Source organism: Bacillus sp. CPT56D-587-MTF, assembly GCF_058792335.1.
On sequence record NZ_JBYTEF010000001.1, the window covers coordinates 3310135 to 3425477 of the forward strand.

The following is a 115343-nucleotide window of genomic DNA, read 5'->3' on the forward strand; positions in this document are numbered from 1 at the left end:
TCTTTTACTTTCACTGCTTCTGTTTGATTTTCTTTCATTAGTAACACTTGTTTAATACCAGCCATATTCAGGCCTTGATCTAACAAATCTTTAATTTCTAACAACTTATCTACATCGTTAAATGAAAACAATCTACGATTCCCCTTTGTACGGGTTGGAGAAACAAGATTATGCTCTTCATAGTAGCGAATTTGACGTGCAGACAATTGTGTTAAATCCATAACAATACCAATTGGAAACAGCGGGGCAGAACGTCTATCTTCTTTCATTTTTCAGTTCCTCCTTCGCCTTAACTGCTTCTCATTTTATAACATGTTATGTTTAGTGTCAATAGATGTTAGCTTTTCTCACATGATTTTTTTATAAATTTTTTCATTCTTTTTTCTAATCGCATAAATCGTTACTTTTATACGAAAAAAGCTGCCGATATCGACAGCTCCCCTTTAAGAAATTGTTAATAAATTCTTTTCAATCAATTCATCAATTGCAGAACAAATCGCAATTTTAACATGCGAATACGTTAATCCACCTTGCACATATGCAACATACGGTGGTCTAATCGGACCATCAGCAGACAATTCAATACTTGCACCTTGAATAAATGTTCCCGCCGCCATAATTACATCATCTTCATAACCTGGCATATAGTTTGCATACGGAGTAAAATGCGAATTAATTGGAGATGCATATTGAATCGCTTGGCAGAAGGCAATCATACGGTCTTTATCATCAAATTGAACAGATTGAATTAAGTCTGTTCTTGGCGCATTCCACGCTGGTGACGTGTTCATTCCTAACTTTTCTAAAAACGCAGCTGTAAAAATTGCACCTTTCAGCGCTTGTCCTGCAACATGTGGCGCTAAGAAGAACCCTTGATACATTTCTTGCAGACTGTATAAAGACGCTCCAGCTTCCGCACCAATTCCCGGAGACGTTAAACGATATGCACACGCTTCAACATACTGTTCTTTCCCGACAATATAACCACCAGTTTTAACAATTCCGCCGCCCGGGTTTTTAATAAGCGAACCCGCCATTAAATCTGCACCAACATGACATGGCTCTTGCTCTTCAATAAACTCACCATAACAGTTATCTACAAACACAACAACATCAGGTTTAATTTCTTTAACAAACGCGATCATCTCTTTAATTTGAGAAATAGTAAACGATGGACGAGTAGCATAACCTTTCGAACGCTGAATACCGATCATTTTCGTATTACTATGAATCGCTGCTGCAACAGCTTTAAAATCAACAAGCCCACCTTCAGTTAGCGGAACTGCATTGTAACCAATATTATATTCTTTAAATGAACCTACACCTTTCCCACGCACGCCAACGATTTCCTCTAACGTATCATACGGTTTTCCAGTGATGTACAATAACTCATCTCCTGGACGTAAAATACCGAATAACGCTGTAGAAATAGCGTGAGTACCTGAAATAATTTGCGGACGAACAAGTCCAGCTTCCGCTCCAAACACATCAGCATACACTTTTTCTAACGTATCACGGCCAATATCATCATAACCATAACCTGTCGTCGGGATAAAATGCGAGTCACTAATTTTATGTTTACGAAAACTTTCTAATACACGAAACTGATTACTTTCAATTACTTCATCCGCACGTTTATGTACTTCTGTAATCTGACTCTCTACTTCTTTTACGATTGGAGCAATTTTTTCTCCATTTTTCAAACGATCAAACATTTTTATTTTCTCCTTCTTCCACTAAAAATCTCTTTAATTGCACATTAAGCGATGAATGAGTAAAAATATACCCTGCACAATCATATACAAATTTATCTTCCAGAAACTCCATCTTTGCTAATAGCGTTTCCGTCTTTAAAAGCGTTAATAACTCACCTTCACTCGGAGGGATTTCTACTCGATAACGATCCATTTCTTTCTTCATTTTCATTTCTATCGCTTCTTTTATACGCAATACATCACTTTCTTCAAAAGCACTAGTCATTAAGAAATCACTTTTCGGAAACGGAATAAAGTTTTGATGTAATTCATCTTTTTTATTATATAACGTAATAATAGGAATATGATTAATTTCAAGTTCTGATAATAATCGTTTTACTGTTTTTTCATGCCCTATGTAGTTAGGATCCGCAGAATCAACTACATGTAAAATGACATCTGCTTCCCCCGCTTCTTCCAGTGTCGAACGAAAAGCAGCGATTAATGAAGTGGGTAAATCTTGTATAAAACCAACAGTATCGGTTAGTAATACTGTATAACCAGAAGGTAACGGCATCTTCCTCGTCGTTGGGTCTAATGTTGCAAACAGAAGGTTTTCTTCAAACGTATCAGCTTCCGTTAATCTATTAAACAGTGTCGATTTCCCTGCATTTGTATACCCTATTAACGAAACTTGAAATACTTTATTATCTTTTCTTCTCTCACGATATCTTTTTCGATGTTCCACAACAACTGCAAGTTGTTTCTTTATTTCATCAATACGGGATCGAATATGACGACGATCCGTCTCTAATTTCGTCTCACCCGGTCCTCTCGTTCCAATACCACCACCAAGACGCGATAAGGACAATCCTTGCCCCATAAGACGCGGCATTGTATATTGCAACTGAGCTAATTCTACTTGAAGCTTACCTTCCCTCGACTTCGCACGTTGCGCAAAAATATCCAGTATTAGTTGCGTTCGATCAATTACTCTCGCATCTAATACTGAGGATAAATTCCGAATTTGACTCGGCGTTAATTCATTATTAAATACAATAACATCCGGCTCTAATTCTTCAGTTAACATTGTAAGCTCTTCTAATTTCCCTTTACCTATGTAAGTTGCCGGATGAAACTTTGGTCGTTTTTGCGTTGTTGACACTAACAATTCTGCTCGTGCAGTCTTCGCTAGTGATGCAAGCTCTTTCATGGAATGCATAAATTTTTCATCATCATCTTGTGGCAATTGACAGCCTACTAATATGACTTTTTCTTTTTCTTCCATCAAATATGTTCACTCATCCTTTTCGAAATTTAAACCTTCTAATATAATAGCAGAGGAAGCACATTTCATCTAGTTAGCGGGGGAGAAAATTCATGGCATGGGAGATTTTTAGCATCATAGGCACAATCGCTTTCGCACTAAGCGGAGCCATTGTTGCAATGGAAGAGGATTATGATATTTTCGGGGTGTATATTTTAGGAATGGCAACCGCATTTGGGGGAGGTGCCCTTCGTAATTTATTAATCGGTTATCCGATTGTCGCGTTTTGGCAACAAGACATGTTATTCCAAATCGCACTTTTATCAATGACTATTATTTTTCTTTTTCCAAATAAGTTAATTAGACATTGGAAAAAGTGGGAAAATATCACTGACGCTATCGGCTTATCAGCATTTGCTGTACAAGGAGCATTATATGCCCAAAAATTAAATTTACCAATTAGCGCCACAATTGTAGCAGCTGTTTTAACTGGTATCGGCGGCGGTATCATTCGCGATCTTTTAGCCCGCAGAAAACCTCTCGTTCTTCGAGCTGAAGTATATGCCTTTTGGACAATTTTAGCAGGTTTCTTAATTGGCGCTCAAATTATTGTTAGCGATTGGGCTCTTTACATTTTATTCATTTTAATTGTTTGCTTCCACATGGTTTCTATTCATTACAAATGGCATTTACCGCACAGACGTATCGAAACGAAAGAACGTTCAATGCATAAATAGCAATCTAACCTCTTTACATATCGTAAAGAGGTTTTTCTTTTCTAACGATTTTTTCTTTATATAATGTTTATACTAATTTTTAAAGTGAGGTGAATACACATGACAAACCACGTTAATAAAGGAGCTCAAAAAAGCTCAGTAAATCAATTCGGGCACGATCCTAATTCAGCACACGAAAAGAGCGCTAAAATGGAACACTTCCATAAAGCACACCAAGAAAAAGCAAAAAAAGAGTAAACGAACTTATACACAAAATCGACGCACAGTTTATGTACTGTGCGTCTCCTCTTCGAGCATCAAATCCATACTCGATATTCCAATTAAATCATTTTTATCATAGGCATCTTCTTGCAACAACCGCATCGCCTGTGTACGAATTGATTTTTCAACAATATTCCGTACATACCGCCCATTACTAAACGATGTAATTTGCGACGAATACTTTACAGCATGTAAATGATCCCTAAATTTCCATTCAGCCTCTTTCGATAACTGATATTCACGCTCTTCATACATTCTTTTCCCAATTTCCAACAACTGATTTACCGAGTAATCCGCAAATTCAATAATAAATGGAAAACGAGATTGCAGCCCTGGATTTAATGAAAGAAAGTGATTCATCTCTCTTGAATATCCAGCTAAAATCAATACAAAACCATGTTGTTTATCTTCCATATGTTTTACAAGCGTATCAATTGCTTCTTTTCCAAAATCCTTCTCTCCTCCTCGAGCTAAAGAATACGCCTCATCAATAAACAAAATACCTCCCATTGCTTTTTTTATTAAGTCTCTTGTTTTTTGGGCTGTATGGCCGATGTACTCTCCTACAAGATCAGCACGTTCAGCTTCAACCAAGTGGCCTTTCGATAGAATATTCATCTCAAACAGCAATTTTCCTATCATTCTAGCAACTGTTGTCTTCCCTGTACCTGGATTCCCTTTAAACAGCATATGAAGTACTTGCTTCTCTGACTTCAATCCCTTCTCTTGTCTTTTTTTATTCACATAAATCCAAGCATATATTTCTTTTATTATCTTTTTTATATCATCCATCCCAACAAGCTTCCCCATCTCTTCTTCAATTCTCTGCAGCATTTCATGTTTAATTGTAGTTTCATTTGAAATTACCGCTTTATTTTCTGCGGCTGGCAAAGAAATTTTCTTTCGATGGTTTAACACAATATTAATTTGATTATTGTTCTTCTTTCGCATCGATTGTTCCATACAATCACCTCATTTTATCCACTCACCAAATATTATTATTCCTGTCCCCCTTGTAAATGCCTATTTTCAGAAAAGTTTGCTATAATATAAGAAATAATTAAGGTGGTGGGACTATGGAGACAACGGAATTCCATGATACAATACAAGCCTTTTCTATTTTTTTATTGAATAAAGGCCGAAAACCCTCAACTATTAAACGTTATGTTTATGACGTTGAAGACTTCGGACATTGGTTAGAAAAAAACAAAAAGCTCCCTTCCAGTAATATATGGGCTACACTTTGTACAAAAGACTACGAAGATTACTTTTCCGATTTAAAAACGAATCGACATTACTCAGAAAAAACGATGCATCGTGTATTTATTGTACTAAATAGAATGTATCATTTTCTAAACATTCCTAATCCATTGAAAAATATGGAGATATCTATTCAACCAGACCGTACACTTCGTAACGAAGATTTCATTTCACCTGATGAAGAAAAAAGGTTAAAGTATATAGTCACTTCATTAGAAGGACTTTCAGAAAAACAACTTCCTGTGCGCCCCTTATTAATGGATCGCAATATTGCTATTTTAAATCTATTGATTGACTACGGTTTATCCTTACAGGAACTTACAGCATTAACAATGCATCACGTTCACTTTGAAACTAACACATTATCAATCCCAGCAACCGCAGGTGTAGAAAGAACAATTACATTAGCAAAAGAAGACAAAAAACAACTATATAATTATTACAAAAGCATCCCGGAACCAGTTCGTCCCAAATACCATAGTGATGATCCATTATTTGTCGCATTCGATTTTAACCGTGGAACATACAGATGGGTATATGAAAATGATGCACCAAAGGCATTAACGGAAATTGCTATACAAAAAATGATTCGCCTCGAAGTGGCTAGAGCCAATTTACGTAAAGGAATTTCAGGACAACATTTTCGTAACACCTATATTTTAAACTTAATAAAAAAAGAAACTCCTGAATCAGAAATTATAAAACTCGCTGGATTCAAATCAAAAATTTCATTAAAGCGATATTATCAATACGCAGAAAATAGAAAAAACGCCTTATTGTAAGGCGTTTTTTCTATTTTTTCTTTAAACAAACGATTTTACTATGACCATTTAACTAATTTCTGCATCTACTATGATGAGTTTCGTTCACATTTTCGTGAGAAAGGAGAGATTTAATGTCTCGTTATAACGACAATCAAAACAAATTCTCCAAACCATGCTTTCCAAGTAGCGCCGGACGAATCCCAAATACTCCATCAATCCCAATTACTAAAGCTCAACTTAGAACATTTCGTGCGATTATTATTGATTTAACAAAAATAATCCCAAAACTTTTCGCAAATCCATCTCCCCAAAATATTGAAGATCTAATCGATACATTGAACCTACTGAGTAAATTTATTTGTTCACTAGACGCTACTTCCTCCCTGAAAGCACAAGGGTTAGCTATTATTAAAAACTTGATAACTATATTAAGAAATCCAACCTTTGTAGCAAGCGCTGTATTTATTGAGCTTCAAAATCTCATTAACTATTTACTATACATTACAAAATTATTCCGAATTGACCCTTGCACACTTCAAGAGCTCCTTAAATTAATAGCAGCATTACAAACTGCTCTAGTTAATTCTGCTTCGTTTATTCAAGGGCCTACCGGACCTACTGGACCAGCAGGCGCTACTGGTGCCACTGGACCTCAAGGACCTCAAGGTAATACAGGCGCTACCGGTAATACAGGCGCTCAAGGACCTGCTGGTGCTACCGGCGCTACTGGACCTCAGGGACCTCAAGGTAACACGGGCGCTACCGGCAATACAGGTGCTCAAGGACCTGCTGGTGCTACCGGCGCTACTGGACCTCAGGGACCTCAAGGTAACACTGGTGCTACCGGCGCTACTGGACCTCAGGGACCTCAAGGTAACACTGGCGCTACCGGCAATACAGGTGCTCAAGGACCTGCCGGTGCTACTGGTGCTACTGGTGCTACTGGACCTCAAGGGCCTCAAGGTAACACTGGTGCTACCGGCAATACAGGCGCTCAAGGACCTGCTGGTGCTACTGGTGCTACTGGACCTCAAGGGCCTCAAGGTAACACGGGCGCTACCGGCAATACAGGCGCTCAAGGACCTGCTGGTGCTACTGGTGCTACTGGACCTCAGGGGCCTCAAGGTAACACGGGCGCTACCGGCAATACAGGCGCTCAAGGACCTGCTGGTGCTACTGGTGCTACTGGTGCTACTGGTGCTACTGGTGCTACTGGTGCTACTGGACCTCAAGGTGTTCAAGGTAACACGGGCGCTACCGGCAATACAGGTGCTCAAGGACCTGCTGGTGCTACCGGCGCTACAGGTATAGGAGTTACCGGACCTACCGGACCTTCTGGCGGGCCTCCTGGACCTACTGGACCTCAAGGTAACACGGGTGCTACGGGTGCTACTGGACCTCAAGGTGTTCAAGGTAACACAGGTGCTACCGGCGCTACCGGTGCCACTGGCGCTACTGGACCTCAAGGTGTTCAAGGTAACACGGGCGCTACTGGTGCTACCGGTGCCACTGGACCTCAAGGTGTTCAAGGTAACACGGGTGCTACTGGCGCTACCGGTGCCACTGGACCTCAAGGGCCTCAAGGTAACACAGGTGCTACTGGTGCCACTGGCGCTACTGGACCTCAAGGTGTTCAAGGTAACACAGGTGCTACTGGTGCCACTGGCGCTACTGGACCTCAAGGTGTTCAAGGTAACACAGGTGCTACTGGTGCCACTGGCGCTACTGGACCTCAAGGTGTTCAAGGTAACACAGGTGCTACTGGTGCCACTGGCGCTACTGGACCTCAAGGCGTTCAAGGTAACACAGGTGCTACTGGTGCCACTGGCGCTACTGGACCTCAAGGTGTTCAAGGTAACACAGGTGCTACTGGTGCCACTGGACCTCAAGGTGCTCAAGGGCCTGCTGGTGCTACTGGCGCTACCGGACCTCAAGGCGTTCAAGGTAACACGGGTGCTACCGGTGCCACTGGACCTCAAGGTGTTCAAGGTAACACAGGTGCTACCGGTGCCACTGGACCTCAAGGTGTTCAAGGTAACACAGGTGCTACTGGTGCCACTGGCGCTACTGGACCTCAAGGCGTTCAAGGTAACACGGGTGCTACCGGTGCCACTGGACCTCAAGGTGTTCAAGGTAACACAGGTGCTACTGGTGCCACTGGCGCTACTGGACCTCAAGGCGTTCAAGGTAACACGGGTGCTACCGGTGCCACTGGACCTCAAGGTGTTCAAGGTAACACAGGTGCTACCGGTGCCACTGGACCTCAAGGTGTTCAAGGTAACACAGGTGCTACTGGTGCCACTGGCGCTACTGGACCTCAAGGCGTTCAAGGTAACACGGGTGCTACCGGACCTCAAGGTGTTCAAGGTAACACAGGTGCTACTGGTGCCACTGGCGCTACTGGACCTCAAGGCGTTCAAGGTAACACGGGTGCTACCGGACCTCAAGGCATTCAAGGACCAACGGGTGCTACCGGCGCTACTGGTATAGGAGTTACTGGACCTACTGGACCTTCTGGTGGACCTACCGGACCTACTGGGCCTACTGGACCTAGCTTCCCTATAGCAACAATTGTTGTAACAAACAATATTCAGCAAACAGTACTGCAATTTAATAACTTTATTTTTAGTACTGCAATTAACGTAAACAATATTATCTTCAACGGCACAGATACAGTTACTGTTATTAACGGTGGTATTTATGTAATTAGCGTATCCATTTCTACAACTGCGCCAGGATGCGCTCCACTCGGAGTAGGAATTTCAATTAATGGAGCAGTCGCAACTGATAATTTCTCTTCAAATTTAATAGGCGACTCACTTTCATTTACTACAATCGAAACATTAGCAGCTGGTGCAAGAATTTCTGTTCAATCTACTCTTAATGAGATTACGATCCCTGCGACAGGAAATACTAACATCCGCCTTACTGTATTTAGAATCGCTTAAATTTCATGATATATTGTTTATGACAAATAAAAAAAGAGCGAGGAAACTCGCTCTTTTTTTGTTATGTACAATAATTCATTACTATTCTAATTCAATTGAAACATTTTTTTGTGGTACAAATGTGGAGATTGCATGTTTATAAATAAGCTGCTGCTTACCTTCTGTTTCCAGCAGGACTGTAAAATTATCAAATCCTTTAATTAGTCCACGAAGCTGGAAACCATTTAATAAGTACAGCGTAACAAACGTATTTTCTTTACGGAGTTGATTTAAAAACTGATCTTGAATATTGATTGATTGCTTCATGTCGAATCCTCCTCTTTTTCTCTACTTACTATTATTCGACTTTACTTGTAACTTTCCTTCTATGTATCGTAAAATTTCTGACGTTTTTTCACCGTCTGTAACATCAAACCACGTGACATCCATTTTATTACGGAACCACGTTAATTGACGTTTTGCATAACGACGCGAATTCGTCTTTAATTGTGACACCGCATCTTCTAAAGAGGCTCGATTCTCAAAATAATCATAGATTTCTTTATATCCAATCGCTTGAATAGATTGACAATCTCGTATCCCTCTATTATACAGCCCTTCTACTTCCTCTAATAGGCCTTGTTCCATCATCAAATCCACTCGTAAGTTAATGCGATCGTATAGCATTTCTCGATCCATTGTCAAGCCAATTAATGAAACATCATAGAGTAACTCTTTTTCTTGTTTCTCAATTTGTTCACTCATTTTTTCACCCGTCGTGTGGAAAATTTCTAACGCCCGAATGACACGTCGTACATTATTTGCATGAATACGCTCCGCACTTTCTGGATCTACTTCTTGCAATTTTTTATGTACATATTCCACACCGCGTTCTAGAGCTAACTTTTCCATTTGCTCTCGGTATATCACATCACCAGCATCATCTGTAAACTGATAATCGAATAAAACAGATTGTATATAAAGACCGGTCCCACCAACTATAATTGGTAATTTACCACGTTCTGTAATTTCTCGAATATGCTTGCGAACACGTTCTTGAAATTCCGCGACAGAAAATGAATCTTCCGGATTTTTTATATCGATCATATAATGTGGAATTCCGTCCATCTCTGCTTTTGTTACCTTTGCGGTTCCAATATCCATCGTTCGATAGATCTGCATGGAATCACCACTAATAATTTCACCGTTCAACGCTTTGGCAAGATCGATACTTAACTTCGTCTTTCCAACAGCAGTTGGTCCAATGATGACAGCAACTTTTTCACGTTGCACTTCTCCCATATCATTCAACTCTCTTTATGTAATATACTCCATCTATTGATTATACCCAATCTTACCAATTTTAACGGCATGATTGCAAGTTCTTTCATTTCGGTACATGAAATTATACAGAAAAAAGAACATAGTTTGTCCAATTCTGCATATACATGATAAAAATAGTTTCGAGAGGATGAGTTAACTATGAAACAATCCACCATCAATTTTTCATCTTTGACAAAAGACCTCATTTTAGCCACTTCTACAAAAGAACAAAATTGTTCACAAGAGGAATTATACTTCGCCCTAAATTGTTTACTACGGGCTTTTCATTCTACTCTCCATGAAACAACATTACATCCAGAAAATAAAAATACAGAATATATACAAACGCAATTTTGCAGTGCATATAAAATTATTACAGGTAAAACTATTTATCCATTTCAATAATCCATAAAAAGCGGCTGCTTACATAGTTTCAAGCAACCGCTTTTTATATTAATATCGATAACCTATTGTATAACTTTCACTTTTACAGATTTGCGCCCCCAGCTATTAGCACTACCATCTGAACCGACTAATACATCAATACGATTTCCTTTAATCGCACCACCGGTGTCTCCAGCAATCGCTTCTCCATATCCTTCTACCCATACTTTTGATCCAAGCGGAATTACTTTCGGATCAACAGCAATTACTTTCATATTTGGATTTGCTGTTAAATCATGCCCCATTGCAGTTAATACACGACCACCATACGAACCATTCTCACTCGGATCTGCTGTATATGCCGTCGCTTCTACTGTAATTTCACGACCACCAGTAGGCGCACTTGTTTCAGTAGATTTTGCAACTGGTTTTGCAGCCGGTTTTTCTTTTACCACAGGTTTACTTGATTCTACATTCTTAATAGAATCATTACTCTTAACAGACTCTTTATTCTTAACTACTGTATTATTTTTAACTGGCGTATTTGTTCTAGCTGGCGCTTCTTCTTGAGCTACAACCTCTTTCTTTTCGATTACAGGTGCTGTTCCTGTTAAAAATGGCACGTGAACATATCCAACTTTTCCATTGTAGTCGAATTGTAACCATTCATTTTGAACTTGATTCGTCGTTTCAATCACATCATTTTTATTAAGTTTACCTAAAATTTCAGAATCAGTATTCGCTCCAGCACGAACATTTAATACGCCCGCCGTTACATAATATGTGCTCTTTGTAAAATCGGCACTTACAAACGCTTCCTTACCGTTCAACTTAATTTTTGTCCATCCATTTTCTGTATTTATAACATCTAGTGTATTCCCACTGAACACTTTACCTACAAGCTTTGACTCTACATTTGGGTTTTCTCTAACATTTAATACGTCTGTTGTTACAATTGTTTCCGCTTTAGCAGAACCCACAAAAATCCCAAGACCAAAAACTGCTGCTGTTGCTATACCTAATAATTTTTTCATGAATAGCCTCCATTTGCTTTGTTTTCGTATTTTCATTATAGCAACAGATTTTTAGAATTTTTAGAAATCACACAATTACAAAGCATTCGTAATATACGATTAACGAGTTGTAACATAAATTTCCATATTAATAAAATGCATTTCTAATACAATCTTCAGTGGTTTTCATATATTTTTCATATACGAGCACAAGAACTTTTTCCCAGAAAAAATTACAGTGTTACTTTTTTGTTACAAAAAATTCACAATTCGTTACATCTTTTACCAAAAAACATCAATATTCAATTGTTAACCTATTTTTTTGTAATAAAAAGAGAGCAGCTACTAAAAACTGCTCTCTTTTTATTTGTTATTGAACTTTCTTTTTCCAAACACCTAGCATAACAGCCGAGACAATTGTTCCAATTAATATAGAGAAAATATATAGTAACGGTTTATTTACTAACGCTATTACAAATAATCCACCATGCGGTGCCGGTAATGTAATTTGGAATAACATAGATAACGCACCTGCAATACTTGAACCAACAACACAACTTACGATTACTCGAACCGGATCTGCAGCTGCAAACGGAATCGCACCTTCTGTAATGAACGACGCTCCCATAATATAATTTGTTAAACCAGATTTACGTTCCGCTTCTGTAAACTTTGATTTAAAGAATGTAGTTGCGAATGCAATCGCAAGTGGTGGTACCATCCCACCAGCCATAACTGCTGAGTGCACTCCAAAATTCTGCGCTTCTATTGCAGCAATACCAAACGTAAATGCCGCTTTATTAATTGGCCCCCCCATATCAATTGCCATCATACCACCTAAAATAAGACCTAGTAATATAGCATTCGTACCGTTTAAACCATTTAACCACCCTGTCAACATTTCATTTAATGCTACTACAGGCGGAATTACTACTTTTTGCATTACAACTCCTGTAATCAATAATCCAAAGACTGGATATAACAATACAGGTTTAATTCCTTCTAATTGTACTGGTAGTCCTGAAAATAATCTTTTCAACCCTAAAACAACATATCCAGCTAAGAAACCAGCAATTAATCCACCTAAAAATCCAGCATTCGCATTCGCCGCTAAAAATCCACCTACAACACCAGGCATAAAACCAGGACGATCAGCAATAGAACTTGCAATAAATCCAGCTAAAATTGGTACAAGGAATAAAAACGCACCTGTTTTTCCTCCACCAATTGACATGAACAATTCAGCTAAAGGACCTTCCGCCTTTATACCACCAAACGAAAACGCTAGCGCTATTAAAATCCCGCCACCAACAACGAATGGAAGCATATTACTTACACCGCTCATTAAATGCTTATAAATTCCTAATCCTTTTTCTCCCTCAATACTTTCTGATTTCCCGTCCTCTTTTACACCTTTAAAGATTGGTGCATCTTGTTTGACAGCTCGCTTAAGCAGATTTTCCGTTTTTCGAATCCCATCAGCAACTGGCACTTGAATGACATGTTTACCAGCAAAACGATTCATTTCTACTTGTTTATCCGCCGCAACAATAATAGCTGTTGCACGTTCAATATCCTCTTTCGTTAAACCGTTTTTAATACCTGTTGATCCGTTTGTTTCAACTTTAATCGCTATTCCTAACTCTGTCGCTTTTGCTTTTAAGCTATCCGCTGCCATATATGTGTGAGCGATTCCAGTTGGACAAGCTGTAACAGCAAGTACGTACGGTTCATTTCCTTCTGGTTTTGCGACTTCAATCTCTTCTTCTTTTTCATTCTCTTTTTCATCAAATAGTTGAAGAAGCTCACTTTCATCCTTTGCTTCTAATAGTTGCTTGCGAAATCCTTCATCCATTAATAATGTCGATAAACGAGACAACGTTTCTAAATGAGTATTATTCGCTCCTTCACTTGCAGCAATCATAAAGAATAAGTGTGCTGGCTGTCCGTCAAGCGACTCATAATTGATACCGCTTACACTTCTACCAAAACAAATCGATGGTTGTTTAACAGCCTTTGTCTTCGCATGAGGTATTGCAATACCTTCCCCTATTCCAGTCGTACTTTGGGCCTCCCGCTTTAAAATAGCTTCTTTAAATTCCGTTTTACTATTTAAACGATTTGCCCCGTTTAATTTCTCAACTAATTCATCTATGACAGCTTCTTTATTTGAAGCTGTCAAATCCATAATGACTGTATCCCTTTTTAATAGTTCTGTAATTTTCATATGTTGCTTCCCCCTATCGCTTAGCTACAATTACTTGCGACAATAATTCTTCTACTTTTTCCTTCTTACATAAATCAGCTGAAAATGCTGTTGCACTCCCTGTTGCAACGCCGTATTGAAATGCCTTTTCAATATCTTTTGTCTGTTCATATTTGCCTACAAACCCTGCAACAAGAGAATCCCCGGCCCCAACTGAATTAATTACAACACCTTTTGGAACAGTCGCTTCATATATACCTTCTGCCGTAAATAATAAAGCCCCCTCTCCAGCCATCGATACGATAACGTGTTTTACACCTTGTTCAATTAATTTTCTTCCATAAGGTAAAACGTCCTCTACTGTTGAAAGCTCCACTCCAAACAACTCACCAAGTTCATGGTGGTTTGGCTTAATTAAAAATGGCTTATTTTTAATTACATGTTGCAGTGCACTTCCACTTGCATCTACTACTACACGAATACCTTTTTCAGCTCCAAACGCAGCAATTGATTCGTAAAAGGTACTTGGAATAGAAACTGGTACACTCCCAGCAAGTACAACACAATCTCCAGGTTGCATACTCTCAATTTTTTTCATTAACTGTTCGAACTGCTCTTTTGTTACAATAGGACCTTGGCCATTTAATTCTGTTTCTTCTTCCCCTTTTATTTTCACATTAATGCGAGTATCTTCATCTACTTGGACGAAGTTTGTTGTTACACCTTCCGTCTGTAATACCTCTTTAATAAATTGACCAGTAAATCCACCAGTAAATCCAAGTGCTATATTTTTAACACCTAAACGCTGAAGAACACGAGAAACATTAATTCCTTTTCCTCCAGGAAACTTCATATCTTTTTCCGCTCGATTTATTGTTCCTAAATCAAAGGAAGAAACTTGCACTACATAATCAATAGATGGGTTTAAAGTAACTGTATAGATCATTGTTTATCAGCCTCAATTACATTGGTTTGTTGTTTATATTTTTCTAAATCAATTTCTAAATGGTTTGTAATAATATTTGCATCTTCAACATTTGCAATTTTCGCAAACGCAACTTCTGAAAACTTACTTTCATCAATTAAGAAATATCCTTCGTTTGCTAATGTTAATGCCATTTGTTTTAAGAGCGCTTCTTCTGGATCTGGCGTTGTAAAGCCAAGCTGTTCATGTACACCATTTGCACCTAAAAAACATTTATCAAAACGATACTTCTGCATACTTTCCTGTGCCATAGCACCGATTAAAGCTTTCGTCCTACTCTTCATCATTCCGCCTAGTAAATACGCACGAATATTATTTTCAACTAAAGCTTCAATATGCATAAGTCCATTCGTAACGACAGTAACATCTTTATTTATTAAAAATGGAATCATTTCAAATGTTGTACTTCCTGCATCTAAATAAATACAATCACCTTGTTCAATAACGCTAGCCGCATACTTAGCAATTTGTTGTTTTATTTGAATGTTTTTGGATGATTTTTCGACCATCGTTGGTTCTTGCCCTTTTCCTGTTAAAACAGCGGCACCACCATGAACTCTTTTTAATAACCTTTGCTTTTCCAATTGTGCTAAATCACGGCGAATTGTCGACTCAGAGCTTTCTGTTCTTTCAACTAATTGCTGTAATTTTACAACTTTCTGTTCTTTTACAAGTTGCAATATCATTTGATGACGTTCAGGAGTTAACATTTTATTCACCTCTTCTTTGATTACAGTATAATGAAAACGGTCACAAAAATCAACCATAAACAATCAAAAATAATCAAAAACATCCACAAACATTTATAAACAGCAAAAAAAGAAACCTATTCGATCAAACAATCAAATAGATTTCTTTTCTAAATTCACTTATAAAGAAGCTTTATATATACTTAAAACATCATCTTTATTTAATTTTTTAAAGTTACCAAATTCACCATACGCCATCGCTTTATCCGCCATTAAATCAATTTCATTTTCTCCAATAGCGTAATCAGATAATGTTACTGGCGCCTCAATTGAAGTCCAAAATTGACGTAACGCCTGAATTCCTTCTAACGCAATTTCTCGATCAGTCTTTCCATCTGTTTCTACATTGAATACTCGAATAGCAAACTGTTTAAAACGACTTACATTTCCCTCTACAACATGCTTCATCCAGTTCGGGAATAAAATCGCAAGGCCACCCCCGTGTGGTATATCATGAACAGCAGAAACTGCATGCTCAATATTATGAGTCGCCCAATCTCCTTTTACTCCCATTGCTAAAATGCCGTTTAACGCCATAGTACCACAATATAAAATAGTTTCTCTATGCTCATAATTTTCTAAATCACTTAAAAGCTTAGGAGCTGTCTCAATTACTGTTTTTAAAACAGCTTCACAATAACGATCTTGTAGTTCTGTATTCGTTCCATGATGGAAATATTGTTCTAATACGTGCGACATAATATCTACCATACCGTAAATTGTTTGATCTTTCGGTACAGAAGTAGTATGAACTGGATCTAAAATCGAAAACTGCGGGAAAGTAACCGGGCTACCCCATCCATACTTTTCATTCGTTTCCCAGTTTGTAATTACCGAGCCTGCATTCATTTCAGATCCTGTTGCTGCAAGAGTAAGTACAGTACCAAATGGTAATGCCTCATTAGCAAATGTTTTTTTCGTTACAATATCCCATACATCTCCATCGTACTTACTACCAGCTGCAATTGCCTTCGTACAGTCGATTACACTTCCTCCACCAACTGCTAAAATAAATTCAACACCATTCTCTTTACAAATTTGAATCCCTTTCTTTACAGTTGATACACGTGGATTCGGTTCAACACCTGTTAATTCAAATACTTCTGCATTAATATCCTTTAAAATAGAAATTACATTATCATAAATACCGTTTCTTTTAATGCTGCCTCCCCCGTATACGAGAAGAACTTTTTTACCGAACTGTGGAATTTCAGTTTTTAACTGTTCTAATTGACCTTTACCGAAAATAAGTTTCGTTGGATTACGAAATACAAAATTTTGCATATTTCTTTACCATCCCTTCTATATGAAAAGCAACTATACTTTTGTATACCATATTTTTTTCATTTCACAAAAATATTTGCTTAATAAAAAAATCCCAGCCTACAGGCTGAGATTTTTTTATTGGTAATAAGGTGAGATCATTAAGTAAACAATAACACCAGATAAACTTACATATAACCAAATCGGCATCGTCCAACGTACAATTTTACGGTGACGTGTTAATTGATTTGTAAAACCAAATACAAGCGCAAACAATGCAAGTGGTACGATAATTGCTGCTAGGATAATATGTGTAATTAAAATGATGAAATACACATATTTAATGAATCCTTCTCCGCCAAAATGTGTTGCCGGTGCTAAGTAATGATACGATAAATACGACACACAAAATAGTAAAGTTGTCGTAAATGCTGCAAGGATAAAACCACGATGCATTTTCACATTCTTTTTAATAATAGAGAATAACGCTGCTAATAAAAATACGAACGTAAAGCTATTAAAAATCGCGTTTAACATTGGTAAAATCGTTACATCAAAATGTACTTCTCCTTCATAGCCAACAGGTCCAAAGAACAAAAATAAAATAATCGCATTTACAATTACAGAAAGCGTTATCACAATAGGAGCATAGCTTTTCTGATTTGTTGATTGATCCACCAAAATGGTCACTCCCTCTTCCTTCAAGTATGTATACATAACCTCACTATTTTAACATATTATTCACAGTGTAAATGTGACAATAGTTTGACACAGCAAGACCAGACAAAGAAAAAAATCCTTCTTAATAAAACTTCTTAAGAAGGATTTTATCGCTTTATTATTCAAATAGCAATGCGATTAGTTTTTGTTAAAAAATGTATCGCTATATGCTTGAAAAATTTCAGACACTTGATATCCCATTAATGAAATTGCTGTTAATGAAAAGAAACCAATCATAAGAAATCGAAACCACATATAAATCTCCTCCTTGTATTTAGCTTAAAAAACGTTAGCTACCTTACAAGTTGCGTGGCACTCTTCATCATCACTTTCCTTTTTCCTTACAATTGCTGTAATAAATCGAATCATAAAGAAAACTACAAAAGGAAATTGTTCGTAATTCACATTGGCATAGTTTAGCAACGGCTCGCGCTGCACATCGAACGGAGATGAGAAGGAATAGAACATACCTTGCTCTTCCATATATACAATTACAATTTTCATGCAAAATACGATTCCTAGAAACGAAACAATATCTTGCCATTCTGTCGTATATAACAGGTTATACAGCTCTAATACGTACTCTTCCATCATCATCCCCCCTTCCTTTTTTACCATTTTGCTCGCCTTCGTATAAAAAGTCAAGAAAAAAGTTTATATTCACTATGACAATAGTAATTACTTGTTTCTATGATTATATATGATTCTTTTATAGCAATGATTGGGTGTAACTCTCTTCGAAAATAAGAAAATTAGAATCGAACAGATTCCTCATTCTTACTTTTAGGATGCAAAACTGTGCTATTTTTATTTCTATTAAAAATAAAATAAGAAAGTATGATAAGAACTGTAACAAACATTGTTAAAAATGCTTGTGAACGTAAAGTATCAATTGCGAACATCGCAACTAAAACTGCTATAATAGCAGCAATTGTAACATACGTTACATACGGAAAAAGCCACATTTTCACTTTCAAATTTTGTTGTTCTACTTTCCCCATTTTTTTACGCATCTTTAAATGCGAAACTGCAATAACGAGATAAACTAGTAACGCAATCCCGCCAGATGCATTCACTAAAAACAAAAAGACTTTATCTGGAGAAATGTAACTAAACACAACTCCAATATAAGCGAAGAAAGTTCCAAATAAAACCGCTCGAACGGGAACACCACTACTGTTCAATTTTAAAAATGACTTTGGAGCATCTCCTCTTTCTGCCATTGAAAAAAGCATTCTTGAATTTGTATATAAGCCTGAATTTAAGCAAGAAAGTACAGCTGTTAAAACGATAAAATTCATAATTTGTGCTGCCGCTGGTATTCCTATATGTTCAAGTACAGCTACAAATGGACTTTTTAATATGTTTGCTGAATTCCATGGCAGTAGCGTAACAACTACTGCTATAGACCCAATAAAAAATACAAGAATACGCCAAATCACACTGTTTGTTGCTGTTTTTACTGCTTTTACAGGTTCTGCAGATTCACCTGCGGCTACTGCTACAATCTCTGATCCCATAAATGAAAATATAACAACAGTAATTCCAAGCAGGACCGAACTTATACCGTTTGGCATAAATCCACCTTGTCCAATTAAATTCGAAGTGCCGGGTGCTTCTGTTCCTGGAACAAATCCTAAAATAACAGCAAGACCTAGACAAAGGAACAAAACAATACTTATTACTTTAATAAAAGAAAACCAATATTCAAACTCTCCAAATGATTTCACCGAAAAAACGTTCGTCAGCGTTAATAAAATTGTTAATATTAAACTTAATAACCAAAGCGGTATTTCTGGAATCCAATATTGGATAATACCAGCACCTGCTGTGGCTTCTATTGCAATAACAATTACCCAAAAAAACCAGTATAACCAGCCTATTGTATAACCCGCCCAAGGACCAATCGCTTCTCTTGCATACGTTGCAAATGAACCACTTGTCGGATTAACAGCTGCCATTTCTCCTAGCATTCTCATGACGAAAATGACTAGAAGTCCTGCTAATGCATATGAAACGATAGAACCTGGTCCTGCCGAATGTACAACTGCACCACTTCCAACAAACAAACCAGCCCCTATTACGCCGCCAATTGAAATCATTGTAATGTGGCGTATTTTGAGGTCTTTCTTTAGATTTTTATCCAAATCTTGTACATCCCCTTCCAAACTAAATTTTGAAACTTATGTAAGAGTACTGTGCGAAAGATTTTGTTCTATACGTTAAAATATATCAAAATATTCTGAATTTAACAATTACAATTCAACCTTCTTCAAAAATTATTACATTAGGTTTAATACTTTCCCATACACAATTGTTGAGAAAATTATAGTCCCTTTACAAAAGAAAGAATTTTCAGATATTATTAAATAAACAAGATTATACATCTAGACAACTTTTTGTATAGGAGTGTTGATATGTTAAACAAGTTCAAATTTTTTTGTTGTATTTTAGTAATGTTCTTACTTCTACCGCTATCCCCTTTCCAAGCACAAGCAGCAAACAATTTAGGTTCAAAATTACTCGTTGGATATTGGCATAACTTTGATAACGGTACTGGCATTATTAAATTAAAAGACGTTTCACCAAAATGGGATGTAATCAATGTATCTTTTGGTGAAACTGGTGGTGATCGTTCCACTGTTGAATTTTCTCCTGTGTATGGTACAGATGCAGACTTCAAATCAGATATTTCTTATTTAAAAAGTAAAGGAAAGAAAGTAGTTCTTTCAATAGGTGGACAAAATGGAGTCGTTTTACTTCCTGACAATGCCGCTAAGGATCGTTTTATTAATTCCATACAGTCTCTAATCGATAAATACGGTTTTGATGGAATAGATATTGACCTTGAATCAGGTATTTACTTAAACGGAAATGATACTAATTTCAAAAATCCAACTACTCCCCAAATCGTAAATCTTATATCAGCTATTCGAACAATCTCAGATCATTATGGTCCAGATTTTCTATTAAGCATGGCTCCTGAAACAGCTTATGTTCAAGGCGGTTATAGCGCATATGGAAGCATATGGAGTGCATATTTACCAATTATTTACGGAGTGAAAGATAAACTAACATACATTCATGTTCAACACTACAACGCTGGTAGCGGGATTGGAATGGACGGTAATAACTACAATCAAGGTACTGCAGACTACGAGGTCGCTATGGCAGATATGCTCTTACATGGCTTTCCTGTAGGTGGTAATGCAAATAACATTTTCCCAGCTCTTCGTTCAGATCAAGTCATGATTGGGCTTCCAGCAGCACCAGCGGCAGCTCCAAGTGGTGGATACATTTCGCCAACTGAAATGAAAAAAGCTTTAAATTATATCATTAAAGGAGTTCCGTTCGGAGGAAAGTATAAACTTTCTAACCAGAGTGGCTATCCTGCATTCCGCGGCCTAATGTCTTGGTCTATTAATTGGGATGCAAAAAACAACTTCGAATTCTCAAATAACTATAGAACATATTTTGATGGTCTTTCCTTGCAAAAATAACAAAGTAAAACTATAATTAGCCCCCATCAATCGGACATTTATGGGCAATCAATGCAGGATAAAAACAGCAATAGGACCCTTTATAGGTCCTATTGTTGTTTTTTATTTATGAAAATTACTTTGTCACATCTAAAGTTTTAAGAAACTGTTTTCCATCGCCCAACATCGCACGTTCCTCCGAATCATATTGTTAAATATTCTAGTCACTCTTTTGCTTCAACACAAAAACTGAAAGTTCAGGTACACTACAAAATCTAACAGGCATCCTAGTAGTCCCAATACCACGATTTACATATAAATATAACTGCTTACTCTTCCCCTCCACTTCATACATACCTTCAACATAACTCTCAGCTAGTTTGGTAGTAATTAACGGACCTACAAAAGGGATTTGGACTTGTCCCCCGTGACTATGTCCTGACAGTTGAAGATCAACTGGGTAACGATTTATTTTGGTTACAACATCCGGCTCATGTACTAATAACATGTTGAAATCATTTTGTTTCAAGTTTTTTAAAGTTGAATCTATTTTCGGCTTCCCTAATAGAAAATCATCCAAACCTGATATTGTAATATATTTGCCGTTTTCCACTTTAATTTTCTGCACTTCATTTACTAATACAGAAAAACCAGCTTCCTCGATATATTTTTTGTAAAATAAACTACCGCCCCCACCCCTATCATGATTCCCAAACACAGCATATTTCCCTAAGGGAGCATAAATTTTCTGCAAAATAGCCTTCGCTCCCTCTCTTTCTGCACTATAAGAACCAAATTTATCTATTAAATCTCCGGTAAAAACTACTATATCTGGATGTAATTCATTCATCTTCTCCACCAAATGTTCAAGTTGCTTCAATGTAAACTCTGGCCCTAAATGTACATCTGAAAACTGTAATATTTTTTTATTATTAAATTCTTTAGGAATTGCAGAAGCTTCTATTTCATTCCATGTAACTGTTACTAGTTTTCGTTCTATTTCTGTCGCATAATAATACAAACTTACTAGTATCATTAATATACTTATAAAACTAATAATAAATATCTTTACGATTGATTTTTTTCGTTCTTTTTTTACATGATTCGTATTCATGTTTTCACCTCTAGAAACACTTTAAATCCTTATTGTTACATTAATGTGACAACATGAACAATGTTATTAATATGTAATTTCCTCCCTATTCACTTTGACAATTTTATACAGAAGTCATACCATATTTTTATAATACATATATTTTCGAATCTTTTTCTATTCATTCCATCATTTTATTACGGAGGGGTTATTCATGTCTGTATTTACACCAGAAGAAATTACGGAACTTGCTGCGAATTCCGGAAGGAAAAAAGCTCATTTATCATTACTCCCTATGCTAATTCTCGGTTTTTTTGGCGGTGCTTTTATCGCATTAGGGTATTTACTCGATATTCATGTTATTGGAACAATGCCAAAATATTGGGGATCATTTACTAGTTTTCTAGGCGCTGCTGTATTCCCTATCGGTCTTATTCTCGTTATTCTTGCAGGCGGTGAACTAGTAACTGGTAACATGATGACAGTTTCTATGGCTTGGCTTCAAAAGAAAATTACTTTATTTCATTTCATACGAAATTTAGTTATTGTTACGTTTAGCAATTTCATAGGGGCTGTATTTGCAGCCTACTTTTTCGGCCATATCGTTGGCTTAACTGAAGGAGCTTTTTTAGCGAAAACTATTTCTATCGCTCAAGCGAAACTACAAGATACACCATTGCAAGCATTTATTTCTGCAATCGGATGTAATTGGCTCGTTTGTTTAGCTGTTTGGCTCAGTATGGGAAGTAAAGAATTTATCGGAAAGATTATTGGTATTTGGTTCCCAGTTATGACTTTTGTTGCGATTGGATTTCAACACGTTGTAGCAAATATGTTTGTCATCCCAGCCGCAATTTTTGCCGGTCATTTCACTTGGGCTGAATATTTTCCAAACTTTATTTTTGTTTTCTTTGGAAATTTAGTAGGAGGTATGTTATTTGTAGCACTACCTTACTTCATATCTTATAATAAGAAACTATCTTCTTATCAAGAGAAGACTGAAATGAAGAACAAATCTCTGTCGGCTTAAATAGAATGTCTATAAAGAACCCTAAAAATATTACAAATTTCATTTTTTTTGCGAATATATGTACGTACACTTGTTCTCGAATGTTTTATACGTTATAATAACAACTTAAATAGCATTATTTACATATGAGGTGAAAAACATGAACAAAACAGAATTAATTAAAAACGTAGCACAAAATGCTGAGATTTCTCAAAAAGAAGCTACTGTAGTTGTACAAACTGTAGTAGAATCAATCACTAACACTTTAGCTGCTGGTGAAAAAGTACAACTTATCGGATTCGGTACATTCGAAGTTCGCGAAAGAGCTGCTCGTACAGGCCGTAACCCACAAACTGGTGAAGAAATGCAAATCGCAGCTTCTAAAGTACCTGCTTTCAAAGCTGGTAAAGAACTAAAAGAAGCTGTAAAATAATGAAAAATATCCTTCTCATTTATGAGAAGGATATTTTTTCATAACATAATTAATAAAAATCTGACCATTATGCTGTTTCTTTTGTTCTTTTATGCAAATAAAATCTTTACTTTCAAAAAAAGGTTTTGCGGTAATGCTCGCCTCTGTATATATCTCCCTATGTCCCAAGTTCACTGCTTCTTTTTCTAACTTCTGTAGTATGTATGAAGCGACCCTTTTCCCTTGATAATCTTTATGCGTAAATAAACGATCTACGTAACGATCATCGTTATAATCCCCAAACTCCACAATCATACCTTTATGATCCGCTACATAGCTAATATTCTTTTCTAAAGACTGTAACCAATTTTCTCTATCTAGTCGCTCCGGTGCCCACGCCTGTAGCTGTAACTCATTATAATCTTTTGCATTAACCGTATGAACTGTTTCATAAAACAATTGTAATACTTGATCTAAATCTTTTTTCTGGAATGTTCTAATTATAATATCTTTTAACATATATAAGTCTCCTTACCAAACTACCTCTTAACTTTTCTACTACATACGATTCTATATTTCTGCTTTATTATATCGTTTTAATTTCTATACGAACAAAAAAACAATACTTATTCAAGTATTGTTTTTTACAGAGTGTTGGGAAACCCTTTAGGGTTCCCAACACTCTGGAATCTTTTTTGATTTTAGCGAATAAAAACAACATAAAATAATAGAATTTTAAAAAATAGCCCTCCACCTGACCCTTTTTGGTCAGGTGGAGGGCTATTTTTTTCATGTTTTGACAAGCTGCGGTGAGATAAGCTTGCATTTGGACAGACTTCAGCCCTCGAAACCGGGCATAGCGGTAGCCATGTAGTTCTTTGGCGTCTGCAAAGCTTCGCTCTATAGTGGAACAGCGTACTTTATACAACCTTTTCCCTGTAGCTGTTAGCTTGTTTTTTCTAGCAATATCCTTATATTTCTCCCACACATGATGAGTGATAACTTTTTGTTTTTGTTTCTTTGAAAAGCACACCTCACGTAACGGACAAACAGCGCAGTCTTCTGGATTCGATTTGTATTGACGGTATCCTTCACGATCAGTTGTTACATATTCTAGAATACATCCCATCGGACAAGCGAAAACATTCATTTCTTCTACATATTTAAATTGGCTTTTCGGTACTTCTTTATTCCGTTTTCCAAATCGGCGATACCCCATCACCATAAATATATTCCGTTCTGATAGTTTCTTACAGATATATCCTGTAAAATAGCCAGCATCAAGGGCAACAGCTTCTACTTTGAAGTCGAATTTATCAATCTGAGCTTGGAGGCGTGCTAAATACGGCTCGGAATCTGCCATATTTCCAGCCGTTACATAGGTATCTGTAATAATATTGTACTTCGCATCAGTCGTACGATGATCCAAGAAATGAAAACCATTTGGTTTTCCATCTCTCATTAAAAATCCACTATCTGGATCCGTTGTACTTATACGAGTTTTTTTGGTAGGGGTATCACTTTCCTTTCTAGGTTTTAATTCTTTTTTCCATGTACCTCACGATCTTCGATTACCGCAGCTTCTAGCTCGTCTATATAAAACTTTGCTTTTTCTTTTTTATATTTATGTACAAATTTATTTTTATTGGCATTGGCCTTAATATGTGTAGAATCTGTCATCAGTGCACGTCCTCCTACCATCCGGTGCTCCGTCGCTTGTCTCACAATCTCATCAAAAATTTCTTCGAAAATATTTGTATGAATAAAACGAGTACGACGATTCCAACTGATTGTAGAGTGATCCGGAATAGTATCCGATAGAGAAAACCCTAAAAACCAACGGTAGGCAATATTCGTTTTAATTTCCTTTTCCAATTGACGCTCAGAACGAATACCGTAAAAATATCCAATAAACATCATCTTAAATAAAACAATAGGATGAATGGACGGGCGTCCATTGTTTTCACAGTAATAAGGGCGTAACTTCTCTTCAATAAAATCAAAACTAATTGTCGCTTCAATTGCACGAAGGAAATGATCTTGTGGAACCAACTCTTCTACAGAAACAGATACACGCTCATCACGATGATTTTTTAAAGCACCCATCATAAAAAATCTCTCCTTTTCCTCTTTTTTATCAGTGTTGACACATAAAAAGAGGTTCAGACACAAAAACAGGCTGTGGAGAAGACTTTCTCCACAGCCTGAAAAAAACAATACTTATTCAAGTATTGTTTTTTAATTCTATTCAATTACTTAATGTAGCTTTTTAAGGTTTTAATTTAACTCTTTGTAATCGTAATGCATTTAATACAACGGATACAGAACTAAATGCCATCGCTGCTCCAGCAACCCAAGGGGCTAAGAAACCTAATGCCGCAATTGGAATTCCTAACGCGTTATAAGCTAATGCCCAGAATAAATTTTGTTTAATATTTCTTATCGTCATTTTACTCATAAATATCGCATCAGCAATACTATTTAAGTCACCGCGGATTAACGTTATATCCGCTGCTTCCATCGCTACATCCGTTCCCGTTCCAATTGCCATACCAATGTTCGCTGTAGCAAGAGCAGGAGCATCATTTATCCCGTCTCCAACCATCGCTACTTTCTTACCATTTGCTTGCAGTTTTTTCACTTCTTCTGCTTTTCCTTCTGGCAATACTTCTGCAATTACGTGATCAATACCAACTTGCTTTGCAATTGCCTGAGCAGTTTGTGTATTATCTCCTGTAATCATCACAACGTCTAGACCCATTTTTTTCAGTCTTGCGATAGCTGCTTTTGAAGTATCTTTCACAGTATCTGCAACGGCAACTATACCAGCATATTCTTTATCGATTGCAATAAGCATTGCTGTTTTTCCTTCTCGTTCTAGCGCTTCCATTGATTTAGAAACTTCTTCAATATCAATATTGAATTTCTTCATTAATCGACGTGTACCAATTAATAAGTGTTTTCCTTCTACAACTGATTCGATACCAAATCCCGGAATCGCTTCAAACGTTTCTGAACTTGGGATATCAATTTTCTTTTCTTTAATTCCTTCTACAATCGCTTCTGCAAGCGGATGTTCAGAATTTCTTTCTGCTGCCCCTACTAATCTAAGCAGTTCATTTTCATTGAATCCATCTGCTACAATTACATCTGTTAATACCGGCTTCCCATTTGTCACTGTACCCGTTTTATCTAGAATAACCGTATCTAATCGGTGCGTTGCTTCTAAATGCTCTCCACCTTTAAATAAAATACCATACTCAGCCGATCTTCCTGATCCTGCCATAATAGATGTAGGCGTTGCAAGACCTAATGCACATGGACAAGCAATAACAAGTACTGCTATCATTTTCTCAAGTGCTCCGCCAAAATCACCAGGTGTAACAAATATCATCCATACTGCAAAGGTGATAATCGCAATCACAACTACAACCGGTACGAAAATACCTGAAATTTGATCTGCTACCCTTTGAATAGGAGCTTTTGAACCTTGTGCCTCTTCTACTACTTTAATAATTTGAGCTAATGCAGTATCTCTTCCTACCTTAGTTGCTTTCACTTTTAAAAATCCATTTTTATTTATTGTCGAACCTATTACTACATCCCCAATTGACTTATCAACAGGAATACTTTCACCCGTTAACATCGATTCATCAATTGCTGACTTTCCTTCTACAATCTCACCATCTACTGGTATTTTTTCACCAGGCTTTACATAGACGATATCACCAGCTACTACTTCTTCAATCAAAATTTTTATTTCTGTTCCATCTCGCACAACTGTAGCTGTCTTTGCTTGTAAACCCATCAATTTTTTAATTGCTTCTGATGAGCGCCCTTTTGCTTTCGCTTCAAATAATTTACCTAAAATAATTAATGTAATAAGTACCGCACTCGTTTCAAAATATAAATCTGTCATATGTTCCGAAGAACCAATAGATTGAATACTTAAATATACACTATAGAAGTACGCGGCCGACGTTCCAAGCGCCACGAGAACATCCATATTAGCACTTTTATTGCGTAACGCTTTATAAGCCCCAACATAAAACTGTCCACCAATGATAAATTGAACAGGAGTTGCAAGTGCTAGTTGCACCCAAGGGTTCATTAACATATCCGGTAAATAAATAAATGACGTAAATGAGAAATGACTAACCATTGCCCACAATAATGGGAAAGATAAAATAAACGAAATAATAAACTTCTTCTTTTGTCTTTCAATTTCTTGTAATCGATGATCAGTTGATGCATCTTGATCATCTGGTTTCACTTCTAATTTATATCCTAGCTTCGTAATCGCGCTCTTCATTTCATTTACATTAACTTCATCAGGGTTAAAGTCTACTGTGGCTGATTCTAAAGCAAAATTTACTGTCGCCTTGTTCACACCATCTAACTTATTTAAACGCTTTTCAACTCTATTTGCACATGCTGCACATGTCATTCCTGAAACAGTAAATTCAGCTTTATCACTTACAATTCCATATCCTAATGATTCAACTTTTTCTTTAAATTGTTGCGGATTTGTTTTAGTTGGATCGTACATTATTTTTGTTTTTTCAAGCGCAAAATTTACATTTGCCTCATGAACACCTTCTACTTTTTTTAGACCTTTTTCAATTCTATTTGCACATGCCGCACATGTCATTCCTGATATTTGAAGATTGGCCTCTTTTTTTTCATTCATGTCTCTCACCTCTATATACCCTTATGAGGTATAATGATTAGCAAAATAAATCGTACTTCATTTAAAGTACGATTTATTTCCATATCTAAAAATAATTATTGAACATCGTATCCTTGATCTTCGATTACAGCAACGATATCTTTTAATGTTACAGCAGACGAGTCGATAGTAACTTCAACAGTTCCTTCTGCTAATTGAACCTTCACTTGTTCAACACCGTTTAGCTCTTTCACACTGCTTTCGATAGCATTTACACAATGTCCACAAGACATACCTTCAACCTGTAATGTTAACTGTTCCATTTAAAATCCTCCTCTTGTTTATTCATTGTTTGTTAATCACAATTACATCTTACCATACCCCCCTAAGGTAATAAATGGTTTTGTATCATGATTTTTCAATTATTTTCTAAAAGTTTATTTTACACACACTTTTTCACTACAATACACCCAAATCCAATATGAGGGTAAACAAAAAAACAAGCCAGTTAAATACTAGCTTGTTTTTACGCTTTTGAAAAACGTTCAAATACTGTCATTAATTCTTCAATTGCTTCGTCACCATTTCCATTTTTAATAGCTCCTGAAACACAATGACTCGTATGATTTTTGAGAACGCCCATTCCTACTTTTTTCATCGCTGCATTAATCGCTGAAATTTGCACTAAAATATCTACGCAATAACGATCATTTTCAATCATGTTTTGAATACCGCGGACCTGTCCTTCAATTCTCTTTAATCTATTTATAATCTGTTCTTTTTCTTTTTCTGATCTATGTGTTACTGCTTCATGCTCTTTATGATCCATATTATCACCTTCTTAAAGTTTCTCTTCATCCAATAAAACAATTGTTTTTTATGAGTATACCAATTATAGCATTAAATATCTACGCATGATACCCCATAAGAGTATATTTACACTTTATGATTATTCTTAACAACGCATTAGCTTCTTAATCTCAATTTTCAGTATACCCTTTCCTTTTTGTCAAAAAATCATTATATCTCTCATCAAAATTCAATAAAGTGAAACAAGAATAAGCGGGGATTACCCGCCCCCGCTTATTCTTCGTCTATAATGTTTTAATTTAAATTTTCAGATATTTAACCCGAGAATTTTTTCTTTCCATATATAATTATTGCTGATCACATACTTTTGTATCATTCACTACTGAAGTTCCTTCAACGGTTACCGTATGAAAACAGTCATTTACTCGAACTGTCACAACATTATCTTGCCGATCAATGATATGATATTCATTAAAATTTTTATTTAGAGCACTGCGAATTTGTTCTCCTTCATAAATTGGAATGCCATGTGATAGAACCCAAATAAGTCCAGCGATAGCAAGAATAGTTTTCATACGATCTACCTCCTTGGGAATATAGTGAACTTTTCATCCATACTTTTTCAGCTCTACAAATCATGATCGGAATAAACCAAGCCTTTTTGGAAATAAGTTCATTTCGTCTATTTTATGTTTATGCTAATTGTGACCGTTTTGTGACAACTTTTTGTCTCTTTAGACGAAAAGTTGAAACAAAACTTTCGAAAAGGACAATTCTACACATTAAAAAAGGTTATGGAATGTTTCATCCATAACCTTTTTTCCTATACGTAACTAATAAACCTCAATCCTTTACTTAAAGACGTCGGCACAACAGATGCATGATTCTCCCCTTCAGCTTCATAAAACTTAAATTTAAGTTTATCGTGGTTTACTTGGAGAAGGCGCTCTGATAATTCATTTGCACCTACAACCATATGCTCTCGTTCAAGTGATCCAACTGTAAGGAACACTCCTGTTTCAAACTTAGCATTGTTTAATTCATGTATAAGGTTCTCTTCTTTTTCAAGAACGGATTTATTATTCCACCATATAGATGGACTACTAATAAAATAATTTTGAAAAGCGTTTAAGTTTGTAAATAGTATATGCAAAGCAAATAGTCCACCTAAAGAATGTCCAAATAACGTTTGCTTACTTTTATCAATCTCAAAATTCTTTTCAATTTGTGGTTTCAGTTCTTCTTCAATAAAAGTAAAGAAATTATGTGCTCCTCCTGTTTTAGGCCACGGTTTACCGTCTGGTTTTAAAGGGGCATCTTTTGAAATTACGCTAGGCGTAAAATCATAGCACCTTTCTTCCCCTGAAAATGCGCCTTCAATCGGATAACCCACTCCAACTATAACAGCTGGTGAAACACCAGTTTTTTCCGCTCTTACTGATTGTATTTTAACTGCTTCATGAAATGTTTGAAAAAAGGCATTGCCATCTAATACGTAAATAACGGGATATCCTGAATCCGGTGCTGGTTGCCTCGGCTTTGAAATATGAATTTGATATTCCTTACCTTCTAATTTTGAATACATTTTCCACTGCTCTGTATTAGATGTTATAATCTGCTGTTTTTCAACTGTAGTATTCACCCTATCCCCCCCCTTTTTAACTTGTTACATATATTTCGATTTTTTCTTCTTGAGATACAACGCTATCATAACCGAAACAAACAGGAGCCCCGTTATACGGATCAATCATGACACGCGCATCAATATGAAATACTTCTTTTAACACTTCATTTGTAATGATTTCTTCTGGGCTACCAGTTGTAACAATTTCGCCTTCCTTCATTGCAATAATTTCATCTGAAAACCTTGATGCATGGTTAATATCATGTAATACCATAACAACCGTACAATTATGTTCTTTATTTAACTTCTCCACAATTTGTAATACATCTAATTGATGAGACATATCAAGGTATGTAGTTGGCTCATCTAATAGCAACACTTCTGTCTCTTGTGCTAATGCCATCGCTAGCCATACCTTTTGTCTTTGACCACCTGATAAATTTGCAATTTGTCTCGTTCGAAATTCAGAAGTTTTCGTTATATCTAATGCCCAATCAATCATTTCTTTATCTTTTGTCGTTAACTTATTTACGTTATTTCGATGTGGATAGCGTCCATAAGAAATTAATTCTTCCACTTTAAGCTCACCTGGTGCAATTGGAGTTTGCGGGAGTAAAGCTAACTGCTTCGCAATTTCTTTCGTTGGAATTGTATGTAAATCCTGTCCTTGCAAATATACTTTACCGCTTTTTTGTTTTAAAATTCTTCCCATTGTTTTTAACAATGTCGATTTACCGCAACCGTTTGGACCTATAATTGTCGTTACTTTTCCTTCTTGTATTTCCACATTTAAATCGCGAAACACTGTAAGCTTTTCATAACTTGTTTCTAAATTTTTTGCACTTAAAATACTCACTTTTATTCCTCCTCTTACGCTTTCGCCTTATAAAGTAAATATAAGAAATACGGTACACCGACAATAGAAATAACGATTCCAACTGGTAGCTCTACAGGTGTAAAAACTGTTTTCGCAATAAAGTCTGAAGCAATTACAAGAAACATTCCGATTACGCCGCACGTAGGAATTATATACTTATGTTGAATACCGACAAGCCTTTTCGCTATATGCGGTGCCATTAAGCCAATAAAACCGATACTCCCTGAAACAGCAACACATGCGCTCACAAGCCCGATACTACTTAGTAGTAAAATCGATTTCTCTCTTTCTACTGAAACACCTAAACTTGTAATACTCGTTTCTTCCAATTGAAATAAATCTAATAAATAAGCTTTCTTTTGTATAAGCGGAATTAAGATAATAAGCCATGGTAACATAGCCACAATATACTTCCAGTTTGCACTATATATGCTTCCAGACACCCACACTGCGGCCATTTCAAAATCAGTTGACTTCATTTTGAGTGATAAGTACATAGAAAAGGCTCCAAATCCTGATCCAATTGCAATCCCTGTTAATAAAAGTCGCTGCGAATCTAATTTACCGTTTTTCCAAGAAAACAGATAAATGATGATAGCTGCACCTAATCCGCCTACTAAACCAAACATTGGCATCATCATAATAGAAACCCAGTCTGTGCTTTTTAATTGCCCTTGAAAGAAAAACATAAAAATGACAATCGCTGTTCCTGCTCCGGCATTTACGCCTAAAATACCTGGGTCCGCCAACCCATTTCTCGTAATCCCTTGAATAACGGCACCCGCAACACCAAGGCCTAATCCTACTAATCCAGCAATTACGATGCGCGGAAGGCGAAACTCAAAAATAACTAAATCATGTTCTGGTACTGGATCAATTCTAAACAGTGTTTTAAATACATCTGTAATCGTAATGTCGAACGTACCATTTGTTAAACTAATATAAATAGCACATAGTATTAAAAATATAATAATCCCCATCGTCATTCCGAAACGTTGACTTGAACTTTTAAGCATGTCTCTCTCCTCCTCTAGTACGGATTAAATAAAGGAAGAAAGGAATTCCAATTAAAGAGGTAACGACTCCAATAGGTGTTTCAAATGGATAGTTTACAAATCTACTCAAAACGTCACATAACGCTAAGAAAACGCCACCAATAACACCTGCACATGGCAAAATCCACTTATAATCTACCCCAATTATAAAGCGCGTAATGTGCGGAATAATTAAACCTACAAAACCAACTTTCCCCACTAAAGCAACTGCTGTTCCTGTTAAGAAAATTACCGATAAAATTGCCATCGCTTTAACTAGTTTTGTACGTTGCCCTAAATTAATAGAAACCTCTTCGCCTAATGAAAGAATGGTAATAGATTTTGATATTAACAATGCTAAAATTATTCCAATTATCCCAAACGGTATCGTGATTTTAATGATATTAGGATCTACTTGATCTAACTTTGCATTAAACCAAAAACTAACATTTTGAGAAATTTGGAAATACGAAGCCATTGCAGCCGATACACTACTTAAAAATGTTCCAATAACTGTTCCTATAATCGCTAACCTAACTGGTGATAAGCCATTTTGAAGGAGCGAACCAAAACCAAACACGATACCGGCTCCTAGTGCAGAACCAATCATTGAACATACAACCATACCAATTGATGACATTCCCGGAAGAAAAATCATGCTAAGTGTAATAACAAAGGCAGCGCCATCCGTCACACCCATAATAGAAGGGGATGCAAGATAGTTTCTTGTCATCCCCTGCATAAGTGCTCCTGATATGGCTAGAAATGCTCCGACTAAAAGAGCTGCAACTACCCTTGGTAAACGTGAAGTAATAATAATATTATGATTTACATCGCTTGAATCAAAATGAAATAATGCGTTCCACACTGTTTCAGCGTCAATACTTTTTGCCCCATACAAAATCGAAAGTATAATTGTAAATAAGATGAGTATGGGTGCTATACATAATATAGTTACTGGTACTGCATTTGTTTTCTGCATATCATTCAACGCACCTTACTTATTGTATTATTTAGATAAATTTTTCACGGCTTCTTTTAAGAATGCTGTTTTACTCCAAGCTGTACCACCTTGTGCCATTGGATCTACAACATTTACAAATACTTTCTTTTCCTTCGCAGCATTCATACTTTGCCAAATTGGATTACTTTCAATTTCTTCTAACACTTTCGGGTTTTTATTTTCACTTGCCTCATATTGTAAGAAAATATAATCTGGGTTAAGTTCAGCAAGTTTTTCAAATGAAATTTTCTCTTGTGCTTTTACAGTTTTCAATTGTTCTGGAGCAGTTAGTCCAAGATCTTTATAAATTACAGGGTTGAAGTATACTCCTTCTGGATATAGGAATAATTCATTTGCTCTTAGTCTTATGACAAGTACTTTTTTATCTTTTAACTTATCTCCTAGTTTTGCTTTTGCTTTTTCAGCGTCCGAATTGTAATCCTTAATAATTTTTTCTGCTTTATCTTTTTTACCAGTTAATTCTCCCATTAACTTTAAGTTATCTTCCCAATTTGTTGAAACGTGTGATACCGGGAATGTAGGAGCTACTTTCGTAAACTTTTCAGCTGTTTCTGCTGGGAATTTCGTACTCGATGTAATAACATCTGGTTTTAATTGTAGTAATGTTTCGAAATTGGGTTGCATTTTCTCACCAACAGATTTAGCACCTTCTAACTCTTTTTCAAGATATTTTGGTAATTTACCACCTACAGTAATGGCACCAACTGGTTTAATTCCAAGTACTGCCGCATCTTCCATTGACTCTAAACTAGCTGTCGCAATTTTATCTACTTTTGCTGGCACTGTATACTCTTTACCTAAATATGTGATTTTTCTTTTTTCATCTTTTTTCGTTTCCGTAGCTTTTGTCTGTTGTTTTTGCTCGCCTGAAGTTTTATCCGCACTATTACATGCCGCTAAACCTACACTTAAAACTGTAACCATTCCTAAAGTAAATAATTTCTTGTTCATCTTTATATGTCTCCTCTCGAATTTTCAAACTATATTCTCAATAAAATTTAACTATATGAACCTTGTCCCATATATATATTTCATTAGATTAATAATTTTATCCAGAACTCATTCCCGTTCACTTCCCCTAGACTATAATTCTTTTACGCCTTCATCACTTGATAATCATTTTCACTGATAATGATTATCGTTACTAAGTATATATTTAATATGAAATTATTTCAAGAATGATTTGAAAAATTTTAACAAACTGAATTAAAAAAAGAAGTATCTCCCTAATATTAGGGAGATACTTCTTTTTTTTAGAAATTTATATGTAATTCAACTGGACAATGGTCTGACCCCATTACTTCACTATTAATTTTCGCTTCTGTTATTTGGTCTTTCATTCTTTCCGAAACAACAAAATAATCTAAACGCCATCCGATATTTTTCGCTCTCGCGCCCATACGATACGACCACCACGAGTATGCACCTTCTTGATTAGGATAAAGGTAACGATATGTATCAATAAATCCTTCTTCTAAAATACATGAAAATTTCTCTCGTTCCTCATCAGAGAATCCAGGATTTTCACGATTACTTTTCGGATTTTTCAAATCGATTTCTTTATGAGCAACATTTAAGTCTCCACAAAAAATAACTGGTTTCTTCTCATCTAATCGTTTGATATAGGACCTGAAATCATCTTCCCATTTCATTCTGTAATCTAATCGTTCTAATCCACGTTTTGAATTTGGTGTATATAACGTTATCATGTAAAAATCTTCGAATTCTAAAGTAATAAGTCGCCCTTCTTGATCATGCTCTTCAATGCCTAAACCATATGTAACTGAAAGCGGTTCTTTTTTCGAAAAAATAGCAGTTCCTGAATATCCTTTTTTCACAGCATAATTCCAGTATGTATAATATCCCTCTAAATTTAAATCAATTTGCCCTTCTTGTAATTTAATCTCTTGTAGACAAAATATGTCAGCACTTGATTCCTCAAGATATTCCAAAAATCCACCTTTTGCGATAACAGCTCGCAAACCATTTACATTCCATGAAATTAACTTCATTTATAGTCCTCCTCTTGATGTTTATTTCCAAATTTCATGCTATCACAAAATAGAAAACAATCATATTTTCACCTTTGTAATCTTGCTCTTACATTTATGAATACATACATACGCACTTTATTCAGGTTATACTAATTTCAGAGGTGATGTTCTATGCACAATGAAGGAGTTACATTAACAAATGAGTATTGGCAAGCAATTATTCATAATGATTCTTCCTATGATAGCAAATTCTTTTATGCTGTGAAATCAACTGGAATCTTTTGCAGACCATCATGCAAATCAAGAATACCGAATAGAAACAATGTACGAATTTTTCATCATGCAGAGCAAGCATTAAGTGAGAACTTTCGCCCGTGCAAACGTTGTAAGCCAAATGGGATCACTTTACCTAATGAAGAGTGGGTAGAACAAATTAAAGACTATATCGAAAAGCATTATGACGAATCCTTAACTCTCGACATGCTTGCGGAAATGTGTCACGGTAGCCCTTTTCATTTACAACGTACTTTCAAAAGAATAATAGGGTTAACTCCTATAGAATATATACAACAATTCAGGGTTCTTAAAGCAACCGAATACCTTTTACACACAAATCAATCTATTAAAGAAATTAGTACTGCTGTCGGGATAGAAAACCCAGAGTATTTCGCAACTTTATTTAAAAAGAAAACCGGATTTACTCCTACTGAATATCGAAAAAAGAACGAAATGAAAGAGGGATACGATAATGAATTCCTACAAAAATAATTATATATATTGGACGCTACTTACACATAAAAATTGGCGATTTCATATTGCTGCAACTGAAAATGGACTATGTTTCATTGGATCACAAGACGAAAACTTTGAAGAATTAAATATATGGGCTAGAAAAAAACTGCCCCAACATATATTGACCCATAGTCCAGGTTACTTGCAAATATATACGCAAGAAGTTATCGAGTATTTAGAAAACAAGCGAGAAACTTTTACATTTCCTATCGATGCTTATGGAACTAATTTTCAATTATCTGTTTGGAATACGGTACGTGAAATTCCTTATGGAAAGACATATTCTTATACAGAAATTGCTGAAAGAATTCAAAAACCTAAAGCTGTGCGCGCCGTTGCTTCTGCTATTGCTGCTAACCCTCTTCTTATTACCATTCCTTGTCACCGCGTTATTGGGAAGAATGGGAAACTAACCGGATTTAGGGGTGGATTAGAAATGAAGAAAAAATTGCTTACATTAGAAAAGTTGCAGGTGGAATTCATATGACAGCAGAATATAATAGCGTATTATCTATAGCAGTTCCAAAAGAATTTTGTTTCCAAGAAAATTTACGTTATCTATCACGCTCTAACAATGAATGTATGTTCCATATTGAAGATAACAAAATTTATAAAGTTATCCCTGTTCAAGATGTAAATCCTTTAGTTGAAATTAGTGTGAATACAGATGGGAATATTCAAATACGTTGTTTAGAAGAACCATATACATCTGAAAAATCGATACGTGAAGCTGTAGTTAACTATGTAAAAGAATGGTTTGATTTAACTACTGATTTAGCCCCATTTTATACATTAGCTAAACATGATTTACTCCTTCAAGGACCAATTGAACAATATTATGGCCTTCGTACTTTAGGCATTCCAGACTTATTTGAGGCACTTTCCTGGGGAATTATCGATCAACAAATTAACTTAACATATGCTTATACACTAAAAAGGAGATTAGTTGAGCAATTTGGAAGTTATGTAGAATGGGACGATAGAAAACATTGGATATTCCCATCACCTGAAACAATTGCAAATCTACATGTAGAAAATCTTCAACAATTAAAAATGACGACTAGAAAATGTGAATATTTAATCGGTATTGCGAAGCTTATTACAGAGAGAAAATTATCAAAAGAGGATTTACTGCAAACACAAGATGTAAAGGTTGCTGAGAAACAATTAACTGCTATCCATGGTATAGGACCATGGACTGCCAACTATGTTTTAATGCGTTGTTTAAGATTTCCTTCGGCTTTTCCAATTGATGATGTTGGTCTGCATAATGCAATTAAATTTATAACAGGTTCCGAAAATAAACCAACAAAAAATGAAATAAAAGATTTCGCGGCAAACTGGGCTAATTGGGAGTCTTATGCGACTTTTTATTTGTGGCGAGTACTATATTAAAAGAACCAAGTAGCACATTCGTACTACTTGGTTCTTTTTTAAGCTTGCTCCTCAAAACGTCTTGCAATTTCCACAATAACTTGAACGGCTTTTTCCATAGTATCTACCGAAACATACTCAAATTTACCGTGATAGTTTTCACCACCAGTGAAAATATTCGGCGTCGGTAATCCCATATATGATAATTGTGATCCATCTGTGCCTCCGCGAATCGGATGAATATTTGGTTCAATGTCTAAACTTTTCATTGCTTCATATGCAATATCAACAATTTCTCTTACCGGTTCAATTTTTTCAAGCATGTTATAGTATTGATCATTCATTTCTAAAACGACTGCATCTTCGCCATATTTTTCTTGCATAGTCTTCACAATATTTTTAACGTTATTTTTACGTGCCTCAAAATTTTCACGATCAAAGTCTCGAATAATATAATATGCTTTACTTTGCTCAACATCACCATTTAAAGAAAGTAAATGATAGAATCCTTCATAGCCTTCTGTATATTCTGGCGCATCTTCTACTGGTAAATACCCATTAAACTCCATAGCAAGTTTAGGAGCATTGCGCATTTTATTTTTTGCTGTTCCAGGATGTGTATTCGTTCCGTTAAACGTTAACTTAGCACCTGCAGCATTAAAACTTTCATACTCTAAACCACCTAATGGACCTCCATCCATCGTATAAGCGAATGATGCACCAAACGCTTCTACATCAAAATGCGCTGGCCCACGACCAATTTCTTCATCCGGTGTAAATGCTACTCTTATTTTCCCGTGCTTAATTTGTGGATTATGTATTAAATGGTTCATTGCAACCATAATTTCTGTAAGACCAGCTTTATCATCTGCTCCTAGAAGTGTTGTACCATCAGTTGTAATAATGGTATGTCCTTTATATGATGGTAATTCCGGGAACTGCTCTGGTGTTAACACAACATTTAGCTCTTCATTTAACGTAATTGCATTACCATCAAAATTTTCATGAATTTGTGGTTTGACGTTTTTCCCTGTAAAGTCTGTTGCCGTATCTAAATGGGCTAAAAATCCGATTACAGGAACATCCTTGTCCGTATTAGCTGGAAGTGTTGCCATTACATAGCCATTATCATCCATCGTTACTTCTGTTAAACCAATTTCTTTTAGCTCTTCCACTAATAACTTACCAAACTCAATTTGTCCTGGTGTTGTTGGTACTGTATGACTTTCTTCATTTGATTGCGTATCAATTTTTACATATCTCGTAAATCTTTCAATAAGTTCTTGTTTCAAGTTCATTCACTCCCTTTTATGTTCCTCCCTCCATTATAATCCTTAAAACGAAATATTTTAACTTTTTTGACTGTGAAGATGTATATTTCATTTACATTGTTAACACTTTTACATAACAAAAAGAAAATTAGTGAACATATTTAAAGTACAGCTTAATACAAATAAATTCACCCTATTTACGACTCTCATCGCAAATAGGGTGTTTCTGTTTTTAGCTCGCAATTTAAGAATATATACTACTCATTTACAATAAAAGTATATACATCATCATAAATACAGCCATTTACTTTAATCACATACTTCCCAGGTTTATTAAAACTAATTGTGTATTTATTTAACTGAATTGCTTCTTTATCTCCAGAAAGAATATCAATGCTTCTGCCACTTAATACATACAATTCATTTAGATTCATCGTTACATCAATTGCATTGAAATTTTCTACCTTCACTTGCTGTGCTTCCGCAACGCTTACACTTGGTTCTAAAAACAGTAATCCACTTAATCCAATCGTCCCCGCTAAAGCAACTCCCGCAAACTTTTTAATCTGTTTCATTACAATGACCTCCTTATAGATTTTACGTAAAGGCAATGTCCTCCCTTACACCACAAAGCCTATATGTAATGAAATGAAAAGTAAACGGGGACTGTAAGACAAAATTCTACATCTTTTTCTCCTATTGAATATAAATCCAACGTTTGGAATTTTGACACATTTAAAATTGTTTCCCTAAACCAATTTCTCCATAATTTATTCAAAGACTGAATAATTACTTATTTATTTAACATTCTAACAATAGTTGATAAAGATGCTTTCTATTCAAAAAAAGACTTTGCTATAAAAGTAACTTTTACAACAAAATCCATGCAACTAATTTTATTCAGCTTTCCATAATCTCTCTACATTCATTAATTGTTCTTCTTTAAATTCCATCTTATATATATCCGGTTTTGACGTATTCATTAAAAATTCAAAACCATATTGTTTATCAAAATAGTTCATCATTAATGTCATGACAAGCCCATGTGTACCAATTACAATTTTGCATCCTCGAAAATCCATTAAGATTTCTTTTAATACTTTCACTACTCTTCTCTGGCAATCTGCATATGACTCTCCTTGCGTTCGTGCAAAGTCCGGATTAGAGAACATCTTCTGTACAAGTGGATACACCTCTTTGTCTGATATAACCTGATCCTCACTTGAAAACATACACTCTTTAAGATTTTCATATACTACTATTTCTTTTTCATGGAAATTAGCTGACTCCTCTATCGTTAGCATAGCCCGATTATAAGGACTGGAAATAAAAGTATCAATCCTCTCCGCTTTTAATATGTCAGTTACTCTACGGGCATCCATATGTCCCCTCTCAGTTAATCCACGCATTCTTTCATTTCCTTCTAGTTTTGGTGATTCACCGTGTCTAACCATATAAATATATGTGCTCATAATTTCTCCTTAAAATTTTTTATAAAGTGAAACTTTAATCAGCCCTCACTAATCGGGCTGCCCGGCAAATAGCAAGATAAGTTAATAAATCACGTTCATTTATCCCATTTCAACACTTAGGGGTAATACTAAAATACTTTATAAACTGTGCTGATTTGTTCGTCTAATCCATTCTCCTACTAAACTCTCAAATAATTCAGGCTGCTCAATTTGCAAATTATGCCCTGCCATATCTAACACTGCTAATGTTGCCCTTGGATATTCTTCAATAATTTCTATAATATTTTGATAACCTACTGATATATCTTGTCTTCCAGTCAGTAAAAGAACGGGATTTTCATATTTTTCATGCTGAAAATCCATAGTAAGAGAGTAATTCTTTTGCAACCTTTCAATAAATTCATAATTAGCAACATCTAACCCAGGCTTAATTTCTTCTTTAAATCGCTTATATGTATATTCATTTGCTATTACAGCTAACTCACAAAACTCCTCTCTTTCTGTGGAAGTGAGCGTATTTAAAAATTCCTCATCTTGTACAATTACCTGTTTATCTGGAAGAATCCTTTTTTCTGGCTCCGCTACAACAACAGGACATACTAATAGTAATCCGCTAACTCTCTCAAACATCTTTGCAAGTATACCTTTGGCTAAATAGCCTCCATATGATTCTCCTACCAATAAAAATTTTTCAGTAGAAATGATTTCCTCAATAAATGTGATAAGCACTTCTACTATACGATCTGAACTATTTATCCAATTTGGAGCATTCGATTTTCCCATTCCAGGTAAATCAATATATATTCGCTTATAACCTTCATATTTCTGAAATACTGATTCCATACATTTCATCATTAACCTATGGTCAGGGGCGCAGCCATGTATGATAATGACCGGTTTACCCTCTCCCACAATTTCATAGTATATTTCTGCATCTTTAATTCGATATATCATAAAAAAGCCTCCCTATTTAGTGGCAATACTATTCCACTCTGTAAGAATACACGTTCTTATTTTATATCTTTTCTCAACATTTTCACAAATATTAATCTTCAGATTAAAAATAAAAAGCTCACCAAAAAAAGATACTCATCATTTTATATGCAATTTTGCATCTCCACTTACAAATCACTAAAAAAACTTTACAATTCAAAGGATGACTAAATATACAATTTCTATTTAAAGTCTTGATACAGTCTATACTATCAACCGTAATATTTTTTCAACCTTAAGAATACTTACACTCTTTAACACTTTCCTTATAAACATGATTTTTATAAGGAAATCTGATACAATTCTTAAATAATATTATTATGTATAGATATAACGAACATAGTGCATAATTAAAGAAGGTGATTTCATTGAAATTAAATAAAAATTTACAATTATGTATATTAATCGGAACATTAATATGCTATTCAATCTATTTTATGTTTTTCTATCTGTTCCCTACTCATTTTTCAAATTCAGATGTACGCTTCGCTTCACTTGTCGTTGAAGCCATTACATTTGTATCACTGATTTACTCTATATATTCTAAAAAAGTCAGTTCAAATCCGTTTTGGATATGTATTACAATAGCAATTGGTAGTTTTTTATTAGGGAAAATAGTATATACATATCAAGATAGCTTCTTCGAAATTCCAATACATCGTTTTACGGTTTCTGATGTATTTTACATGTTTTTTCTATTTTTCTGTCTTATCGCTTTCTGCTATAAAATCTTAAAGGAATGCAATAAATGGGAAAAAGCGTTCTTTATTTGTGATATATGCATAGTGCTTACTTCCATATTTACATTAGAATGGTATTTATTTAATCAACCAAATTTAAATATATTCGCTCTTTCACTAGGAGATGTTTTCCTTTCATTTTTATACCCAATTGCAGATTTATTATTTCTACTGCTAGGTGTTAGTCTCTTTTTCCGTCCAACAATTTTTAATTCCAAACGGAAAATTTATATCTTTATTTTTGTATTAATAAGTTCTGCAACTTTTAACTATATTTATTTTTACTTAAATAACCACTTATCAACTGAAACGATAATATTATTACGTCTTTTATATAGAATACCTATAGTACTTATTGCAATAGCTGGCTCTATTTCAGAAGATCATAATAGCCATAAAAATTATTTCCTTGTAAACCCTATAATAGGAAAAAAAGCTTTAGTTGTATTTCCCTATCTTGCTGTTGCAATACTAATCGGGTTTACATTAAAAGAACAAACATCATCTTCAACTCTCATTACAGGAAATTGTATTACTTTTATTTTCGTACTCATTCGTCATTCTATCGTACGTATGCAAAACAATTCCTTAACAAAACGTTTGCAGGCATTTAATGCCCAACTAGAAGGAAAAGTTACTTTACGGACTTCTGATTTAGTTCATAAATCAGAGGCTCTTTCTCAAAAACAGCAAAAGTTTAAATCATTATATGAATATCATCCTGACCCTATTTTCACCATTGATTTAAATGGAATATTCTTAAATGTAAATAAGGCTGGGAGTGTACTACTTGGAGCACCAACAGATGAGTTACTCGGTGAAACTTGTTTTTCGATTATTTTAGATGAAGATAAGCATAAGCTAGCATTGGCGTTAGAGAAAGTGAAACAACAAGAATCGGCATCCTTACAACTTAGTTCTCAATATAAAGATGGCTTTACTTATTTTTTATACGTTACAATCATTCCTATTATAATAGACGGACAAATTTCAGGAAGCTATATTATGGTGAAAGATATTACTGCACTAAAAAAACAGCAAGAAGAAATAAAATATTTAGCATTCCATGACACTGTAACGAAAATTGGTAACCGTGCCTTTTTCCATAAGAAATTAAAGAGAGTTATAAAAAATGCTGAAATAACAGAAAGCGAGTTTGCATTATTATATTTAGATTTAGATCGCTTTAAAGCAATTAACGATACACTTGGACATTCATCAGGAGACTACATATTAGAAGAAGTAGCAAAGCGCTTCCAATCATGTCTTCCATCACATACTCATCTTTCAAGAATCGGTGGCGATGAATTTACAATCATAATTGAAAACTATACTGACGAAGATTACTTATTCCAATTATGTAACCAATTATTTAAATGCATGAAAAAGTCATTTATCATACATGAGCATAAATTAACTTTATCACTGAGTATCGGCATCGCTATTTATCCACATTCCGGAATCGATACCGCTACACTTCTGAAAAACGCTAATGTTGCAATGTATGATGCAAAAGCAAAAGAACTTAACTCTGTATCTATTTATGACGATGTAATCGCTAAAAAAATTGAAAGACGATTGCGATTAGAAAAAGATTTACCAAACGCACTACAAAATGAAGAATTGTTCCTTTTGTATCAACCTCAAGTTGATAGTGAATCTAATAAAATTATCGGTGCAGAAGCTTTAATTAGGTGGAATCATCCTGAATTAGGTATTATTTCTCCATACGAGTTTATTCCGATTGCAGAAGAAACACTACAAATTATTTCAATAGGTAAATGGACATTAGAGCAGGCTTGTAAACAAATGAAACGTTGGCACGCACTCGGATATTCACATTTAAAAATAGGTGTAAATTTATCTGCTAAGGAATTTGAACAAGAGGATTTTGTAAAATCTATTTCTTCTACTTTAACAAATACAGGTTTACCAGCAAGCTCTCTTGATCTTGAATTAACAGAGCGAATTGCAATGATGGATGAGCGAGAAACATTGATAAAACTGCGTACACTAAAAAGTTTAGGGATTCACATTTCTATCGACGATTTTGGTACAGGTTATTCTTCGCTAGCCTACTTACCTTTGTATCCAATTGATACGTTAAAAATCCCGAGAGAATTTATTACAATGTCTGAAACATGTGATGATGGAATGGAAATTATTAAAACGATCATCACATTAGCAAATACATTAGGAATGTCTGTCATTGCTGAAGGTGTAGAAACGAAAGAGCACGTAAATTTCCTTCAAAAAAATAAATGTCAGTTTATTCAAGGTTATTATTACAGTAAACCTATTCATATTCATGCATTTACTGAGCTATTAGAAAACGGCATTCACCCATAGTACATAACTAATTAGAACAAATATAGCAAAAAGGAAAGAAGATACCTTCTTTCCTTTTCAGGCTGTGGAGAAAGTCTTCTCCACAGCCTGTTTTTGTGTCTGAACCTCTTTTTATGTGTCAACACTGATAAAAAAGAGGAAAAGGAGAGATTTTTTATGATGGGTGCTTTAAAAAATCATCGTGATGAGCGTGTATCTGTTTCTGTAGAAGAGTTGGTTCCACAAGATCATTTCCTTCGTGCAATTGAAGCGACAATTAGTTTTGATTTTATTGAAGAGAAGTTACGCCCTTATTACTGTGAAAACAATGGACGCCCGTCCATTCATCCTATTGTTTTATTTAAGATGATGTTTATTGGATATTTTTACGGTATTCGTTCTGAGCGTCAATTGGAAAAGGAAATTAAAACGAATATTGCCTACCGTTGGTTTTTAGGGTTTTCTCTATCGGATACTATTCCGGATCACTCTACAATCAGTTGGAATCGTCGTACTCGTTTTATTCATACAAATATTTTCGAAGAAATTTTTGATGAGATTGTGAGACAAGCGACGGAGCACCGGATGGTAGGAGGACGTGCACTGATGACAGATTCTACACATATTAAGGCCAATGCCAATAAAAATAAATTTGTACATAAATATAAAAAAGAAAAAGCAAAGTTTTATATAGACGAGCTAGAAGCTGCGGTAATCGAAGATCGTGAGGTACATGGAAAAAAGAATTAAAACCTAGAAAGGAAAGTGATACCCCTACCAAAAAAACTCGTATAAGTACAACGGATCCAGATAGTGGATTTTTAATGAGAGATGGAAAACCAAATGGTTTTCATTTCTTGGATCATCGTACGACTGATGCGAAGTACAATATTATTACAGATACCTATGTAACGGCTGGAAATATGGCAGATTCCGAGCCGTATTTAGCACGCCTCCAAGCTCAGATTGATAAATTCGACTTCAAAGTAGAAGCTGTTGCCCTTGATGCTGGCTATTTTACAGGATATATCTGTAAGAAACTATCAGAACGGAATATATTTATGGTGATGGGGTATCGCCGATTTGGAAAACGGAATAAAGAAGTACCGAAAAGCCAATTTAAATATGTAGAAGAAATGAATGTTTTCGCTTGTCCGATGGGATGTATTCTAGAATATGTAACAACTGATCGTGAAGGATACCGTCAATACAAATCGAATCCAGAAGACTGCGCTGTTTGTCCGTTACGTGAGGTGTGCTTTTCAAAGAAACAAAAACAAAAAGTTATCACTCATCATGTGTGGGAGAAATATAAGGATATTGCTAGAAAAAACAAGCTAACAGCTACAGGGAAAAGGTTGTATAAAGTACGCTGTTCCACTATAGAGCGAAGCTTTGCAGACGCCAAAGAACTACATGGCTACCGCTATGCCCGGTTTCGAGGGCTGAAGTCTGTCCAAATGCAAGCTTATCTCACCGCAGCTTGTCAAAACATGAAAAAAATAGCCCTCCACCTGACCAAAAAGGGTCAGGTGGAGGGCTATTTTTTAAAATTCTATTATTTTATGTTGTTTTTATTCGCTAAAATCAAAAAAGATTCCAGAGTGTTGGGAACCCTAAAGGGTTTCCCAACACTCTGAAAAGGAAAGAAGATACCTTCTTTCCTTTTGTTTTTCTATTTACATTTCTATTACTTCACCACTTCATTTATTATATCTATTATTTGATGAATTCCCTCATCATTTGTTTTCTTATATCCATTCATGTTTTGAATATATTTCTCCTTATTTGTATACAACTTATTTACTGCATGTATAAATGTATTCGTACTTACTCTGTCTTGGAGTATAACTTCCGCATATCCTTGCCGTGAAAAATATTCAGCATTTAAAACTTGATCTCCCCTACTGGAACTGTTAGTTAACGGGATCAGCAACATCGGTTTCTTCAAAAATAACAATTCAGAAATAGCAGTAGAACCCGCTCTAGAAACTACAACACTTGCCATATTTAGTATATGCGGCAACTCGTCGCCTATATATTCAAATTGCATATATCCCTCCATGCCAATAGATGGGTCTACCTTCCCTTTACCACATATATGAATAATATTAAAGTTTAATAGTATTGTATCTAAACATTCCCTTACCATATCATTTATCCACTTAGCACCTTGACTCCCACCCATAATTAATAATACTGGTTTATCTTGCTGAAATTCACAATATCTTCTTCCTCGTAATACGTTACCCTTCTCAATTTCTACCCTTACAATTGGTCCTACATAAACCTTCTTCTCATTACTTACATTTTCTCCTGTCTGAGGAAATGTTGTGCATAGCTTTGTAGCAAAAGGTAATGCTATTTTATTGGCAAGCCCTAATGTGCTATCTGGTTCACGTATAATTATAGGCACACGATTTAACCATGCTCCTATAGCTACAGGAACTGAAACAAATCCTCCTGCTGAAAAGATAACGTCAGGCTTTGTTTTCTTAATTAAATTATAACTTTGTAAACAACCGCGTATAATTTTAAAAGGATCTTTAAAATTATCCCAATCCCAATATCTCCTAAGCTTTCCCGTTGAAACACTATTGTATTTAACATTTTGCACTAATGATTTTTCAATTCCATTTTTGGATCCAATATACTCGACTCTCCAGCCTTTCTCTATAAATTTAGGAATTAATACAATATTAATCATAACGTGTCCGGCTGTACCGCCCCCAGTAAAAAGAATCGTTTTGCTCATAACTTATACCCACCTTTATTATTAAAAATCTAGCTTTCTCTTTACCTTTTAAATGTAAATAAACTTATTATTTTTTATATAAATCTTTAACTCCACCTCTATATCTTGTAAAAGATCGTTAATGAGTTCATAAAAATCATTTCCATACTCACTACACTCGTATTGAGCAAAGATTTGAATCACATATCTAGTTTCCGTCTCTAATGCTGACTTTATTCGATTAACCCTTTTTTCTTCTACATACGCTTGATATTTATGTATTGCCTCATAAATAAGCAATACATGCGCTTCTTCATCTCTCCAGTCCAGCGTATCAACAATTGAAAGAAATAGCGTATTTTGATTATCTATTACTTCATAACCATTCATATATTTCTTACACCCTTTTTTGTTTTTCATTGCATGCAGATGTCACTACACTTCGCATACTCAAGTACATCTTTTAATGATTGATGAAATTCAATTTCTGGGATCCAACCTAAATTTTTTATTTCCTCTGTTGCTAAACTCTCATTTGAGTCGCTCCCACTTTTCTCTGTTTCCTCTATAAAAAAATTTAGCTGTGTTAATTCTTTATATTGTTCTAGTACATCTAATAAAGATCGTTTTACTCCTGATCCGATATTATATTGTTTTCCACTTATTCCATCTCGTAATAACACATGATACGCTTTGACCGCATCACGTACATCTAGAAAATCTCTACTATCTTTCAAACTGTTTACTTCGATAATAGCCTTACTTCTACCTGATTCTATATCTATTATTTTCTTTGCGAGAATCGAACAAATACCATTCGATACCCCTGGACCAATTAAGTTTGAGGGCTTTGCAATGATAATATTTGAATCCATTAATCCTCCCCAAGCCTCTGCAATAATGACTTGCATCGTTTTACTTAAACTATATGGATTTGAAATTTTCATTTCGTTCATACTATCTGCTTGCAAAGCAGATCCTATAACTAATGTTCTACAATGCGAGGCTTCTTGCTTAATTGCTTCTAATAAATATAACGTTCCTATTACATTAATCTCTATATACTCAAGAGCAGCTGTCCAAGATTCTATAACCGAATTCCTTCCCGCTAAATGCAATACGTAGTCTGGCTTTATTTGTTTCATTACCTTCATTACTTCGCTCTTATTAGTTAAATTACACGTAATACCATTTCTAATTTTTTCTCTATGTGCACGATTTTGAAACATAGGAATTACATGAAAGCCCTGCTCTAAAAAATAGTGGCAAGCATGGCGGCCTGTGAAACCATTTGCACCAGTTATTAAAAGGCTCGCATTTTTTTTCATCGCAAAAACCCTCCTTTTAATAGCATTTGTTTCACCTCATGTTTTGCAAGTAAATCTTGTTGAGAACTAAAACTCTTCACATCCACTAGCGGATAGCTAGAATAATATTCTTGAAGTCCTTCGATAGGAATCGTCGGTAGTACCACAAAATAATTTTGATCAAAACTTATACTTGTTTTACTCTCTACCTCAGATAGAAGCATTTCACTTAATTTTTCACCCGGTCTTATCCCTACCTCTTTCACCTTAATATTTTCTTTTTTTGAATCTTCAATTAATATTTCCGCTAAATCTGTTATTTTACATGCCGGCATTTTCATAACAAAGATTTCCCCGCCTCTACCTTGATATACGGCTTTAAATAACAATCCAACAGCATCTTCAACTGTTAAGAAAAATCTAGTCATATTCGCATCGGTAATCCCTACTTCTGAAGATCTTTTAATTTGTTGTTTAAAAAGCGGTACTACACTTCCACTCGTTCCTAAAACATTTCCACCACGAACACAAATGAATTTTGTTTTCTTCGTTTGTATATTCGCATGAACCATTAATTTTTCACCAATTGCTTTTGTCATCCCATACGTATTTGATGGATCAGCTGCTTTATCCGTTGAAACATATATAACTTTTTCAACTTGCATCTGTGTAGAGGCTTCAATTACATTTTGCGTACCATGTATGTTAGTTTTTATAGCTTCATAAGGATAATACTCACATACTGGAACGTGTTTTAAAGCTGCAAGATGGAATACATAATGTACACCTTGGCATGCATAGACTAGTTGATCTTTATCACGAATATCTCCAATAATAAATTTTAGCCTATGATCATTTATAAACTGTTGCTGCATTTCAAACTGAACCGTTTCATTTCTTGAAAAAACTCTAATTTCTTTCGGTGATTTTTCTAATAGTTGTTTTATAAGTTCATGCCCCCACGAACCTGTACCACCAGTAATTAAAATTATTTTATTTAACATTCCTTTTCCTCCTACGAAACATCTCAATTTAAATAATATTTATTGAATTATTTTCAATTGATTCAAATCATAATCGTCGTTTGTTACATTTAATTGACAAAATAAAAAAACAGAAACTATTAAACTTAGTTTCTGTTTTTCATTTCACCTCACAACAGTAAGATTTTCCATACTGTTTGCATGATAAATAAATTCCTTGTAAAAAAACACCGCTCATTTATTTCTTATACTCGTAATAAAATAAATAGAATGATTCATAGCCAATAATCATGTTTAAATTTATGAAAAAGGGAGGTAACGGAATGGACCGAAGCAATTCAAATCATACATATAACGGACCTTCCAAAGCACTGCCTCTCTCCCTATTCGACGTAAAAAATGAATTAAAACAAAAAAGCAAACTTATTCCTTCTGATACCATGTATAAATTAACGAAAGAAGAGCAACTCATCATCAACAAAATAAAAATACAAACAGAACAGCTAAATAAAAATAATGTTACAAGAACACGCGCATACTACCAATTTTACATTCAATATCCAGAAATACATTGGGCACTGCTTGGACATATGGTATCACGTAACGGCGGTTGGAATATGACTGATTTAAAGGGGGATTTATATACGAGAATTTTATCAGAGAAAGATCAATTCATATTTTTTTCTTTTTTAGAAAAAGGGAATTGGCTTATTTTCCAAGATGTATACCCTCAATTTTTACTTTACGAACAAAGTGTAAAGAGATCACAAAAGTTATTTCACCTTCTCCCTCACCTAAATGTTTCTACATTTATGGAAACGATGTGGCACCATTTTTGGAAAACAGGTAACAAAAAAACTTTAGCGATTGCCACTATTATTAATGAACAAAACTACTTAGAAAAAAGAGTGATTCAAAATGTACAATTTAAAAAGACTGTACTAAATAGTATTGGATTTAAACTCTTTGATTTCTTTCAGTTTAATCATATTCTTTTCCCATTCTACGAAAATGATAAGAAACAAAAAGTATTACTATTTGGTGATACAATGAAACATTTCACTTCCTTACATGAACGGATATTAATTGGAAAAAGATTGTACTCATTATTATTTCGAGATACACATGTTTTATCTCAAATAATAAGCTGGGCTCAACACCATCCACATACAGGATCAAGGAAAGATTACTGGCCCCATTTATTTTCAAGTGTAAATGAATCTTTTTCCCGTGAGTTTTATAAGCGCCGAATAAAGAAATGCCAGTTACGAAATGGCGCTTATCGCATATACAGCCCTGCACTCATCTATGCATGGCGAGATATGAAGCATGAAGAAGTTGACAGTGAAGATTGGTTTACCGATTGGCAAGTTGTAAATTACTTAGTTGATAAGGAGGAAAATATAAATGGACAAATTACAGAAGACTACTGCAAAACACTCGAAAAAATTGAACTCGCCATTCTCGCAAAGAAAAATGTCCTCCTCCGAGAAGAAGAATGAGTTTCTAGCATTAGTAGTTACAATCTTTCTCTCTTCTATTATTGGAACTTGCTTAGATGCCTTTTTTGTTCATAAACAAATATATTCCTTTCCGGCTAGGCCCTTCTCATCCACATTTTCGGTTAATATAGCTTTTACATTGTTCGTACTGCCGATTTTAACAGTTATCTTTATACACATTTCAAAAAAATTATCTAACGTTTCTAGAATTTTATTTATTATTTCAATCGGTATTTGTGCTAGCCTTTTTGAACAGATTGCTGAAAGTTTAGGTTTATTTGTACATAACGCGAATTGGAACCATACATATTCTTTATTTGGTTATATGATTTTTCATTCTTTTATTTGGAACGTATATAATTGGATAAAAAAATAAAGAGACCATTATAGGTCCCTTCTTAAGCATACTCTTCCGTTATTGCTAATGGTGCCAATGTTTGAAGGCTTTTAGAGCGTAAACGATAGGCAACGACTTTCTTCTTATATTGCTTAATGACATCAACATGTTCTTCATAGCTATATAGCGAAAATCTAATCTCTTTATTCCCTTTCTTCGTATCAATGACTATGGGTGTCCCTTCTCCGTGCGGCGGGAAATAATGTTTATCTAAAAACAAAGCCTCATTAAATTCATGAATAACTTGTAGTTTCATTTCTCCCTCTATATTTTTTCCATCTATCGATATAGAAGTATTTTCCGCCTCAAGCTTTTGATGCAATTCAAATTTACTAATAATTGATTCCACAACAGAAGTGGGCATGCTAGAAACTAATACTTTAATAGCTCCAAAAACAAATAATGTAACTATAAACCATGTTGTCATTGTTATCATCTCCATTACATTTAAAAAATAAATTTCGTTCCATACGGTATTAGTATACTAATGAGTATTCCAGTTACAATCATCGTTACCGAACCGATTGTCGCCTCTTTCTCGCCTTCCTTCACGAGACGGCTCACACCGATAATATGTGATGCACAGCCCATTCCAACTCCTTTTCCAATCGTACTTGTTATACTGAAAAACTTAAGTACTGTTGGTCCGATAATAGCGCCTGTTATTCCTGCAACAACTACAAAACTAGAAGTCATAGATGGAATACCACCAATTTGATCCGCTAATGATAGGGCAATAGGCATCGTTGCTAACTGTGGTAAAGTAGTTAATATAAGTTCCTTATCTATATTTAAAATTCCGCCAATCACTACATTCATACTCGTTACAGCCACTATACCTATCACTACTCCAATAAGTATCGATAAAAAATTTTTCATAAGTATCTTTCGCTCTTTAAATAGAGGTATGGCTAATGCTACAATTGCAGGGCTCAATAAGCTTGAAAGAATGTCTCCTCCATTTTCCCTATACTCATGATGAGAAATACCAAAAATGAAAAATAAACAAATCATAATTGCCGTAACTGTTAACACCGGTAACGTAAATGCAAACGTAAATTTTTTATATAGCTTTGTCGCCAAGAAATAAATTGCTACAGTAATAATAATTAAGACCATTTGAATCGTGCACCTTGTCGATTTTATTTTTTTGTTGTTATTAATAATTGACTTATATACCCTGAAACAATCAAAGTTACTACAGTACTTGCAACTACTAAAAGGAATATAATACTCTCCTTACTGAAAAGAAAAGACCCGTATTCCATGAGCCCTGTTGTCGAAGGGATTAAAAATAACGGTAAAAATACGATTAACTTTTCCGCACCCAACTCAAACCATTTTAACGGTAAAACGCGAGTGGAAAGGAGCAGGAACAGTATTAACATCCCTATTAAACTTCCTGGCATTGATAGATGGAATACTCCTTGAATCCACGTACCCACTAGGCTAAATACATATAGCACGCCTACTTGAAGTAAAAGCGTCACGTACTTCATTTCTTTCCCTCATTTCACTATCACACATCCATATTATGAAATCTCATTTAGCGTGTCGGCAAACCGTTTAATTCCAAGTTGAATTTGTTCTATATTCGCTCTACCAAACGTAAATCGTATATATTCATTTTTCGAACCTAAAACACTGCCCGGAACAAATGCGACACCATTCTGTATAGATTCACCTAATAAGTGATATTCATCAAACTTTCCTTTCACTTTACACCATACATGTATTCCACCCTCTGGCACGAAACATTCAACTCGGTCTCCCAATGTTCCTTCAAGCTCTGCAATTAATACATCTCTTCTTTGCTTCAATTGTCCACGAAGTATCGTAATATGTTTATGGAAATCCTTTGATTCTAAAAATTGATTTGCTACCCACTGCGTAAATACACTATGGCCAAAATCAACTTGTTGCTTTGCATCTGCTAAACGCTCAATTACACGTGTAGGACCAATTATCCATCCAATACGTAATCCTGATGCAACAATTTTTGATAATGAACTTATATAAAGAACATTTCCATTTTGGTCCATTGATTTTAATGTCGGGTTCACTTCTCCATTAAAAGAGATTAAACTATACGGATCATCTTCTACAATTGGTATACCGAACTCAGAAGACAGTTCTAAAATTTTTTTACGTCTCGCTAATGAAAGCACAGTCCCCGTCGGATTCTGATAATCTGGATTCAAAAACACCATACGAATGCGATGCTTTTTGTGCAAATCGATTAAGTCATCTGGATTCATTCCATGCTCATCAACAGGTAAATGAAATATGTTCAAACCGGCCGATTTAAACATTGGAAGCGAAAAACAATAAGAAGGATCTTCAATCGCGATCGCATCACCAGGTTTTAATAAACATTGAACGATAAGATTAAGCGCCTGTTGTGCTCCTGACGTAATAAGAATAGAGCTTGAATCTGCTTCAATTTGTTTATATTGCTGAACATGTGCTGCAATTGTTTTTCTCAACATCTCATTTCCAAGTGGATGATCATAACCGAGGTTTTCCATAAATGTTTTCTCCGACAAAATTGTTCGAAATCTATCACTTGGAATTAATTCTGGTGACAGTTCACCGCTTGCTAAATTAATTAAATCATCTTTTTGTGTTTCCGTTCGAATTTGTTGAACGAGTGGTACGTTAGGTAAGAACGATCCATCCTCCACGTACCTACCCCAGTTCGGTATTCGTTTATGTGAGACACCCCATATGTCTGTATTGACCCGTGTTCCGCTTCCCTTTTGCCGTTCTACTACTCCAAGTGATTTTAATTCTTCATACGCAGCTACTATTGTACTCCGGTTCACCTGTAATTCCTTTGCTAACATACGCTCAGAAGGTAACTTACTATCAGAAGGAAATTCACCTGAAGAAATGCCTCTTTCAATATAATCCGCAATTTGTTTATATACAGGTGTCTTATCTGCACGATTTGGTTTCCATTCCATCTAGTTTCCTCCTTTCAAAACGAACTATCCTCATTTTTCACTAACAGTATTCACCGTAAAAATAGTATTAATTAGTCACATTTTCTTATCCGTAAATGGATATATCCAAAATGGTTCTCTTTCTGATTACTCAATAGCTTCTGAAATTCCAACTTCATACTCTCATTTCAGTTCTTTTACAAACTATTAAATCATTACCGCGTACCATGTTACCCCGGCCAGTAGAACAAAAAGAAGAAGAATATAGATTGCAGATAAGTTTTTCACATTTCTTTTTGTAGACTTACCGTAATTCTCCTCCACGTTTCTTGCAACTAGTACAGTCCCAAATAGCGATACAATTACAATAATAACGACTAGTGAAATTGCAAAACTCATTGTCTTTTCACCTCTCTAAGACCCATCTATTTTAATTAAAGAACTTACATAAAAACCTTCCTCTTTAAAACGTCGATAACATACTACCTTTCTTCTCTTATCATAATAGATGTTTACAAAAAGCGGACCAACCACTTTCATGTTTTTTTGCTCATCCACTTAAAAAATAAAAAGCAACTGATCACTTAGGACCAGTTGCTTTTTTCACACGATAATTTTTCATTTAAAATTAATTCGATTTAAAAGTTTCGCCTTTTCATAATGAAACATCGACTGAGATAACTCAAAAATTGTTCCATTTACAAGATACACTGTATTTTCAATAAGAAGCGCCGGATCACCTTCATTTAATTCTAAAAGCTGTGCATTTTCTTTATTTACTTTTTCACAACTAATAACTTTATCAGCAAAACCAATATTTAATCGTAAATCTTCAATGAAATAACTGTATACAGAGCTTAATGCTATTTCTTCGTTCAAATATGGAATAATATCCTTTTTGAAATAACTTACTTCAATAGAGAATGGTTTAGCATCTACAATTCTTAAGCGCTTCAAAAAATACAACCTAGTTCCAGCTTCGCATTGCATCCGCTTTGCTATCTCTTCGTCCGCATCTATTACTTCCAGCTCTAACACTTTCGTTTCAATATTTTGTGAAACAAGATTTTTCGTTAATCCACGTAAACTTCCTAAATTAATGTAATCTGTTACAGAAGTTTCGCGTAAAAACATGCCACTACCTTGCACTTGAAAAATATAACCTCTATTCACAAGCTGACTAATTACTTTACGTATCGTATTACGGCTTACTTCAAATCGATTCATCAACGCTTCTTCTGTAGGTAGTTTTTTCGTTTCATTAAAAAGCCCATCTCGAATGTTTTGCTCTAACACATCTGCAATTTGTTTATACTTTGCACTCATACACTTTCTCCTAAAATACGCTTTTATCTGTTATAACTCTTCCCCTCTCGTTTCGACCACACGTTTATACCAATGAAACGAAAGTTTCTTCTTACGTTTTAAGTTATCATTATGATCGACAAAAATAAAGCCATATTGCTTTTTATATCCATTTAACCAACTTAAAAGATCAATCACTGACCATGCATAATAACCTTTTAAGTTAATTCCCTCTTCAATTGCACGCTTCATTACTTTTAAATGCGCTTCAATAAATTTAATTCTCGGAACATCTACAATTTCTCCGTCAATGATTGGATCTTCATCACCAAGTCCATTTTCCGTTACATACATCTTTATGTCACCGTAACGCGCTTTCAACATATGCAATCCCTCTAAGAAACCTTCGGGAGATATTTCCCATCCCCATTTTGTATATGTTTTATCATCCATTTTAACTGTTCGATAAAAACCATCAAAAGAAGGGTTACCTGGAGCAAGCGTTGAGTTTTCTCGAGAATGTTCCTCACTCTTTATATCCATATCGTATCTTTCTACTCGTATTGGTTGATAATAATTCAAGCCAATAAAATCATTTTCTTCTGCATTTTGTTTAATGATTTCTAATTCTTCAACCGTCCAATTAGGAGTCCATCCTTTTTCCTTTAATTGTTGTACAACATAAGACGGATACTCGCCTTTTAAAATTGGATCATAATACCAATACGTTTCATATTCATTCGCATGATTTGCTGCTTGTATATTTTCTTTTTGATCATCCACACTATAAGCTGGTAAGAAAACATGTGTAATCCCAATCTCACCATATTGTTTCAGCTGCTTGTACACCGCAACTGTTTTCGCGTGTGCATAAAATACATAATGAGTCGCTTGAAAATACTTTGGAACATCATTTTGTATTCCTGGTGGATGTGCACCTTTTAAATAACCTAATCCACAAAACATTACGGTCTCATTAAAAGTAATCCAATGCTTAACTCTGTCACCAAATGCCTTAAAACAAGTTTCTGCATATTTTACGAAAGCCTCTGCTGTTCTTTTATTCGTCCATCCACCATCTTTTTCTAACGGTAATGGTAAATCCCAATGATATAAAGTGACAAACGGCACAATCCCGTATTTTAAACATTCATCAATTAAGTTGTTATAAAATTCAATCCCTTTTTCATTTACCTTTCCATCTCCAGTCGGCAATATTCTCGCCCAAGAAATAGAAAAACGATACGATTCTAATCCCATCTCAGCCATTAAGCGAACATCTTCCTTATATCGATGATAATGATCAACAGCTACATCACCATTTGTTCCATTGTATGTTTTGCCAGGAATTTTTGAAAACTCGTCCCAATTCGTAACACCTTTTCCATCTTCATTCCATGCACCTTCTACTTGATAAGAAGCTGAAGCAGCTCCGAATAAAAAATCATGTGGAAACTTCATAGTATATACCTCCATTTCATTACAACAAATCAAATTCAATCATACACATAAAATTTATAGGTACAAATTTTATGTGTATGATTATATCTTATGTTTTTATTTTTTTCTATTATAAAAGTACAATTTATATTGTTGGTTATTGGAAAAGAAATAAGAAGCGATATATTTTATCGCTTCTCACTCTCATCATCTTTATTCTTTTATTAATGACTTATTCGCTCTTATAACTTCTTGATACAATAATGGTGACCACTTTTCATTTATGTAGTCTTGAATTACCCAGCCTACTCTCGCAGGATTCTTTTGTTTTATATGGTTTGCAATTTCAGGATTTATATAAGAGGCATAGTAATATGGACTATTCCATGCTGTACCACCAGAAGACAAGCTTGTAAAATTTATATATAGATGATTTAAATCCTCGCTATTGTTCATCGTTTCATTCATTGTATCTTTAATAGATTTTACTTTCTCATCATAACTCACTTTATATTTATCTTGTACTGTTACATTTACATTTTGATTTACAGTTGTGGTAAACGTCTCATTATCTGGCCAATAAAAATTATTATATCCTCCAGATTCATTACTACCACTATATCTTTTTAGTAGTACAATTTTCCCACGAGCATCTCCAAGTTTTATATTTCCTTCTGTTTTTAAAAAGATAGGATCAACAAAATAATTTTTTTCAAACGTACTACTAAATGAATCTTCTGCCCCTTTCATATCCTCATACTCTTTTTTTAAAGACATAATAATCGTTTCACTCGGGTTATCTCTTAAAAATTGTTTCGCTTCGTTTATGAATTCATGCAGTGTTACATAAAGATATAATGGCCCATGATGAAGAACTATCGTATTATCATCTGTTAAACGTCCTCTTATATCAAAAATGCGAGCTCCATGGTCCATTTGATAGCGAAAATCATATTCTTGCGTCATTCCCCATACTTGCTTAATCGGATTTTGCAACTTGAACGTCCCACTATCGTGTGTTCCTGGAATTGAAATTCGTGCTAACGGGATATTATCAGGTATAGGTTGCATCCATTTCGACCAATTTTCAAGCTCATTAACAGAGCTAGCTGCAACTACTTGCTTATCATGTAAAGCAAATACAAATGTGATAAATATTGTACTACATATGAATAATTTCAAAATTAACTTCTTATTGCTCATTATTATCCCTCTCTTTTTCTGTTTTTATATCAAACTTATTGAATATAATATAAGCTAGTTCAGAAAAAATAAATAACATTTCATCAATATGAAATATTGCATAGAAGTAAAGTTAAAAAATCATTCACATATACTAAATTAGAAAAATTTAAAGGAACTTCATCTGAAGTTCCTTTTACTTATTTTATGTTCAATACGTATGAACCATCTGTATTCTCATATTTATAGACGTATAAATAATATTTACCTGGCTTTGCATTATAAGTTCCTTTAACTACATTGCCTTCATTTTCACCATATGCTACATAGTTATTTAAATCTGATTCATGATGAAGTACCCATGTCATTCCGATATTTTGTTCATTTAGTAGAGAAATATTAATATTTTCCGGCGAGTCAATTTGGAAAGTAAATACATCTACTCTATCACTATTATGTAGCATTCCTTTCACCGGTGTATGAAAGTTAACTTTATTTGCCTGTCTAGGCTCATTATTTGGTTCATTTTCTGTTACTTGTAATTCATTCCCACCGTTTGGTTTTCTTTGTTCATAGCCTAAGTTTACTAGTATAGACTTCAAATCTGGTAAAACACCAATTTTATCTGCATATGGATCTTTAGATTTTGTTCCTGTGCTCTGGTTGCTTAATATTGCTCTTAGTTCACTAGGTCTATATGGTTGTCCTAAATTTTCTTTAGCAATGCTTTGTACTAAAGTCGCTGCCCCAGCAATAATTGGCGAGGCACTAGATGTTCCGCTAAAGCTTGAAGTATATAGATTTACAGCACTTCTACTTTGTTCAGCTGTAGTTGTATCTACATTTTCTCCCCATCCGTACACATCAATACGGCTTCCATAATTCGAAAACCACATACGTTCATGAGGGAAAGATGAAGAGCCAGCGCCTACCATAATTGCACCCGAATCTTTAAAATCTTTACTATTACGATTTAAGACTTGCTTACCTTTTCTATCTTTGAACTGGTCTAAATCATTCCACCCATTTGCTCCAGCCTCTATAATTACAATCCCTTTATCTGTACCAGCACGAATTGCATCAAAAATATCTGGTTGTACTTCAACAGGTAAATATTTATCACCATATCCACCAAAGGATGCTTGCGCCTCTAATAATAAAACATCCCCAGCTTCTAACTGATTTACAGCGCTTAATATTGCATCAGCCGTATTATACTGTCCGTTATCTCTTATTTGAGAGATAACCTTTGCTTTCGCTTTTGGCGCAATCCCAATATTCCCGACTTCATTGTCCTCAGAGGATACAATTCCTAGTACAGACGTCCCATGACCGACATGCTGATCTATATTTCTTCCAGACATTAATTCAATATTTTGATGTAATAAATCCTCATGATTTAATAGCCATCCGTATTCCATATCAACAAAAGTAATACCATTTCCATTACCGCCTTGAATTCCCCAGGCGAAAGGCGCATTAATACCGTATGGGGCTGCTTCAAGATAACCTTGTTTTTTAAATCTAGGATTGTTATTAGGATTAAGAGCTACACTTGATGATTGCACTTCAGGTGGCATTATTTTCTCTTGTTTCTTCATATACGCATCTTCTATTAAAGAAGATGCCTTTAACTTATCTACTATTTCTTCTTCATACCCACTATTTTGATTTTGAAGAATATAGTAGTTTAATAGACTTGTAGATACATGATTAGGTGCTTTCACTTCAAGGTCTTGTATTTGTTCCGGGCTTACAGATGTGAATAAACGAGTAAATGTTACATCTGGATATTCTGTCAAAAGATCTTTTATTATTTTATCATTCGTTTGAGATTGTATTTGTTTTTCAATACCATCTTCATATGGCAAATCCAAATCCGCTTTAAATTTTACGTAACTACTCAGCCACCTTTCGGTGTCTTTTTTAAATTTTACTAGTTTCATATGCCTCCCATTTGTAAATACTGAGTATATCAAACAGGGGAGGTGAATCTTATGGTCGATCGAAAAATTATTTTAGATACATATAAAAAAGGACCTGAAGCTGTTATTTCTTTATTTGAAGAAACATTTTCTAAGTTAGAAAAACGTATACAAGAACTAGAAAATGCTTCAAAAAAAAACTCCAAAAATAGTCATAAGCCACCTTCTACAGATGGTTTGGGTAAGCCCGTTACAAAAAGTTTGCGCAAACCGTCTCATCGTCAAACGGGTGGCCAGTTGGGCCACAAGGGACATACTCTTGGTTTGACAGCGACTCCAGATCATACGATTACACATTCTCCTACATATTGTACTTGTTGTCATACTTCCTTGAACCACGAGCCTGTAAAAGGGTATCGCATTCGCCAAGTGTATGACTTACCACCTATTCAGATCGAAGTGACAGAACATAAAGTAGAACAGAAAGAATGCCCACATTGCCATTCTATCCAAGAAGCCCAATTTCCTTCGACAGTATCTCGTCCTGTTCAATATGGTCCAAATATAAAAAGACTGATTCCCTATTTAACGCATTATCAATGCATTTCTTTGAAGCGAACAAAAGAATTCTTTCAGGATTGTTTTGGACATTCTATAAGCGAAGGAACCCTGGTAAATCATACACAGGCTTTCGCTTCTCAATTGCAGCCATTCATAAAAGAAGTAAAGGAAAAGATTCTGCAGTCTCCTGTTGTCCATTTTGATGAAACTGGTATGCGTGTAGAAAACAAAACACAATGGTTACATACTGCCAGTACACCGGAGGTGACATTGCAACATATTCATCAAAAACGTGGAAAAGAAGCAATGGATGCTGGAGAAATCTTGCCATCTTTTTCTGGAATTGCGATGCATGATGGTTGGAAATCGTATGATGCGTATACAGATTGTCGTCACGTTTTATGTAATGCCCATCTCTTACGAGATTTACAAGGAATTATAGATAGTACTGGAGAACAATGGGCACAACAGATGCAGAAATTTCTAACGCAAGCGTTGACGATGAAAAAGCAATCCGAAGGTACCATGCCAAAAGCGACGCAAAAGAATCTGTTTATTATGTATCAATCCATATTGAAAGAACAACAGATTCTTTCCACGAAACAAAAGAAGAAAGGAAAGCAGACGCCTTCTCAAAATTTATGGAATCGCTTCGTCAAGTATTCTGACAGAATTCTAGGGTTTTTAGAACATCCAGCCATTCCATTTGATAACAATCAAGCAGAACGGGATATTCGGATGACGAAAGTAAAACAGAAAGTGTCTGGGACTTTCCGAAGTAAGAAAGGCGCAGAATCTTTTTGTCAGATACGAAGCTTTATGAGTACCATGAAAAAACAAAAACAATCGGTCTTACAAGCGATAAACCAAGTCATAGAAACTAGAACGGTTCCTTGGAATAACACGACTTCATAAGAGAATTTCTCTATTTGGCATAGATTCTTTCTCTGATTGGAGTATTTTCTTTTCATGTTTTCGAATCGGAAACATGTATTTGGCCTGTTTTTTTATTTGAAGAAGCTGAGTAGTTACAATTTTACAATGATTTGCTTATCTGTTTCTTGTTCTATCCCTAATTTACTCTGCTGTTCTATAGAATCAGCATATACACTATTGATAGTGCCTCCTGTTCCTAAAAGTGTTGTAATGATTACAGTTGACGCACACATTTTTTGAAATATTTTCATTACATCAATCCTCCTATTAATAATTATTAATCATTATATTAATCTATAATGATTAATTCTATAACGTATTCCCTTTCTACTAAATAGATTATAGTAATCAGAAATATGAACTTCAATGTATTTTCATATGCAATATTTCATATTCTGACTCTACACTAAACGAATATGAAACTTATAGTGATTATTTATTTTATATGTGCTAATATACTTACATTAATATATTACGCATATACACATTTCAAACTACATTACTTAATCGTTTCACCTTAATTTTTTCTTAGGAGGATTTACAATGAAATTACTAAAAATAAAACATATAATTCCTTTATCTGCGGCCGCAATTACATTCGTATGTAGTCAAAGTACAGCTGAAGCTTCTACCATTCATACAGTAAAAAAGAACGATACACTTTGGGGCATTAGTAAACAATACGGAGTTTCAATACAATCCATTAAACAGGCTAATAATAAAGGAAACGATAAAACCTTTATTGGCGAACAGTTACATATTCCAGGGTCCGTGAAATCAAATGAAATCACTGTTCCTCAAAATGCCAAGCCTGCGAACATTTCTGAACAAATTATTTATCAAGTACAACCGGGAGATTCATTAGAAACGATAGCAAAGCGTTACAATGTCACTGTCCAATCTATAAAACAAATGAACAATACAGTCGGAAACAAGCTTTATACAGGACAACATTTAAAAATCAACTCAAGTATTTCACAAAAAGAAAAAGACTTAATGGCACGCTTAGTTACCGCTGAAGCAGGTGGCGAATCCTATAAAGGAAAAGTAGCAGTAGCCAAAGTTATACTAAATCGTGTAAATGCAAAAGGTTTTCCAAATACAATAACAGGCGTTATTTATGAACCTATTAAATACGGATATGCATTTACTCCTGTTACAGATGGAAGAATTAATAAACCTGCAAGTGCAGAAGCAAAAATGGCTGTAGAAGAGGCTATCTCCACAAATGGAGTAGATTCAGACTGGATTTATTTCTACAATCCAAAAACATCAACGGACAAGTGGATTACGACACGTCAAACAGTAGCAGTAATTGGTAATCATGTGTTTGCTAAATAAGATTTAAAATCATTAACAGACCTCTTCACTTAAAAGGTCTGTTTTTTTCTATGTAAGATGTTATTAATCATATGACATAGTTATTTTTTAAACTGTTTCTTCTTTCAAATAAAAATTTTTGTATTTACTCCACCACTCGTAGAAATTAATAAAGCATCAAGTTCAAAAACTCCCACTTTATTAATAAAAGCTATTTCTTAACTTCATAAAATTGTTATACACTAGAAAAATAAAAAACAAACTATTCGTTAGCAGGTGGAAGAATATGTATGATGTTACGATTATCGGCGCTGGAGTAAGTAGCATTTTTATGGCTTATTCACTAGCTAAAAGTAACAAAAAAGTTTTAATTCTTGATAAAGGTAAAGCGCTAGAAGATCGCCATTGTCCTTTAGACGAAGGAAAAGTGTGTAATTGTACTACATGTGATAAATATTTCGGGTTTGGTGGTTTAGGCAAATCTGAAGGGAAATTTAATTATACAAACGGATTTGGCGGAGAACTTGAGAAAAAAGTCGGTAAAGAGGTTTTTTTACAACTCATGGCTGAAGTAGATGAAATTCTATGTCAGTTTGGTGGAAGTTCGGTTTCAAAATATTCTACTGAAAATTCAAGTCTCACTAAGAGAGCTGAAGCGTGTGGTTTACAAATGCTAACAACAGAAGTAAGACATCTTGGTACTACACTTTCCAGTAACATTTTTCAGCAGCTCTATGAATTTTTACTGACGAAAATAAAGATTCAATTTCATATAGATGTACAACATATTCTGAAACAGGAAGATCATTTTACAATAGATACAAATCAAGGAACAGTTCAAACTAAGCAACTAGTATTTGCAACTGGGCGCTCTGGGGCCGATTGGTTAAAAGAAATGTGCAGTTCCCTAAATATTTCTCAGGAGCAAACACGTGTAGATTTAGGAATTAGAGTAGAAATGAAAGAACATCAATTACGTTCTATATTAAAAGATACTTTTGAAACAAAACTTTCTTATCAAGGTGAGCATTTCACAGCAACTACTTACTGTATGAATCCAAAAGGACGCATCATTCGAAAGTACGAAGAAGGTTTAGTTATGCCTGACGGTCAAAATTTTCGAGAGCAAGGAACTGGCACTTCTAATTTAAATTTCACTTTATTTATTCCTAGCTATTTTCCAACTCTCAAAGAAGCAAATGTATACGCAAGTTCAATTATTAAAGGCATTAACCAAGGACGAGATCGGATTGTTATACAGCGCTTAGAGGACTTACTAAAGAAACAACCTACGGCGGAAAACAGCATGGAACATAGCCGTATACAGCCTACACTACAGGGGGATTATGGAGATTTGAATCAAGAAATTCCTCAATTATATATTGAAGGGCTCAAAGAATTTTTATTACGTTTAGAACAATTTATACAAGAACCTATTGATCAACATACTTTACTATATGGAATTGATGGAAAGTTCTATGCTCCTACGATAAAAATTAATAATCATTTTGAAACTAGTATACATGGGCTATTTTTAATTGGAGATTGTTCAGGCGTTACGCATTCATTATCTCAAGCAGCTGCAAGTGGTCTGTATGTTGGAAAGTACTTATCTGACATTTAATTTCTATCATTAAAATGTCAGTCAAATATTTTCAATTTCAAAACACTTTACTTACATATAGTAAAATTATATTAATAAACCCCCTATCCTTCCCTGCTAATAATTAACCGACAAAAAATCGGGATTTTACAAAATACATATGTAATATAACTGTATATTTAAAACGATTGACATTCAATTCTAATAAATTGAATGTCAACAGTTTTAAAAGTCTCTATCCATTTTCACTTTTATTTGTTCGATATTTTGTAACATCATCATAGTGTTTAATATGGTAGGATGTCTATAAGTCAATTTCACTACAACTATGACTTGTTCTGCCCGTTTCTCAAAAAGAGTTATATTTATGCTACTACGCTTTAAAAATCCCCATTGTATATATATGAATACTTCAAATTATTCCCTTTAGAAAACAAAGTCTAAATGGTTCATTACACTCTAATAGTTATAAAAACATAATATATAACTTTAGTTAAATAAATTATATAAAGAAGGTGTAAAAATGAAGAACAAAATAAATTTACAAATGCAAAATATAAGTTTTGTTATAATAATGGCTTTAGCGGTATGGTTAAAAACATATCTTATTACGCGATTCAGTTTTGATTTAAAAATCGAGTCTTCAACGCAAGAGCTCATTTTGTTTATTAGCCCTCTAGCCGCATCATTAGCATTTGTTGGATTAGCATTATTTGCAACTGGTGAAAAGCGAAATTATATAGCGCTCTGTATTAATTTCTTATTAACAATCGTGCTTGTTGGAAATGTAATGTTCTATGATTTTTATAGTGATTTCGTTACATTACCAGTACTTGGACAAACCTCAAACTTCGGCCAATTAGGCGGCAGTATTATAGAAATATTAAACTACAAAATTATACTCGCATTCGTAGACATTGTTTTCTTCTTTATTTTATTAAAAAAGAAATCATTGGTCTTTAAAACAGAACGTGTAACTCATTCTACGCGCTTGTTATACTTTCTTTTAACGATTGGTGTATTCTTTGCGAATCTACATCTTGCAGAAAAAGAGCGCCCTGAATTATTAACAAGATCATTCGACCGAGTCATGCTTGTCAAAAATTTAGGCTTATATACTCACCAAGTATATGACTTAACACTGCAAGTAAAAGCTGGGTCACAAAAAGCACTTGCTGATAGTAGTAAATTACAAGAAACTGAAAACTACGTAAAAGCAAATCAAAGCGAGCCAAACCCTAATATGTTTGGTGCAGCGAAAGGAAAAAACGTAATTGTCGTCACTCTTGAATCCTTGCAGACCTTCTTAATAGGCGCATCAGTGAACGGGCAAGAAGTTACACCATTCCTAAATGAATTCATAAATGAAAGTTATTACTTTGATAACTTTTTCCATCAAACTGGTCAAGGGAAAACATCTGATTCTGAATTTCTAATCGATACGTCGTTGTATCCATTAAATCGAGGAGCTGTATTCTTTACACACGGTAACAATGATTATACTGCAACTCCAGAAATTTTACGTCAGCAAGGTTATTTCACTTCTGTATTTCATGCGAATAACGCAACATTTTGGAATCGTAATATCATGTACTCTGCTCTTGGTTATGATCGTTACTATAATGAGCTTGATTACAAAATTACACCAGAAACAAATTTAAATTGGGGATTAAAAGATATCGAATACTTTGATCAATCAGTAGATATATTAAAAACTGTTAATCAACCATTCTATGCTCGTTTCCTTACTTTAACAAACCATTATCCATTTACGTATGATGAAGATACAAAATTCATTGAACCATACAACTCTGGTAATGGCGTATTTGATCGTTACATCGTAACAGCACGTTACTTAGACGAATCCATTAAAAAATTTATTGAGCGTTTAAAAGCTGAGGGAATGTATGATGATTCTATTATTGTTTTATATGGTGATCATTATGGCATTTCTGAAAAACATAATCGTGCAATGGCACAGTTTTTAGAAAAAGATCAAATAACAGAATTTGATACTCTGAATTTACAACGTACACCTTTATATATTCATATGCCTGGCCAAACAGAAGGTGAAACGATTTCAAAGCCTACAGGACAAATTGATATAAAACCTACTATTCTAAATTTACTTGGGATTGATACTACGAATGATATTCGTTTTGGCCATGATATGTTTTCAGATGAATATACTGGCTTTGTTGTTTTACGTGATGGTAGCTTCGTTACAGATAAGTATGCATACAAAAACAACACTTTCTACGACCGTATAACAGGTGAAATTGTAGATTTACCAAAAAAAGAAGCTCAAACCCTCATTAAACGTGCCCAAAATGAATTACGAATGTCTGACAAAATTATTGAAGGCGATTTATTACGCTTCTCAGAAAGTAATAAGATTAAAACTGGTGAAGTACAAACTAAAATTAAAGAAACAGAAAAATAATCTATATATGAAAAAGGAGCAACTTATTACAGTTGCTCCCTTTTACTTTTATTCTACGCTTGTTTCTAAAGCTACATCCGTATAGGTATTATCATTACCTATATTTAAAATTACTTCACATTGACGCAATCTCAATTCAAAGAGCATGATAGAATCATGATAGATTTCAGGATTTGATTTCATCTTATGTAATATCTCTTGTTTTTCTTGTATTTCTAAATGCGTGTTTTCTACAGCTTGCTTTAAAGAGTTAAATGGATTCCTAAAGAATATATTAATATCTCGCTCTTGTGTGTTTTCAAATAGCTCAAATTGCAAGAAAAATTTCTTCATAATAGAAGCCGTTACTTCAGTATAATCTTCATTTTCTACATACTGTTTGTATTTGTTATATAGCATAGATTTATTTTTAGGAAGAACTCCAAATAATTTACCGGCACTTTTCAGTAAAAATTGTGCTGGCGTAAATCGACGTAAAATATTTACTTCATCCATTTGTATTCTAGTCGTCATCCTGTCAGTATCTCTGCGCCAGTCATCAAGCACTTTAAAGTCACATTCTAACTGTATTCTATTTTCTCCAAATAGTGAATTAAGCCCTTCACTAAGTTCTTCTAAATACGTTTGACTTTGAAGAAGCTCATTATTAGAAGTTGCAATCCAATTTTGCATAGAAAGAGCCAGATTAGGTAACACAGTTTGTTCTAAATATTTATGCACTCTTTCATTCATTGCTTTATTTAGTTCCGTATCCATGTGCCCGAAATCACTTTCTTCACTAATTAAATTAGAACAGCTCTTTAATATCTTCGGAATATTTTCAGTAAGATCATTTGTAATTTCAGTCTTCATTGAACGATATGATTGTGTAATGAAATGAATTTTTTCCCTCTCAAATGTAGTAAGGTTATTAATGCTACCGTTTAGTTTCACTAGCATATCTTCATTCCAATTAATAGCATCCACCAGATTATTTTCTTTCTCAACACGTTTATCCAAAAGATATGTAATTGTTTTTCGAATGAAAAATAATAACTTTTCAGTACGTTCTGCATCGATATTTTTATGATTAAAGTTAAAATGAATAAACTCAGTTAAATCATTTAATTGTTGACTACTTGTATATAACGAGGAATAAGGGAAAATTCTCGCATACGGGAAATATGTGTTTATTCTCGTTGCCGTATCATGTAATACCCTTTTCACTTCTGCTTCACTGTAAATGTTATCGATTTTATTTAATAAGAAATGAATTTGTAAATTTGGCGTATGTTCTTGAATACTTAATAGAATGTCACGTTCTTTATCAGTAAAAGGTGAATCCGCATTCAATACGAACAGTAATTCGTCTACAGAATTTAAATATTCGAATATCTCATCTCTAGTGTCGTTATTCCTATTAAAGCCAGGTGTCACTACAAATGTAAGTTTATTTTCATTTAAAAATCTGCATGGTAATTTAAATTCAACACACGCTCTATCTCTATATGTTTGATGGTGCTGAGACATCATATTATGGTAATCAGAGACATCTTCCGTTGTTGTAATTGCTGAGTCTGTTATAGCGTTTATTTCTATATGAGCATCATTTTTTAAAACTACTACATTTGAAATTGATTTTTCTAATATATTTTCTCCTAATATAGAGTTAATAAATGTAGTTTTTCCGTTCCCTGAAGTTCCCGTTACTAAAATACGATTTGTTCTTAAATCTGCGAGCTCGTCAACTAACCATTTAAATCGGTGACCTATTTCTATATTCTGCTTTTGTGCCCACTGTGTAATAGATTCAAAAAGGTGTAAGCTGTACTCTAAGCCATTTACATGATTAATAGAATGTGACAGTAAGTTTTCCGCATGTTCTATATTTGCTGAATCTATTTTGGAAGGGAAAATCTCATCCCATGCCAATACAGCTGCAGATGGAAATACAGCATAAGATGGATTGACTACCTTTAACCAATTTGCTAACAGATTTGGTATGATATCGTTTAATTGTCTAAGCGTATATTGACCTTGAATTAATGCAAAGTACGTTTCTTCGTAAAGAGCAGAAACTTTGTTCCATATATCGGACGAATGTATTTCAATATGTAAGAAAAATTCATTTATTGTGTTAAGCCACAATAAGTAATTTTTTTCATTTTTATAACTGTTCCAGAGTGATGAAACCATTTGCGTAAATTGTACTTGATCTACATTATTTAATGTAGCTAATGCATCATAAAAATAGTCTGGTGAAATATGTTTAGTAAACCCTTTATCGATATATCCTTTTAACACCTCAAACCAAGGATACGATTCTATGCGAATTAACTCATTCACAGCAAGCTCTACTGCACTATCAAAATCTTGCTGTTCCTCATAAAAGGAACGGGCAATTTTTGTGACATTCGGATAATCAGGATTTAAAGAAACTGCTTCTTTAATAACACCGAAAGCTGAGTCAAAATTATTTTGCTCAATGTAAAGAGAAAGTAATTGTAGTCTAATTTCGGTCATCAATATTTTATTATCAGTAGTAATAGAAGTATAAATATTTTCAGCAAATGATAACTGATTCAGTTCGAAATAAGCATCCGCAATATTTTTTTGTGCCCATGGTGCTAATTCATTACTAACCTTCTCCCATTTAAAAATAGCTGCTTCAAAATCTTGATGACGATAATAAAATTCACCTTGTGCAAAACGAATATAAGACCCATCAGAAATCTCATTTTTTTCTTCGTTTACATAAGCTTGTCCAAGTACGTCAAGAGTTGGTTTTGTTTCATTCTCCATTAGGAATGTTTCATAATACATCTTTTTTATTAATTGTTTTTCTAATCTCATCTTTTCCCCCACTATATCTCGAAAATACATTTTTAAGATATGTCAATACTTTTTGTATGTATGCTTTTTATCTTAACAAAGAATATCTTTTGGAAAATTTCATTTTCCTTTCATTTTTCAAGTTAGATTGAATTTTTATGAGAAAAGTTTCAGTTTTTTTTCAATTACCTTTCAGTTATGAAACAGCATTAAATGTTCCTAATAACCTAATAACACTATAATATTCCACATTATATTATCAAGAAAATCCCATATAAACCATATTACAAAAACAATCTATATTGAATTTATATACATAATTAACTGTGCTGTCAAACAAAAAAAACAACAATAGGAGCCAACAGCTATTCATACCATTTCTTTCTCAAATTGTTTTCCTTTAAAATGTTTCAGTAGTTATGTAATTAAATTCCATTAACCTATATAAATAACTAGTCCAAAAAATATCTATATGCATATCATGTTATAGTAAAGAATTTAGGAGTTCCTAAAAGGAGGCATTTTCATGTTTGAAGATAAATCTAAAATAAATTACCCATATGAATTTACTGAAACTACAACAGTTCCTCTAAAGAACCCCATTGATAAAAAATTCAAGAACGGCACAGGTACACATAACTTCCCAATTAAGAAGCACTATAAAGAGCAAGTTCTATACACTGAAAAAATTAATAATAATAAAAATAAGTAATTGTATAGATCTTTATAACAATTAGCTAAATAAGAAGCAACATTCAACCATGCATAGTTATTTAGTTAGTAATGATACAATTCATGCACATTTTAAAAAGTGCTGTATACAGCGCTTTTTTATACATAGATAAATTTAAGCTAACACAACCAAGAAATAAACGGTAAAATTACTCCACCATATTCTCGTTTAACTATTAAATCTACATATGAAAAGGGAGCAACAGTAAATGTTGCTCCCTTTTGAAATATAATTTATTCACTCTACATAACCCTCTTAAACATCTTCTCCAACTCATAAGTAGAATGATGCACAAGAATCGGTCTTCCGTGTGGGCATGTGTATGGGTTTGTTGTTGTACGTAATTCTTCCAGTAAGGCAAATATTTGATCGTTCGTTAAATATTGATTCGCTTTAATGGATGCTTTACAGCTCATCATGATGGCTGCTTCTTCACGTAACTTTTTAATATCCACTTTTTTTAGTTTGACAACTTGCTCCATCATTTCATCGATAATTTCTGTTTCTTGTCCTTTCGGGAACCATGTTGGATGCGAGCGGACGATAAAGGATTGATGGCCGAATTGTTCTAAAAATAGCCCAACTTTTTTTAGTTCTTCTAACTGTTCTTCGACACGTAAAAATTCAGTAAGAGATAGATCAATACGGTACGGTACAAGTAACTCTTGTACTTCTTGCGCTACCCTTCCTACTTTATCACGGAAGTATTCATAATTAATACGTTCCTGCGCGGCATGCTGGTCAATCATATATAAGCCTTTATCATTTTGAGCGAAAATATATGTTCCATGCATTTGTCCAATTGGATAAAGCGGTGGTAAGTCATTCCCGTTCATTTCAATCTCTTTTATTTCCCGAACTTCTTCTTCTAATTCCTCTAGTTCAAAATCCTCTTCATTACTATCCCACGATTTCTCTTCTTGAATTGGTTCTTCGATTATCGGTTTAGTGGATGGTTGCCAACTTTGTTCTTCTCTTATGAGCGACTGTGGTGGTTGCCATTCTTGTTTCGGCGGTTGCCACAGTTGTGGTGGCTGTTTCACAGCCTGCGGTTCTTCTTGTTTTGCATCCATGCCAGTTGGTAAAACAATGTCCGGCATAGATGGTTCTTTCGGCTTCGCATGCTCAAACTGGAACTGTTCTTGCACACTTTCGTCTTTTTCTTTTTTCTTCGTTGTTACGCCTGCATCTGGAATGAGCTGTATTTTTTTAAATGCAGCTTGCAATGTTTCTTCGATCAGCTTTAGCAATTCTTGTTCTTTACTAAAACGAACCTCTAACTTCGCTGGATGTACGTTAACGTCAACTAGCATTGGATCCATTTCAATCGATAAGAAGCCAATTGGATACCGGCCAACTGGCAGTAATGTATGGTAGCCTTGCTGAATTGCTTTCATTAGTACAAAGTTTCGAACGTAACGACCATTTACGATCGTTGACATATAATTACGAGATGCTCTCGTTACTTCTGGTAATGTTACATAGCCTTTAATTGTAAAGTCTAAAGATTCAGCTTCAATTGGAACAAGCTTCTTCGCAACTTGAATACTGTAAATCGATGCAAGTACTTGTCTTACATCACCGTTACCTGATGTATGAAGCAATTTCTTTTCATTATGAAACAGTTTTAACGATACTTCTGGATGTGACATTGCAATACGATACACGATATCTGTAATATTCCCGAGCTCCGTATGAATGGTTTTCATATATTTAAGACGCGCTGGTGTATTAAAGAATAAGTTTTGTACTGTAATATCTGTTCCTTTTCGGCTCGCAGTTTTCTCTTGTTTTATAATGTCTCCACCTTTAATTATGAGGTGTGTACCAGGCGCATCACCTGTGCTAGTAATTAATTCTAATTCACTAACAGAGGCAATACTCGGCAATGCCTCACCGCGGAAACCGAGTGTTCTTATGCGAAACAGATCGTTTTCATCTTTAATTTTACTCGTCGCATGGCGTTCAAAAGCGACGATACAGTCTTCTTCTGCAATACCATCACCGTTATCAATGATACGAATTTTCGATAACCCAGCTTCTTCTAAGTGGATTTCAATAGATGTACTATTCGCATCGATAGAATTTTCCACAAGTTCTTTTACGACTGAAGCAGGGCGCTCTACTACTTCCCCTGCCGCAATTAAGTTAGAGAGTTGGTCATCGAGTTTGCGAATTTTCCCCATCTACTTACTCATCCTTTCTTTAACTTTTTCTGTAAGCGATACAATTCGTTCATCGCTTCTAAAGGTGTCATATCAAGTAAATCGATTTTTTTAATTTGCGCCAATACTGCTGTTTCTTTTTGATCTAGCAGAGGTTTGTCTTGTTTCTTCGAAGACTGTTCTCCTCCAAAGAAAGATAGTTGCGATTCTTCTTCAGTCTCTACTTTCGTTTCCTGTATTTCTGCTATTTCCTCTTTTACAACTACAGGTTCTGGAGCAGCTTCTTGTACTTTCACTTCTACTCGTTTTGGAATAATAATTTCTTCCTGTCCTTCTAGCTGTGCTAACACTTCTTTCGCGCGGGCGATTAAGCTATCTGGAAGCTCTGCAAGTTGCGCAACGTGAATTCCGTAACTTTTATCAGCTGCCCCGTCTTGAATTTTATGAAGGAATACTACTTTTCCATTCTCTTCAATTGCTGAAACGTGTACATTTTTCAGTTGATCTAAACTCTCTTCTAACACAGTCAATTCATGATAATGCGTAGAGAATAACGTTTTTGCACCAATTTGGTCATGAATATGTTCAATGATTGCTTGTGCAAGTGCCATACCATCATAGGTAGATGTACCTCGTCCAATTTCATCGAATAAAATTAAACTTCTTTCTGATGCGTTTGCAATTGCATTTTTCGCTTCTAACATTTCGACCATAAATGTACTTTGACCTGATATTAAATCATCCGCTGCACCAATTCTCGTAAAGATTTGATCAAATACAGGTAATACTGCTTCTGTTGCTGGTACGAAACAACCGATTTGCGACATAACAGTTACAAGTGCTAATTGTCTCATATACGTACTTTTACCAGACATGTTCGGTCCTGTAATTAAAAAGACATCCATCTTCTCTGGCATAATACAATCATTCGGTACATACAATTTCCCGTTCAATACTTTTTCAACGACAGGATGACGACCATCTTTAATAAAGATTTCACGCTTCGTTGTTAGTACAGGTTTTACAAACTGTTCTTCTTCACTAACTGTCGCAAAACTTTGCAGTACGTCTAATTCACTAATTACTTTTGCTAAATGTTGTAATTTCGGAATAAATACTTTTACTTCTTCACGAAGCGCTGTAAATAAATCGTATTCTAGTTGTACAATTTTTTCTTCTGCTTCTAAAATTAACGTTTCTTTTTCTTTCAGTTCATCTGTAATAAAACGTTCAGCATTAGCAAGCGTCTGTTTACGTTCATAGCGACCTTCTGGAAGTGCTGCAAGATTCGCTTTCGTTACTTCAATGTAGTAACCGAAAATACGGTTGTATCCGATTTTTAACGATTTAATTCCAGTAATATCACGTTCTCTTTTTTCAAGCTCAGCAATCCACGTTTTCCCGTTTTTACTCACGTAACGATATTGATCAAGCTTGTCATTATAACCATCTTTAATAATATCTCCATCTTTAATTGAAAGCGGTGGGTTTTCTTGAATACTTCTTCCTAGTAATTCTGTTAAGCTTTCACATGGATCTGCACCTTGAATTAATCTCGATGCATAAGCGTTATCTAACAAACTAATTGCTTCTAAAATAGCTGGCACTTGAAGTAATGAACGTCTTAATTGTAATAAGTCTCTTGCATTTACGTTACCAAATGCAACTTTTCCTGCTAAGCGTTCTAAATCATATACTTCTTTTAACTTTTCTTTTAAATCTTCACGTAAGAAGTAATCATTTACAAACGTTTCAACCATTTCTAAACGCTCTTCAATTCTTTCTTTCTGTATAAGTGGACGTTCCATCCACTGTTTTAACATACGACCACCCATAGCTGTTTTCGTCTTGTCCAATAACCATAATAGTGATCCTGTTTTTTCTTTCGTCCGAAGTGTTTCTGTCAGTTCTAAGTTTCGCTTTGAATGTACATCAATTTTCATAAATTGATTCGTATAATAAATTTCTACTGGTTGCAAATGATCTAAAGAACGTTTTTGCGTTCTTATTACATAGTTAAATAAACGTCCAACTGCTTTAATTAATTTTGCTTGTGAAACATTTTTCACAAGATGTTCTAATCCTTCCGGAATTGCCGTTGCATCTTCATACGAAATCGTCATTTTCAATGTTTCAGTTAACTTGTTTAGTTCATCTTTAGAAAATGAAGAATCAACAACAATTTCTTTCGAACCAGTTGCATACACTTCTAATAAAATATCTTCTACTGAACCAGTCAGTAACGTTACTGTATTTTGTCCAGTCGTTAAGTCGTTACAAGCTAATGCATATGATCCATCTTCAAAATGTGTTAATGCGGCTAAGAAGTTGTTTTCTTTCTCATCAATTGTACGCCCTTCCATCATCGTTCCTGGCGTAATTAATTGTACTACTTCACGACGTACTACACCTTTAGCTGTTTTCGGATCTTCTACTTGCTCACAAACAGCTACTTTATATCCTTTTTCAACAAGTTGTTCAATATAGTTTTTAGCCGCATGATATGGTACACCGCACATTGGTATACGTTCACTACTACCACCATCTCGGCTCGTTAATGTAATTTCAAGTTCATGGGCTGCTTTAACAGCATCCTCAAAGAACATTTCATAAAAATCGCCTAAGCGAAAAAATAAAAAGGCATCTTGATAATCTGCCTTAACCTTTAAATATTGCTGTATCATAGGCGTATATTGAGTCATACTTTTCCTCCATAATTCTTACATGATAATCTATTTTCATATATGTCGCATTTCACGGACACTCTTATCTCCTATTTCAGGAGTCTTTCTTCATTATAACATATTTCATAAAGAATCATGTTCATTCAGCGCCACTTATGTAAAGTAAAAAGCTAGGAAGAACTTCTCCCTAGCTTTCTATTACTCTTCTTCTGCATCAACGATAAAGTTCGGATCTAATTCTTCAAATTCATCATCAGCAATTTGGAAATCATCATCTGATTCTACGCAACCTTCAGGATTTACACTTACACAAATTTTCGTTTCTCCAACTACTTCTGTTACAAATTCACGTTCTACAGTTACAACAATTTTATTACCATTTGGTGATACAAGTGCTTCTAAACAATTTGGCGGCTGAATAACACGAGCAATAATTTCTAAATCGTCACCAGAAAAGTTTTTATCACGATAACCAATACTTACTTCGTCCGTGTAGTTCACACGTTCTGTTACAACTTCAGTCTTTGTATTTCCATCAAATGAATACCAAGTGTTCACATCATAGAAACCTTCAATTTCCACATGTTTTCCATTCTTTCTTGCTTCGTACGAGTGGTTAATTACCCAGCACCCTAAAATACTTGTTGGCTCATTATTCGATTCACATGTATGCGTTGACTTTGTATACTTACGTCCTTTTCCAACCACTGCTTTTGTAATAATCTCTCTAAATTCGGACATTCGTAACCCTCCTCAATCACTATTCACTTAATCATATGCGTGACAATAGCGGAATGTGTCATTCTTTTTTTTGAGAAGACCTTACGTTTCATCCACAAAAAAAGAGATGTCAATATGACATCTCTTTAACAACCACAATTTCCTTTTTTACTTTCTACTGCTGCGCCAGTTTCACCCTTTAGTACATCGCCACCAGTTGAAATTAATATTTCATCTGTTACGTTGTTAGAAATTGTACTAGCAACTAACTGTAATAAGTCATTTACGTATGTTTGTGAAGATTTAAATTGTTGTACGACTGGAATACTGTCTAACTTATCTTGCAATGCATCAATTTCAGCTTCTACCTTTTTTAAAGCTTCCCATTTCCCGTAATGTTGCAAGTTTACTGCTTGTTTTTGCAGTGCTTTAATTTCATCGATTGCGCGCTTTACATTTTCATTTTTATGAATTTGCGCCTCTGCTTTCTTAAAAAAATCAACTTCTTCTGTTTCAGAAATCATTTTTGCTAATTCTTTCGCTTGTTCAACAATGTCATCTTTCGAATATACTTTCATCTATTATTTCACCTCAATCGGCTCTTCAACTAATTCCCCGTTAAGAGACCAAGTTTTTGCTTCCGTTATTTTTACTTTCACAAGCTGACCAATTAAAGATTTTGAAGCGACGAAGTTTACAAGTTTATTCGTACGAGTATAACCTGCAAGTACTTCCGGATTATTTTTACTTTCCCCATCAACTAACACTTCTACAATTTGACCTTTGTAACGACTATTCTTTTCAATTGCCAACGTATTTACTAGTGTATTTAAGCGTTGAAGACGTTCTTTCTTTACTTCCATCGGTACATTATCTTTCATTTTTGCAGCTGGTGTACCTTCGCGAGGAGAGTAAATGAATGTAAAGGCAGTATCAAACCCTACTTCACGATATAACGACATCGTTTCTTCAAATTGCTCATCTGTTTCATTTGGAAAACCAACGATAATATCTGTTGTTAATACTGCATCTGGAATTGCTTCTTTAATTTTTCTTACAAGTTCTAAATAATGCTCACGCGAATATTTACGTGCCATAATTTTCAGCATATCCGTACTTCCAGATTGAACTGGTAAATGGATATGTTCTACTAGGTTGCCACCTTTGCCAAGCACTTCAATTAAGTGATCATCGAAATCACGTGGATGGCTCGTTGTAAAACGAATACGGGCAATATCAACTTTACGAAGTTCGTCCATTAAATCGCCAAGACCGTATTCTATATCTTCAAAGTCTTTACCATATGCATTTACGTTTTGACCAAGTAAAGTAATTTCTTTATAACCATTTGCAGCTAAATGACGAATCTCTTGGATAATATCTTCTGGACGTCTACTTCGCTCTTTTCCGCGTGTATACGGTACAATACAATACGTACAGAATTTATCACAGCCATACATAATATTTACCCAAGCTTTAATATCACCACGACGTACTTTCGGAAGGTTTTCAATTACGTCACCTTCTTTTGACCATACTTCAACTACCGTCTCTTTCGAGAACATCGCATCTTTTAGAATGTACGGTAATCTATGAATATTATGCGTTCCAAATACCATATCTACATGCTGATTTTTTTGCATAATTTTATTTACAACAGATTCCTCTTGAGACATACAACCACATACACCAATTAAAAGGTCTGGATTTCTTCGTTTGAGTGACTTTAAATGGCCTAGCTCACCAAACACCTTATTTTCAGCATTTTCACGAATTGCACAAGTGTTTAATAAAACTACATCTGCATCCTCAGTTGAAAAAGTTGGTTCATATCCAAGTGCGGTGAAAATGCCTGCCATTACTTCCGTATCATGCTCATTCATTTGACAACCATATGTACGAATATAGAACTTTCTTCCTGTACCAAAATTGCGAAACTCTTCAGGTAAGCCAAAATCCCGTTCAATTTTAACTTCTTCTTTCCCGCGCTTTTTCGCATCCTTTAAGGAAGGTGGTTGATATACACTTTCAAAGTATTTACTATAATCTTTCTCTTCTTTTTTCGTAGAGGAATTTGCTTGTTGACTTGCTAATCGTTGTTGCTCGTTCATTGGTAATCTCCTTTCACCCTTAACTATACATACTCTATAGTCCATTTTAATGCGCCTAGACTCACCTCAAAAATGGTTAGATAGCTTGAGAGATAACTTGTCCTTTGAAACTTGAGTAATCAATCTAATCATTCATAAGAATGAAGTCTTCCCCACGCAAATAGACATTCCCTTTTTATCATTTCTTGTTGTCCTACCAAAAAGCATATTGCTTTATCCCTATAAACATTACCATAGTATGATGTATTTCGCCAATTTTAACAATAAAGAGGCCCTTTATTATCTTACATTTCATAAGCAATGAACTTGCCATTTTCATACAACGATTTATATATTATTTTATCATTCTGAATTTTCTAAGTAAATAAGACTATCCTATATTTTTGTACATAAAAAAAGGTTACCAAATCGGCAACCTCCTCTTCTTACATTACATAAATTCAGCAACAAGCTCATCAAACATTTTCTGATCCATATTTAAATCAGATTTCACTAAAGGCTCTTCACTATAGCCTTTAACAAGTTCTTGATATGATGGTTGCTTAGTATTTTGATAAATTAACCCTGTTACTAAACCGTTATTTTCCATTAAAGTTTGCATAGCCATCATGCGATTAGATGGATCATATCCCTCTACTGTGCTTAGTTTCGTTAAATTCTCTTTAAACCAATCGTAAGTATTTACTTTATTGTAAGTAACACATGGGCTAAATACGTTAATTAATGAAAATCCTTTATGGTTAATACCAGCTTCAATAATTTGTGTTAATTCTTTTAAATCACTCGAAAAGCTTTGCGCCACAAATGTCGCACCAGCTGTTAAGGCCATTTCCATTACATTTAGTGATGGTTCAATTGAACCTTGTGGTGTGCTTTTCGTTTTAAATCCAGATTCACTACGTGGTGAAGTTTGCCCTTTTGTTAATCCGTAAATTTGGTTATCCATTACGATGTACGTAATGTCGATATTACGACGAATAGAATGGATTGTATGACCCATACCAATCGCAAATCCATCACCGTCACCACCTGAAGCGATAACTGTTAAATCACGATTTGCCATTTTCACACCTTGCGCAATTGGAAGGGCACGACCATGAATACTATGCACACCATATGAATTAATATAACCTGAAATACGGCCTGAACAGCCGATACCAGAAATAACAGCAAGTTCATCTGGATTTAGGCCAACGTTAGCTGCCGCACGTTGAATTGCAGCTTGCACTGAGAAGTCTCCGCAACCTGGGCACCAGTTTGGCTTTACACTGTTACGAAAGTCCTTAAATGTTGCCATTTAATACAACCCCTTTTTTGCATTCGTTGTAAATCTCTTTCGGCAAGAATGGGTTTCCATCATATTTTAAAAGACTAGAAATTTTCTCACCATTACCAAGATTCATTTTCATAATGTTAGCAAGCTGACCTGTTGCATTGTTTTCTACTACTACAACACGCTTCGCCTTTTTCACAAGTGGATCGATTTCAGCTGTTGGGAACGGGTGAATTAAACGCACATGAGCATGGTTTACTTTCATACCCTCTTGTTCTAAACGCGTCATTGCTTCTTCGATCGCACCACGAGTTGAGTTAAATCCAACAAGCAATACGTCTGCTTCTTCATGCTTAACATTTTTATAAACAGGGGTATTAAACTTCAAGTTCTCCATTTTACGGAAACGTTTGTCCATTTGATCTTTACGGTTTATTGCTGATTCCGATGGTTTTCCAGTTTCATCATGTTCTACACCTGTAACATGGTGAACACCATTTTTCATACCAGGTAAAACACGTGGTGAAACGCCGTCTTCTGTTACTTCATAACGCTTGAAGTATGCTTTATTTTCACGTTCTGGTAATTCTACTTCTAAATCAAGCTTACCACGACGAATTTCCACTTTATCTAATTTAAGTGGTTCTACTGTTTGTTTTCCTAAAGAAAGCTGTAAATCTGTTAAGAAAATAACAGGAACTTGATATTCTTCAGATAAGTTAAATGCTTCTACAATGTCATAGAAAGCTTCTTCAACTGTACTTGGCGCCATTACGATTTTTGGAATTTCACCATGCGTACCGTAAATCATCGCCATTAAGTCAGACTGTTCTTGCTTAGTTGGTAATCCTGTACTTGGGCCGCCACGTTGTGTATCAACAATTACTAATGGAGTTTCTGTAATACCTGCTAAACCGATTGCTTCCATCATTAATGAAAGACCTGGACCAGCAGATGCCGTTAATGTACGAACACCAGCATAGTTTGCACCGATTGCCATTGTACAAGCTGCGATTTCATCCTCAGTTTGGATTACTGTTCCGCCGACTTTCGGTAATTTTTTAATTAAGTATTCCATAATTTCTGATGCAGGTGTGATTGGGTATGCTGACATAAAACGAGCACCACCAGCTACCGCACCAAATGCGATTGCATCGTTCCCAATCATAAACATGCGTTTTTGACCATCAGCTTTTTCAAGCTGCATCATGTTTACTTTCTCACCTAGTAATTCTTTCATATATTGAGAGCCACGTTTAATTGCGTCCATATTCTTTTGAACGACTTGCTCTCCTTTACGACCAAAGATTTCTTCAACAACATCTAAATAAGCTGTTTCATCTAATCCTAATACTGCACTTGATGCTCCAACAGCAACCATGTTTTTCATTAATGATGTGCCTAATTCTGAAGCAATATCTGTAAACGGTATCACATATAGATTTACATCTGTATTGTCGGGTATTGTTGGATTAAATTTCGCATCCGCAACTACAATTCCACCTGGACGTAGTTCGTGGAAATTAAAATCAATTGTTTCTTGGTCAAAAGCAATTAAAATATCTAAATCATCTGAGATCGCGCGTACTTCTGTTGTACTTACACGAATTTTATTATTTGTATGGCCGCCTTTTATACGTGATGAGAAGTGGCGGTAACCGTATAGGTAATATCCTAATCGGTTTAATGCAATACAGAAGATTTCTCCTGTACTTTCAATTCCTTCACCTTGTTGGCCTCCAACTTTCCATGAAAGTTGACTAATCATCTCCTACACCCCTTTTGGCTGCATTCATTGTAGTGTATTTTTTTACAGTAATAGTTTAGCATTTTTTATGCAAATAAACTACAACGGACGCAAATTATGCCTCTTCTGATTTCCCTGAATCTTTAGTATAAAGCTATTTTGTTTTTCATTCTAGTATTAGGTCTTAAAAAAAGCAATAAAATCAAATGAATTAATTTTAATTTTTCTGAATTTTAAACCAAAACTTAAAAACTCATATGTTCTACAAAATTATCATATAAAAATCGTTCTACAGTAGATGCAGCATAGTGTTTACAAAGCTCATTCATTACATTTTCATAATCTCGATAAACTGATACATTTACAACTGTTTCTAAAATCCCATCAAAATCTGAACCAAATCCTATATTGTACTCTCCACCTAATGAACAAATATATTCGATATGTCTTACTATATCTGTTATATTTGCTTCATTTTCATTCGTTAGAAACTGCGGTACAAAAGTGACACCGATCATGCCATTTTTCTTTATAAGAGCTTTAAGTTGTTCATCGTTTAAATTACGTGGGTGCTCGCAAAGTTTCATACAATTTGAGTGGGAAGCAATAGGATTTTTTGCAATCTCTATAACATCCCAAAAACTTCTTTCATTCAGATGAGACACATCAGTCCATACATGTAGCGCATTCAGTTCTTGTACAACCTGTTTACCAAAATTCGTTAAACCCGCCCCACGTGTCTCTAGCGCACCATCAGCTAAGAGATTGGCATAATTCCATGTTAGTCCAAAAGAACGTACTCCTAGGCGATACAACAACCGTAATTTCATTGCTTCTTTTCCAATTGCTTCGCATCCTTCTAGTGTTAATATCGCTCCAACCTCGTCCTGTTTTAACATGTTAATATCATCTTTTGTCTGAATAAACTTTACACCTGGTAGGGATAAAATTTCATTATAAAAAATATCTACCATTTGTAATGCTGCTTCAAATCGGTTTTCATATGCCACTGTTTCTGGTACATATATAGCAAAACATTGTATACTTCCTTTTCTTCTCTTTAACTGTTCAAATGTAATATGTAATTGTGAATCATCGTTAAAATTCCTTTTCCCTTGTGCACTCCATAACTGAAGAAGCACGTCACAATGAGCATCAAAAATTTTCATTTTCATTCCTCCATTATAAAAACAACCTGTTTGCATACTGCAAACAGGTTGTTTAAAACTTAACGAGGTTCTACAATTAATTTTATTGCTGTACGCTCTTCGCCATCAATCATAATATCTGTAAACGCTGGGATACAAATCAGGTCCAAACCACTAGGCGCTACAAATCCTCTTGCGATTGCTACTGCCTTTACCGCTTGGTTCAATGCACCTGCACCAATAGCTTGAATTTCTGCTGTTCCGCGTTCGCGAATAACACCTGCAAGTGCACCAGCTACAGAATTAGGGACCGACGTTGCTTTAACTTTTAATATTTCCATTCCGCGTTTCCTCCTCGTTTCTTTAAAAAGTATTAGCAATTATTTCACTTTAACTTATATTCACGAGGAATGGCGCGTATTCCTGCTAAATTTTCGTAATTTTTCTAAAAAATTAAAATATAATAACTTATCTAAAATTTAACGGGAATTTACTCAAAAAATGGTTGATCGTCATTAATTAAAATACGTTCAATTTTCTTTGCTTTTCCTGTATTTGGATCCACATCAATTAACACTGCACTTAATTGCGTTCTACCATTTGTTACTTCAAATCGTACTGGTAAGTTTGTTAAAAACTTCTTCAATACTGCTTCTCTATCCATACCTAATATTCCATCATACGGCCCTGTCATTCCAACATCTGTAATGTATGCCGTTCCGCTTGGTAAAATACGGTTATCTGCTGTAGGGACATGCGTATGCGTACCTACTACTGCTGTAGCACGTCCATCTACATACCAACCTAGCGCTTGTTTTTCACTTGTAGTTTCCGCATGGAAGTCAACAAAGATAATATTCGTACGTTTTTTCGCAATATTAATTAATTCATCCACTTTACGGAATGGACAATCAATCGGAGGAAGGAAAGTACGTCCTTGTAAGTTAATAACTGCAACTTCTGTTCCATTACAGTTCACAAAGATAAGTCCTTTTCCTGGAGTTCCTTCTGGGAAGTTAGCTGGTCTTGCAAGATATTTTGCATCATCGATGAATTCAAATACTTCACGATTATCCCAAGCGTGGTTTCCAAGTGTAACTGCTTGCGCCCCACATTCTAAAAAGTTTCGATATATTTTTTCTGTAATCCCACGGCCACCTGCTGCGTTTTCTCCATTAATGATTGTTACTGTAGGTGTATATTTTTTCTTTAATGCCGGTACGTATTGTTGAATCATACCTCTACCAGGAGATCCTACTACATCCCCAACAAATAATATTCTCATATGTCTTACCCTTTCTATGTACTGCATTTTTTATTGCTATAGCATCAAGTAAATTCCTTATAATATGTTTATTATAAGTTTGTTTCACTTTTATACTATATAACTAACTGTCTTTATTTTATCCAATTCCAACACAAAAAAATAAAGTGGTGTTTCACCACTTTATTTTGCGTATTCCACTGCACGTGTTTCACGAATAACAGTTACTTTAATATGTCCTGGGTAATCCAGTTCATTTTCAATACGTTTTCGGATATCACGAGCTAAACGATGAGCTTCTAAGTCATCGATTGTATCTGGTTTTACCAAAATACGAACTTCACGTCCTGCTTGAATTGCAAATGACTTTTCAACGCCTTCATAAGACTCTGAAATCTCTTCTAACTTTTCAAGACGACGAATATAGTTTTCAAGTGTTTCACTACGAGCTCCCGGTCTTGCAGCTGATAAAGCATCTGCTGCTGCAACTAAAACTGCAATGATAGAAGTTGGTTCTGTGTCACCATGGTGAGATGCGATACTGTTTATAACTACAGGATGCTCTTTATATTTCGTTGCAAGTTCAACACCAATTTCAACGTGGCTTCCTTCTACTTCATGGTCAATCGCTTTTCCGATATCATGTAATAGACCTGCACGTCTTGCTAGTTTTTCATCCTCGCCAAGCTCTGCCGCCATAAGTCCAGTTAAATATGCAACTTCCATAGAGTGTTTTAAGACGTTTTGACCATAACTTGTACGGTATTTTAAACGACCTAAAATTTTAATTAAATCTGGATGTAATCCATGAACACCCACTTCAAACGTTGTTTGCTCTCCGACTTCGCGAATATACTCGTCCACTTCACGTCTTGATTTTTCGACCATCTCTTCAATACGCGCTGGGTGAATACGTCCGTCCTGTACTAGTTTATCAAGAGCGATACGAGCTGTTTCACGACGAATTGGGTCGAATCCAGAAAGGATTACTGCCTCTGGTGTATCATCGATAATTAAGTCAATACCCGTTAACGTTTCTAACGTACGAATATTACGACCTTCACGCCCGATAATACGTCCCTTCATTTCGTCATTTGGAAGATTTACAACCGAAACGGTTGTTTCAGCAACATGATCAGCTGCACATCTTTGCATTGCAAGAGATAAAATCTCTTTTGCTTTCTTATCCGCTTCTTCTTTCGCGCGAACTTCACTCTCTTTTACCATAACAGCGATTTCATGAGAAACTTCACTTTCTACTTTACCAAGAATAATTGCTTTCGCTTGTTCGCGTGTCAGATTGGAAATGCGCTCTAATTCTGTTTGTTGCTTTTGAACTAACTCTCCCACTTTGCTTTCCAACTCTTCAATCTGTTGTTGTCTCGCTACAAGAGATTCCTCTTTCTTCTCTAACTGTTGCTCGCGTTTATCGAGCGTTTCGTCTTTACGATCAAGGTTCTCTTCTTTTTGCATTAAACGATTTTCTTGTTTTTGTAATTCGCTTCTACGGTCACGAATTTCTAATTCAGCTTCTGTACGAAGTGTATGAATTTCATCCTTTGCTTCTAAAAGCGCTTCTTTCTTAAGTGCTTCAGCATCACGATTCGCTTCGTCTAAAATACGTCTCGCTTCATTAGCCGCACCATTAATCTTCGCTTCAGCAATAGACTTTCGAACAAAAAAGCCAACAACTGCACCGACTGTTGCAAGCAAAATGGAGATGAGTATCCAAACTGTACTCGTCATGATTTCACCTCCCCTTGCTATGAATGAAAAAAGACTGTCGGCATGTACATTGAATTACAACATACAGCAAAGACCGTCGTCCCGCTTTTTTAAGGGACTTTCTTCATTTCACAATTAAAATGTCATATTATTATTTCGGTAAGATTTAAACCTTACTCCGAATATTACTTCTCTTCTTGAGAAGAGTATATTGTATATAAGAAAAAATATACATTCTCATTGTATCTATCGTAATTTTCATTGTCAAGCGTTGTCTACTTTTACTTTCTTTGCCTTCAGCCTTGAATGTGACCTAAATTTTAAAAGTAAGGAGCCTACTATACTGGAAAACCTTAGTAATTCCCATTTCTTTTACTTAAAATATTTATATATCCCTCTTTACACAACGCATTTGAAGTAAAAAAATATTTTTTATCTATAGTATTATGCTCCTTAATAGTAGATAAAAAAATAAAAGACACGAGGCCGTGTCTTTTATTTTTTTAATCAAGAAGAGTTGAATCTTCTGCGCCCTCAGCACCAGAATCTTCACTAATTCCGTGATGCTCACGAATAAAGAAAGCAATTTCTTCTCTTAAATCTGTATTTTCTTTTAAGAACTGCTTCGAATTTTCACGACCTTGTCCTAGGCGTTCTTCATTATAAGAATACCAAGCACCGCTCTTTTGAACGATATCAAGCTCAGAAGCCATATCCAAGATTTCACCTTCTCTTGAAATACCTTCTCCGTACATAATATCAACTTCAGCAACACGGAATGGTGGTGCTACTTTATTTTTCACTACTTTTACTTTTGTTTTATTACCAACGATGTCGTTACCTTGCTTTAATTGCTCCGCACGACGCACTTCAAGACGAACAGTTGAATAGAATTTCAACGCACGACCACCTGGAGTTGTTTCTGGGTTTCCGAACATAACCCCAACTTTTTCACGAATTTGGTTAATAAAGATTGCAATTGTTTTTGATTTGTTGATTGCTCCTGAAAGCTTACGAAGTGCTTGTGACATTAAACGTGCTTGTAAACCTACGTGTGAGTCACCCATGTCGCCTTCAATCTCTGCTTTCGGTACAAGAGCTGCTACAGAGTCAATTACGATAATGTCAACCGCACCACTTCGTACAAGTGCTTCCGCGATTTCTAATCCTTGCTCCCCTGTATCAGGCTGTGATAATAGTAATTCATCTATGTTAACGCCTAATTTTTGTGCATATACAGGATCCATTGCGTGCTCCGCATCGATGAATGCTGCTTGTCCACCTTGACGTTGTACTTCTGCAATTGCATGTAATGAAACTGTCGTTTTACCTGAACTTTCAGGTCCGTAAATTTCGATAATACGGCCACGTGGATATCCGCCTACCCCTAGTGCCACATCAAGTGCTAAAGAACCACTAGAAACCGTAGAAACTCTACGCTCCGCTTGTTCTCCTAATTTCATAATTGAACCTTTACCGAATTGCTTCTCTATTTGTTTTAACGCCATATCTAACGCTGCTTGACGATCACTCATTCAAAATTCCTCCTTAACTGAATTGCTAATCTTATTATACCTATTTTCAATTCAATTTGCCAACAAAAATCGAACATTTATTCGATTTTTTTATTTTCTATCAAATAATATCTAAATTTAACCGTAAAAAAACTAGAAGAAACTTATATCTCTTCTAGCTTTTTATATAAATGATAAAATCCATATTTTGCTGTTCGTTCTCTAATTTGTTGACGACTTCCGCTTAAATTAAGAGGAAAGACTACAGTTGGTTCATCCTTAATCGAAAGCCCAACAAATACTGTTCCTGGTTCTTTCTGTTCTGAAGCATCTGGCCCTGCTACCCCAGTGAAACTAATTCCAATATCCGCTTTTAGTACATCCTTAACATTTTCAGCAAGATAACGAGCACATTCTTTACTAACTGCACCATCAGTATGCAACACTTCTTCAGGCACACGTAAAACATATTGCTTCACATCATTATGATAACAAATGACACCGCCTTTAAACACAGAAGAAACACCAGCGTTTTCAGTTACTTGATTTCCAAAAAGACCACCTGTTAAACTTTCTGCACACGCTAAAGTTAACCCTTTTCTCTTCAATAACTCGATTGCCTTATAATGCAAAAATTCTTGGTCATATCCGTAGAAAAATTCTCCTACTCTTTCTAAAATCAAATCTTCCACATGTTGAATTAGTTTCTCCGCTTCGCTAACATTTTGATGCTTAGCGGTTAAACGTAATGTCACTTCTCCATCATTTGCTAACGGGGCAATTGTTGGGTTTGTTTGTCCATCAATTAAATCTTGAACTTTCACCTCTAATTGGGACTCCCCAATGCCGAAGAAACGAAGCACACGAGAATAAATGTTTTCTCCTGTTGTAAAATTACGTAAAAAAGGCTCTACGTAACTTACATACATTGGTTTCATTTCTTTTGGCGGCCCTGGTAATAAAATATAAACTTTTCCGTTCTTATTTACCCCCATACCCGGCGCCATACCGTGGTCATTTGCAAATACTGTTGCTCCATTTAAAACGAGCGCTTGCTTTTTATTATTCTCCGTAAACTCACGGCCTGTACGCTTAAAGTAATTACTTATTAAGGCTAATGCCTTTTCATCATACACAAGCTCTTCATCTAAACTAGCAGCTATCGTTTCTTTCGTTAAATCATCTTTTGTCGGTCCTAATCCACCTGTAAAAATAAGTATATCAGCACGTTCTTCCGCAGCTTCAATCGCCTTTTGCAATCGCTTATTATTATCACCAACAACAGTATGATAGTACACGTTAATTCCGATTGAAGCTAACTTTTCAGATAAAAACTGGGCATTTGTATTTGCAATTTGTCCAAGTAATAATTCAGTTCCAACCGCAATAATCTCAGCATTCATCCCAATTCCCCCATAAACTTCTATTTTGAGTTTACAAAAGCAGCTCTATTTTTCCAGAAATAATCCCATCCTGAAATAACAGTAAAGATTAATGCAATCCATATGAAGATATCCGCAACTGGAATATGGATTAAATTTAAAGGTACATCGTGTAATAAATATGCTGCAATCGCAATAATTTGTGTCCATGTCTTAATTTTTCCTAGCTGGTTTGCTGCAACTACTTCCCCTGTTCCAGCAAGTACAAGACGTAAACCAGTTACCGCAAACTCACGACTGATAATTACAATAACAATCCAAGCCGGTACATATTGCATCTCTACCAATGTAATAAGTGCTGCCGAAACAAGTAATTTATCAGCTAACGGGTCAAGAAACTTCCCTAAATTCGTTACAAGATTATATTTTCTTGCGTAATGTCCATCAATCCAATCTGTAGCTGAAGCAATGATAAAGATAAGTGCCCCCACTAAATGTTGAATCGGTAAATCAACATCATCAATTTTGTATGAACCCCAATCAAAGGGTGCTAACATAATTACCATAAAAATTGGAATTAAGAAGATTCTAGATATTGTAATTTTATTTGGTAAATTCACAGCTATTCCTCCATCATATCAAAAACATTTGTTCATCGAAAAAAAGTCATCGAAGCGATGACTGTTATTGTGCAGGTTGCTCTATCCCTTGGTTTTTTATCACCAATCTTTGGTGAAGTTCTTTTTCTGGATCCAATGGATAAGCGACCACTTGGCCATTCAGTTTAACTTCAACATTCGTTGCATTTCCAATATTAAGTCGCACTTCTTTTAATGTTGATACATCACGTTTTTCTATTTGGCCCTCTTGTACTGTAGCGTTTAGAATCACATTCCCAGCATCATCTTTAACATCTACATAACTCGCACCTTTACCCGATAATTCCAGTTCTAATGTTTTATTATTATGAATTTCCAAAGTAGATACCTTTCCAGTTGTTCCAACTACTTTCACTTCTTGCTGTCCAGTTGGTTGTGCTGGTTGCTCCTCTTTCTTTGGTTCTTCTTTCTTTGGTTCCTCTTTTTTTGGCTCTTCCGCTTTCACTTCATCTTTCTTCGTATCTAACGGAGAATCTTTCGCTTTTTGAACTTCAATTTTCTCACTTTGAGCACTCGGAACTTTTTCATCACCTTTTCCAGTTAACGCTTGAAACACAAACCAGATTACCACTCCAACTGCGATTACTAACAGCGCAACTAAGATTTTCGGCATGTGATCTGCAATTGGCCATGATGAAGATTTTTGCATTGTTTCTTGTGTTTTTTGTCCCGTTGATACTTGTGGAACTTCACGCTTTTCAGATTGTGGTATCGTACTCTGATGTTCTACGAGCAGTTCCTCTCCATTTAATCCAACCGCATCTGCGTATTGTTTAATGAATGCACGCGCATAAAAAGCTCCTGGCAATACATCATAATTGCCTTCTTCAATTGCCACTAAATGGCGTTTTTGAATTTTTGTAATCTCATGCAGCTGATCAATAGACAAGCCTTTCGCTTCTCTTGCTTCTTTCAGCTTTTGTCCCAATTCCGTCACTACTAACACCTCAATATTTCTTTAAAAGTCAAACATAGAGAAATTATTTTGCGTACCTTGCTCAATTTCATCTACTAAATTATATTGAATTTCTTCATCATAATCGTTACGCAACTCGATAATATAATCAAAATCATCCAATGTGTATTCTGACTGACTCACAAATACATCAGGATGTTCCACAACTTTCGTTGCAGGCAATCTCATAATTTCACGAACGAGCTGCCAATGTCTTTCGTTAGCACGCTTCGTTGACACAATTCCATCTAGGATGAAAATATTGTCATCGCTATACTCATCTTCAATTAATTGACTACGAACAGTTTGCTTAATAAGAGTAGATGATACAAATAACCACCTTTTATTTGCACAAACACTTGCAGCAACAATGGATTCTGTTTTTCCGACACGAGGCATTCCGCGTATCCCAATTAGTTTATGGCCTTCTTTTTTCATAATTTCTGCCATAAAGTCTACAAGTAAGCCTAATTCATCACGCACAAATCGAAATGTTTTCTTATCATCTGCATCTCGTTGTATGTACCTACCATGTCTAACCGCTAGCTTATCTCTTAGCTTGGGCGGACGATATTTCGTTACCGTTATGTTATCCATCGTATTTAAAATTGATTCAAGTCTAGAGATTTGCTCTTGATTATCACACATAAGAAGTAACCCACGTCGTGCATTATCTACACCATTAATTGTGACAATATTAATGCCGAGCATACCGATTAACGAAGAAACGTCACCAAGCAAGCCAGGTCGGTTTTTATGTATTTCATATTCAAAATACCATTCAATCATCCAAGATCACTCCCCTTGCTTACTTTACACCTACGTACTATATTATATGATTTCACCTTAATAGGGAAGCTAAATGTATAATCTACCCTGTGTAATTATTATACAAAAAAAGTAGAGAGGAGAATCTCCTCTCTACTTTTACTTATGTTGTACGAACTTAACCATTAAATTTGCAATTGTATGTTGCTCCTGTTCATCAGCAACTTTCCAAAGCTCAGCTAATAATTTCTCTTGGTCATTGCGTCCTTCTACCTCATTAGCAAGATAGTCGCCAACACGAAACGCCATATCTGATACCGCACCGCCATCTAAACCTTTGTCTTGCGCTTGCTCTAAACGTTCTCCTAAAAAGCTCTTCCACTGATCAAAATTATCTAATACTGACATAATTAAGCACCTCACTATTGAGTAATAAAATCATCCTTAATTTGTGCAACTATTCATTTTTTATGTAAGAATTTTTTAGCAGTGCCAACCGCCATTCACTCCGATAATTTGTCCAGTTATGTAAGACGCTCCTGGTGATACGAGGAATGAAACTGTTTTCGCTACTTCTTCTGGTAATCCTATTCTACCTAATGGTATATCTTCAGCAATTCCCATTTTATCTTCTTCAGAAAAAACACTTAACATTTCCGTTTCAATTGCTCCTGGTGCTACTGCATTCACACGTAATCCACTTAAAGAAACTTCTTTCGCTAAAGCTTTCACATATGAATTTTGTGCCCCTTTTACCATTGAATAAAGCACTTCACAAGAAGCCCCTATTTGTCCCCATATAGATGAAACAATTACAATATTACCACTTCTTCTCCCGATCATAGGCGGAAGTGCCATAGAAAGTAATTTATATACGTTCTTCACTTGAAGTTCTACCATATAATCCAATTCATCGTTTGTTACATCTGTTACTAGTCCAAAAATACTCTTCCCAGCTGCGTATACAATAACATCAATAGGATGTTCAATTTGTCCCCACAATTGCTCTGCTCCATCACTAGAAGCTAAATTCGCTTGAACAGGGATAACTTCTCCCCATGCCTTCTGCAATTCCAATACCTTTTCTTCACTGTTATTGTAATGAACATAAACTGTATATCCATCTTGAATTAATTGTTTCGAAATAGCAGAGCCAATTCCTCCGCTCCCTCCAGTTACTAACGCATACTTTTTCATAAAGTCCCTCTCTTATCTCTACAAGTTCAATTTTCACATAACTAAATAATACCCTCATCTTACAATTTTTCAATGATAAGATGAGGGTATCTTTTTAATTTTATTTTTTCGGTAACACCTGACAAATACTCATTTTGTCTTCTGATAACAATAATTTCGCTACTTCTTGTAAGTCTTGAACGGTTAGTCCTTCTAATACAGTCAATGCGTCAAATAGGCTAGATTCATTAAACGCGTATCGTGTAAATTGATTTGCAATATATTCTGGTGAATTCAACGAGCGTAAAAAACCACCAATTTTCTTTTTCTTCACTCGTTCTAATGCCGCCGCATCTAATTGATCATAATCTGTTTTTAATAAAATATCTTTTAAACGATTTGCCAATTCATCAGGTTGTTTCGTATCACCGCCAACCATTGCAAAACCGAAGTTATTTTCTTCTGTATAGTCATACGAGAATGAATCATCAATAAGCCCTTCATTATATAAAGTTTCGTAATGAACAGAACTTTTCCCAAATAAATAATCTAAGAGTAACGTAAGCGCAATTTCTTGTTTTAAAAGCGCTTGCCCCTTTTCCTTTAAATTAGTCGCTTTAATACCAACTAAACATTTCGGTGTTTGCACAGGCATTGAAATAATTTTTTTCTTTTCATTTACCTCATTTGGTTCTTCTTCAAATGAACGCACAATTTCTGGCTGGTTTTTATAATCTTTTTTCGCTTGATTTTCACGTACTAAATCCATTGTTTTCTCTGGATCAATTGCACCCACAACAAATAATAACATATTGCTCGGATGATAAAATGTTTCATAACATTCATACAATAAATCTTTCGTAATTTTACTAATAGATTCGATTGTCCCTGCAATATCAATTTTAATTGGGTGTTTTACAAACAAGCTATCAATTAACCCGAAGTACAAACGCCAATCTGGGTTATCTTGATACATTTGAATTTCTTGCCCAATTATCCCCTTCTCTTTTTCAACCGTTTTTTCAGAGAAATAAGGCTCTTGCACGAAGTTTAGCAATGTATTTAAATTTTGTTCTACGTTTGAAGTACATGAAAAAAGGTAAGCTGTTCGTGTAAAGGATGTAAAAGCATTTGCCGATGCTCCTTGTTTACTAAACAATTGGAAAGCATCGTGATCTTCTTTTTCAAATAATTTATGCTCAAGAAAATGTGCAATTCCATCAGGCACACGAATCATTTCTTCTTTCCCTAATGGTACAAATGTATTATCTACAGAACCATATTTCGTCGTAAACGTCGCAAATGTTTTATTAAATCCTTGTTTCGGTAAAACATATACATCTAATCCATTAGGAAGTTTTTCATAATAGAGTGTTTCTTTTAATTGCTCATAAACAATTTTCTCCATTTACTCTCCCTCCGTTCCTTGTAAAAAGTAAATTGTGTCTAGTTCAATATTTTTAGCAACTTTTACAATTTCTTCTTTCGTCACACTTTCTATACCTGTAAGCCATTCTTCAACTGGACGTGTACGATTTGAAATAATACCATGATATAGCATTTCTACAAAGCCACGTGGTGTATCAATTGCCTCTAATATTTGATTTTGGATGACACTTTTTGTTTGATGTATTTCTTCTTCAGAAAACTCTCCGTTTTGCATCGCAAGCATTTGTTCTTTAATAATCTCAACTGCTTTTTCATAATTTTTCGCTTCGATTCCTGACATAACAAATAATAAACCTTTATGACTTTCAAAGCGCGATGCTGCATAGTACGCTAAACTATTTTTTTCACGCACATTTACGAATAACTTCGAATGAGAAAAGCCACCAAACAATCCATTGAACAATTGCAATGCAAAATAATCTTCATCTTTATATGTGACAAATGTACGATAACCGATGTGTAATTTACTTTGTTTTAATTCTTGTTTTTCAACAACTTCTTTTTCTGCATTATTTCGTCTATGAAGGAGTACATTTCTTTCTCTCACTGGACGAGTTGAAATAGAAAAATACTTACTTACAAGATCAACGGCGTTTTCTGAAATATCACCAATAATATATAGATCCATTTCATCTTCCGCTAACACCTTTTGATAATATTGATACAAACTTTCATTTGTAATAGACATAACACTCTCTGTTTTTCCATTTGCACTTAAACGATACGGTTCTACTTTGCACATTTCTTCAATTAAACGCTCGTTTGCATAACGCATTTTATCATCATAAGTAGCTTCAATTCTCTGTAACAGTGCTCTTTTTTCACTTTCTACGATAGAAGATAGGAAACCGTTCCCCTCCGTTGCTGGATGTAACACAATATCTGACAACATAGAAAGCGCTTTTTCAAATAACGGTGGTGCATCATGTAAATAAACTTCATTTGCAATGTCTACATAAATGGAGATAATATGGTCTTCCCCTTTTTTACTTACATCTACCGCTAAAGAAGATCCGTATAATTCTTCTAAATATTGACGAAGACGAATTACAGAAGGTAATTTTTCTGTCGCACTTTGCAATACGTATGGCAATAGGGCACGCTCTGTCACCGTCTCCTCATTTAAAGGCGCTTTAAAACGAAATACAAAGGTATTCGTTTTATATTTATCAGTCGGAATAATATGTACGCGCAAACCACCTAACTCATGTAGTTGTTGTTCCATTAGTTTCATTTATAGCCCTCCTTTACGTATATAGGAATATTCCTCTTCAATATACAGTTTTTAGAAATAAAAAATCAACTTTTCTCCCTTATTATGCTTACATATGATTCTTTCTAAAAACTTTAATATGTAAGGAACATAGTAAAATTCCGTATTAAATATATTCTATGTAAAAAAGCCCACACTAATGTGCGAGCTTTTTTATACTTATAAAATACTTATCGTTTTCCTTTTTCATAAGGAGTTCCTAAAGCTTTCGGAGCTTCAGAACGACCTACAAAACCGACAAGCGCTAATATTGTGAATATATATGGTAATATCGTTAATAAAACACTTGGAATTTGATCTAATACAGGGATTGTTCCGCCCGTTACACTTAGAGATTGCGCAAAACCAAAGAATAGAGCTGCACCTAGTGCGCCTAGTGGATTCCACTTTCCAAAAATCATAGCAGCTAAAGCTAAGAAACCTTGTCCTGTAATAGTTGCCCCTGAGAAGTTATTAGAAATTGACATTGCAAAAATCGCTCCACCAATTCCAGCAAACACTCCTGAAATACAGACTCCAATATAGCGCATTTTATATACGTTAATCCCCATCGTATCCGCTGCCATTGGGTGTTCACCAACAGCACGTAGACGAAGACCGAACGGTGTTTTATAAATAACATACCAAACAACGAATGCTAAAATAATGGCAATATATGACGTTATTGGTACGTTCGAGAAAAATATTTTCCCTAAAACCGGAATATCCGAAAGGCCTGGAATATCAATCTTTTCAATACGATACTGAATAAAGTCAGTCTGCCCTTTATCAAAAATCTTCTTAATTGCAAATACTGTTAAACCAAGAGATAAGAAGTTAATGGCTACACCACTTACAACTTGATCTGCTCGGAATGTAATAGAAGCTACCGCATGAAGTAATGCAAATAATCCACTACCAATTGCCGCAAATAGTAACGCAATCCACGGAGTCATCGTTCCCCAAGTATCACCCATTAATAAGTTTGTAACGACTCCAATAAATGCACCAAATAGCATTAGTCCTTCTAATCCGATGTTTACAACACCCGATCGTTCACTAAATACACCACCTAGTGCTGTGAAAATGATAGGTGCCGATGTATATAACGTACCCGTCACAAGAATGGCTAATATATCTAAAAAGCTCATTTATTTCCCCTCCTTGCTCATGCGTGTAAGCGCCCATCTTAACACATAACTACATGCAACAAAGAAGATGATACATGCAATAATTACATTAATAAGCTCTGACGGTACATCTGCCTCAAAGTTCATTTGAGGGGAAGCACTTTTCAAACCACCAAATAATAAAGCTGAAAGGATTATACCAAACGGATTATTCCCTCCAAGTAATGCTACGGCAATCCCATCAAATCCTACTCCTGTAAACGAAGACATCGCTGTCATACTCTGGAATGTCCCTAATCCTTCCATCGCTCCACCAATCCCCGCAAATGCACCAGCAATTGTCATGGAGAATACTACATTACGAGAAACTTTCATACCTGCATATTGAGAAGCATGCTGATTAAATCCTACTGACTTTAATTCGTAACCTAAAGTTGTTCGATCTAATAAGAACCACATTAAAATAGCGATTAAAATTGCTACAATAATTCCCCAGTGTAGACGTGAACCATCAGTAATAGAAGCAAGCCAGTCTGAAGATAGTGACGCACTCTCTTTAATATCATACGTTTTGTCATTACCCGCATGTAAGAAACGCTTAATGATGTCATACGTTACATACAAAGCGATATAGTTCATCATAATAGTTACAATAACTTCATTCACTTGAAACTTCCCTTTTAAATATCCCGGAATGAAGCCCCAAATTCCGCCCACCAATGCTGCAAATAAAATAGATAATGGAATATGAAGGAAAGCTGGTAGTGAGACTGCATAACCGAACCAAACCGCTGCAAGCCAACCAACTAACAATTGACCCTCTACCCCGATATTAAATAAACCTGTACGAAATGCAAACGCCACCGATAAGCCAGCAAGAATAAGCGGTATCATTGTACGAAGCGTTTCACCAATCGCACTTGCGCTGCCGAACATTCCTGTCCAAAGTGCACTATAACCAACAATTGGATCATAGCCACTAACTAGCATTACAATCGCTCCTACAAGTAAGCCGAAAATAACGGATAGTACTGGGACTAAAATATTTATCGTTCGTTCTGTTAAAAGCTTTTTAGCCATTTGTACCCACCTGCTCCTTCTTTGTTCCTCCAGCCATTAACAATCCAAGCTGTTGTTCATTCGTTTCTTTCGCATCAACTATTGCTACAATTTCCCCTTCATAAATAACAGCAATTCGATCGCTAACATTTAAGATTTCATCTAATTCTAATGATAAAAGTAATACACCTTTTCCTTTATCCCTTTGCTCTATTAATCTCTTATGAATAAATTCAATTGCTCCTACATCTAAACCACGTGTTGGCTGTGCCGCAATTAATAAATCTGGATTTCGGTCTACTTCACGTGCAATAATTGCTTTTTGTTGATTCCCCCCAGATAGAGCGCGTGCTAACGTTTGCTCACTAGGTGTACGCACATCAAACTGTTCAATAAGAGCCTTTGCTTTTTCTGTAATTTTGCTGAAATTTAAAATCCCTTTCTTTGAAAATGGATTTTTATAATACGTTTGCAGAACTATATTATCTCTAACAGAAAAATCAAGAACGAGTCCGTGTTTATGACGATCTTCTGGAATATGACCAATTCCTTCTTCTGTTATTCTTCTAACAGGCCAATTTGTTATTTCTTTTCCTTTAATTGCAATAGAACCTGACTCAACTTTTCGTAAACCAGTAATTGCTTCTATTAATTCACTTTGTCCGTTTCCATCAATCCCTGCAATCCCAACAATTTCCCCCGCACGAACAGTTAAGTCAAGGCCTTTTACAGCAGGTAGTTGACGTGCATCGTGAACAACAAGGTTTGCAATTGAAAGTACCTCTTCTTTTGGCTTCGCGTCTATTTTTTCTGTTTTAAAATTCACTTGACGTCCGACCATTAATTCTGCAAGTTTATTTTCATCCGTATTTGCAACGTCAACCGTTCCAATCCCTTTTCCTTTACGAATAATCGTACAACGATCGCAAACTTCCATAATTTCTTTCAACTTATGTGTAATAAGAACAATAGATTTTCCTTCTTGCACAAGCTTTTTCATAATTTGAATTAGCTCATGAATTTCTTGCGGTGTTAACACAGCTGTTGGTTCATCAAATATTAAAATTTCTGCACCGCGGTAAAGAGTTTTCAAAATCTCAACACGCTGCTGCATACCAACTGAAATATCCTGTATTTTCGCATATGAATCTACAGATAAACCGTATTGTTCAGACAGTTTTTGAATTTCTTTAGCAGCTTCCTCAACAGCAATTTTCCCTTTTTTCTTCGGTTCATTTCCGAGAATAATATTCTCTGTAACTGTAAAATTATGAACAAGCATAAAGTGTTGATGGACCATTCCAATACCAAGGTCATTTGCTATATTCGGATTTGTGATTTTTACAGGTTTACCTTTAATTTTAATTTCACCCTGCTCTGGTTGGTACAAACCAAATAGTACATTCATCAATGTGGATTTCCCTGCACCATTTTCTCCAAGTAAAGCATGTATCTCACCCTGCTTTACTTGCAGCGTAATATCATCATTCGCTACAATGCCTGGGAATACTTTCGTAATGTTATTCATCTCAATTACGTATTCCATTGTGTTCCTCCTTTTAACAGGGAACATTCCCTATTACACTATTAACTTATTAAGCAATTCGGAAGTTTTATACATACAAAGGTTAGTTCTATGAACTAACCTTTGCTATTTCTCTATTTATTTTTTTAGAGAAGCTTCATATTCTTTATACTCTTTATCTGTAGCTGGCACTTTAATTTCACCGGCTGTAATTTTCTTTTCAAGCTCTTCTACTTTTGTTAAAATTTCAGGGTTAACTTTTTTCACGTTATCAGTTGTTTTTGAAATACCAATACCGTCATCTTTTAAGCCAAACTCTTCAATTTTCCCGCCTTTTAAATTCCCATCTTTTGCTTCTTTAGCTACTTTTTCTACTGCTACATCAACACGTTTAATCATTGAAGTTAATGTTACATTTTCAGGCATACCTTCTTGATGTTGGTCACGGTCAACACCGATTACCCAAACATTTTCACCTTTTTTCTTACGGTTTTTCGCTTCTGTGAACACACCGTTACCTGTACCACCAGCAGCATGATAAATTACGTCTACGCCTTGACCATACATTGCTGAAGCAAGAACTGTACCTTTTTCAGGCTTATCGAATGCTTCTGCATATTCAGATACGATTTCAATGTTTGGATTTACTGCCTTTGCACCAGCTTTAAATCCATTTTCAAATTTACTAATTAAATCACTTTTCATTCCACCAACAAATCCTACTTTATTCGATTTTGTTGACATAGCTGCTACCGCACCTACAAGGAATGATCCTTCATGATCTTTAAACGTAATGCTCGTTACGTTCGGTGCATCTACAACAGTATCTACGATTGCAAATTGTTGTTTTGAAGATTCTTTTGCTACTTCTTTAATTGCACCTTCTAATTTATAACCAATTCCGAATGTTAAATCATATTTATCTTTTGAGAATTTTTTTAAATTCGGAATATAATCAGCTTCTTTTTCAGACTGAAGGTAACGATAATTTGTCTTTTCTTTTAAACCATTATCTTTACCAAACTTTTGTAACCCTTCCCAAGAAGATTGGTTAAATGACTTATCATCAACGCCCCCAACATCCGTTACGAGACCAACCTTGAAGTCTTTATTGTCTTTCGTGTCTTTCTTGTCACTGCTCGCCTTATCCGAGTTACCACATGCACCTAAAACTGTACTTGCTGCTAAAGTTAATGATAATAAAAGGCCTGCTTTTTTCTTCATACTAGAAACCCCTCCAAAAATGATATATATTTATTCTTACGCTGCTGTTCCTTACTTCTTGCTGTCACCTCCCTAAAAAGGAATTTACCTACATACGCTTTCTTAATACGTGGAAGCTAAATTTATCAGCTCTAAAGTAATTGATAGAATATAAGATTGGCTCATCATTTTGATCATAGTGCATTTGTTTTAATACAAGCAGTGCTGTTTCAGGCTCACATTCTAAAATTGGTGAGATTTTAGGGTGATAGCCAATTGGCTCAATGTGAGCAACCGCATATGTTATGCGCTTATGCGTGTTATTATGTATCACCGTTAATAATGATTCCTCATTGTAACCCGATAAGTCTGGCAATATTTCTTTTGCAAGTTTATCGATACAATACACAACAGGTTCCCCATCTGCTGTACGCACGCGTTCAATCATCACTGCATTAAAACCATCTTCACTATTAAACTTCTCTTTTTCCTCTTCTGTTAAAGTTGTAGTAGATGATGATAAAAAGATTGTTCCTGGTGTTTTCCCCACACTAGAAATCATATCTGTAATACTAGAAAGTTGTTCTATTCCAGAAGAAAATAATGGCTTTGCATTTACAAATGTCCCTACACCATGTCTACGAATGACAACATTTTCTTCTTCTAAAATACGCAACGCTTCCCTTAAAGTCGCTCTACTTACGCCAAGTTCTTTCGCTAAATCAAACTCTGATGGTAACTTTTGTCGTTCTTTATAAGCGCCATCTTTAATTTTTTCTTTGATGTGATCAATCACCCGTAGATATAGGTGACGACTATCAGATTTTACTGACATAAGACTCCCCCGCATTTCAATTATTCGACCTCTGATGTAAGACTTCTTTTCTCTTTTTTCAACTTACAACATAGTACAAATGACTAAACACCAAAATAAGTGTAATTGTCGAATAAATAATAATAATTTTTTAAAATAAAATTTTCACTCTTTATTGCATAAAAAAAACTTTGCACCATAAACATTCCTCATTTCGAGAAAAAGTTCGGCACAAAGATCCTTTACATCCTTTGTTACACACTTTTCCCCTCATAGTCTAGCAATTCATGGTTGCCAGGTAGAAACTTATGGACCTTATCTCCAAGATTATATGAGGCAGTGATTCTTTTCGAAGTAATCTTACCACTTGCTCTCATACGTGTCAACAAAATCTAACATTTTTCCGCATTAAATATCGAACATTTACATAAAACATACTCAAAGTATTCGTATTCTAAAGGGCACCCCTAAATGTAAGCCCTTTCTTTATCGCTGAGTATAGTATATAACAAAAACACTATATAAAAAAGCCTAATTGTAAAAACAATTAGGCTTTTTTTAAGAACTTTTTTCTTGTACATCATTAATGAGTACTTCTCTCGGTTTACTCCCTTCATACGGACCTACTACACCATTCATTTCCATTGCATCAATTAGGCGAGCAGCTCGCGTATAACCTACTCTAAACCTACGTTGTAACATAGAAACAGATGCTGTTTGCATTTCCACTACAAGTTGAACCGCTTCATCATATAATTCATCTTCTACTTCCTGCTTCGTATCAGGAACATCTTGCGGAATCATATCTTCTTGATATTGCGCTTTTTGCTGTCCAATAACATATTCTACGACTCTCTCAACTTCATCATCTGATAAAAATGCGCCTTGTACACGTACAGGTTTCGATGCACCAATTGGTATAAACAGCATGTCTCCACGACCTAGTAGCTTCTCTGCACCACCACCGTCAAGAATTGTACGAGAATCTGTTTGAGAAGATACAGCGAATGCAATACGTGATGGAATATTTGCTTTAATAACACCCGTAATAACGTCAACTGACGGACGTTGCGTTGCAATAATTAAATGAATACCAGCAGCACGAGCCATTTGCGCTAGACGCATAATCGCATCCTCTACATCAGACGAAGCAACCATCATTAAATCTGCTAACTCGTCCACAATTACTACAATATAAGGTAATTCGGGTTGTTTCGCTTCTGATTGACTATTATGCTCTTTTATATAATCGTTGTATCCTTCAATGTTACGTGTACCACTATGAGCAAACAATTCATAACGACGTTCCATTTCACTCACAACTTTTTTCAATGCTTGCGATGCTTTTTTCGGATCAGTTACAACTGGCGTTAACAAATGAGGCACACCGTTATATACATTTAGCTCTACCATTTTCGGGTCAATCATCATTAATTTTACTTCATGTGGTTTTGCACGCATTAAAATACTAACAATAATACCGTTAATACATACACTTTTCCCGCTACCTGTCGCACCAGCTACGAGTAAATGAGGCATTTTATTTAGCCGGGCTAATACAGCTTCACCTGTAATATCTCGGCCAAGACCAATTAACAACTTCTCTTCCGGATGATTATTAGCCTTAGAGTCAAGAACTTCCCTCAGCGTTACCATCGAAACTTCTGAGTTTGGAACTTCGATCCCTACAGCTGATTTCCCGGGAATTGGCGCTTCAATACGAATGTCCTTTGCAGCTAAAGCAAGGGCTAAATCATCACTTAAACTGACAATTTTGCTTACCTTTACCCCCATATCAGGATACACTTCATATTTTGTAACTGCAGGACCTCTATGCACTTTTGTTACTTTCGCTTTCACTCCGAAACTTTGGAATGTACGTTCTAATTTACGAGCATTCTCATAAATTTCCGCATTTTCATTTGTAACTTGCTTATTCTTTGGAAATTTTAATATATCAAGTGAAGGAAGCTTGTAATCTTTATTTTCTACATTTGAAAATTGCATAGGAGGTGCTTGCGCTTCACTCTCTAACGATTCAACAATTTTTTCTCCACGCTTTTTCTTTGGTTCTTCAATTGGCAGAGTCTCTTCAATAAACGGTGAAGTGATCAACTCTTCTTGCTCTACTTCGATTCGTTTATCCTCTTCTTCATTTACAGGATAATTCTCAGTGAAATTCGAAATAATCGGAGGATCAATTGAGATTTCTTCCATCGGCTCAATAATTTCTTCTTGTTCTGCAGCACGTTTGCTTCTTGTGCTTCTTGTTGTTTTTTTCTTTTCTGTTTGTTCAGCCGTTCTTTTGGCTCTCCAATCTTTATAATCCCCTTGCATCACTTGAAACTGACTTCTAAGAATTCTACCAACTGGAGCTAACACTTCTCCAATATGCTTATTTGTTATACAAAGTATACCGAGAATAACTAGAATAATACCAATGATATAAGCTCCTACTTCGTCAAATAAGAAGTAACATGTTGCGAACATAAGCGCACCAAACATACCACCACCTAAATGAACGCTATCTGGCCCCTTTTTCATTTCAAGAAAGAAGTTATCTTTCGTACTCACAATAACAGAAGTATTTTGCACTGCTCCATCTTTTGTAAGAAGGTTAAATAATGTAATATGACTAAACATTAATATCGCCAATACAATTAAATAAAATCCAATTAATCGTTTATTTAAAAGGTTCGGCCATCCGCGTTTTATAACAAAGGAAACCGATAAAGCTATTACACCTAACACACCAATTATGTACCACTCACCAAAGAAGAAGCGAAAAAATAACACAAACGATTTCCCTACAACGCCTAGCTGTAAAATCGTAATGATTGAAAGTGCAAAAAGAGTTAAACCGACGATTTCATAATACAAAGTTGGCTTTATCGTACGTCTTGCCTTTGCCTTCGTCCCTCTTTGCTTTTGTTTTGCCATTTCTTCACCTCGTGTTCTACATATAAGTAAAGCTCCCTTCAAAACGCTCTATTTATATGTCTGTTTTCTCTATTTTTCTGGTCTTTATATCTTCTATTTTTACACTTCTTGTAAAATGCTAAATAAACAGAAGAAAGCAGCCTACTCATGGCTGCTCAACCGTCTTGTTTTTTATATTATACCATAGCTTCTAAACAAAATCCTTCTTTTTGCTAAAAGGTTATTTTCTGACCGGGCTCAAACTCTAAATAGTGAAGTGGGTCCGTACTTAGCACACGTACAATAGAATAACATCCATGTTCCTCTTCAGAAACCATTAATTCCACACCATTTATATTTACAACTTTTTGACTTTCACATTGTGAATAATCGACCGGATACACAAGTTGCTCTGGCATAATTGTATATAAAATCATTGTAGCATTGTCCCTTCTGTACTATCTTCCGCACGAACATCTATTAATTCGTTTAATTTTCGAATCGCATTTCCAATACCGCCGACATCATCTATAAGACCGTACTTTACTGCATCCCCACCAATTACATTCGTCCCAATATCTCGCGTTAAATTTCCTTTCGCAAACATAAGCTCTTTAAAACGATCTTCTGTTACTTTCGAGTGCTTCGTCACAAAACGAATGACTCTTTCTTGCATCTTATCCAAATACTCAAATGTTTGTGGCACACCTATGACAAGACCTGTTAAACGAATTGGATGAATTGTCATCGTCGCAGTTTCCGCAATAAACGAATAGTCAGTAGAAACAGCAATCGGTACACCGATGGAATGTCCCCCACCTAAAACTAGAGATACTGTTGGTTTTGAAAGTGAAGCTACCATTTCAGAAATTGCTAGCCCAGCTTCAACGTCACCTCCAACTGTATTTAATATTAAAAGCAAACCTTCAATTTTCGGATTTTGTTCAATCGCAACAATTTGCGGAATGATATGCTCATATTTTGTTGTTTTATTTTGCGGTGGTAATTGAACATGACCTTCCACTTGTCCGATAATCGTTAAACAATGAATACGTGATTCATTCATCTGTGGTACATTTGTCTGTCCAAGCTGTTGAATTTTTTCAACTATTGAAGCCTCTTTTCCAGCTTCTTTTGGCTCAGCTTCTTTTTCTTCATTTGTATATCGATCACGTTCTGTCATTTCGCATCCCCTTTCACTCGTATATAACTATTATTTCTTAAGTTATAAATTTCATTCGATAGGGTTAAAAAGAAAAACAACATAAAATAATAGAATTTTAAAAAATAGCCCTCCACCTGACCCTTTTTGGTCAGGTGGAGGGCTATTTTTTTCATGTTTTGACAAGCTGCGGTGAGATAAGCTTGCATTTGGACAGACTTCAGCCCTCGAAACCGGGCATAGCGGTAGCCATGTAGTTCTTTGGCGTCTGCAAAGCTTCGCTCTATAGTGGAACAGCGTACTTTATACAACCTTTTCCCTGTAGCTGTTAGCTTGTTTTTTCTAGCAATATCCTTATATTTCTCCCACACATGATGAGTGATAACTTTTTGTTTTTGTTTCTTTGAAAAGCACACCTCACGTAACGGACAAACAGCGCAGTCTTCTGGATTCGATTTGTATTGACGGTATCCTTCACGATCAGTTGTTACATATTCTAGAATACATCCCATCGGACAAGCGAAAACATTCATTTCTTCTACATATTTAAATTGGCTTTTCGGTACTTCTTTATTCCGTTTTCCAAATCGGCGATACCCCATCACCATAAATATATTCCGTTCTGATAGTTTCTTACAGATATATCCTGTAAAATAGCCAGCATCAAGGGCAACAGCTTCTACTTTGAAGTCGAATTTATCAATCTGAGCTTGGAGGCGTGCTAAATACGGCTCGGAATCTGCCATATTTCCAGCCGTTACATAGGTATCTGTAATAATATTGTACTTCGCATCAGTCGTACGATGATCCAAGAAATGAAAACCATTTGGTTTTCCATCTCTCATTAAAAATCCACTATCTGGATCCGTTGTACTTATACGAGTTTTTTTGGTAGGGGTATCACTTTCCTTTCTAGGTTTTAATTCTTTTTTCCATGTACCTCACGATCTTCGATTACCGCAGCTTCTAGCTCGTCTATATAAAACTTTGCTTTTTCTTTTTTATATTTATGTACAAATTTATTTTTATTGGCATTGGCCTTAATATGTGTAGAATCTGTCATCAGTGCACGTCCTCCTACCATCCGGTGCTCCGTCGCTTGTCTCACAATCTCATCAAAAATTTCTTCGAAAATATTTGTATGAATAAAACGAGTACGACGATTCCAACTGATTGTAGAGTGATCCGGAATAGTATCCGATAGAGAAAACCCTAAAAACCAACGGTAGGCAATATTCGTTTTAATTTCCTTTTCCAATTGACGCTCAGAACGAATACCGTAAAAATATCCAATAAACATCATCTTAAATAAAACAATAGGATGAATGGACGGGCGTCCATTGTTTTCACAGTAATAAGGGCGTAACTTCTCTTCAATAAAATCAAAACTAATTGTCGCTTCAATTGCACGAAGGAAATGTTCTTGTGGAACCAACTCTTCTACAGAAACAGATACACGCTCATCACGATGATTTTTTAAAGCACCCATCATAAAAAATCTCTCCTTTTCCTCTTTTTTATCAGTGTTGACACATAAAAAGAGGTTCAGACACAAAAACAGGCTGTGGAGAAGACTTTCTCCACAGCCTGAAAAAGATCACCCATAAGGGTGATCTTTTTATACTTCCATAATAATCGGTAAAATCATAGGTTTTCTCTTTGTCTCTTCGTACAAGAACTGTCCTAATAATTCACGAATATTTTGTTTTAACATTGACCATTCAATTGAATATTCTTTAATTGACTGCTCAACAATCATACGTACAATCTCTGTAGATCGTTCAATTAACGCTTCTGATTCACGAACATATACGAAACCACGTGAAATGATTTCTGGGCCAGAGATAATTTTCTTTTCATCTTTACCAAGCGTTACAACAACTACTAGTATTCCATCTTGAGATAACATCTTTCTATCTCGAAGAACGATATTACCAACGTCACCTACACCTAATCCATCAATTAAAACATTACCAGCTTGTACTTTACCGACTAAGTTTGCTTCATCGTCACCAAAAGCAATTACATCGCCTTTTTCTACGATAAAGATATTTTCTCTTGTAATACCTACATCTTCAGCTAAATATGCATGTGCTTTTTGCATACGGAACTCACCATGTACGGGTACAAAGTACTTTGGTTTCATTAAATTTAACATTAATTTTAATTCTTCTTGGCTACCGTGACCTGACACGTGAACTTTTCGTTCGCCGTAATAAACAACTTCAGCTCCAGCTCTAAATAACAAATCAATAATTTTTGATACAGATATTTCATTACCCGGAATTGGCGAAGCAGCAATGATAACAGTATCACCTTTACGAATTGAAATTTGCTTATGCGCTTGTTTTGCCATTCTAGATAGAGCAGCCATCGGTTCACCTTGACTACCTGTCGTTAAAATAGCTACCTTTTTCTCTGGGAAGTTGTCTACTTCTTGTAATGAAATAACCATACCTTCTGGAACATCTAAATAACCAAGACGTCTTGCAATGTCTACTACTTTCACCATACTACGTCCTACTACTGCTACTTTTCGCCCTGTTTCAGCAGCTGCATCAAATACTTGTTGAATACGATGTACATTCGATGCAAATGAAGCAACGATAATGCGACCTTCTGCGCCGTAGAACACTTTAGAGATTTCTACACCAACTTCTTTTTCTGAACCTGTATAGCCTGGGCGCTCTGCGTTTGTACTATCAGATAATAAGCAAAGTACGCCTTCATTTCCGATTTGTGCCATTTTACCAAGGTCTGCTCCACTATTTCCAATTGGAGTTTGATCGAATTTAAAGTCTCCCGTATATACGACTGCACCTTTTGATGTATGGAAACAAACGCCAACAGAATCCGGAATACTATGTGTCGTTCCGAAGAATGACACCGTTGTAGTGTTAAATTCTACTGTTGAATTTGAATCGATTGTTTTTAGGTCTACACGGCCTAACATGCCCGCTTCACCAAGTTTTTCTTGTATAAGTCCTACTGTTAATTTCGTTGCATAGACTGGAATAGATAATTTACGAAGTACATACACAATTCCACCAATATGATCTTCATGACCGTGAGTAATAAATAAACCTTTTACTCGCTCTTGATTTTCCACTAAATATGTAATATCAGGAATAACGATATCAATTCCAAACATTTCATCTCCCGGGAACATTAACCCTGCATCTACGATAAAGATTTCAGAATCAATTTCAACACAGTACATGTTTTTCCCGATTTCACCTACTCCACCAAGAGCAAATACTTTAACAGACTCATTCTCTTTTCTCTTCATGTTGTTGCCTGGTTTAAAAATCTTGCAAACACTGATTTCACTAAAATTGCAGAGACACCAGGGGAAACTCTACAACCACCATATTTTCACCGTCCAAGACGAATGTCCTTACCGTTATGCGATATCATGTCCTTGTTTATTTTTTAAACCAGGTTTCACCTCTCTTTCATTATATAAATCAAATATCTTATTCGATATGATATGAAAATTTAATTAAATTATAATTTTTCCCAATTTTGCTAAGCATACCCGTACTAAGCTACTTAGCCATATTATACCTGATACAAGAAATAGAACACAAGTTAAATCGTGCGAAAGAAAGAGGAAAAGAACGGAATGACAACAAAAGTATCGAACGTATTTCCTTTATATTTACTCCGATTTTATACTCCATATTATTTTGAAGAACTAGCCATACATACGCTAAATTCATTTCATAATAGGGAGTTTCAAGATTTATTTTTCTAGAATCCAACAAAAACACTTACAAAATGGAGTTTTTTTATGAATTACGTCACATTTGAGGGGATTTCTCTAAAAACAGACACCGTAGTTTATTACGTTTATGCCATAATATCTATCATTTTTTGACTCAGTTAAAGGGGTACGATTATTTTCTTATACACATAATGAAGAAGCGATTAATATTCTTATAAGAACACATATAAGTAAGAAAAAGAGGAAAAGATTTGCATATAATAAAAAATGACCTAGTTCTACACTAGGTCATTTTTTATTAACGAGGGATAGATTGCATTACAGATTGTAACGTTACTCTTTCTTCTTCTGTTAATGGAAGAAGTGGTAAACGTACAGAACCTACATCTAATCCAACCATTTGTAACGCTGTTTTTACTGGAGTTGGACTTGGCGCCATAAATAATGAATCAGTTACTCTTACAAGTAATTGATGTAATTTTTGTGCCTTCTTAAATTCTCCTGCTTGAAATGCTGTAATCATTTCTTGCATTTCGTTTCCGATAACATGAGAGGCTACCGAAACGATACCTTTCGCTCCAACTGCCATAGCTGGTAACGTTAAACCGTCATCACCGCTGTATACCGCAAAGTCGTCCGCTGTTTTTTCAATGATTTCTGTCATTGTTAACACATCGCCGCCGGCATCTTTAATAGCAACAATGTTTTCTATTTCTGATAAACGAACAACTGTATCAACGGAGATTTGTACAATAGATCGTCCTGGAACGTTATATAGCATAACCGGAAGCGGCGTGCTTTCAGCAATTGCTTTAAAATGCTGATACATTCCTTCTTGACTCGGTTTGTTATAATACGGTGCTACTAGCATTACTGCATCCACACCAACTTCTGTTGCCTTTTTAGTTAAGTCAATAGAAGCATGCGTATTATTGCTACCTGTTCCAGCGATTACGGGCACTCTTTTATCGACAACAGATACGACATGGCGATATAACGCTACTTTCTCTTCTGAAGTTAATGTAGGAGATTCTCCTGTCGTTCCTCCTACCACGATTGCTGTTGTACCGTTATCAATTAAATAATTTACCAATTTCGTTGTCTTTGCAAAATCGATATTCCCGTTTATATCAAACGGTGTTACCATCGCGGTTGCAATTGTCCCAAAATCTATCATGGTCTCACTCCTTATTGTTCCAGTTGCTTTTCTTTTGAAAGCTCAAACGCACTATGTAATGCATTTACAGCCTCCACTAAATCAGTTTCTTTTACAAGAACCCAAATTGTTGTATGACTATCTGCCGATTGCAGGATTTGAATACCTTTTTCCGCTAAAGCTGTAACGATTTTCGCAGTAACCCCTGGGTATCCTGCCATTCCAGCCCCAACGATAGATACTTTCGCACAATGTTCTGTCACAATTGGCTCATATCCAAGGTTCTGTAATAATTTAACTGCATGACTTGATACATTATCACTCACCGTATATGCTACGCCAGTAGGTGAAATATTAATTAAATCAACACTTATTCCTTCGTTCGCCATCTCTTTAAACACATGTTGTTGCAAATCATATGCCGTTTCTTTTGCAAGCACTTTAATTTGCGTTACGTTTGATACGTGGGCAATGCCTGTAACAGGACGTTCTTCTACATCACGACCTCTTGTAGCACCGTCATATGCTGAAATAAGCGTACCTTCACTATCAGAATACGTAGAACGTACACGAAGTGGCACTTTTGCATGCATCGCAATTTCAACTGCACGTGGATGAACGACTTTCGCACCTTGATAAGCCATGTTACAAATTTCGTTATACGTTACAGTTTGAAGATGACGTGCATCTTTTACAATACGAGGATCCGCAGTCATAACACCTTCTACATCAGTGAATATATCGATGTATTCAGCATGAAGTGCAACACCTAATGCTGAAGCTGAAGTATCACTACCTCCGCGTCCAAGTGTTGTCGTATCACCTTTTTTCGTTTGTCCTTGAAATCCTGTAACGACAATTACATCTACATTTTCTAACTCTTCATGTATACGATCGCAATTCATTTCAATAATCTTTGCATTCGTAAAGTCATCATTCGTTACAAAACCAGCTTGTGCACCATTTAATGCTGCTGCTTTTATACCGTTCTCATTCAACATATTAGAGAAAACAATTGCAGAGATTAACTCTCCACACGATAATAATAAATCTTGCTCACGCTTAGAAATAGTAGATTCCTCTTGATTTACAAGACTTAATAACGTATCCGTTGCATATGGTTCACCTTGACGGCCCATAGCAGATACGACAGTAACTACTTTATAACCAGCAGCTAATGATTTTTTTATATGATGAAGCGCATGCTTACGTCCATTGTCATCACGTACTGATGTGCCACCAAATTTTTGAACAATTATTTTCATATTTTGCACCTTCTCTTAGCCGTTTACACTAATTGTAATTTTACTAAGCGCTCTGCAATTTGAACAGAATTCCATGCAGCGCCTTTTAATAAGTTATCAGATACGACCCAAAGATGGAATCCTTTATCGTTATTTAAATCTTTACGGATTCTTCCAACGAATACTTCGTTTTTACCTACTGCAGTAGCTGGCATTGGATATAACTGCTCTTCTGGATTATCTTGTAGAACAATACCTTCCGCATTTGCAAGTAAGCTCTTTAATTCTGCTACTGTTACGCCTTCTTTTTCTACTTCGATGTAAACAGACTCAGAGTGTCCTGATACAACTGGTAAACGTACACATGTTGCCGCTACTTCTAATTCAGGCATATGCATAATTTTTTTCGTTTCGTTAATCATTTTCATTTCTTCAAACGTAAATCCATTATCTTGGAATTTATCAATCTGTGGAATCGCATTAAAAGCAATTGGGAAATGCTTCTTATCACCTGATACAGGAAGAACATTTGCCTTAACTTCTTCGCCATTTAAGATTGCTTGTGATTGTTCATGCAGTTCTTCAATAGCTGCCGCACCAGCACCTGATACAGCTTGATATGTAGAAACGATTACTCGTTTTAAACCATATTGCTGACGAACTGGCTCAAGAGCTACTACCATTTGAATTGTAGAACAGTTTGGATTTGCAATAATACCATTATGTTCTTTTAAGTCGTTTTCATTTACTTCAGGTACAACAAGTGGCACGTTTTCTGTCATACGGAATGCACTTGTATTATCAACAACAATCGCACCGCGTTTTGCTGCTTCTGGCGCTAATTGTTTCGATACAGATCCACCAGCACTAAATAGTGCAATATCTACTCCTTCAAAGCTTTCAGGAGTTGCCTCTTGAACTGTAAATTCTTCGCCTTTAAATACAAGTTTCTTACCTGCAGATCGTTTAGATGAAAGTAACGTTAATTTCCCGATTGGAAATTCTCGTTTCTCTAAAGTATTTAACATTTGTTCACCAACTGCGCCGGTTGCTCCAACTACAGCGACATGAAAAGTTTTTTGCTTTTCCATCACTATGCCCCTTTCTAGATACCAATCCTTCTATAACTTAGAATCAGAAGGAGTATACAATACCCCTTCTAATCTTAATAACGTTAATTTTATCATATTCTACAGTAAGAATGATGGTTTCATCAAAAATTGTCCGTTTTTTTTCGTTTTTTAATTCATATATCTGAATTTTTCTACGACAACCGGTTGCAATTGCTTCCCTTGCAGCGCTTCTAACACTGTATCTTCAAGCAACTCCATGCGAGCTACCATTGAGTTCGGTTTTTTCTCTGGTGCATCTTGCCCGAATGGGACGAAGTAGATGTTTTTTGTTGCCATTAGGCGCATGAGATTTACCCCATTTAATCCTAAAGCATCATTCGTCGAAACTGCCAATACGACAGGCTTGCCATTTCTTAGCGTCGCTTTTGCTGCCATTAGTACTGGAGAATCTGTCATTGCATTTGCAAATTTACTCATAGAATTTCCTGTTAAAGGAGCGATTACCATGCAGTCTAATGGAATTTTAGGTCCAAGTGGCTCTGCTCCAACAATTGAATTAATTGCTTTAAAACCTGTTATTTCTTCAATCTTCTTAATCCACTCTGCTCCTTCTCCAAATCTAGTATTTGTTGATTGAACAGTGTATGAAACAACAGGACGTACTTCTGCTCCTTCAGCAATTAATTTTTCTAAGTGCGGCATAACTTCCTCATACGTACAATGTGAACCTGTAAATCCGAAACCAATTCGTTTCCCCTTCAAACTCATTTCTTTTCCTCCTCCTTTGCGATTGCATCTGCTGCTAATAACTGAGAAAGAACATTTGCTAAGATTTGCCCAGCCGTTTTTGGGGCAACAATACCTGGTAATCCAGGTGCTAGCAATGCTTTGACTCCTCTTTTTTCTGCATATCTAAAGTCGGTACCGCCTGGTTTAGAAGCTAAATCAATCACTAACGTATGAGCTGGCATTTTTGCAATAACATTCGCTGTTACAACGAGGTGCGGAATCGTATTAATTACAATATCGATATTTCCTACTTTTTTCTCTATGTCTTGCATATGAAAAGGAGAAAACATCATTTCTGTAATACGTGCAATATGTTCAGATCGTCTTGCTCCAACTTTGACATGGGCTCCTAATGATTGAAATGCTCTCGCAACACTCATTCCTGTTCTACCAAATCCTAGAACCATTACATTGGACCCATGAATTGTATAGTCGGTATGTTGAATTACCATCATTAATGTACCTTCTACCGTTGGAATAGAATTGTATATTGCTACATCATCACGATCAAATAATTTAACAAGTTTTCGGTTCGTAGTAGATACGAGATTTTCCAAGTAAGGTGTACCAATACCTGAATATATAGTAAAGTGTTCTGGTGTATTTTCAATTTGTTCTTTCGTTATTGAAACTTTTTCATTTGAAAAAATAGTATCTACTTCTCCTTTGGCATTTGTACCGGCAACCGGCAAAATAATTGCGTCTACAGAAGTGAAATCTAAATTTTGTATACTTTCCTTTGCTGCCCCTGTGAAACCATGATCTAACTGATCAAAACCTATCAAAGAAAGTTTCGCATCCAATTCAACTAGCTTACGAATTACTTCTAGCTGCCTTGCATCTCCTCCTATGACAGCAATATGCATCTCAGTCAACATTCCCTAATTCACCTTCTTTTTCTGTCATTTATAAGAAAAGTGCCTACTTTTTCTTTTTCCTCCACATCATATGTAATGTACGAGTTTATGGTGATTGAAAATCCAAATGCACATATGATTTATCAGGTTTCTATGTAGATACAAAAAAAGATGACCAAAATGGCCATCCTTCACTCCGAATTTGAACGATCTATACTATCACAAAGAAGCATATCGTGTCCGACTTTCTTTATTTGACTCCATGCCACCCTTACTTCTTGTGGTTCCTTTTTAAAACCTCCCCACTTCCCTACAGGTATTATAAGTGTTTGTATTTGCCCGTCTTTCTCATTAATCTCTAAATCCATATAACCTAAGACTCCCATTTTTTCCGCTTTTTCTATATCTACAACCTCTTTACCACTTAATTCACTTAATCGCATACACACTCCACTCCCCTACTGAATTTTTCATTTGCATTGTCTATAATTAGTACCTATTCTATATGTATAAAAAAAATAACCTTCTCTCATTTAAAAAGAGAGAAGGTTATTTTTTATACATCGTAAAAATTGATTATAGTTTTATTCCTTTTGGAAGTTTTCCGTCTGGACTAATAAGTGCCGCAGAGAACTCGTCAGTAAACATATTGCGAATTAATCCGTCCACATTTTCTTTTGTTACAGTGTTTACACTTTCAATAATCTCATCAAGTGAACGATGTTTACGAAGAAGCAATTCATTTTTACCGTTACGGCTCATACGGCTATTTGTACTTTCTAAACTTAACATTAAGTTTCCTTTTAATTGCTCTTTACTATTCATAAGCTCTTTTTCTGTAATACCTGTATTTTTCAATGTCTCTAATGTTTCTTGCATTGTTTCATACAATGTATCTAATTGTTGGCTACCTGTTCCACCGTAAAGTGTTAACATGCCTGTATCTTCATAAGAAGAGTGGTAAGAAAATACTGAGTAAGCTAATCCACGTTGCTCACGTACTTCTTGGAATAAACGGCTACTCATGCTACCACCTAAAACATTATTTAATACAATTAAGTTATAAATATCTTCGTGTCCCATTTGTAAGCCTTTATATCCTAGACATAAATGAGCTTGTTCCGTTTCTTTTTTACGGGCTACCTTATTGAAATGGAAAATTGGGCTATGTACTTGTTCACGGTTTGTTGTTCCTTCATAACTACCGAAATATTGCTCCACTGTTTGTAAAAATGCTTCATCAATATTTCCTGCGATTGATACAACTACATTTTCAGGTGTGTAATGATCTTTTATATATTGACGTAACGTATCACCTGTAAACGTATTAAGCGTTTCTTCTGTTCCTAAAATAGGATATCCAAGTGGATGCGTTTCATATGTTGCTTTCGTTAACATATCATGCACAATATCATCTGGAGCATCTTCGTACATTTTAATTTCTTCACATACGACATTCTTCTCTTTTTTCAGTTCTTCCTCATCAAATGTTGAATTAAAGAACATGTCTGCTAAAACATCTAAAGCATATTTAGCATGCTCATCTAATACTTTTGCATAGTAACATGTATATTCTTTTGAAGTAAATGCATTCACTTGACCACCAATGCTATCAAATGATTCTGCAATCTCTCGTGCACTACGTGTTTCTGTCCCTTTAAAGAACATATGCTCTAAAAAGTGAGAAATCCCGTTATTTTTTTCATTTTCATTTCTTGATCCCGCATGGATCCAAATACCAATCGCAACCGATCTTACAGTTGGTATATTCTCCATAACTATTCTTACACCATTTTTACAAGTATATTTTTTAATCAAAAACTTTCCTCCTACTGCCAGTTTCTCTAAATAAGTGCTATTATTTAATGATAACAAGTTTAAGGATGAATGTCATGCAAATGTATTTAATCCACACGTTTTTCATCCAGTAATTCTGTTATATTCCCCACTTTATATCCTTGTTCCTTCAATTTTTTAATCATTGTATCTAATGCTTCTGCCGTTGACGAAGTAGGATG

General features: G+C 35.3%; 101 protein-coding genes, 3 pseudogenes and 1 riboswitch (2 of these 105 only partly in view). Of the genes and pseudogenes, 20 read left to right on the forward strand and 84 right to left on the reverse strand.

Annotated features, from left to right (window positions below; all coding sequences use genetic code 11):
* The 3 genes from glnR to hflX all read right to left on the reverse strand — a co-directional run.
* On the reverse strand, window positions 1-269 hold the 5' portion of the coding sequence (gene glnR, locus AC3WVZ_RS17045; protein WP_000656783.1) for a transcriptional repressor GlnR. 121 nt of this gene lie to the left of the window's left edge; only the first 269 of its 390 coding nucleotides appear in the window; it begins with the start codon at window positions 267-269; its stop codon lies off the left edge, out of view.
* A gap of 174 nt (window positions 270-443) precedes the next feature.
* Window positions 444-1715: a methionine gamma-lyase family protein gene (locus AC3WVZ_RS17050; RefSeq protein ID WP_233935186.1), complete on the reverse strand. Its 1272-nt coding sequence runs from the start codon at window positions 1713-1715 to the stop codon at window positions 444-446.
* Entirely contained in the window at window positions 1708-2982 is a 1275-nt protein-coding gene (gene hflX / locus AC3WVZ_RS17055) for a GTPase HflX (protein WP_233936586.1), read from the reverse strand. The genes AC3WVZ_RS17050 and hflX overlap by 8 nt, the downstream gene beginning before the upstream one ends.
* A 92-nt stretch (window positions 2983-3074) precedes the next feature.
* On the opposite strand from hflX, the gene AC3WVZ_RS17060 reads away from it, so the two are divergent.
* Together AC3WVZ_RS17060 and AC3WVZ_RS17065 are read left to right on the forward strand one after the other, a co-directional pair.
* A complete protein-coding gene (locus AC3WVZ_RS17060) occupies window positions 3075-3698 on the forward strand; it encodes a trimeric intracellular cation channel family protein (protein ID WP_233935188.1) in 624 nt (207 codons plus the stop codon).
* Between the two features lie 99 nt (window positions 3699-3797).
* A complete protein-coding gene (locus tag AC3WVZ_RS17065; RefSeq protein WP_000181500.1) occupies window positions 3798-3935 on the forward strand; it encodes a hypothetical protein in 138 nt (45 codons plus the stop codon).
* Window positions 3936-3965: 30 nt separating this feature from the next.
* Here the strand turns inward: AC3WVZ_RS17065 and spoVK are convergent, their stop codons facing one another.
* Window positions 3966-4922, reverse strand: a complete 957-nt coding sequence (gene spoVK, locus AC3WVZ_RS17070; RefSeq protein ID WP_233935189.1) for a stage V sporulation protein K — start codon at window positions 4920-4922, stop codon at window positions 3966-3968.
* A 113-nt stretch (window positions 4923-5035) separates the two neighbouring features.
* On the opposite strand from spoVK, the gene AC3WVZ_RS17075 reads away from it, so the two are divergent.
* The gene (locus AC3WVZ_RS17075; protein ID WP_000450327.1) at window positions 5036-6001 is read left to right on the forward strand and encodes a tyrosine-type recombinase/integrase; all 966 of its coding nucleotides are present in this window, start codon (window positions 5036-5038) and stop codon (window positions 5999-6001) included.
* Window positions 6002-6114: 113 nt separating this feature from the next.
* On the forward strand, window positions 6115-8931 hold the full coding sequence (locus AC3WVZ_RS17080; protein WP_425594292.1) for a Gly-Xaa-Xaa repeat protein: 2817 nt from the start codon (window positions 6115-6117) through the stop codon (window positions 8929-8931).
* A gap of 81 nt (window positions 8932-9012) precedes the next feature.
* Here the strand turns inward: AC3WVZ_RS17080 and hfq are convergent, their stop codons facing one another.
* Together hfq and miaA are read right to left on the reverse strand one after the other, a co-directional pair.
* Window positions 9013-9237 (reverse strand): RNA chaperone Hfq, encoded by a 225-nt coding sequence (gene hfq, locus AC3WVZ_RS17085; RefSeq protein WP_000813896.1) that lies wholly within the window; start codon window positions 9235-9237, stop codon window positions 9013-9015.
* Between the two features lie 21 nt (window positions 9238-9258).
* On the reverse strand, window positions 9259-10212 hold the full coding sequence (miaA, locus tag AC3WVZ_RS17090; protein ID WP_000504929.1) for a tRNA (adenosine(37)-N6)-dimethylallyltransferase MiaA: 954 nt from the start codon (window positions 10210-10212) through the stop codon (window positions 9259-9261).
* Between the two features lie 180 nt (window positions 10213-10392).
* Here miaA and AC3WVZ_RS17095 point away from each other — a divergent pair, with 180 nt between their 5' ends.
* Window positions 10393-10638 carry a hypothetical protein gene (locus AC3WVZ_RS17095; protein WP_000814429.1) on the forward strand — a complete coding sequence of 82 codons (246 nt, stop codon included), beginning with the start codon at window positions 10393-10395 and terminating at the stop codon, window positions 10636-10638.
* A gap of 62 nt (window positions 10639-10700) precedes the next feature.
* Here AC3WVZ_RS17095 and entD read toward each other — a convergent pair whose 3' ends face one another.
* The 8 genes from entD to gabP form a co-directional block, all read right to left on the reverse strand.
* A complete protein-coding gene (entD, locus tag AC3WVZ_RS17100; protein ID WP_000734640.1) occupies window positions 10701-11651 on the reverse strand; it encodes a cell wall-binding protein EntD in 951 nt (316 codons plus the stop codon).
* Window positions 11652-12000: 349 nt separating this feature from the next.
* Entirely contained in the window at window positions 12001-13857 is a 1857-nt protein-coding gene (locus tag AC3WVZ_RS17105) for a PTS fructose transporter subunit IIABC (protein WP_000704605.1), read from the reverse strand.
* Between the two features lie 13 nt (window positions 13858-13870).
* The gene (gene pfkB, locus AC3WVZ_RS17110; protein WP_000640859.1) at window positions 13871-14782 is read right to left on the reverse strand and encodes a 1-phosphofructokinase; all 912 of its coding nucleotides are present in this window, start codon (window positions 14780-14782) and stop codon (window positions 13871-13873) included.
* Window positions 14779-15531, reverse strand: a complete 753-nt coding sequence (locus tag AC3WVZ_RS17115) for a DeoR/GlpR family DNA-binding transcription regulator (protein ID WP_000957279.1) — start codon at window positions 15529-15531, stop codon at window positions 14779-14781. The genes pfkB and AC3WVZ_RS17115 overlap by 4 nt, the downstream gene beginning before the upstream one ends.
* 159 nt (window positions 15532-15690) lie before the next feature.
* Complete coding sequence (locus tag AC3WVZ_RS17120) at window positions 15691-16854, reverse strand: iron-containing alcohol dehydrogenase (RefSeq protein ID WP_001179093.1); 1164 nt, start codon at window positions 16852-16854, stop codon at window positions 15691-15693.
* A 117-nt stretch (window positions 16855-16971) separates the two neighbouring features.
* Window positions 16972-17514, reverse strand: coding sequence for a DUF420 domain-containing protein (locus AC3WVZ_RS17125; protein WP_000228315.1), 543 nt, complete (start codon window positions 17512-17514; stop codon window positions 16972-16974).
* Between the two features lie 318 nt (window positions 17515-17832).
* Window positions 17833-18171, reverse strand: coding sequence for a hypothetical protein (locus AC3WVZ_RS17130; protein ID WP_002041693.1), 339 nt, complete (start codon window positions 18169-18171; stop codon window positions 17833-17835).
* 134 nt (window positions 18172-18305) lie between these two features.
* Window positions 18306-19700: a GABA permease gene (gabP, locus tag AC3WVZ_RS17135; RefSeq protein WP_233935191.1), complete on the reverse strand. Its 1395-nt coding sequence runs from the start codon at window positions 19698-19700 to the stop codon at window positions 18306-18308.
* A 270-nt stretch (window positions 19701-19970) separates the two neighbouring features.
* Between gabP and AC3WVZ_RS17140 the strand changes: the two genes are divergently transcribed.
* Window positions 19971-21053 (forward strand): chitinase, encoded by a 1083-nt coding sequence (locus tag AC3WVZ_RS17140; RefSeq protein WP_233935192.1) that lies wholly within the window; start codon window positions 19971-19973, stop codon window positions 21051-21053.
* A 199-nt stretch (window positions 21054-21252) separates the two neighbouring features.
* On the opposite strand, the gene AC3WVZ_RS17145 is transcribed toward AC3WVZ_RS17140, so the two are convergent.
* Window positions 21253-22146 carry a metallophosphoesterase gene (locus tag AC3WVZ_RS17145; RefSeq protein WP_001095335.1) on the reverse strand — a complete coding sequence of 298 codons (894 nt, stop codon included), beginning with the start codon at window positions 22144-22146 and terminating at the stop codon, window positions 21253-21255.
* Window positions 22147-22339: 193 nt separating this feature from the next.
* Between AC3WVZ_RS17145 and AC3WVZ_RS17150 the strand changes: the two genes are divergently transcribed.
* Window positions 22340-23155 (forward strand): formate/nitrite transporter family protein, encoded by an 816-nt coding sequence (locus AC3WVZ_RS17150; RefSeq protein ID WP_063220796.1) that lies wholly within the window; start codon window positions 22340-22342, stop codon window positions 23153-23155.
* Between the two features lie 139 nt (window positions 23156-23294).
* A complete protein-coding gene (locus AC3WVZ_RS17155; RefSeq protein WP_001043904.1) occupies window positions 23295-23567 on the forward strand; it encodes an HU family DNA-binding protein in 273 nt (90 codons plus the stop codon).
* Between the two features lie 15 nt (window positions 23568-23582).
* On the opposite strand, the gene AC3WVZ_RS17160 is transcribed toward AC3WVZ_RS17155, so the two are convergent.
* The 12 genes and pseudogenes from AC3WVZ_RS17160 to AC3WVZ_RS17215 form a co-directional block, all read right to left on the reverse strand.
* Window positions 23583-24065 carry a GNAT family N-acetyltransferase gene (locus tag AC3WVZ_RS17160; RefSeq protein ID WP_233935194.1) on the reverse strand — a complete coding sequence of 161 codons (483 nt, stop codon included), beginning with the start codon at window positions 24063-24065 and terminating at the stop codon, window positions 23583-23585.
* Window positions 24066-24285: 220 nt separating this feature from the next.
* Window positions 24286-25655 (reverse strand): annotated as a pseudogene (locus tag AC3WVZ_RS17165) (IS1182-like element ISBth7 family transposase); the annotation flags it as partial.
* A gap of 160 nt (window positions 25656-25815) precedes the next feature.
* Window positions 25816-28236 (reverse strand): heavy metal translocating P-type ATPase, encoded by a 2421-nt coding sequence (locus tag AC3WVZ_RS17170; RefSeq protein ID WP_001003178.1) that lies wholly within the window; start codon window positions 28234-28236, stop codon window positions 25816-25818.
* Window positions 28237-28331: 95 nt separating this feature from the next.
* On the reverse strand, window positions 28332-28538 hold the full coding sequence (copZ, locus tag AC3WVZ_RS17175; RefSeq protein ID WP_000436973.1) for a copper chaperone CopZ: 207 nt from the start codon (window positions 28536-28538) through the stop codon (window positions 28332-28334).
* Between the two features lie 203 nt (window positions 28539-28741).
* Window positions 28742-29044, reverse strand: a complete 303-nt coding sequence (locus AC3WVZ_RS17180) for a metal-sensing transcriptional repressor (RefSeq protein WP_000349637.1) — start codon at window positions 29042-29044, stop codon at window positions 28742-28744.
* 328 nt (window positions 29045-29372) lie between these two features.
* Entirely contained in the window at window positions 29373-29600 is a 228-nt protein-coding gene (locus AC3WVZ_RS17185) for a hypothetical protein (protein WP_000849103.1), read from the reverse strand.
* Window positions 29601-29848: 248 nt separating this feature from the next.
* Window positions 29849-30667, reverse strand: a complete 819-nt coding sequence (locus AC3WVZ_RS17190) for an alpha/beta hydrolase (RefSeq protein WP_031312077.1) — start codon at window positions 30665-30667, stop codon at window positions 29849-29851.
* A 16-nt stretch (window positions 30668-30683) separates the two neighbouring features.
* Window positions 30684-31505: an ABC transporter ATP-binding protein gene (locus AC3WVZ_RS17195; protein ID WP_000025766.1), complete on the reverse strand. Its 822-nt coding sequence runs from the start codon at window positions 31503-31505 to the stop codon at window positions 30684-30686.
* Between the two features lie 14 nt (window positions 31506-31519).
* Entirely contained in the window at window positions 31520-32542 is a 1023-nt protein-coding gene (locus tag AC3WVZ_RS17200) for a FecCD family ABC transporter permease (RefSeq protein ID WP_000920450.1), read from the reverse strand.
* Window positions 32535-33542: a FecCD family ABC transporter permease gene (locus AC3WVZ_RS17205; protein WP_001173042.1), complete on the reverse strand. Its 1008-nt coding sequence runs from the start codon at window positions 33540-33542 to the stop codon at window positions 32535-32537. The genes AC3WVZ_RS17200 and AC3WVZ_RS17205 overlap by 8 nt, the downstream gene beginning before the upstream one ends.
* A gap of 27 nt (window positions 33543-33569) precedes the next feature.
* Window positions 33570-34535 (reverse strand): iron-hydroxamate ABC transporter substrate-binding protein, encoded by a 966-nt coding sequence (locus tag AC3WVZ_RS17210; RefSeq protein ID WP_001035506.1) that lies wholly within the window; start codon window positions 34533-34535, stop codon window positions 33570-33572.
* A gap of 302 nt (window positions 34536-34837) precedes the next feature.
* Window positions 34838-35596, reverse strand: coding sequence for an exodeoxyribonuclease III (locus AC3WVZ_RS17215; RefSeq protein ID WP_000767620.1), 759 nt, complete (start codon window positions 35594-35596; stop codon window positions 34838-34840).
* A 153-nt stretch (window positions 35597-35749) separates the two neighbouring features.
* Here AC3WVZ_RS17215 and AC3WVZ_RS17220 point away from each other — a divergent pair, with 153 nt between their 5' ends.
* The 3 genes from AC3WVZ_RS17220 to AC3WVZ_RS17230 are packed head-to-tail and all read left to right on the forward strand — an operon-like array spanning window position 35750 to window position 37765.
* Window positions 35750-36346: a bifunctional transcriptional activator/DNA repair enzyme AdaA gene (locus tag AC3WVZ_RS17220; RefSeq protein ID WP_000551322.1), complete on the forward strand. Its 597-nt coding sequence runs from the start codon at window positions 35750-35752 to the stop codon at window positions 36344-36346.
* Window positions 36327-36857: a methylated-DNA--[protein]-cysteine S-methyltransferase gene (locus tag AC3WVZ_RS17225; protein WP_001089842.1), complete on the forward strand. Its 531-nt coding sequence runs from the start codon at window positions 36327-36329 to the stop codon at window positions 36855-36857. Before AC3WVZ_RS17220 ends, AC3WVZ_RS17225 begins: the two co-directional genes overlap by 20 nt.
* On the forward strand, window positions 36854-37765 hold the full coding sequence (locus tag AC3WVZ_RS17230) for a DNA-3-methyladenine glycosylase 2 (protein ID WP_233935195.1): 912 nt from the start codon (window positions 36854-36856) through the stop codon (window positions 37763-37765). The genes AC3WVZ_RS17225 and AC3WVZ_RS17230 overlap by 4 nt, the downstream gene beginning before the upstream one ends.
* Window positions 37766-37803: 38 nt before the next feature.
* On the opposite strand, the gene pepT is transcribed toward AC3WVZ_RS17230, so the two are convergent.
* The 4 genes from pepT to AC3WVZ_RS17250 all read right to left on the reverse strand — a co-directional run bounded on the left by pepT (window position 37804) and on the right by AC3WVZ_RS17250 (window position 41441).
* Complete coding sequence (gene pepT, locus AC3WVZ_RS17235) at window positions 37804-39036, reverse strand: peptidase T (RefSeq protein ID WP_233935196.1); 1233 nt, start codon at window positions 39034-39036, stop codon at window positions 37804-37806.
* A 236-nt stretch (window positions 39037-39272) separates the two neighbouring features.
* The gene (locus AC3WVZ_RS17240) at window positions 39273-39590 is read right to left on the reverse strand and encodes a hypothetical protein (protein ID WP_065212063.1); all 318 of its coding nucleotides are present in this window, start codon (window positions 39588-39590) and stop codon (window positions 39273-39275) included.
* Between the two features lie 321 nt (window positions 39591-39911).
* On the reverse strand, window positions 39912-40487 hold the full coding sequence (locus AC3WVZ_RS17245; RefSeq protein ID WP_065382185.1) for a histidine phosphatase family protein: 576 nt from the start codon (window positions 40485-40487) through the stop codon (window positions 39912-39914).
* Between the two features lie 138 nt (window positions 40488-40625).
* A complete protein-coding gene (locus AC3WVZ_RS17250) occupies window positions 40626-41441 on the reverse strand; it encodes an alpha/beta fold hydrolase (protein WP_000640334.1) in 816 nt (271 codons plus the stop codon).
* Window positions 41442-41848: 407 nt separating this feature from the next.
* Here AC3WVZ_RS17250 and AC3WVZ_RS17255 point away from each other — a divergent pair, with 407 nt between their 5' ends.
* Window positions 41849-44569, forward strand: coding sequence for a sensor domain-containing protein (locus tag AC3WVZ_RS17255; RefSeq protein ID WP_233935198.1), 2721 nt, complete (start codon window positions 41849-41851; stop codon window positions 44567-44569).
* Window positions 44570-44725: 156 nt separating this feature from the next.
* Window positions 44726-46095: pseudogene (locus AC3WVZ_RS17260) on the forward strand (IS1182-like element ISBth7 family transposase); the annotation flags it as partial.
* 143 nt (window positions 46096-46238) lie between these two features.
* Here AC3WVZ_RS17260 and murG read toward each other — a convergent pair.
* From murG to AC3WVZ_RS17280, 4 genes are read right to left on the reverse strand one after another with little or no spacing between them, the layout of a single operon-like run.
* The gene (gene murG / locus AC3WVZ_RS17265) at window positions 46239-47303 is read right to left on the reverse strand and encodes an undecaprenyldiphospho-muramoylpentapeptide beta-N-acetylglucosaminyltransferase (protein ID WP_000047551.1); all 1065 of its coding nucleotides are present in this window, start codon (window positions 47301-47303) and stop codon (window positions 46239-46241) included.
* Window positions 47304-47351: 48 nt separating this feature from the next.
* Window positions 47352-47702 carry a DUF6572 domain-containing protein gene (locus tag AC3WVZ_RS17270; protein ID WP_002164458.1) on the reverse strand — a complete coding sequence of 117 codons (351 nt, stop codon included), beginning with the start codon at window positions 47700-47702 and terminating at the stop codon, window positions 47352-47354.
* Window positions 47699-48610: an SDR family oxidoreductase gene (locus AC3WVZ_RS17275; protein WP_000739080.1), complete on the reverse strand. Its 912-nt coding sequence runs from the start codon at window positions 48608-48610 to the stop codon at window positions 47699-47701. Before AC3WVZ_RS17275 ends, AC3WVZ_RS17270 begins: the two co-directional genes overlap by 4 nt.
* Window positions 48607-49593: a UDP-N-acetylglucosamine 4,6-dehydratase family protein gene (locus AC3WVZ_RS17280; RefSeq protein WP_000932614.1), complete on the reverse strand. Its 987-nt coding sequence runs from the start codon at window positions 49591-49593 to the stop codon at window positions 48607-48609. The genes AC3WVZ_RS17275 and AC3WVZ_RS17280 overlap by 4 nt, the downstream gene beginning before the upstream one ends.
* Before the next feature lie 302 nt (window positions 49594-49895).
* On the opposite strand from AC3WVZ_RS17280, the gene AC3WVZ_RS17285 reads away from it, so the two are divergent.
* Together AC3WVZ_RS17285 and AC3WVZ_RS17290 are read left to right on the forward strand one after the other, a co-directional pair.
* Window positions 49896-51074 carry a DUF2515 domain-containing protein gene (locus AC3WVZ_RS17285; RefSeq protein WP_000376159.1) on the forward strand — a complete coding sequence of 393 codons (1179 nt, stop codon included), beginning with the start codon at window positions 49896-49898 and terminating at the stop codon, window positions 51072-51074.
* Window positions 51049-51450 (forward strand): CBO0543 family protein, encoded by a 402-nt coding sequence (locus AC3WVZ_RS17290; protein ID WP_033666325.1) that lies wholly within the window; start codon window positions 51049-51051, stop codon window positions 51448-51450. The genes AC3WVZ_RS17285 and AC3WVZ_RS17290 overlap by 26 nt, the downstream gene beginning before the upstream one ends.
* Window positions 51451-51472: 22 nt before the next feature.
* Here the strand turns inward: AC3WVZ_RS17290 and AC3WVZ_RS17295 are convergent, their stop codons facing one another.
* From AC3WVZ_RS17295 to AC3WVZ_RS17335, 9 genes are all read right to left on the reverse strand, one after another.
* On the reverse strand, window positions 51473-51898 hold the full coding sequence (locus AC3WVZ_RS17295) for a YfmQ family protein (protein WP_000214634.1): 426 nt from the start codon (window positions 51896-51898) through the stop codon (window positions 51473-51475).
* A 20-nt stretch (window positions 51899-51918) separates the two neighbouring features.
* Window positions 51919-52590: an LrgB family protein gene (locus AC3WVZ_RS17300; protein WP_000242939.1), complete on the reverse strand. Its 672-nt coding sequence runs from the start codon at window positions 52588-52590 to the stop codon at window positions 51919-51921.
* Window positions 52591-52613: 23 nt separating this feature from the next.
* Complete coding sequence (locus AC3WVZ_RS17305; RefSeq protein ID WP_000878488.1) at window positions 52614-52970, reverse strand: CidA/LrgA family holin-like protein; 357 nt, start codon at window positions 52968-52970, stop codon at window positions 52614-52616.
* A gap of 33 nt (window positions 52971-53003) precedes the next feature.
* A complete protein-coding gene (gene pdxR / locus AC3WVZ_RS17310) occupies window positions 53004-54437 on the reverse strand; it encodes a MocR-like pyridoxine biosynthesis transcription factor PdxR (protein ID WP_000454965.1) in 1434 nt (477 codons plus the stop codon).
* Window positions 54438-54623: 186 nt separating this feature from the next.
* On the reverse strand, window positions 54624-54815 hold the full coding sequence (locus AC3WVZ_RS17315) for a hypothetical protein (RefSeq protein WP_000006458.1): 192 nt from the start codon (window positions 54813-54815) through the stop codon (window positions 54624-54626).
* Window positions 54816-55034: 219 nt separating this feature from the next.
* A complete protein-coding gene (locus AC3WVZ_RS17320; RefSeq protein ID WP_001274912.1) occupies window positions 55035-55742 on the reverse strand; it encodes a GntR family transcriptional regulator in 708 nt (235 codons plus the stop codon).
* Window positions 55743-55772: 30 nt separating this feature from the next.
* Window positions 55773-57182 (reverse strand): glycoside hydrolase family 1 protein, encoded by a 1410-nt coding sequence (locus tag AC3WVZ_RS17325; protein ID WP_000671629.1) that lies wholly within the window; start codon window positions 57180-57182, stop codon window positions 55773-55775.
* Window positions 57183-57374: 192 nt separating this feature from the next.
* On the reverse strand, window positions 57375-58364 hold the full coding sequence (plcA, locus tag AC3WVZ_RS17330; protein WP_000066288.1) for a phosphatidylinositol diacylglycerol-lyase: 990 nt from the start codon (window positions 58362-58364) through the stop codon (window positions 57375-57377).
* A 179-nt stretch (window positions 58365-58543) separates the two neighbouring features.
* Entirely contained in the window at window positions 58544-60349 is a 1806-nt protein-coding gene (locus tag AC3WVZ_RS17335) for a S8 family peptidase (protein ID WP_425594310.1), read from the reverse strand.
* On the opposite strand from AC3WVZ_RS17335, the gene tnpC reads away from it, so the two are divergent.
* A complete protein-coding gene (tnpC, locus tag AC3WVZ_RS17340; protein ID WP_233935200.1) occupies window positions 60341-61744 on the forward strand; it encodes an IS66 family transposase in 1404 nt (467 codons plus the stop codon). The two genes, AC3WVZ_RS17335 and tnpC, sit on opposite strands and share 9 nt — an antisense overlap.
* 113 nt (window positions 61745-61857) lie before the next feature.
* On the opposite strand, the gene AC3WVZ_RS17345 is transcribed toward tnpC, so the two are convergent.
* Window positions 61858-62016, reverse strand: coding sequence for a hypothetical protein (locus AC3WVZ_RS17345; protein WP_233935202.1), 159 nt, complete (start codon window positions 62014-62016; stop codon window positions 61858-61860).
* A 292-nt stretch (window positions 62017-62308) separates the two neighbouring features.
* Between AC3WVZ_RS17345 and AC3WVZ_RS17350 the strand changes: the two genes are divergently transcribed.
* From AC3WVZ_RS17350 to AC3WVZ_RS17360, 3 genes are all read left to right on the forward strand, one after another.
* Window positions 62309-63106, forward strand: coding sequence for a cell wall hydrolase (locus tag AC3WVZ_RS17350; RefSeq protein ID WP_233935203.1), 798 nt, complete (start codon window positions 62309-62311; stop codon window positions 63104-63106).
* Between the two features lie 265 nt (window positions 63107-63371).
* Entirely contained in the window at window positions 63372-64709 is a 1338-nt protein-coding gene (locus AC3WVZ_RS17355; RefSeq protein WP_000272407.1) for an NAD(P)/FAD-dependent oxidoreductase, read from the forward strand.
* 502 nt (window positions 64710-65211) lie between these two features.
* Window positions 65212-67131 carry an LTA synthase family protein gene (locus tag AC3WVZ_RS17360; protein WP_000791031.1) on the forward strand — a complete coding sequence of 640 codons (1920 nt, stop codon included), beginning with the start codon at window positions 65212-65214 and terminating at the stop codon, window positions 67129-67131.
* Window positions 67132-67179: 48 nt separating this feature from the next.
* Here the strand turns inward: AC3WVZ_RS17360 and AC3WVZ_RS17365 are convergent, their stop codons facing one another.
* Complete coding sequence (locus AC3WVZ_RS17365) at window positions 67180-69963, reverse strand: dynamin family protein (protein ID WP_001235309.1); 2784 nt, start codon at window positions 69961-69963, stop codon at window positions 67180-67182.
* A 505-nt stretch (window positions 69964-70468) separates the two neighbouring features.
* Here AC3WVZ_RS17365 and AC3WVZ_RS17370 point away from each other — a divergent pair.
* Window positions 70469-70654 (forward strand): hypothetical protein, encoded by a 186-nt coding sequence (locus tag AC3WVZ_RS17370; protein WP_000461138.1) that lies wholly within the window; start codon window positions 70469-70471, stop codon window positions 70652-70654.
* A gap of 263 nt (window positions 70655-70917) precedes the next feature.
* Here the strand turns inward: AC3WVZ_RS17370 and mutL are convergent, their stop codons facing one another.
* The 38 genes and pseudogenes from mutL to AC3WVZ_RS17560 all read right to left on the reverse strand — a co-directional run.
* Window positions 70918-72861, reverse strand: a complete 1944-nt coding sequence (gene mutL, locus AC3WVZ_RS17375; RefSeq protein WP_000516465.1) for a DNA mismatch repair endonuclease MutL — start codon at window positions 72859-72861, stop codon at window positions 70918-70920.
* Window positions 72862-72869: 8 nt separating this feature from the next.
* Complete coding sequence (gene mutS / locus AC3WVZ_RS17380) at window positions 72870-75542, reverse strand: DNA mismatch repair protein MutS (protein WP_000196021.1); 2673 nt, start codon at window positions 75540-75542, stop codon at window positions 72870-72872.
* 180 nt (window positions 75543-75722) lie between these two features.
* Entirely contained in the window at window positions 75723-76265 is a 543-nt protein-coding gene (gene cotE / locus AC3WVZ_RS17385; protein ID WP_001288799.1) for an outer spore coat protein CotE, read from the reverse strand.
* A gap of 125 nt (window positions 76266-76390) precedes the next feature.
* Window positions 76391-76822 carry a YlbF/YmcA family competence regulator gene (locus tag AC3WVZ_RS17390; RefSeq protein ID WP_000870461.1) on the reverse strand — a complete coding sequence of 144 codons (432 nt, stop codon included), beginning with the start codon at window positions 76820-76822 and terminating at the stop codon, window positions 76391-76393.
* Between the two features lie 3 nt (window positions 76823-76825).
* Window positions 76826-78355, reverse strand: coding sequence for a tRNA (N6-isopentenyl adenosine(37)-C2)-methylthiotransferase MiaB (gene miaB, locus AC3WVZ_RS17395; RefSeq protein ID WP_001005386.1), 1530 nt, complete (start codon window positions 78353-78355; stop codon window positions 76826-76828).
* A 430-nt stretch (window positions 78356-78785) separates the two neighbouring features.
* The gene (locus AC3WVZ_RS17400; protein ID WP_233935204.1) at window positions 78786-79652 is read right to left on the reverse strand and encodes a 2-oxoacid:ferredoxin oxidoreductase subunit beta; all 867 of its coding nucleotides are present in this window, start codon (window positions 79650-79652) and stop codon (window positions 78786-78788) included.
* Window positions 79639-81396: a 2-oxoacid:acceptor oxidoreductase subunit alpha gene (locus AC3WVZ_RS17405; RefSeq protein ID WP_142408144.1), complete on the reverse strand. Its 1758-nt coding sequence runs from the start codon at window positions 81394-81396 to the stop codon at window positions 79639-79641. Before AC3WVZ_RS17405 ends, AC3WVZ_RS17400 begins: the two co-directional genes overlap by 14 nt.
* A gap of 224 nt (window positions 81397-81620) precedes the next feature.
* Window positions 81621-82544, reverse strand: coding sequence for a dipeptidase (locus AC3WVZ_RS17410; protein ID WP_000688045.1), 924 nt, complete (start codon window positions 82542-82544; stop codon window positions 81621-81623).
* Between the two features lie 59 nt (window positions 82545-82603).
* Window positions 82604-82864 carry a stage V sporulation protein SpoVS gene (spoVS, locus tag AC3WVZ_RS17415; protein WP_000404341.1) on the reverse strand — a complete coding sequence of 87 codons (261 nt, stop codon included), beginning with the start codon at window positions 82862-82864 and terminating at the stop codon, window positions 82604-82606.
* A 149-nt stretch (window positions 82865-83013) separates the two neighbouring features.
* Window positions 83014-83808 (reverse strand): TIGR00282 family metallophosphoesterase, encoded by a 795-nt coding sequence (locus tag AC3WVZ_RS17420; protein WP_001221095.1) that lies wholly within the window; start codon window positions 83806-83808, stop codon window positions 83014-83016.
* A gap of 162 nt (window positions 83809-83970) precedes the next feature.
* A complete protein-coding gene (gene rny / locus AC3WVZ_RS17425; RefSeq protein WP_000204911.1) occupies window positions 83971-85533 on the reverse strand; it encodes a ribonuclease Y in 1563 nt (520 codons plus the stop codon).
* A gap of 482 nt (window positions 85534-86015) precedes the next feature.
* Window positions 86016-87047 carry a recombinase RecA gene (gene recA, locus AC3WVZ_RS17430; protein ID WP_001283860.1) on the reverse strand — a complete coding sequence of 344 codons (1032 nt, stop codon included), beginning with the start codon at window positions 87045-87047 and terminating at the stop codon, window positions 86016-86018.
* A 143-nt stretch (window positions 87048-87190) separates the two neighbouring features.
* Window positions 87191-88429: a competence/damage-inducible protein CinA gene (gene cinA, locus AC3WVZ_RS17435; protein WP_000990690.1), complete on the reverse strand. Its 1239-nt coding sequence runs from the start codon at window positions 88427-88429 to the stop codon at window positions 87191-87193.
* A 20-nt stretch (window positions 88430-88449) separates the two neighbouring features.
* Complete coding sequence (gene pgsA / locus AC3WVZ_RS17440) at window positions 88450-89028, reverse strand: CDP-diacylglycerol--glycerol-3-phosphate 3-phosphatidyltransferase (protein WP_233935206.1); 579 nt, start codon at window positions 89026-89028, stop codon at window positions 88450-88452.
* A gap of 64 nt (window positions 89029-89092) precedes the next feature.
* The gene (locus AC3WVZ_RS17445; RefSeq protein ID WP_233935207.1) at window positions 89093-90004 is read right to left on the reverse strand and encodes a helix-turn-helix domain-containing protein; all 912 of its coding nucleotides are present in this window, start codon (window positions 90002-90004) and stop codon (window positions 89093-89095) included.
* Window positions 90005-90025: 21 nt separating this feature from the next.
* Entirely contained in the window at window positions 90026-90811 is a 786-nt protein-coding gene (locus AC3WVZ_RS17450) for a DUF3388 domain-containing protein (protein WP_000574107.1), read from the reverse strand.
* 138 nt (window positions 90812-90949) lie between these two features.
* On the reverse strand, window positions 90950-91198 hold the full coding sequence (locus AC3WVZ_RS17455) for a DUF3243 domain-containing protein (RefSeq protein WP_000114450.1): 249 nt from the start codon (window positions 91196-91198) through the stop codon (window positions 90950-90952).
* Window positions 91199-91273: 75 nt separating this feature from the next.
* Complete coding sequence (ymfI, locus tag AC3WVZ_RS17460) at window positions 91274-91987, reverse strand: elongation factor P 5-aminopentanone reductase (protein WP_000759604.1); 714 nt, start codon at window positions 91985-91987, stop codon at window positions 91274-91276.
* A gap of 100 nt (window positions 91988-92087) precedes the next feature.
* Window positions 92088-93374: an EF-P 5-aminopentanol modification-associated protein YfmH gene (gene yfmH, locus AC3WVZ_RS17465; protein WP_000411976.1), complete on the reverse strand. Its 1287-nt coding sequence runs from the start codon at window positions 93372-93374 to the stop codon at window positions 92088-92090.
* On the reverse strand, window positions 93375-94649 hold the full coding sequence (gene yfmF / locus AC3WVZ_RS17470; protein ID WP_233935209.1) for an EF-P 5-aminopentanol modification-associated protein YfmF: 1275 nt from the start codon (window positions 94647-94649) through the stop codon (window positions 93375-93377).
* 209 nt (window positions 94650-94858) lie between these two features.
* Window positions 94859-95818 carry an ABC transporter permease gene (locus AC3WVZ_RS17475; protein WP_000008856.1) on the reverse strand — a complete coding sequence of 320 codons (960 nt, stop codon included), beginning with the start codon at window positions 95816-95818 and terminating at the stop codon, window positions 94859-94861.
* Window positions 95819-96877, reverse strand: coding sequence for an ABC transporter permease (locus AC3WVZ_RS17480; RefSeq protein WP_001085254.1), 1059 nt, complete (start codon window positions 96875-96877; stop codon window positions 95819-95821). It lies immediately after the preceding gene.
* Window positions 96870-98402, reverse strand: a complete 1533-nt coding sequence (locus tag AC3WVZ_RS17485) for an ABC transporter ATP-binding protein (RefSeq protein ID WP_233935210.1) — start codon at window positions 98400-98402, stop codon at window positions 96870-96872. Before AC3WVZ_RS17485 ends, AC3WVZ_RS17480 begins: the two co-directional genes overlap by 8 nt.
* A gap of 117 nt (window positions 98403-98519) precedes the next feature.
* A complete protein-coding gene (locus AC3WVZ_RS17490; RefSeq protein ID WP_000725771.1) occupies window positions 98520-99605 on the reverse strand; it encodes a BMP family lipoprotein in 1086 nt (361 codons plus the stop codon).
* A gap of 88 nt (window positions 99606-99693) precedes the next feature.
* Window positions 99694-100419 (reverse strand): GntR family transcriptional regulator, encoded by a 726-nt coding sequence (locus AC3WVZ_RS17495; protein ID WP_000114182.1) that lies wholly within the window; start codon window positions 100417-100419, stop codon window positions 99694-99696.
* 232 nt (window positions 100420-100651) lie between these two features.
* A riboswitch (purine riboswitch) is annotated at window positions 100652-100753 on the reverse strand.
* A gap of 203 nt (window positions 100754-100956) precedes the next feature.
* Window positions 100957-103338, reverse strand: coding sequence for a DNA translocase FtsK (locus AC3WVZ_RS17500; RefSeq protein WP_233935212.1), 2382 nt, complete (start codon window positions 103336-103338; stop codon window positions 100957-100959).
* 212 nt (window positions 103339-103550) lie between these two features.
* Window positions 103551-103754 carry a YlzJ-like family protein gene (locus tag AC3WVZ_RS17505; protein WP_000605036.1) on the reverse strand — a complete coding sequence of 68 codons (204 nt, stop codon included), beginning with the start codon at window positions 103752-103754 and terminating at the stop codon, window positions 103551-103553.
* Window positions 103751-104500, reverse strand: a complete 750-nt coding sequence (tepA, locus tag AC3WVZ_RS17510) for a translocation-enhancing protein TepA (RefSeq protein ID WP_000139806.1) — start codon at window positions 104498-104500, stop codon at window positions 103751-103753. Before tepA ends, AC3WVZ_RS17505 begins: the two co-directional genes overlap by 4 nt.
* Before the next feature lie 101 nt (window positions 104501-104601).
* Window positions 104602-105971 (reverse strand): annotated as a pseudogene (locus AC3WVZ_RS17515) (IS1182-like element ISBth7 family transposase); the annotation flags it as partial.
* Window positions 105972-106097: 126 nt separating this feature from the next.
* Window positions 106098-107768: a ribonuclease J gene (locus AC3WVZ_RS17520; RefSeq protein WP_000823096.1), complete on the reverse strand. Its 1671-nt coding sequence runs from the start codon at window positions 107766-107768 to the stop codon at window positions 106098-106100.
* Window positions 107769-108504: 736 nt separating this feature from the next.
* Window positions 108505-109383, reverse strand: coding sequence for a 4-hydroxy-tetrahydrodipicolinate synthase (dapA, locus tag AC3WVZ_RS17525; RefSeq protein WP_000564763.1), 879 nt, complete (start codon window positions 109381-109383; stop codon window positions 108505-108507).
* 11 nt (window positions 109384-109394) lie between these two features.
* A complete protein-coding gene (gene dapG, locus AC3WVZ_RS17530; RefSeq protein ID WP_000692459.1) occupies window positions 109395-110627 on the reverse strand; it encodes an aspartate kinase in 1233 nt (410 codons plus the stop codon).
* A gap of 23 nt (window positions 110628-110650) precedes the next feature.
* Window positions 110651-111697, reverse strand: a complete 1047-nt coding sequence (gene asd, locus AC3WVZ_RS17535) for an aspartate-semialdehyde dehydrogenase (RefSeq protein WP_000414846.1) — start codon at window positions 111695-111697, stop codon at window positions 110651-110653.
* A 150-nt stretch (window positions 111698-111847) separates the two neighbouring features.
* Complete coding sequence (dpaB, locus tag AC3WVZ_RS17540) at window positions 111848-112447, reverse strand: dipicolinate synthase subunit B (RefSeq protein WP_000053596.1); 600 nt, start codon at window positions 112445-112447, stop codon at window positions 111848-111850.
* Window positions 112444-113346, reverse strand: coding sequence for a dipicolinic acid synthetase subunit A (gene dpaA / locus AC3WVZ_RS17545; protein ID WP_000954739.1), 903 nt, complete (start codon window positions 113344-113346; stop codon window positions 112444-112446). The genes dpaB and dpaA overlap by 4 nt, the downstream gene beginning before the upstream one ends.
* Window positions 113347-113516: 170 nt before the next feature.
* Window positions 113517-113768, reverse strand: a complete 252-nt coding sequence (locus AC3WVZ_RS17550) for a YlmC/YmxH family sporulation protein (protein WP_001239759.1) — start codon at window positions 113766-113768, stop codon at window positions 113517-113519.
* A 133-nt stretch (window positions 113769-113901) separates the two neighbouring features.
* Window positions 113902-115143, reverse strand: coding sequence for a M16 family metallopeptidase (locus tag AC3WVZ_RS17555; RefSeq protein WP_000592996.1), 1242 nt, complete (start codon window positions 115141-115143; stop codon window positions 113902-113904).
* Between the two features lie 86 nt (window positions 115144-115229).
* A protein-coding gene (locus AC3WVZ_RS17560; protein WP_000868217.1) for a polysaccharide deacetylase family protein crosses the window boundary here: on the reverse strand, window positions 115230-115343 show its end. Its footprint extends 786 nt past the window's final position; only the last 114 of its 900 coding nucleotides appear in the window; the start codon falls outside the window, past its right edge — the gene reads right to left on this strand; it ends in the stop codon at window positions 115230-115232.

Coding starts and splice junctions, on each gene's coding strand:
- cinA (WP_000990690.1), bottom strand. CDS start 88,429: ATGAATGCTGAGATTATTGCGGTTGGAACTGAATTATTACTTGGACAA.
- AC3WVZ_RS17240 (WP_065212063.1), bottom strand. CDS start 39,590: ATGAAACAGATTAAAAAGTTTGCGGGAGTTGCTTTAGCGGGGACGATT.
- AC3WVZ_RS17080 (WP_425594292.1), top strand. CDS start 6,115: ATGTCTCGTTATAACGACAATCAAAACAAATTCTCCAAACCATGCTTT.
- AC3WVZ_RS17360 (WP_000791031.1), top strand. CDS start 65,212: ATGAAGAACAAAATAAATTTACAAATGCAAAATATAAGTTTTGTTATA.
- pfkB (WP_000640859.1), bottom strand. CDS start 14,782: ATGATCTATACAGTTACTTTAAACCCATCTATTGATTATGTAGTGCAA.
- AC3WVZ_RS17420 (WP_001221095.1), bottom strand. CDS start 83,808: ATGAGAATATTATTTGTTGGGGATGTAGTAGGATCTCCTGGTAGAGGT.
- AC3WVZ_RS17500 (WP_233935212.1), bottom strand. CDS start 103,338: ATGGCAAAACAAAAGCAAAGAGGGACGAAGGCAAAGGCAAGACGTACG.
- AC3WVZ_RS17220 (WP_000551322.1), top strand. CDS start 35,750: ATGCACAATGAAGGAGTTACATTAACAAATGAGTATTGGCAAGCAATT.
- AC3WVZ_RS17180 (WP_000349637.1), bottom strand. CDS start 29,044: ATGGATCATAAAGAGCATGAAGCAGTAACACATAGATCAGAAAAAGAA.
- plcA (WP_000066288.1), bottom strand. CDS start 58,364: ATGAGCAATAAGAAGTTAATTTTGAAATTATTCATATGTAGTACAATA.
- AC3WVZ_RS17065 (WP_000181500.1), top strand. CDS start 3,798: ATGACAAACCACGTTAATAAAGGAGCTCAAAAAAGCTCAGTAAATCAA.
- yfmF (WP_233935209.1), bottom strand. CDS start 94,649: ATGAAACTAATGGAACAACAACTACATGAGTTAGGTGGTTTGCGCGTA.
- AC3WVZ_RS17160 (WP_233935194.1), bottom strand. CDS start 24,065: ATGTTAAAAGATATTATAATTAGAACATTCCAGAAAAAAGATTTAGAT.
- AC3WVZ_RS17365 (WP_001235309.1), bottom strand. CDS start 69,963: ATGAGATTAGAAAAACAATTAATAAAAAAGATGTATTATGAAACATTC.
- AC3WVZ_RS17120 (WP_001179093.1), bottom strand. CDS start 16,854: ATGCAAAATTTTGTATTTCGTAATCCAACGAAACTTATTTTCGGTAAA.
- AC3WVZ_RS17400 (WP_233935204.1), bottom strand. CDS start 79,652: ATGGCAACATTTAAGGACTTTCGTAACAGTGTAAAGCCAAACTGGTGC.
- pdxR (WP_000454965.1), bottom strand. CDS start 54,437: ATGGAATGGAAACCAAATCGTGCAGATAAGACACCTGTATATAAACAA.
- AC3WVZ_RS17405 (WP_142408144.1), bottom strand. CDS start 81,396: ATGATTAGTCAACTTTCATGGAAAGTTGGAGGCCAACAAGGTGAAGGA.
- recA (WP_001283860.1), bottom strand. CDS start 87,047: ATGAGTGATCGTCAAGCAGCGTTAGATATGGCGTTAAAACAAATAGAG.
- AC3WVZ_RS17450 (WP_000574107.1), bottom strand. CDS start 90,811: ATGATTGAATGGTATTTTGAATATGAAATACATAAAAACCGACCTGGC.
- AC3WVZ_RS17280 (WP_000932614.1), bottom strand. CDS start 49,593: ATGTTAAATAAAATAATTTTAATTACTGGTGGTACAGGTTCGTGGGGG.
- AC3WVZ_RS17225 (WP_001089842.1), top strand. CDS start 36,327: ATGAATTCCTACAAAAATAATTATATATATTGGACGCTACTTACACAT.
- AC3WVZ_RS17325 (WP_000671629.1), bottom strand. CDS start 57,182: ATGAAGTTTCCACATGATTTTTTATTCGGAGCTGCTTCAGCTTCTTAT.
- AC3WVZ_RS17295 (WP_000214634.1), bottom strand. CDS start 51,898: ATGACAACATGGTTTATAGTTACATTATTTGTTTTTGGAGCTATTAAA.
- AC3WVZ_RS17495 (WP_000114182.1), bottom strand. CDS start 100,419: ATGTCAGTAAAATCTGATAGTCGTCACCTATATCTACGGGTGATTGAT.
- AC3WVZ_RS17170 (WP_001003178.1), bottom strand. CDS start 28,236: ATGAATGAAAAAAAAGAGGCCAATCTTCAAATATCAGGAATGACATGT.
- AC3WVZ_RS17410 (WP_000688045.1), bottom strand. CDS start 82,544: ATGAAAATTTTTGATGCTCATTGTGACGTGCTTCTTCAGTTATGGAGT.
- spoVS (WP_000404341.1), bottom strand. CDS start 82,864: ATGGAAATATTAAAAGTTAAAGCAACGTCGGTCCCTAATTCTGTAGCT.
- AC3WVZ_RS17520 (WP_000823096.1), bottom strand. CDS start 107,768: ATGAAGAGAAAAGAGAATGAGTCTGTTAAAGTATTTGCTCTTGGTGGA.
- AC3WVZ_RS17245 (WP_065382185.1), bottom strand. CDS start 40,487: ATGAGCACATATATTTATATGGTTAGACACGGTGAATCACCAAAACTA.
- mutS (WP_000196021.1), bottom strand. CDS start 75,542: ATGACTCAATATACGCCTATGATACAGCAATATTTAAAGGTTAAGGCA.
- AC3WVZ_RS17490 (WP_000725771.1), bottom strand. CDS start 99,605: ATGAAGAAAAAAGCAGGCCTTTTATTATCATTAACTTTAGCAGCAAGT.
- AC3WVZ_RS17155 (WP_001043904.1), top strand. CDS start 23,295: ATGAACAAAACAGAATTAATTAAAAACGTAGCACAAAATGCTGAGATT.
- AC3WVZ_RS17320 (WP_001274912.1), bottom strand. CDS start 55,742: ATGAGTGCAAAGTATAAACAAATTGCAGATGTGTTAGAGCAAAACATT.
- AC3WVZ_RS17050 (WP_233935186.1), bottom strand. CDS start 1,715: ATGTTTGATCGTTTGAAAAATGGAGAAAAAATTGCTCCAATCGTAAAA.
- AC3WVZ_RS17370 (WP_000461138.1), top strand. CDS start 70,469: ATGTTTGAAGATAAATCTAAAATAAATTACCCATATGAATTTACTGAA.
- miaB (WP_001005386.1), bottom strand. CDS start 78,355: ATGAACGAGCAACAACGATTAGCAAGTCAACAAGCAAATTCCTCTACG.
- AC3WVZ_RS17345 (WP_233935202.1), bottom strand. CDS start 62,016: ATGAAAATATTTCAAAAAATGTGTGCGTCAACTGTAATCATTACAACA.
- AC3WVZ_RS17485 (WP_233935210.1), bottom strand. CDS start 98,402: ATGGAATACGTAATTGAGATGAATAACATTACGAAAGTATTCCCAGGC.
- mutL (WP_000516465.1), bottom strand. CDS start 72,861: ATGGGGAAAATTCGCAAACTCGATGACCAACTCTCTAACTTAATTGCG.
- AC3WVZ_RS17315 (WP_000006458.1), bottom strand. CDS start 54,815: ATGAGTTTTGCAATTTCACTAGTCGTTATTATTGTAATTGTATCGCTA.
- dapG (WP_000692459.1), bottom strand. CDS start 110,627: ATGAAAATAATTGTTCAAAAATTTGGTGGCACATCAGTACGTGATGAC.
- dapA (WP_000564763.1), bottom strand. CDS start 109,383: ATGATAGATTTTGGGACAATTGCAACCGCGATGGTAACACCGTTTGAT.
- dpaA (WP_000954739.1), bottom strand. CDS start 113,346: ATGTTGACTGAGATGCATATTGCTGTCATAGGAGGAGATGCAAGGCAG.
- AC3WVZ_RS17300 (WP_000242939.1), bottom strand. CDS start 52,590: ATGGTCTTAATTATTATTACTGTAGCAATTTATTTCTTGGCGACAAAG.
- AC3WVZ_RS17210 (WP_001035506.1), bottom strand. CDS start 34,535: ATGAACAAGAAATTATTTACTTTAGGAATGGTTACAGTTTTAAGTGTA.
- AC3WVZ_RS17200 (WP_000920450.1), bottom strand. CDS start 32,542: ATGCTTAAAAGTTCAAGTCAACGTTTCGGAATGACGATGGGGATTATT.
- murG (WP_000047551.1), bottom strand. CDS start 47,303: ATGAGCAAAACGATTCTTTTTACTGGGGGCGGTACAGCCGGACACGTT.
- AC3WVZ_RS17075 (WP_000450327.1), top strand. CDS start 5,036: ATGGAGACAACGGAATTCCATGATACAATACAAGCCTTTTCTATTTTT.
- AC3WVZ_RS17115 (WP_000957279.1), bottom strand. CDS start 15,531: ATGTTAACTCCTGAACGTCATCAAATGATATTGCAACTTGTAAAAGAA.
- AC3WVZ_RS17105 (WP_000704605.1), bottom strand. CDS start 13,857: ATGAAAATTACAGAACTATTAAAAAGGGATACAGTCATTATGGATTTG.
- AC3WVZ_RS17505 (WP_000605036.1), bottom strand. CDS start 103,754: ATGATTTTATATACAATTATGCCAGAGCAACTTGTGTATCCGGTCGAT.
- AC3WVZ_RS17130 (WP_002041693.1), bottom strand. CDS start 18,171: ATGGTAAAAAAGGAAGGGGGGATGATGATGGAAGAGTACGTATTAGAG.
- entD (WP_000734640.1), bottom strand. CDS start 11,651: ATGAAAAAATTATTAGGTATAGCAACAGCAGCAGTTTTTGGTCTTGGG.
- AC3WVZ_RS17150 (WP_063220796.1), top strand. CDS start 22,340: ATGTCTGTATTTACACCAGAAGAAATTACGGAACTTGCTGCGAATTCC.
- AC3WVZ_RS17350 (WP_233935203.1), top strand. CDS start 62,309: ATGAAATTACTAAAAATAAAACATATAATTCCTTTATCTGCGGCCGCA.
- asd (WP_000414846.1), bottom strand. CDS start 111,697: ATGGAAAAGCAAAAAACTTTTCATGTCGCTGTAGTTGGAGCAACCGGC.
- AC3WVZ_RS17285 (WP_000376159.1), top strand. CDS start 49,896: ATGGACCGAAGCAATTCAAATCATACATATAACGGACCTTCCAAAGCA.
- yfmH (WP_000411976.1), bottom strand. CDS start 93,374: ATGGAGAAAATTGTTTATGAGCAATTAAAAGAAACACTCTATTATGAA.
- AC3WVZ_RS17205 (WP_001173042.1), bottom strand. CDS start 33,542: ATGCAGAAAACAAATGCAGTACCAGTAACTATATTATGTATAGCACCC.
- hfq (WP_000813896.1), bottom strand. CDS start 9,237: ATGAAGCAATCAATCAATATTCAAGATCAGTTTTTAAATCAACTCCGT.
- AC3WVZ_RS17145 (WP_001095335.1), bottom strand. CDS start 22,146: ATGAATACGAATCATGTAAAAAAAGAACGAAAAAAATCAATCGTAAAG.
- AC3WVZ_RS17140 (WP_233935192.1), top strand. CDS start 19,971: ATGTTAAACAAGTTCAAATTTTTTTGTTGTATTTTAGTAATGTTCTTA.
- copZ (WP_000436973.1), bottom strand. CDS start 28,538: ATGGAACAGTTAACATTACAGGTTGAAGGTATGTCTTGTGGACATTGT.
- AC3WVZ_RS17475 (WP_000008856.1), bottom strand. CDS start 95,818: ATGAGCTTTTTAGATATATTAGCCATTCTTGTGACGGGTACGTTATAT.
- AC3WVZ_RS17390 (WP_000870461.1), bottom strand. CDS start 76,822: ATGAAAGTATATTCGAAAGATGACATTGTTGAACAAGCGAAAGAATTA.
- AC3WVZ_RS17290 (WP_033666325.1), top strand. CDS start 51,049: ATGTCCTCCTCCGAGAAGAAGAATGAGTTTCTAGCATTAGTAGTTACA.
- spoVK (WP_233935189.1), bottom strand. CDS start 4,922: ATGGAACAATCGATGCGAAAGAAGAACAATAATCAAATTAATATTGTG.
- AC3WVZ_RS17060 (WP_233935188.1), top strand. CDS start 3,075: ATGGCATGGGAGATTTTTAGCATCATAGGCACAATCGCTTTCGCACTA.
- AC3WVZ_RS17270 (WP_002164458.1), bottom strand. CDS start 47,702: ATGAAAAACAAAAAAGGGTGTAAGAAATATATGAATGGTTATGAAGTA.
- tnpC (WP_233935200.1), top strand. CDS start 60,341: ATGGTCGATCGAAAAATTATTTTAGATACATATAAAAAAGGACCTGAA.
- AC3WVZ_RS17095 (WP_000814429.1), top strand. CDS start 10,393: ATGAAACAATCCACCATCAATTTTTCATCTTTGACAAAAGACCTCATT.
- hflX (WP_233936586.1), bottom strand. CDS start 2,982: ATGGAAGAAAAAGAAAAAGTCATATTAGTAGGCTGTCAATTGCCACAA.
- AC3WVZ_RS17480 (WP_001085254.1), bottom strand. CDS start 96,877: ATGGCTAAAAAGCTTTTAACAGAACGAACGATAAATATTTTAGTCCCA.
- tepA (WP_000139806.1), bottom strand. CDS start 104,500: ATGACAGAACGTGATCGATATACAAATGAAGAAAAAGAAGCTGAGCCA.
- AC3WVZ_RS17250 (WP_000640334.1), bottom strand. CDS start 41,441: ATGATATATCGAATTAAAGATGCAGAAATATACTATGAAATTGTGGGA.
- AC3WVZ_RS17215 (WP_000767620.1), bottom strand. CDS start 35,596: ATGAAGTTAATTTCATGGAATGTAAATGGTTTGCGAGCTGTTATCGCA.
- cotE (WP_001288799.1), bottom strand. CDS start 76,265: ATGTCCGAATTTAGAGAGATTATTACAAAAGCAGTGGTTGGAAAAGGA.
- ymfI (WP_000759604.1), bottom strand. CDS start 91,987: ATGAAAAAGTATGCGTTAGTAACTGGAGGGAGCGGAGGAATTGGCTCT.
- dpaB (WP_000053596.1), bottom strand. CDS start 112,447: ATGAGTTTGAAGGGGAAACGAATTGGTTTCGGATTTACAGGTTCACAT.
- AC3WVZ_RS17550 (WP_001239759.1), bottom strand. CDS start 113,768: ATGCGATTAAGTGAATTAAGTGGTAAAGAGGTTGTAGATATAGAAAAA.
- AC3WVZ_RS17455 (WP_000114450.1), bottom strand. CDS start 91,198: ATGTCAGTATTAGATAATTTTGATCAGTGGAAGAGCTTTTTAGGAGAA.
- AC3WVZ_RS17275 (WP_000739080.1), bottom strand. CDS start 48,610: ATGAAAAAAAATGCGAGCCTTTTAATAACTGGTGCAAATGGTTTCACA.
- rny (WP_000204911.1), bottom strand. CDS start 85,533: ATGACGAGTACAGTTTGGATACTCATCTCCATTTTGCTTGCAACAGTC.
- miaA (WP_000504929.1), bottom strand. CDS start 10,212: ATGGGAGAAGTGCAACGTGAAAAAGTTGCTGTCATCATTGGACCAACT.
- AC3WVZ_RS17305 (WP_000878488.1), bottom strand. CDS start 52,970: ATGAAGTACGTGACGCTTTTACTTCAAGTAGGCGTGCTATATGTATTT.
- AC3WVZ_RS17230 (WP_233935195.1), top strand. CDS start 36,854: ATGACAGCAGAATATAATAGCGTATTATCTATAGCAGTTCCAAAAGAA.
- AC3WVZ_RS17185 (WP_000849103.1), bottom strand. CDS start 29,600: ATGAAAACTATTCTTGCTATCGCTGGACTTATTTGGGTTCTATCACAT.
- AC3WVZ_RS17355 (WP_000272407.1), top strand. CDS start 63,372: ATGTATGATGTTACGATTATCGGCGCTGGAGTAAGTAGCATTTTTATG.